The sequence below is a fragment of the Flavobacterium sp. FlaQc-52 genome, assembly GCF_044007495.1.
GTDB lineage: Bacteria > Bacteroidota > Bacteroidia > Flavobacteriales > Flavobacteriaceae > Flavobacterium > Flavobacterium cupriresistens.
The window spans coordinates 115,343-230,685 of the sequence record NZ_JBIPCV010000008.1; the positions used below are offsets into that span (position 1 = coordinate 115,343).

Annotated in this window: 117 protein-coding genes, 1 tRNA gene and 1 riboswitch (2 of these 119 running past the window's edge); of the genes, 61 read left to right on the plus strand and 57 right to left on the minus strand. The window is 34.5% G+C overall.

The window, feature by feature from the left end; translation table 11 throughout:
• Together ACHRV5_RS14665 and ACHRV5_RS14670 are read right to left on the minus strand one after the other, a co-directional pair.
• Positions 1–1,057, minus strand: partial view of a hypothetical protein gene (locus tag ACHRV5_RS14665; protein ID WP_395427258.1) — the 5' portion only. It extends 521 nt beyond the left edge of the window; the window shows 1,057 of its 1,578 coding nt (coding positions 1–1,057); it begins with the start codon at positions 1,055–1,057; its stop codon lies beyond the left edge, outside the window.
• Between the two features lie 118 nt (positions 1,058–1,175).
• Positions 1,176–1,574, minus strand: coding sequence for a hypothetical protein (locus ACHRV5_RS14670; RefSeq protein WP_395427259.1), 399 nt, complete (start codon positions 1,572–1,574; stop codon positions 1,176–1,178).
• A gap of 365 nt (positions 1,575–1,939) precedes the next feature.
• On the opposite strand from ACHRV5_RS14670, the gene ACHRV5_RS14675 reads away from it, so the two are divergent.
• The 6 genes from ACHRV5_RS14675 to ACHRV5_RS14700 all read left to right on the plus strand — a co-directional run bounded on the left by ACHRV5_RS14675 (position 1,940) and on the right by ACHRV5_RS14700 (position 5,532).
• Entirely contained in the window at positions 1,940–2,197 is a 258-nt protein-coding gene (locus ACHRV5_RS14675; protein ID WP_395427260.1) for a hypothetical protein, read from the plus strand.
• A gap of 5 nt (positions 2,198–2,202) precedes the next feature.
• Entirely contained in the window at positions 2,203–2,412 is a 210-nt protein-coding gene (locus ACHRV5_RS14680; RefSeq protein ID WP_395427261.1) for a hypothetical protein, read from the plus strand.
• Between the two features lie 83 nt (positions 2,413–2,495).
• Positions 2,496–4,250, plus strand: coding sequence for a hypothetical protein (locus ACHRV5_RS14685; RefSeq protein WP_395427262.1), 1,755 nt, complete (start codon positions 2,496–2,498; stop codon positions 4,248–4,250).
• Between the two features lie 328 nt (positions 4,251–4,578).
• Complete coding sequence (locus ACHRV5_RS14690; protein ID WP_395427263.1) at positions 4,579–4,833, plus strand: hypothetical protein; 255 nt, start codon at positions 4,579–4,581, stop codon at positions 4,831–4,833.
• A 74-nt stretch (positions 4,834–4,907) separates the two neighbouring features.
• Positions 4,908–5,183: a hypothetical protein gene (locus ACHRV5_RS14695; protein WP_395427264.1), complete on the plus strand. Its 276-nt coding sequence runs from the start codon at positions 4,908–4,910 to the stop codon at positions 5,181–5,183.
• Between the two features lie 34 nt (positions 5,184–5,217).
• Complete coding sequence (locus ACHRV5_RS14700; RefSeq protein ID WP_395427265.1) at positions 5,218–5,532, plus strand: hypothetical protein; 315 nt, start codon at positions 5,218–5,220, stop codon at positions 5,530–5,532.
• Between the two features lie 348 nt (positions 5,533–5,880).
• Here ACHRV5_RS14700 and ACHRV5_RS14705 read toward each other — a convergent pair whose 3' ends face one another.
• Positions 5,881–6,453, minus strand: a complete 573-nt coding sequence (locus ACHRV5_RS14705; RefSeq protein WP_395427266.1) for a DUF6705 family protein — start codon at positions 6,451–6,453, stop codon at positions 5,881–5,883.
• Between the two features lie 30 nt (positions 6,454–6,483).
• The gene (locus ACHRV5_RS14710) at positions 6,484–7,800 is read right to left on the minus strand and encodes a hypothetical protein (protein ID WP_395427267.1); all 1,317 of its coding nucleotides are present in this window, start codon (positions 7,798–7,800) and stop codon (positions 6,484–6,486) included.
• Between the two features lie 304 nt (positions 7,801–8,104).
• Here ACHRV5_RS14710 and ACHRV5_RS14715 point away from each other — a divergent pair, with 304 nt between their 5' ends.
• From ACHRV5_RS14715 to ACHRV5_RS14800, 18 genes are all read left to right on the plus strand, one after another.
• The gene (locus ACHRV5_RS14715; RefSeq protein WP_395427268.1) at positions 8,105–8,812 is read left to right on the plus strand and encodes a transglutaminase-like domain-containing protein; all 708 of its coding nucleotides are present in this window, start codon (positions 8,105–8,107) and stop codon (positions 8,810–8,812) included.
• 14 nt (positions 8,813–8,826) lie between these two features.
• Entirely contained in the window at positions 8,827–9,387 is a 561-nt protein-coding gene (locus ACHRV5_RS14720; protein ID WP_395427269.1) for a hypothetical protein, read from the plus strand.
• Between the two features lie 16 nt (positions 9,388–9,403).
• Positions 9,404–9,973, plus strand: coding sequence for a hypothetical protein (locus tag ACHRV5_RS14725; protein WP_395427270.1), 570 nt, complete (start codon positions 9,404–9,406; stop codon positions 9,971–9,973).
• 73 nt (positions 9,974–10,046) lie between these two features.
• Entirely contained in the window at positions 10,047–10,613 is a 567-nt protein-coding gene (locus ACHRV5_RS14730) for a hypothetical protein (RefSeq protein WP_047779073.1), read from the plus strand.
• A gap of 73 nt (positions 10,614–10,686) precedes the next feature.
• A complete protein-coding gene (locus ACHRV5_RS14735; protein ID WP_047779074.1) occupies positions 10,687–11,052 on the plus strand; it encodes a hypothetical protein in 366 nt (121 codons plus the stop codon).
• 11 nt (positions 11,053–11,063) lie between these two features.
• Positions 11,064–11,372, plus strand: coding sequence for a hypothetical protein (locus tag ACHRV5_RS14740; RefSeq protein WP_395427271.1), 309 nt, complete (start codon positions 11,064–11,066; stop codon positions 11,370–11,372).
• A complete protein-coding gene (locus ACHRV5_RS14745) occupies positions 11,366–12,139 on the plus strand; it encodes a hypothetical protein (protein ID WP_395427272.1) in 774 nt (257 codons plus the stop codon). Before ACHRV5_RS14740 ends, ACHRV5_RS14745 begins: the two co-directional genes overlap by 7 nt.
• Entirely contained in the window at positions 12,127–12,330 is a 204-nt protein-coding gene (locus ACHRV5_RS14750) for a hypothetical protein (protein ID WP_047779077.1), read from the plus strand. Before ACHRV5_RS14745 ends, ACHRV5_RS14750 begins: the two co-directional genes overlap by 13 nt.
• Positions 12,331–12,342: 12 nt before the next feature.
• Entirely contained in the window at positions 12,343–12,822 is a 480-nt protein-coding gene (locus ACHRV5_RS14755) for a hypothetical protein (RefSeq protein ID WP_395427273.1), read from the plus strand.
• Entirely contained in the window at positions 12,822–13,247 is a 426-nt protein-coding gene (locus ACHRV5_RS14760; protein WP_047779079.1) for a hypothetical protein, read from the plus strand. Before ACHRV5_RS14755 ends, ACHRV5_RS14760 begins: the two co-directional genes overlap by 1 nt.
• Before the next feature lie 108 nt (positions 13,248–13,355).
• On the plus strand, positions 13,356–13,994 hold the full coding sequence (locus ACHRV5_RS14765; protein WP_395427274.1) for a peptidoglycan-binding protein: 639 nt from the start codon (positions 13,356–13,358) through the stop codon (positions 13,992–13,994).
• A 102-nt stretch (positions 13,995–14,096) separates the two neighbouring features.
• A complete protein-coding gene (locus ACHRV5_RS14770) occupies positions 14,097–14,792 on the plus strand; it encodes a glycoside hydrolase family 19 protein (protein ID WP_395427275.1) in 696 nt (231 codons plus the stop codon).
• The gene (locus tag ACHRV5_RS14775; RefSeq protein WP_047779081.1) at positions 14,789–15,133 is read left to right on the plus strand and encodes a hypothetical protein; all 345 of its coding nucleotides are present in this window, start codon (positions 14,789–14,791) and stop codon (positions 15,131–15,133) included. The genes ACHRV5_RS14770 and ACHRV5_RS14775 overlap by 4 nt, the downstream gene beginning before the upstream one ends.
• Positions 15,130–15,684 carry a hypothetical protein gene (locus tag ACHRV5_RS14780; RefSeq protein ID WP_395427276.1) on the plus strand — a complete coding sequence of 185 codons (555 nt, stop codon included), beginning with the start codon at positions 15,130–15,132 and terminating at the stop codon, positions 15,682–15,684. Before ACHRV5_RS14775 ends, ACHRV5_RS14780 begins: the two co-directional genes overlap by 4 nt.
• Before the next feature lie 12 nt (positions 15,685–15,696).
• Positions 15,697–16,176 carry a hypothetical protein gene (locus ACHRV5_RS14785; protein ID WP_047779083.1) on the plus strand — a complete coding sequence of 160 codons (480 nt, stop codon included), beginning with the start codon at positions 15,697–15,699 and terminating at the stop codon, positions 16,174–16,176.
• A gap of 4 nt (positions 16,177–16,180) precedes the next feature.
• A complete protein-coding gene (locus ACHRV5_RS14790) occupies positions 16,181–18,421 on the plus strand; it encodes a zincin-like metallopeptidase domain-containing protein (protein WP_395427277.1) in 2,241 nt (746 codons plus the stop codon).
• A 100-nt stretch (positions 18,422–18,521) separates the two neighbouring features.
• Positions 18,522–18,737: a hypothetical protein gene (locus ACHRV5_RS14795; RefSeq protein ID WP_395427278.1), complete on the plus strand. Its 216-nt coding sequence runs from the start codon at positions 18,522–18,524 to the stop codon at positions 18,735–18,737.
• Between the two features lie 6 nt (positions 18,738–18,743).
• Entirely contained in the window at positions 18,744–19,568 is an 825-nt protein-coding gene (locus ACHRV5_RS14800; RefSeq protein WP_395427279.1) for a hypothetical protein, read from the plus strand.
• 298 nt (positions 19,569–19,866) lie between these two features.
• Here the strand turns inward: ACHRV5_RS14800 and ACHRV5_RS14805 are convergent, their stop codons facing one another.
• The 4 genes from ACHRV5_RS14805 to ACHRV5_RS14820 all read right to left on the minus strand — a co-directional run bounded on the left by ACHRV5_RS14805 (position 19,867) and on the right by ACHRV5_RS14820 (position 22,831).
• Positions 19,867–20,739, minus strand: coding sequence for a hypothetical protein (locus ACHRV5_RS14805; RefSeq protein WP_395427280.1), 873 nt, complete (start codon positions 20,737–20,739; stop codon positions 19,867–19,869).
• 8 nt (positions 20,740–20,747) lie between these two features.
• The gene (locus ACHRV5_RS14810) at positions 20,748–21,332 is read right to left on the minus strand and encodes a hypothetical protein (protein ID WP_395427281.1); all 585 of its coding nucleotides are present in this window, start codon (positions 21,330–21,332) and stop codon (positions 20,748–20,750) included.
• A gap of 148 nt (positions 21,333–21,480) precedes the next feature.
• The gene (locus tag ACHRV5_RS14815) at positions 21,481–22,692 is read right to left on the minus strand and encodes a tyrosine-type recombinase/integrase (RefSeq protein ID WP_395427282.1); all 1,212 of its coding nucleotides are present in this window, start codon (positions 22,690–22,692) and stop codon (positions 21,481–21,483) included.
• Between the two features lie 65 nt (positions 22,693–22,757).
• A tRNA-Met gene (locus ACHRV5_RS14820) sits at positions 22,758–22,831 on the minus strand.
• A gap of 155 nt (positions 22,832–22,986) precedes the next feature.
• On the opposite strand from ACHRV5_RS14820, the gene ACHRV5_RS14825 reads away from it, so the two are divergent.
• Positions 22,987–23,379, plus strand: coding sequence for an START-like domain-containing protein (locus tag ACHRV5_RS14825; protein ID WP_047773995.1), 393 nt, complete (start codon positions 22,987–22,989; stop codon positions 23,377–23,379).
• A 54-nt stretch (positions 23,380–23,433) separates the two neighbouring features.
• A complete protein-coding gene (locus ACHRV5_RS14830) occupies positions 23,434–24,273 on the plus strand; it encodes an aminotransferase class IV (protein ID WP_395427283.1) in 840 nt (279 codons plus the stop codon).
• Here ACHRV5_RS14830 and ACHRV5_RS14835 read toward each other — a convergent pair.
• The 7 genes from ACHRV5_RS14835 to ACHRV5_RS14865 form a co-directional block, all read right to left on the minus strand.
• A complete protein-coding gene (locus ACHRV5_RS14835) occupies positions 24,270–24,830 on the minus strand; it encodes a YqgE/AlgH family protein (RefSeq protein WP_047773992.1) in 561 nt (186 codons plus the stop codon). The two genes, ACHRV5_RS14830 and ACHRV5_RS14835, sit on opposite strands and share 4 nt — an antisense overlap.
• Positions 24,831–24,959: 129 nt before the next feature.
• Positions 24,960–25,232, minus strand: coding sequence for an HU family DNA-binding protein (locus tag ACHRV5_RS14840; protein WP_012022249.1), 273 nt, complete (start codon positions 25,230–25,232; stop codon positions 24,960–24,962).
• Between the two features lie 181 nt (positions 25,233–25,413).
• Entirely contained in the window at positions 25,414–26,361 is a 948-nt protein-coding gene (fmt, locus tag ACHRV5_RS14845) for a methionyl-tRNA formyltransferase (RefSeq protein ID WP_047773984.1), read from the minus strand.
• Entirely contained in the window at positions 26,361–28,256 is a 1,896-nt protein-coding gene (locus ACHRV5_RS14850) for an ATP-dependent DNA helicase RecQ (RefSeq protein WP_395427284.1), read from the minus strand. Before ACHRV5_RS14850 ends, fmt begins: the two co-directional genes overlap by 1 nt.
• Before the next feature lie 64 nt (positions 28,257–28,320).
• Positions 28,321–28,854 (minus strand): AAA family ATPase, encoded by a 534-nt coding sequence (locus ACHRV5_RS14855; protein ID WP_395427285.1) that lies wholly within the window; start codon positions 28,852–28,854, stop codon positions 28,321–28,323.
• A gap of 272 nt (positions 28,855–29,126) precedes the next feature.
• A complete protein-coding gene (locus ACHRV5_RS14860; RefSeq protein WP_395427286.1) occupies positions 29,127–29,906 on the minus strand; it encodes a hypothetical protein in 780 nt (259 codons plus the stop codon).
• Between the two features lie 84 nt (positions 29,907–29,990).
• On the minus strand, positions 29,991–30,347 hold the full coding sequence (locus tag ACHRV5_RS14865) for a hypothetical protein (protein ID WP_395427287.1): 357 nt from the start codon (positions 30,345–30,347) through the stop codon (positions 29,991–29,993).
• Positions 30,348–31,019: 672 nt separating this feature from the next.
• Here ACHRV5_RS14865 and ACHRV5_RS14870 point away from each other — a divergent pair.
• The 4 genes from ACHRV5_RS14870 (at position 31,020) to ACHRV5_RS14885 (ending at position 34,565) form a co-directional block, all read left to right on the plus strand.
• Entirely contained in the window at positions 31,020–31,316 is a 297-nt protein-coding gene (locus tag ACHRV5_RS14870; protein WP_047773978.1) for a DUF493 family protein, read from the plus strand.
• Positions 31,317–31,319: 3 nt separating this feature from the next.
• Entirely contained in the window at positions 31,320–32,048 is a 729-nt protein-coding gene (locus ACHRV5_RS14875) for a DUF4290 domain-containing protein (protein ID WP_047773976.1), read from the plus strand.
• A gap of 313 nt (positions 32,049–32,361) precedes the next feature.
• Entirely contained in the window at positions 32,362–33,675 is a 1,314-nt protein-coding gene (gene murA / locus ACHRV5_RS14880) for a UDP-N-acetylglucosamine 1-carboxyvinyltransferase (protein WP_047773975.1), read from the plus strand.
• Between the two features lie 14 nt (positions 33,676–33,689).
• Positions 33,690–34,565 (plus strand): cation diffusion facilitator family transporter, encoded by an 876-nt coding sequence (locus ACHRV5_RS14885; protein WP_047773973.1) that lies wholly within the window; start codon positions 33,690–33,692, stop codon positions 34,563–34,565.
• Positions 34,566–34,843: 278 nt separating this feature from the next.
• On the opposite strand, the gene ACHRV5_RS14890 is transcribed toward ACHRV5_RS14885, so the two are convergent.
• From ACHRV5_RS14890 to ACHRV5_RS14900, 3 genes are all read right to left on the minus strand, one after another.
• Positions 34,844–37,333 (minus strand): DUF5686 and carboxypeptidase regulatory-like domain-containing protein, encoded by a 2,490-nt coding sequence (locus ACHRV5_RS14890; RefSeq protein ID WP_395427288.1) that lies wholly within the window; start codon positions 37,331–37,333, stop codon positions 34,844–34,846.
• 71 nt (positions 37,334–37,404) lie between these two features.
• On the minus strand, positions 37,405–37,818 hold the full coding sequence (aroQ, locus tag ACHRV5_RS14895) for a type II 3-dehydroquinate dehydratase (RefSeq protein WP_047773970.1): 414 nt from the start codon (positions 37,816–37,818) through the stop codon (positions 37,405–37,407).
• 137 nt (positions 37,819–37,955) lie between these two features.
• Entirely contained in the window at positions 37,956–38,516 is a 561-nt protein-coding gene (locus ACHRV5_RS14900) for a porin family protein (protein WP_047773968.1), read from the minus strand.
• A gap of 456 nt (positions 38,517–38,972) precedes the next feature.
• Here ACHRV5_RS14900 and ACHRV5_RS14905 point away from each other — a divergent pair, with 456 nt between their 5' ends.
• The 6 genes from ACHRV5_RS14905 (at position 38,973) to ACHRV5_RS14930 (ending at position 45,783) form a co-directional block, all read left to right on the plus strand.
• Complete coding sequence (locus ACHRV5_RS14905) at positions 38,973–39,572, plus strand: porin family protein (protein WP_395427289.1); 600 nt, start codon at positions 38,973–38,975, stop codon at positions 39,570–39,572.
• Positions 39,573–39,694: 122 nt separating this feature from the next.
• Positions 39,695–40,303, plus strand: a complete 609-nt coding sequence (locus tag ACHRV5_RS14910; RefSeq protein ID WP_395427290.1) for a porin family protein — start codon at positions 39,695–39,697, stop codon at positions 40,301–40,303.
• A 267-nt stretch (positions 40,304–40,570) separates the two neighbouring features.
• Positions 40,571–41,149, plus strand: coding sequence for a porin family protein (locus tag ACHRV5_RS14915; RefSeq protein ID WP_047773960.1), 579 nt, complete (start codon positions 40,571–40,573; stop codon positions 41,147–41,149).
• A gap of 437 nt (positions 41,150–41,586) precedes the next feature.
• Positions 41,587–43,134 (plus strand): hypothetical protein, encoded by a 1,548-nt coding sequence (locus ACHRV5_RS14920; RefSeq protein WP_053004187.1) that lies wholly within the window; start codon positions 41,587–41,589, stop codon positions 43,132–43,134.
• Positions 43,135–43,211: 77 nt separating this feature from the next.
• The gene (xerD, locus tag ACHRV5_RS14925; protein ID WP_395427291.1) at positions 43,212–44,108 is read left to right on the plus strand and encodes a site-specific tyrosine recombinase XerD; all 897 of its coding nucleotides are present in this window, start codon (positions 43,212–43,214) and stop codon (positions 44,106–44,108) included.
• 154 nt (positions 44,109–44,262) lie between these two features.
• On the plus strand, positions 44,263–45,783 hold the full coding sequence (locus tag ACHRV5_RS14930; RefSeq protein WP_395427292.1) for a PAS domain-containing protein: 1,521 nt from the start codon (positions 44,263–44,265) through the stop codon (positions 45,781–45,783).
• Positions 45,784–46,140: 357 nt separating this feature from the next.
• Here ACHRV5_RS14930 and rny read toward each other — a convergent pair whose 3' ends face one another.
• The 3 genes from rny to ACHRV5_RS14945 all read right to left on the minus strand — a co-directional run bounded on the left by rny (position 46,141) and on the right by ACHRV5_RS14945 (position 48,501).
• Positions 46,141–47,703: a ribonuclease Y gene (gene rny / locus ACHRV5_RS14935; RefSeq protein ID WP_047773955.1), complete on the minus strand. Its 1,563-nt coding sequence runs from the start codon at positions 47,701–47,703 to the stop codon at positions 46,141–46,143.
• A gap of 208 nt (positions 47,704–47,911) precedes the next feature.
• Positions 47,912–48,205 carry a cell division protein ZapA gene (locus tag ACHRV5_RS14940; protein WP_047773953.1) on the minus strand — a complete coding sequence of 98 codons (294 nt, stop codon included), beginning with the start codon at positions 48,203–48,205 and terminating at the stop codon, positions 47,912–47,914.
• Positions 48,206–48,210: 5 nt separating this feature from the next.
• Positions 48,211–48,501, minus strand: coding sequence for a hypothetical protein (locus tag ACHRV5_RS14945; RefSeq protein ID WP_047773949.1), 291 nt, complete (start codon positions 48,499–48,501; stop codon positions 48,211–48,213).
• Between the two features lie 180 nt (positions 48,502–48,681).
• On the opposite strand from ACHRV5_RS14945, the gene ACHRV5_RS14950 reads away from it, so the two are divergent.
• The 3 genes from ACHRV5_RS14950 (at position 48,682) to ACHRV5_RS14960 (ending at position 53,760) form a co-directional block, all read left to right on the plus strand.
• The gene (locus tag ACHRV5_RS14950) at positions 48,682–50,379 is read left to right on the plus strand and encodes a M23 family metallopeptidase (protein ID WP_395427293.1); all 1,698 of its coding nucleotides are present in this window, start codon (positions 48,682–48,684) and stop codon (positions 50,377–50,379) included.
• A gap of 10 nt (positions 50,380–50,389) precedes the next feature.
• Complete coding sequence (locus ACHRV5_RS14955; protein ID WP_395427294.1) at positions 50,390–52,855, plus strand: TonB-dependent receptor plug domain-containing protein; 2,466 nt, start codon at positions 50,390–50,392, stop codon at positions 52,853–52,855.
• A 182-nt stretch (positions 52,856–53,037) separates the two neighbouring features.
• On the plus strand, positions 53,038–53,760 hold the full coding sequence (locus ACHRV5_RS14960; protein WP_047774450.1) for a hypothetical protein: 723 nt from the start codon (positions 53,038–53,040) through the stop codon (positions 53,758–53,760).
• 405 nt (positions 53,761–54,165) lie between these two features.
• Here the strand turns inward: ACHRV5_RS14960 and ACHRV5_RS14965 are convergent, their stop codons facing one another.
• The 6 genes from ACHRV5_RS14965 to ACHRV5_RS14990 all read right to left on the minus strand — a co-directional run bounded on the left by ACHRV5_RS14965 (position 54,166) and on the right by ACHRV5_RS14990 (position 61,213).
• A complete protein-coding gene (locus ACHRV5_RS14965) occupies positions 54,166–54,867 on the minus strand; it encodes a hypothetical protein (RefSeq protein ID WP_395427295.1) in 702 nt (233 codons plus the stop codon).
• 133 nt (positions 54,868–55,000) lie between these two features.
• Positions 55,001–56,830, minus strand: coding sequence for an ABC transporter ATP-binding protein (locus tag ACHRV5_RS14970; RefSeq protein ID WP_230003094.1), 1,830 nt, complete (start codon positions 56,828–56,830; stop codon positions 55,001–55,003).
• Positions 56,827–57,867 carry a YhcG family protein gene (locus ACHRV5_RS14975; RefSeq protein ID WP_395427296.1) on the minus strand — a complete coding sequence of 347 codons (1,041 nt, stop codon included), beginning with the start codon at positions 57,865–57,867 and terminating at the stop codon, positions 56,827–56,829. Before ACHRV5_RS14975 ends, ACHRV5_RS14970 begins: the two co-directional genes overlap by 4 nt.
• 4 nt (positions 57,868–57,871) lie before the next feature.
• Positions 57,872–59,599, minus strand: coding sequence for a phospho-sugar mutase (locus ACHRV5_RS14980; RefSeq protein ID WP_395427297.1), 1,728 nt, complete (start codon positions 59,597–59,599; stop codon positions 57,872–57,874).
• 115 nt (positions 59,600–59,714) lie between these two features.
• A complete protein-coding gene (locus ACHRV5_RS14985; RefSeq protein WP_395427298.1) occupies positions 59,715–60,671 on the minus strand; it encodes a glycosyltransferase family 2 protein in 957 nt (318 codons plus the stop codon).
• An 8-nt stretch (positions 60,672–60,679) separates the two neighbouring features.
• A complete protein-coding gene (locus ACHRV5_RS14990; protein WP_047773933.1) occupies positions 60,680–61,213 on the minus strand; it encodes a DUF4199 domain-containing protein in 534 nt (177 codons plus the stop codon).
• 266 nt (positions 61,214–61,479) lie between these two features.
• Between ACHRV5_RS14990 and ACHRV5_RS14995 the strand changes: the two genes are divergently transcribed.
• The 3 genes from ACHRV5_RS14995 (at position 61,480) to ACHRV5_RS15005 (ending at position 65,883) form a co-directional block, all read left to right on the plus strand.
• Positions 61,480–61,734, plus strand: coding sequence for a type B 50S ribosomal protein L31 (locus ACHRV5_RS14995; RefSeq protein ID WP_008464817.1), 255 nt, complete (start codon positions 61,480–61,482; stop codon positions 61,732–61,734).
• A 1,047-nt stretch (positions 61,735–62,781) separates the two neighbouring features.
• A complete protein-coding gene (locus ACHRV5_RS15000) occupies positions 62,782–63,957 on the plus strand; it encodes a GlmU family protein (RefSeq protein WP_395427299.1) in 1,176 nt (391 codons plus the stop codon).
• Positions 63,958–64,248: 291 nt separating this feature from the next.
• Positions 64,249–65,883, plus strand: coding sequence for an ABC-F family ATP-binding cassette domain-containing protein (locus tag ACHRV5_RS15005; protein ID WP_047773925.1), 1,635 nt, complete (start codon positions 64,249–64,251; stop codon positions 65,881–65,883).
• Positions 65,884–66,298: 415 nt separating this feature from the next.
• Here the strand turns inward: ACHRV5_RS15005 and ACHRV5_RS15010 are convergent, their stop codons facing one another.
• From ACHRV5_RS15010 to ACHRV5_RS15025, 4 genes are all read right to left on the minus strand, one after another.
• Complete coding sequence (locus ACHRV5_RS15010) at positions 66,299–66,922, minus strand: hypothetical protein (protein ID WP_395427300.1); 624 nt, start codon at positions 66,920–66,922, stop codon at positions 66,299–66,301.
• Positions 66,923–67,835: 913 nt separating this feature from the next.
• On the minus strand, positions 67,836–68,468 hold the full coding sequence (locus ACHRV5_RS15015; RefSeq protein WP_395427301.1) for a hypothetical protein: 633 nt from the start codon (positions 68,466–68,468) through the stop codon (positions 67,836–67,838).
• Between the two features lie 684 nt (positions 68,469–69,152).
• Complete coding sequence (locus ACHRV5_RS15020; RefSeq protein ID WP_395427302.1) at positions 69,153–69,776, minus strand: hypothetical protein; 624 nt, start codon at positions 69,774–69,776, stop codon at positions 69,153–69,155.
• A 300-nt stretch (positions 69,777–70,076) separates the two neighbouring features.
• Positions 70,077–70,709 (minus strand): hypothetical protein, encoded by a 633-nt coding sequence (locus tag ACHRV5_RS15025; protein ID WP_395427303.1) that lies wholly within the window; start codon positions 70,707–70,709, stop codon positions 70,077–70,079.
• 800 nt (positions 70,710–71,509) lie between these two features.
• On the opposite strand from ACHRV5_RS15025, the gene ACHRV5_RS15030 reads away from it, so the two are divergent.
• Together ACHRV5_RS15030 and ACHRV5_RS15035 are read left to right on the plus strand one after the other, a co-directional pair.
• The gene (locus tag ACHRV5_RS15030) at positions 71,510–72,661 is read left to right on the plus strand and encodes a porin (RefSeq protein ID WP_395427304.1); all 1,152 of its coding nucleotides are present in this window, start codon (positions 71,510–71,512) and stop codon (positions 72,659–72,661) included.
• A gap of 20 nt (positions 72,662–72,681) precedes the next feature.
• Positions 72,682–74,112, plus strand: a complete 1,431-nt coding sequence (locus tag ACHRV5_RS15035) for an anion permease (protein ID WP_230003070.1) — start codon at positions 72,682–72,684, stop codon at positions 74,110–74,112.
• 5 nt (positions 74,113–74,117) lie between these two features.
• Here the strand turns inward: ACHRV5_RS15035 and ACHRV5_RS15040 are convergent, their stop codons facing one another.
• Positions 74,118–74,402: a GNAT family N-acetyltransferase gene (locus ACHRV5_RS15040; RefSeq protein WP_395427351.1), complete on the minus strand. Its 285-nt coding sequence runs from the start codon at positions 74,400–74,402 to the stop codon at positions 74,118–74,120.
• Between the two features lie 315 nt (positions 74,403–74,717).
• Between ACHRV5_RS15040 and ACHRV5_RS15045 the strand changes: the two genes are divergently transcribed.
• Positions 74,718–75,386, plus strand: coding sequence for an alpha/beta hydrolase (locus ACHRV5_RS15045; protein WP_047773915.1), 669 nt, complete (start codon positions 74,718–74,720; stop codon positions 75,384–75,386).
• A 357-nt stretch (positions 75,387–75,743) separates the two neighbouring features.
• Here the strand turns inward: ACHRV5_RS15045 and ACHRV5_RS15050 are convergent, their stop codons facing one another.
• Positions 75,744–76,259 (minus strand): hypothetical protein, encoded by a 516-nt coding sequence (locus tag ACHRV5_RS15050; protein ID WP_047773913.1) that lies wholly within the window; start codon positions 76,257–76,259, stop codon positions 75,744–75,746.
• Positions 76,260–76,425: 166 nt separating this feature from the next.
• Between ACHRV5_RS15050 and rpmH the strand changes: the two genes are divergently transcribed.
• Together rpmH and carB are read left to right on the plus strand one after the other, a co-directional pair.
• Positions 76,426–76,587, plus strand: a complete 162-nt coding sequence (rpmH, locus tag ACHRV5_RS15055) for a 50S ribosomal protein L34 (protein ID WP_008464848.1) — start codon at positions 76,426–76,428, stop codon at positions 76,585–76,587.
• A 145-nt stretch (positions 76,588–76,732) separates the two neighbouring features.
• A complete protein-coding gene (carB, locus tag ACHRV5_RS15060) occupies positions 76,733–79,588 on the plus strand; it encodes a carbamoyl-phosphate synthase large subunit (protein WP_047773912.1) in 2,856 nt (951 codons plus the stop codon).
• Between the two features lie 184 nt (positions 79,589–79,772).
• On the opposite strand, the gene yiaA is transcribed toward carB, so the two are convergent.
• The 4 genes from yiaA to ACHRV5_RS15080 all read right to left on the minus strand — a co-directional run bounded on the left by yiaA (position 79,773) and on the right by ACHRV5_RS15080 (position 81,760).
• Positions 79,773–80,171 (minus strand): inner membrane protein YiaA, encoded by a 399-nt coding sequence (yiaA, locus tag ACHRV5_RS15065; RefSeq protein WP_395427305.1) that lies wholly within the window; start codon positions 80,169–80,171, stop codon positions 79,773–79,775.
• Positions 80,172–80,185: 14 nt separating this feature from the next.
• Entirely contained in the window at positions 80,186–80,860 is a 675-nt protein-coding gene (locus ACHRV5_RS15070) for a TIGR02117 family protein (RefSeq protein ID WP_395427306.1), read from the minus strand.
• A 155-nt stretch (positions 80,861–81,015) separates the two neighbouring features.
• On the minus strand, positions 81,016–81,237 hold the full coding sequence (locus tag ACHRV5_RS15075) for a YgjV family protein (RefSeq protein ID WP_117610259.1): 222 nt from the start codon (positions 81,235–81,237) through the stop codon (positions 81,016–81,018).
• A 16-nt stretch (positions 81,238–81,253) separates the two neighbouring features.
• Complete coding sequence (locus ACHRV5_RS15080) at positions 81,254–81,760, minus strand: GNAT family N-acetyltransferase (RefSeq protein ID WP_395427307.1); 507 nt, start codon at positions 81,758–81,760, stop codon at positions 81,254–81,256.
• Between the two features lie 114 nt (positions 81,761–81,874).
• Here ACHRV5_RS15080 and ACHRV5_RS15085 point away from each other — a divergent pair, with 114 nt between their 5' ends.
• Positions 81,875–82,336, plus strand: coding sequence for an Lrp/AsnC family transcriptional regulator (locus ACHRV5_RS15085; RefSeq protein ID WP_395427308.1), 462 nt, complete (start codon positions 81,875–81,877; stop codon positions 82,334–82,336).
• 61 nt (positions 82,337–82,397) lie between these two features.
• Here the strand turns inward: ACHRV5_RS15085 and ACHRV5_RS15090 are convergent, their stop codons facing one another.
• The 4 genes from ACHRV5_RS15090 to ACHRV5_RS15105 are packed head-to-tail and all read right to left on the minus strand — an operon-like array spanning position 82,398 to position 84,437.
• Positions 82,398–82,937, minus strand: a complete 540-nt coding sequence (locus tag ACHRV5_RS15090) for a DUF4252 domain-containing protein (RefSeq protein ID WP_047773901.1) — start codon at positions 82,935–82,937, stop codon at positions 82,398–82,400.
• A gap of 1 nt (position 82,938) precedes the next feature.
• Positions 82,939–83,466, minus strand: coding sequence for a DUF4252 domain-containing protein (locus ACHRV5_RS15095; protein WP_047773900.1), 528 nt, complete (start codon positions 83,464–83,466; stop codon positions 82,939–82,941).
• A 16-nt stretch (positions 83,467–83,482) separates the two neighbouring features.
• Positions 83,483–83,941 carry a hypothetical protein gene (locus tag ACHRV5_RS15100; RefSeq protein WP_047773899.1) on the minus strand — a complete coding sequence of 153 codons (459 nt, stop codon included), beginning with the start codon at positions 83,939–83,941 and terminating at the stop codon, positions 83,483–83,485.
• Entirely contained in the window at positions 83,928–84,437 is a 510-nt protein-coding gene (locus tag ACHRV5_RS15105) for an RNA polymerase sigma factor (protein WP_395427309.1), read from the minus strand. The genes ACHRV5_RS15100 and ACHRV5_RS15105 overlap by 14 nt, the downstream gene beginning before the upstream one ends.
• A gap of 165 nt (positions 84,438–84,602) precedes the next feature.
• Here ACHRV5_RS15105 and ACHRV5_RS15110 point away from each other — a divergent pair, with 165 nt between their 5' ends.
• The gene (locus tag ACHRV5_RS15110) at positions 84,603–86,081 is read left to right on the plus strand and encodes a S41 family peptidase (RefSeq protein ID WP_395427310.1); all 1,479 of its coding nucleotides are present in this window, start codon (positions 84,603–84,605) and stop codon (positions 86,079–86,081) included.
• 232 nt (positions 86,082–86,313) lie between these two features.
• Here the strand turns inward: ACHRV5_RS15110 and ACHRV5_RS15115 are convergent, their stop codons facing one another.
• From ACHRV5_RS15115 to ACHRV5_RS15150, 8 genes are all read right to left on the minus strand, one after another.
• The gene (locus tag ACHRV5_RS15115; protein ID WP_395427311.1) at positions 86,314–87,381 is read right to left on the minus strand and encodes a YncE family protein; all 1,068 of its coding nucleotides are present in this window, start codon (positions 87,379–87,381) and stop codon (positions 86,314–86,316) included.
• Positions 87,382–87,386: 5 nt separating this feature from the next.
• Positions 87,387–89,240: a TonB-dependent receptor plug domain-containing protein gene (locus tag ACHRV5_RS15120; RefSeq protein WP_395427312.1), complete on the minus strand. Its 1,854-nt coding sequence runs from the start codon at positions 89,238–89,240 to the stop codon at positions 87,387–87,389.
• Between the two features lie 26 nt (positions 89,241–89,266).
• Positions 89,267–89,475, minus strand: a riboswitch (cobalamin riboswitch).
• A 63-nt stretch (positions 89,476–89,538) separates the two neighbouring features.
• Entirely contained in the window at positions 89,539–90,081 is a 543-nt protein-coding gene (cobC, locus tag ACHRV5_RS15125; protein WP_395427313.1) for an alpha-ribazole phosphatase, read from the minus strand.
• On the minus strand, positions 90,066–90,863 hold the full coding sequence (locus ACHRV5_RS15130; protein ID WP_395427314.1) for an adenosylcobinamide-GDP ribazoletransferase: 798 nt from the start codon (positions 90,861–90,863) through the stop codon (positions 90,066–90,068). The genes cobC and ACHRV5_RS15130 overlap by 16 nt, the downstream gene beginning before the upstream one ends.
• An 857-nt stretch (positions 90,864–91,720) precedes the next feature.
• A complete protein-coding gene (gene tnpA / locus ACHRV5_RS15135) occupies positions 91,721–92,161 on the minus strand; it encodes an IS200/IS605 family transposase (protein ID WP_395427315.1) in 441 nt (146 codons plus the stop codon).
• A gap of 17 nt (positions 92,162–92,178) precedes the next feature.
• The gene (gene cobT, locus ACHRV5_RS15140) at positions 92,179–93,858 is read right to left on the minus strand and encodes a nicotinate-nucleotide--dimethylbenzimidazole phosphoribosyltransferase (protein ID WP_395427316.1); all 1,680 of its coding nucleotides are present in this window, start codon (positions 93,856–93,858) and stop codon (positions 92,179–92,181) included.
• A gap of 93 nt (positions 93,859–93,951) precedes the next feature.
• Entirely contained in the window at positions 93,952–94,461 is a 510-nt protein-coding gene (gene cobU, locus ACHRV5_RS15145; protein WP_395427317.1) for a bifunctional adenosylcobinamide kinase/adenosylcobinamide-phosphate guanylyltransferase, read from the minus strand.
• A gap of 134 nt (positions 94,462–94,595) precedes the next feature.
• Entirely contained in the window at positions 94,596–94,958 is a 363-nt protein-coding gene (locus ACHRV5_RS15150; RefSeq protein WP_047773888.1) for a DUF5522 domain-containing protein, read from the minus strand.
• A 166-nt stretch (positions 94,959–95,124) separates the two neighbouring features.
• Here ACHRV5_RS15150 and ACHRV5_RS15155 point away from each other — a divergent pair, with 166 nt between their 5' ends.
• The 4 genes from ACHRV5_RS15155 (at position 95,125) to ACHRV5_RS15170 (ending at position 98,674) form a co-directional block, all read left to right on the plus strand.
• A complete protein-coding gene (locus ACHRV5_RS15155; protein ID WP_395427318.1) occupies positions 95,125–96,267 on the plus strand; it encodes an ABC transporter substrate-binding protein in 1,143 nt (380 codons plus the stop codon).
• Position 96,268: 1 nt separating this feature from the next.
• Entirely contained in the window at positions 96,269–97,297 is a 1,029-nt protein-coding gene (locus ACHRV5_RS15160; protein WP_395427319.1) for an iron chelate uptake ABC transporter family permease subunit, read from the plus strand.
• Positions 97,298–97,462: 165 nt separating this feature from the next.
• Entirely contained in the window at positions 97,463–97,792 is a 330-nt protein-coding gene (locus ACHRV5_RS15165) for a GxxExxY protein (RefSeq protein WP_395427320.1), read from the plus strand.
• Positions 97,793–97,897: 105 nt separating this feature from the next.
• Positions 97,898–98,674 carry an ABC transporter ATP-binding protein gene (locus ACHRV5_RS15170; protein ID WP_395427321.1) on the plus strand — a complete coding sequence of 259 codons (777 nt, stop codon included), beginning with the start codon at positions 97,898–97,900 and terminating at the stop codon, positions 98,672–98,674.
• 912 nt (positions 98,675–99,586) lie between these two features.
• Here ACHRV5_RS15170 and ACHRV5_RS15175 read toward each other — a convergent pair.
• The 3 genes from ACHRV5_RS15175 to ACHRV5_RS15185 all read right to left on the minus strand — a co-directional run bounded on the left by ACHRV5_RS15175 (position 99,587) and on the right by ACHRV5_RS15185 (position 101,230).
• A complete protein-coding gene (locus tag ACHRV5_RS15175) occupies positions 99,587–100,042 on the minus strand; it encodes a tRNA (cytidine(34)-2'-O)-methyltransferase (protein ID WP_230003050.1) in 456 nt (151 codons plus the stop codon).
• 75 nt (positions 100,043–100,117) lie between these two features.
• The gene (locus tag ACHRV5_RS15180) at positions 100,118–100,699 is read right to left on the minus strand and encodes a pseudouridine synthase (protein ID WP_047773883.1); all 582 of its coding nucleotides are present in this window, start codon (positions 100,697–100,699) and stop codon (positions 100,118–100,120) included.
• Between the two features lie 51 nt (positions 100,700–100,750).
• Positions 100,751–101,230: a copper resistance protein NlpE gene (locus tag ACHRV5_RS15185; RefSeq protein WP_395427322.1), complete on the minus strand. Its 480-nt coding sequence runs from the start codon at positions 101,228–101,230 to the stop codon at positions 100,751–100,753.
• A gap of 469 nt (positions 101,231–101,699) precedes the next feature.
• Between ACHRV5_RS15185 and ACHRV5_RS15190 the strand changes: the two genes are divergently transcribed.
• Positions 101,700–105,143 (plus strand): choice-of-anchor J domain-containing protein, encoded by a 3,444-nt coding sequence (locus ACHRV5_RS15190; protein ID WP_395427323.1) that lies wholly within the window; start codon positions 101,700–101,702, stop codon positions 105,141–105,143.
• Between the two features lie 597 nt (positions 105,144–105,740).
• Here the strand turns inward: ACHRV5_RS15190 and ACHRV5_RS15195 are convergent.
• From ACHRV5_RS15195 to ACHRV5_RS15210, 4 genes are all read right to left on the minus strand, one after another.
• Complete coding sequence (locus tag ACHRV5_RS15195; RefSeq protein WP_395427324.1) at positions 105,741–106,277, minus strand: MepB family protein; 537 nt, start codon at positions 106,275–106,277, stop codon at positions 105,741–105,743.
• 54 nt (positions 106,278–106,331) lie between these two features.
• Positions 106,332–108,077 (minus strand): outer membrane beta-barrel protein, encoded by a 1,746-nt coding sequence (locus ACHRV5_RS15200; RefSeq protein ID WP_395427325.1) that lies wholly within the window; start codon positions 108,075–108,077, stop codon positions 106,332–106,334.
• Positions 108,074–108,625: an RNA polymerase sigma factor gene (locus ACHRV5_RS15205; RefSeq protein WP_047773877.1), complete on the minus strand. Its 552-nt coding sequence runs from the start codon at positions 108,623–108,625 to the stop codon at positions 108,074–108,076. The genes ACHRV5_RS15200 and ACHRV5_RS15205 overlap by 4 nt, the downstream gene beginning before the upstream one ends.
• Before the next feature lie 259 nt (positions 108,626–108,884).
• Complete coding sequence (locus ACHRV5_RS15210; RefSeq protein WP_395427326.1) at positions 108,885–109,766, minus strand: protease complex subunit PrcB family protein; 882 nt, start codon at positions 109,764–109,766, stop codon at positions 108,885–108,887.
• Between the two features lie 135 nt (positions 109,767–109,901).
• Between ACHRV5_RS15210 and rmuC the strand changes: the two genes are divergently transcribed.
• From rmuC to ACHRV5_RS15240, 6 genes are all read left to right on the plus strand, one after another.
• Positions 109,902–111,275 carry a DNA recombination protein RmuC gene (rmuC, locus tag ACHRV5_RS15215; RefSeq protein ID WP_395427327.1) on the plus strand — a complete coding sequence of 458 codons (1,374 nt, stop codon included), beginning with the start codon at positions 109,902–109,904 and terminating at the stop codon, positions 111,273–111,275.
• A 6-nt stretch (positions 111,276–111,281) separates the two neighbouring features.
• Complete coding sequence (locus ACHRV5_RS15220) at positions 111,282–111,647, plus strand: hypothetical protein (protein ID WP_047773869.1); 366 nt, start codon at positions 111,282–111,284, stop codon at positions 111,645–111,647.
• Positions 111,648–111,653: 6 nt separating this feature from the next.
• The gene (locus ACHRV5_RS15225) at positions 111,654–112,202 is read left to right on the plus strand and encodes an acyl-CoA thioesterase (protein WP_230003044.1); all 549 of its coding nucleotides are present in this window, start codon (positions 111,654–111,656) and stop codon (positions 112,200–112,202) included.
• Between the two features lie 63 nt (positions 112,203–112,265).
• Positions 112,266–112,661, plus strand: a complete 396-nt coding sequence (locus ACHRV5_RS15230; RefSeq protein ID WP_395427328.1) for a VOC family protein — start codon at positions 112,266–112,268, stop codon at positions 112,659–112,661.
• 295 nt (positions 112,662–112,956) lie between these two features.
• Positions 112,957–113,409 (plus strand): hypothetical protein, encoded by a 453-nt coding sequence (locus ACHRV5_RS15235; protein ID WP_395427329.1) that lies wholly within the window; start codon positions 112,957–112,959, stop codon positions 113,407–113,409.
• Positions 113,410–113,645: 236 nt separating this feature from the next.
• Positions 113,646–114,185 (plus strand): YceI family protein, encoded by a 540-nt coding sequence (locus ACHRV5_RS15240; RefSeq protein WP_230003041.1) that lies wholly within the window; start codon positions 113,646–113,648, stop codon positions 114,183–114,185.
• Positions 114,186–114,191: 6 nt separating this feature from the next.
• Here the strand turns inward: ACHRV5_RS15240 and ACHRV5_RS15245 are convergent, their stop codons facing one another.
• Positions 114,192–115,115, minus strand: a complete 924-nt coding sequence (locus ACHRV5_RS15245; RefSeq protein WP_395427330.1) for a TIGR01777 family oxidoreductase — start codon at positions 115,113–115,115, stop codon at positions 114,192–114,194.
• Positions 115,116–115,199: 84 nt separating this feature from the next.
• Between ACHRV5_RS15245 and ACHRV5_RS15250 the strand changes: the two genes are divergently transcribed.
• Positions 115,200–115,343 carry the start of a TetR family transcriptional regulator C-terminal domain-containing protein gene (locus ACHRV5_RS15250; RefSeq protein ID WP_395427331.1) on the plus strand. Its footprint extends 516 nt past the window's final position, so only the first 144 of its 660 coding nucleotides appear in the window; it begins with the start codon at positions 115,200–115,202; its stop codon lies off the right edge, out of view.

Genomic DNA, 115,343 nt, shown 5'->3' on the forward strand with positions numbered 1-115,343 from the left:
TGAATAGAGTGTCAATTTTTTCATCGTTAAAGAACAGAGTTTCTTCTTGGTCTATATAGTAAAAGTTAGCGGCCGAACTTACATTTTTATTTGGTTTTGTATTTAATACTTTTTTTAGCGATTCATTCTCTATTTTTTTTTCGGCTGAAAAACTTTTAGTATTCTGCAATTGGGTTTCTACTGTAAAATCAAAATTTGGATTTTTGTTCAAACTTTCAATGTAAGCTTTCTTTTGTTCTTTATTACCAAAATCACGTGAAAATGCGGTAGTATTTAAAATTTGTTCAAATATGTATGTACATCTTTTTCGAAATTCTTCGTCAGGGATATTGATTATTAATTCTCCAGTTACATTGTTGAAATCAATCCCAAGAAATTCTTTTCCCTCAGCATCTTTGTAAAAGCGTTCTAAGTTTGTAAATTCAAAGTCCTTTACCGAAATAGAAATGTTTTTTTCTTCTAGTATTTTTTTTCCTTCTAGAAAGAGATTAATTGCTTTTAAAGGTTCAATAGTTTGACTGCTACTTAAACCTAATGAATTTGATATTTCTTCCAAAGTTAATCCATCTCTGTAAATCATATCTGCTAAAAATGAATATTGATTACCTGTTTTCCATTTTTTTAACGAATCTCCTTTGTGACGATTGTAAATTAATGGGTTTGCCATTAATCTATTTGGAGAAATAAAGCAGTTTATTTTTTTTGTAACATCAATATTATTCTTAGTTATGTTTTCTTTTAGGATTTCTGCTCTCTTTTTTGTTAAGTATTTGGTCGGATCTTGCAATATTTTTAGAGCAGCAGTTCTGCGATTTCCTTCAAGTACAATTTTTTTGTTGTTTTCCTCGCAAATAATTGGTGACTCACCAACGAAATAACCTTTCTCAGATATTTCTTTGGCTAATTCAAAAACACTTTCATTTTCTATTAAAAAAGTAATAATTCCTGATTGCGTTAATACGACATCACCATAATTAAGACGAGGGTTGTTTAAATCTAAATATAAAGAGTTTAGCGAAAAATCTTTTTGTTGCCAATTTGAATAATCAATATACATATTTTTTGGTTAGGTTAGAGAATAGTTTTGCAGTTCAATTTATTTTCAGATTTATATTAATAAAAAGGTAAATTTTTATAATGTTTTTTTTATCCATACAATCCGCATAGTAGCAATACTATGCGGTTTGACTTTTATCTGTTCCTCTCAGTTCAGTTATTTCATTTTTATACATTTCGCAACGATCCTTTATTAAGGATAAATTTTCTTTTAATAATTCGTTTTGCTCTTCAAGAAGTTTCATTTTGTCAGAAATTACATTTGTTACTTCGGTCGGCACATCACTTCTTACAACATTTTCATCTAAAGCAAAATATTTTTCGTATTGACTTCCCTTTATAAAATAATAAGGGCTTTTGTTTACTGCTGCGCATATTTCAACCAAGAAACTTAACGTAACATCTTTTGTTTTGAATCGACTGTTCAAGCTTTGAGGTGTTATGTTTAACTTTTTTGATAGCTCAACAAATTGAGTGTCAATTAATTGTAATTTTTCTTTCAAAAAACCTCCGTCCATTATAAAGATATTTGTTTATCGTAAAGATATTTGTTTATATTTGCTCAAACGAAACGTAACTAACTCGTTACTAATTGTCGAAAAGCGTGTAACACGAATATACTAAAAAACGTGTTGCAAATGCTTTTTAAAATTTTGTAAGAATAAAACACGAAAATAATGCAAAATGAATGTCAAGTTTTACGGAAAACCGCAAGGACTGCAAAAGAAAATCGACGTTATCGATTGCACCAAAAATTAGTAAGGGCAGGCGTGAAGTATAGCCCAGATATAAAGACTATTTATGTGCCGTACTACGATGATTTTCAAAACAAGGACGTTCTCGAATTGCAAAAGAATTATAACTATCAAATTCAACTTGAAATATGATTTCAAAAAAAGAAAAAAGGTTATTGATTGAAGTATTAGGACGTCAGTACACTCCTAAAATTATGCCTTATTTACAAAATGTAGGTATTAAAAATGAAAAAGGAAAGCAATTCTCAGTTGATAGTATTCGTATGATTACAAACGGATTTCGGGAGAATGAAAAAGTAGAATTAGCGATTATGCAATTGATAAATAAAACAGTCAAAGCAAAAAAAGCAATGGCGCTTAAACGTAAAAAATTATCTAAAAAATAAGATTAATGAATCCAAAGGTATTATCAATTTTTAACAACGCTAAAATTTTTCTTTCCCCGGAGGAACTGAAAGAATTAGCCTTGTGTATTGATAAAGAATTTGGAAAGCCAATAGCTAAGAAAGCCAAAAAATCAACTGCATTAGAAAATTGGACATTAGAAAGTGTTACGGAACAACTTTTGGCGACCCAATTTAAGAAAAGAAGCAAAGCGTAAAAATACCTCCAGCAAATGCTGAAAATCCCTAGACGCATTCGGGCGTTATACGTCCGATGCTGAAAGGTTATTTGTAAAAAACTATGAGTAAACAAAATTTAGACAGTAGAGTGTTTTCTTTAGCATCGAATCTTTTTGGATTTGGTGGTACTGCAGAAAAACAAACTATACAGGAAACCATTGCAACAAACGTTGCAGGGACATTGCAAAATGAAAACCGCATTATGGCTGTTTACCCAGCAATTAGCATGGAAGCTTTTGGTATTACAATGGATAATTACAGAAAATATATTGCAGTATATAACTTTAAAACTAATGCTGAAAATGAAATTACGGAGAAGCACAACAATAATGTCAGAGCTTTTTTAAAAGAGAACCAGTTAAACGATGTACAGAAAGAATTTGCCAAGCTATTTAATCAAAAAAGCTCTTCTTTAAGACCAAGAGTTTATAATGAAGCTGCTGACGAGTTCATGAAAGAGTACGGTTTGATTATTTTGAAAAAGAAGGTTCAAACAGTAAAATATGCTACAGAATTGGTGTTTCAAAATTTACTGCACTTATATAACTCACAATTAATGAAACGTAACGAACAATATATGAAATTGAGAGTTACAGCTATTAGACCCATTGAAGAGTTTAAAATTAATTCATTTTTAGTAACAGCATTACAACGTAATGGAGTAAATAGTTTAGACCTCTGTAGAAAGACTGTGCGTAATCATAGACAACGTTTAGAAGAATGCGGGGTTTTTGTTGATTATCATTTTTCGGGTCAAAATAGGCCAGTTGAAGTGCATGTAAATAGTGAGATTTTAGCAGTTTTAGATCTCAAAACCTCAAAAATAATATCTATTGAAAATCAATTAGTTACCCCTGTAAACGGGAAGGTTTTACCTGATAACAATGAGAATACTAGAACAGAATTAAATGAATCTGAAATGAATGAGAATGTTAAGAACATTTCTCAATTTGATAAGGAGTTCCCTTCGGTCACGCCCTCTAATTTGTTTTTTACAAGAACACCACCCAGCAAACTGCAAAATTCAACTGAGGTGGCGGGGGCGGATAGTGTTAAAGTTTTGGAAACACTGTCAGAAAAGTTGCAGAATCTAATAATACACCCACAAGAACTAGCCGTAAAGCTTGCTAATCACGAATACAATAATTATAAACCGATTGATGTAAGATACTTTTTTAAAGAAGCCTATTCCGGAACGATGTTAAAAGAAGATTTTAGGGAATTGGTAATTCAAGACTTTTTTAAGGTTATTTCAAAAATTTATAAAAATGCTACGCCTTTTGTGGGATCGTGGAAAAAAGCCATTTCACTTTATATGCAAAATAAATGGATTGCCTTTACTGGGGAATCATTTAATAAAGCTGCAATTGTTGAAGATGTTCAGAAAATGCGTTGGAGGATTGAATGGGCTAGGAAATGGTACATTAAAAATAATTTTTCGCCATTGTTTCCTGCGGATTATTTTGATATGACCCGAAAAACGGCAAAAGAGGTAGGCTTTGAATATACAAAATTGAAATGGGAAGAGCATTTGCTAAATAAATCAAAATATGAAGCTTTAAAAAAGAAGCAAGAAGCTAATTCGGTTCGAAGAAAAGCAACAATTAATCATTCTCGAAAATGTGAAAATGAAGTTAATCGTTTTTTTAAGAACAAAATTACCTTACCTCAGTTGTTTGATTTCGTCGAGAAGAATTTACCAGTTGAATATTTAGAGAAATTACCCCAAATGATTGAGAAGAAAACATTAAAGATAAATGAAAAAATAATCAATATAGATAATGATTTTGCACAATATGATTTTAGTGAATTTTAACCTAACCAATTTTAACTATGCCAGTATTTGCCCCTCAACAATCAAAAATTAAAATGGTAATCCTTACCAAAAGTAAACGAAGTAATACGGTTTGGTGGTCACCAATAAACCAAAATAAGCGTAACAGTGAATCAGTAGTGAAAAGTATGCTAAGAAGATTCGAAAAACATGCTTTAGCGAAAGTTACTAACGTTGTGCAGTTTTATGAAAATGGGAATTTAATTGCAATGAAAAGATTATGATTACAATTAAGCTCAAAAATATTGAATATCAGGATTTTGTAATCCTTCAAAACATTGTTAGTCAATTACGGTTAAAACGGCTAGAAATGTTACAAAATAGTATAATTAATGATGCTTATTTCAGTAATATCCTAACGATCGATGTTGCAACAGGCTTATTTTTTAGATTGAGAATGAAGATTGAAAATAAAGCAAAATCATTTTCAACTTTTAGTCTTAAAATTTATGAAGCGATTGTTCTGCTACAATGTTGCAACGATTATACTGCTAGTGCCGAACACGAAAAATTCGTGGTAAGAAAATATTTTACAGAAATACATAAACAAATTGTTAACCTCTAAAAAGTAGATTTTTTTCAAAGCCAGGAAAAGCTGCAGCAGAAGATCTGAGTGAAAAAAATCTACAATTCAATGACATGATAAAGAAAAGTACATATATAAGAAGCTTTACAACGACACAATTAATGCAACTTGAAAAGGTGGCAAAAGAGCAAAATATTAAAACCGTTCCTGAAATTCTGTTTTATTCTCTTGATAATTATTTAGAACAAAAACAGGAGATAGCAAGTTTAAAAAGAATAATAGAGCTTAAAAAAAATAATATAACTACTCTCGAAATTAAGCTTGATTTTTTTAAATCCGCATCAAAAAAAATACATGAATTAAGTGATTATCTAAAAACAAAGAAATAAAAGAAATCTGTTACTAACCTCAAGCTATCAGTTTATGAACCTTAAAACTTTAAACTACATTAGAAATAAATCCCAGCTTCAAGAGCTTTTTATGAGTCAATTTACAGTAAACTATATCCGACAGGAAATAAATGATATTATCAATGAAACCCGAAAATCTGCAACTGTCGGGGCACGGTTATTTGCCAAAAACATATCCACTTTTGAAGTTATTATTTTTATTGATCGCAATGGAGTGCCTGACGGTTTTGTTCTTTCAGAGGAATTAAAAATTAAGTTGGATGAATACCGCAAATCCTTTGCAAAGGGAAAAGCTTTACAAAGTCAACTTTTAAATGCAATACTATAAACAAGATGGCAGTAAAATCTAACAACCAAACAAACGCCCTAATAAACCGCAGCTTTATCATTCGGGTATTGGAAAATCACAAAGAAAATCCAATCAAAAACACAAAATTAACCTCCGCAAACAAGCTTTCAGACTATCTAAATGACGAAGAACAAAAAATAAAGCTTTTTAAGAAGGTATTAGAGGGTGATAAAGACAAATACACCTTTCTGATAAGAAACCGCCTTAAAATCGATTTTCAGTCAAAATAACTTTAAACCAAAAAAGCAGTATTCAAAAACTATTGAAATACTGCTTTTCTATTTTCTGAAAAATTACTGCTCTAAATTTTTATATATCTTAGAAAGCCTATTGTTTTGTAAGTACAAAAGAAGTTTCAGGAAATACTGGAGCGACAATACCGTTGGGACATAAATTAGTAACAATCATTTCTGAAGTTGGTACTAAAAATAATTTTATTTTTGTTAAATCAGTTTTATTAACCAGACCAATGTAAATATTTCCCATTTGTCCACAATGAAGTTCTTTTCCCATGTAGTTTAAGACATAAGTATTTTTTTGAAGATAATCTCCTTTTATAATACCACTGGCCTCATCGGGTAATGTTGTGGTGTCTTCAACGACAACTCCATTTTTTGTAATTTTATATCGCATTAACAACATATCTATATCCAATATAGAATGATCTGTATACTTCATAAAACGTATTTCATAGTTCAGATTGTTGTAAACTCCTTTCCAAGTGCCTACGTACTTCCCCAGTACATTGTTTACATCTTTGATGTAATCTATTTCATCTGGAGCTCCTTTTTTATCATTCATTTTGTATTCACCATATTGCTCTAAAGTGACCACGACCTGCGCATGAACGTGATTGTTACAATATAAAAATAGTGCAATTATTATGATTAGTTTTTTCATTGTTTTTATTTTCTAGTTATTAGTAGTAATTTAAGGGCAGGGGTTGGTAACTTTTTTTCTTCTATGATCGAGTGTTTTATTCTCTGCTGTACCATCGGGTTTAATCTTGTACAACTCAATATTTGCCATAGGGATTTTATCTCTTACAAATAATAAAAAGGCTTTTTCAGTATCAGAATATCTTGAGAAATATCTTTTATAATCATCAATCAGCTTATCATCGAAATTTAGCCCCATATTAATCCCATTATTAACCCCTATATATTTTAACATATAAGTGCCGGAGCTTGTAACCATAGTGCCATAAACATCAATAAGCGGGGTGTTATTTACACTTGCATTTTTTAACAAAAGTATAAATTTCATAATATCTGGCGGAGAAAACATTTTTATTGGTTGTTCTACAATAGGACTACCATCAGGATCTAGTTTTTCTGTTTCAATTCTATCAACATGAGTATGCATATATCCGATATCATCTGATTTTATGGGAAATTTCACCTCATGTCCATTAACCCCGAGTTCTAAGGGGTAAAAGCTTCCATCCTTTTTTGCGCCAAACCCTGTTTCATGTTTCAGACCGGTGTTTTTTTTCAAAAGCTCCATTTGTGTCTTAAAATTAGCATCTGTTGTTTGTTTTTTTACTTTGTCGCAAGGGTCTTCATAGGTATCTACAACACTGCCAGCCCCACTACCGGTGCCACTACTTTCGCTATTCCAAGTATAGTCGATTTCGCCAGAAGCTTCGATACCACCCCCTGCGGCATACCAATCAAAGGATGCAAAGTCTAAAGAATACGACTTGTGGTATCTGTGTATTATAATAACTTCACGTAATGTTCCACCCTCTACATCTTTAGCAGTTTGTTGTCTTGCAACTTCAAAATATTGCGAAACCAGTACACCATTTTCAACTTTAAACCCGGTTATCAGATTGCCATCGATCTTATAAATAAATAGTTTTCCCGAAAAAAAGCGAGTTGCTATGTCTTTATCAGGAGTCATTTTTACTACCGCAGATTTTAAAATGCCGTTGACTTTGAGCATTACCAGTCGTGAATTACTTTGCGGATCTTCTAAGAGCAAGGGAACAACCGTTAAAAATTGATCACTGTTTATTATTTTCTCATGGCTAATATGGTTGCCATCTGGTGATAAAAGAGCCTTTTTACCAGTTTGAGAATTTGTTTTTACGGGATACTGTTTCAGGAACTCAAGGGCTTCATCGGTACTTACCGTTTTAATGTCTGAGCCATTTTCTACTGTGGTTTCTTCGGTCTGACAATTGGTAAATGTCAATATCAAGGAAAGAAAGAGAAGTAAGTAATAAATTTTTGGTTTGTACATTTTTTTGGTTTTTAAGATTTTTCTTAGTTGTTTTCAAAAATATACTATTTGTTTATCCCAAACAATAATCTAAGTTTTTTTTTATATTAATTTTTAAAAACAGCTTAAATCACTACATATCTTAACGTTATAAAATACCCTCTCCTGCAAAGAAACGGGTATTTCTTTGCAAAACCTTTGCAAAGCTATTCAATCCTACAAAACCTCCCGCAACCCTTGTAAATCCTGAATCGTAAACAAATAACCTATGCATCTTTGTAAAAGAAAAGCCTAACAACCTAATACAAGAACGAAAACGAGATAAATGGATATTGATAACTTGTTACAGAGGAACATCTTAGGCGGTCAAGAGTACGAACCGTTGTTTCCAGAGGTTAGCTGTGATAAGACTAACCTCGGCAACGGCTCTACCTTTGATACGGTCAGAATGATAAAAGAAATGGTTGTCAAATACAACCATCAGACAAAGGAAGTTGCAAAGCAATTGCAACAAGAAACACTCAAAGAAACTTGCGATAAAATATATTGGTTTTTATACAATCATATTCAGTATAAAGCCGATGGCGTGGAGCAAATGCTTAGAAGTCCTGCCTGTGCTTTTAAACAAAGAGCCGAGGGGGTCGATTGCAAAACCTACTCAATTTTTGCGAGCTCTTTACTGGCAAACATGGGAATAAGGCACTATATCAGACAAATCAAACAGCCTAATTTCCGACCTGATTTGTATACCCATGTCTACGTAATTGTACCGCTGAATCAAGAGACAGGCGATATAAAACAAGGCTATTTTATCATAGACGGCACAACTAGCACAAACCGAGAACCTATTTATATCATGGCACACGACACAGAAGTTAACCTACCTCATTATGGGCTGAATGCTCCCAAATCCAAAACAAACCCCAAAGGCTTTGCAAAGAAATCCCCAACCGTTGCAAAGAAAAACGCTAACATTCCCGTATTCTTAGGAATTGGAGCATTCTTTGGGTTTTTATTTTTAAAAGAAAACTAATTAAACAATGAAGTATGATACTAATTAATGCAGATGAAACGGGCTTAGGCAAGCCCAGATGGATGAAAAAAATCAGGATGCGAAGCGTCAGTTTAAAAAATGCCGTCAAAGTAGCCAAGTTTGCTGCTCCTATTGCAGCGGGATTTATTCCAATTGGAGGCGGTGTAATCTCGAAGGTTTTAAATTCAAAAGGAGGCAGATTAATCAACAAAGTTGCAAAGTCGAAAGCCGTTAGAAAAGGAATAGCCTTTTCCAAAACCTCACTAGGTAGAAAAGTTGTAGGCGCAGTAAAAAATCGAGCCCGTCCACAAATTGAGCCTGTAAGTAGTCTTGTTCCTGCCTCTTACGCCCCAATGTCCAACGATGCAGCAGCAGAACAAAACGAAAGTGGTTCTTATAGCGAATCCTTAGAAAATACAGTAACAGAGCAACCCGTTGGTGAGCTCACGCCTGTAAAGGCAATTTCAACAGCAAAGCCAATGCAAACCCCTGCAAAGAACAACACTCTTTTGTATGTCTTAGGCGCTGCAGTTGTAGGAGGCGGAATTTATTTAGCCACAAAAAAAAGTAAGTAATTAAAATTAATCACAAATGAATAAAGAAGTAGTAGTCATTGGAGGAGGAATTGTCGGCGGTATGCTGTCAAATGGAGCGAGTACGTTATTACCTCAATCCGAAAACCCGTTAATGAATCTTGTACTGGCGGGTGTATCTGCCTTTGGTGCAACAAAAGTTTCAGGTATTAATACAAAGGATAATCTTTTAAGAGGAGCGTTAATAGGTAGCGCAGTTGTGCAGACTTTAATCGCTGTTAGAAAAGTATCTGAAAAACACCTGAGTTCAAAATTTACAGGAACGGGTAAAGGATCATTATTTGCAAAAGGTGTAGTTGGTTTAGCCTGCCCTGATGGTGAGGGTCTAAACGGTCAGTTTATGGGTGGCGATGGTCATATTTATGAATACGACGAGCAAGGTTTGAACGGTACTTTCATCGATGAAGCAGGAAATATTTTCCATGATGAAGGATTAAATGGAGAATACGAAGAGTTGTACGAAGAACAAGACGGTTTAAACGGAGCGGAAGCAGATGTATACGGCGAAGAAGATCACGGGTTAAACGGAGTAAATGAACACGAACTTTACGAAGAGTTGTACCAATAAGCAGTTAAAAACAATATAAAAACGAGCTGTAAAAAGCTTTGAATTATCAATCATCAATCAAAAAACAATTACAATGAGCAGAAGAACAGAATTAGCGTCAGCGGTAGCGACAATTAAGGCTAAAAGAAACGGAGCAGTTCCAAGAGTAGGACAGGTAGAACTTACAGACAAAACCTTGTATTTAAACGTTGCCATCAAAGGGCAAGGGGGTACAGTTGGGATTGTCGATGTGAATACCAAACGTGAAGTCGGTGTAACCAACTTTGACGGAAATAAATTAAATGCCGGACGTGACTACATCATTGACAGCATTAGAATACTCAGAGGTTCAAATGCAAGCGCCAATCTTAGAAATGAAGTTTGGGACGCTACACATATCAATTCAAACAAACTTTTCGATGCTGCTTTTTTAAATGCAGAGCTTCGAATCAAACAAGATGGTAACGTCTTAACCGATATGCCAATTACCGATCTTACAGGTGACACAACGAATTTTTTCAGAAACCTTTCTACTTCTCCTTTAATTCGTTCGAATATGGAATTTGAAATTGAAATCGAATACCCGAAAGGGGTTGCTGTGGCTACGACTGCAGAGGTTAACGTACGTTTCGAATTTAGAGTACACCAAGCAAAACGATAATCAAAAGGTTTAGTATTCACAAAAAAGCCGTAAAACGTAAGTAGTTACGGCTTTTTTCAAATAACACACACAAATGGCAGTAAGAGAAAAAGTAGTCAATATGACCATCAAACAGGGAGAAACAGAAGCATCATTTACAACGGCTTTAGATGTTGGTTTTATTATGGGAGCAGAACTCCACACCAATCATACGGACATGGATAATTTTGCAGAATATGGAATTTTTGACGACAGCAGCTCCGCATTTTCAAAACCCACACACATCAACCATTGGAAACGAAGAGAAGGCTCAGGATTTGAAGACAGCTACAAACCGTTACTCTTTGATACCGAATCCAAGACCTACACTTTTAGAGCCAAAACAAAGAAAGCAGTAGATAAAGAGACCTATTTTCATTTGATCCTGATGTATAAAATTCAACAAAGTCCTTGCTCTTAAAATAAAATCAAATGATGAAAGACATTATCGTAGTAAACACAGCAGTAGTTTTTCTAAAACTAAAACAAGACAAGGAAATTTCATTCGACAATGTAACTACGCTGCAGGTTGTAAATTCTGGCTTTGTGAGTGTCTTTGTCAATGATTTTGAAATTGCGAGTAAGGAAAAAATAACCTTAGTACCTCCCGACGGTACAACCTCAAAAGTAGAATTAAACATTCGCTTTGCAACAGATACAGACGCAGCACAGGAGTTTTCGGGCTTTACTTGGAACAAAAAAGAGATAGATATTATTTATAAAAAATTCATTAAATGTTAGCATTAGACAACCTTATAGAGAAATTAAATACCGACACCTACTCGGCTGTTTCTGTCTTGGATTTGAATACGAATCTATTTCTTTTTCGCAATAAAACCCACTTAGAAATCCTTGCAGCGCATGGAAGTGCAGAGGAGTTTTTCGAAAGTCTTTTTGCTAAAGGACACACCCGTTTAAGTCTGTCTTTGAAACGCAAAAACGGTAGTTCCTACAAAGTGGACGGTACTACTTTTGAAGTGAATTTCTCTGAGCCAACCCCAACATCACAAGTACAAGTACAACGTTTACCGCAAGTACAAACACCTCAGGTTGACGTTTTCTCTAATTCTTTTGGTCTGGGTACACTTGACATTATGAATCTTATGGTGGCTAAAAATGACGCTTCGAGATTGTTTACCGAAGCAGAAACACTAAAGGCAGAGAATAAAGAATTAAAAAAGAAATTCGAGGATATCCGAGAGGAGCAATTACTTTCTAAATACAATGCTGATAGAGAAAGTGGTTTGTGGGGAGCCGTTCAGGGTGCGGTACAAAATGCGCCTGCTTTATTGGCTGCCTTTAAAGGAGTTGCACCAGTTGTAGGACTTGCAGGGGCAATGGAGCAATATTCCAGCGATGTAAAACAACAATTTGCAACGACTTTGCAAAACATTGATGATACCGTTGTAACTGTTTTGGACAGTATCAACACCGGACTAAATACAAATGTTGAATTTTCAAATGAATTAGCACAACTATTAAAAAAACACCAATTATGGCAAGCATAGAAACAAGCATTACAATAAACATCAAATCGAGCAATCCTTTTGAGGAAAAAGCAAAAACCAAAGCCCTTACTGAACTCGCAGAGCTAGATAGTGAGGCGCTTGGCAAACTGGCTGAACTCTGTAAAAGCCCCAAAGCGATCACACAGTTAAAAACCAATTTCTCTATGATAAAAGGTTTTTTGTCTAACTAAAAACCAAAGCAAATGAGAAAGAAAGGATTGTCCAGTCCTGCCGTTGTAGCAACTGTCTTGTCAAGTCCTCAGGGACAAAAAGCAATTGCCAACTCTCAGGATGCCGCAAGAAAGGGAATCAGTACAGGAATCACGTTTTTAAAAATTCTAGCCATTGGCGGGCTCTTAACACTTCTGTATTACAAGGTGCTCAAAGGGTTTTCCAGACTCTCAGAAGATACGAGATACAAACCCAGTAATATCAATGTAACACAGGCAAGAGCAAAAGCAGAAGCCATTTATACGGCGCTGCTTGGTTTCGGTGCTAATTATAATACCGTCGAAAATAATCTAACGGGGCTCAATCATAACGGTTTTATCAGGGTTTACAATGAGTTTGGAGAACGCAGAAGCACTACACTAGTTAAAATGAATTTAGTAGAATGGCTGCAGGATCAGTTTAAAGAGGATGATATAGCCAAATTGCGATTTTTAATTAAAGGATTTTTCTAATGACAGATAAAAAGAAAATAATCATCGTAGGGGTCTCAGTAGTGATTTTAGGTATTGGGGCATATCTGCTAACCAAAACCAACAAAAACGGAAAATCGCTCTTAGGAGGTGGCAAAAAATATGTAGATGAAGGTGACGTAAATCTTATGCCCGTTTTTTCTCCAAGTCAAAAAGTTTCCGTGTTGTATGAAGCAATGAACCGTTACAGTGGTACAGATGAAACTTTAATCTTTGAAACCCTCACAGGTGTGACCCAAGCCCAATTTGGGCTTATTAGTAAAACCTTTGGTCTTAAAAACTACAATCGCATCTTAGGTTACAATACCATTGGCGGAACAAAATTGCCCCTGAAAACATGGCTTAAAGAGGAGTTAAACGATGCCGATTACAATTTACTACGAAAGAAATTCCCTCTCTATTTATAAAGGAGAACACGGCAAAAGAACAAATCTAAAAGTAGATTTTTTAGCGCGCCAGGAAAAGCTGCAGCTGAGGATCTACTGAAAAAAAATCTACAATTAAAATTACAACACATGAAAGTGAACAATGAAGATAAAGTACTTATAGGAGTTGGACTGGTAGCCGTTAGCGGTATAGGCTATTTGTATTGGAGAAAAAAACAAAGACAAAAGCAGGAAGAGCTTTTAACCGAAGTACCCGAACCCGACACGGTAGTTCCTCAAAATGATACGATTAAAATCCCAAGTACAGGGGCAGTTTTAGACAAAAACAAACTACTGAGCAAAGGAAGCAAAGGGGTTGAAGTTCGAGAATTGCAAAGACTATTAGGCGTTACAATCGATGGTGTTTTCGGGAATAAAACCTCTCTCGCCCTGCAAAGCAAAAAAGGAGTTTCGAGAATTAGTCTTAATGCTTTTTCTAAAACAAAAAACAGTTCTAAAAATGTTTTAAATGCTTTGCCAATTATTCCAGTTCTACCAAAAAAAGGACAGAAACTCATGGCGAATCAAAATGATGTTAGCCTTTACAACGCCAAAAAAACGGCAAGCGGTTCTTATTTCAACATCGGAACAAAACCTTTTATCGGAGGGAGTTTTGATTATGGGGAGCACATCGGCATTTTTGTCGGAGCTAAAACAGGCGGGCAGTATTTAATCAATCGTGACGGGGTACATTACTTTGTCAATGCCTCAGCCATAAAAGCGTATTAAGATGGGAACAACTGAAAAAATAATTATTGGAGCTGTAACACTCACAGGCTTAATCTACCTGCTGACAAAGCCTCAAACAACCCCTAAAAAAGTGATTTTATAATGAGTTTTATTTTAGATAACAGCCGCATTTTTTTAAATGCATTTACAAAATATGGTGTTAATACACCACTTCGAATTGCTCACTTTTTAGCCCAGTTAGCCCACGAATCAGGCAATTTTACCCGAATGGTCGAAAATCTGAATTACACCCCTAAAGGGCTTTTATCAACAAGCCCTTTTAATTCTCGTTTAACGATCGCAGAGGCTCAGAAATACGGCAGAACCGCAGACCACAAAGCCAATCAACAAATGATCGCCAATATTGGATATGCTAACAAAAACGGCAACGGAAACATTGCCAGCGGGGACGGATGGCGATATAGAGGGCGTGGTTTTATACAATTAACGGGTAAGGCTAATTATGAAGCTTACAAAAGGTATTCAGGCCATGACGTAGTGGGTAATCCTGATTTGCTTTTTCAAACAGCTATTGCCGTGGATTCAGCAGCTTGGTTTTTTGCTATTTACAAAAAATTAAATCCCCTTGCCGATGCCAATTTAATGACTGCTATTACCATAAAAGTCAACGGGAAAACAAACGGACTCGATGACAGAATTAAAAAATTCAAGCATTATGCAGCTCAAAACATTAGTGTTGAGTTATTAAAAAAAAAAGCGAAACCACTACCTAATTTTAGCAGCGTCCGCACTTACGCTTGGAATTGGCTTACACCTTATAAATATAAAAACACATGAAAAACACCCTCATAAATCAAATCATAGACGAGCTTAAATACTATCAGGATTATTTTTTATTTCTCATTGTTGTACTGGCAGGAGTTTTTATGAAAATCTATATCGCTGTTCAAAAGGGTAAAACCCCACGACTGAGTTGGTTTTTAGCCGAAGCCGTAATCAGCTTTTTTGTTGCTTTCTCAGTTTATACTGTTTGTGACCAATATCTGAGCATCAACAAAATGTTAACTTATGTTATCTGCGCTTGGGGCGGTTCGCTCTCAACTCTTATACATAGCAAAGTCGAAGAATTAATTAGCAGTTTTTTCGATAGTCTAAAACTTAAAATAAAGAAATCATGAATACCAGTATTAGCCCACAGAATCCGTTTAAATTGTTTTTAAAAGTAATCGTTTTCATTCTGCTCTACTCTTCCCTTTGCATTGCCTTACATGGCTGCGCTTCCAAACCAATTGAAAGCAATCGCACCATAGAGACGGCTTCAAATCACAAAAAAGACAGTATCAAAACAACGGTGATAAACAACGCTATCAATGACACTTTAAAAATACAAATCCCCGAGATACAAACTATAAAGCCCGAGTGCGACAGTATCACCAAAGCAGAAATACAACGGGTTTTACAATTGCTGAACAGTCGGAAAAAATCAGGTGATAATGAAGCAGGGCTTTATTACGACAGTTTAAAGAATCAGATTATAGCATGGCAAAAAATAGCCCAAACTAAAAACGAAACTACAGCCACCAATAAAGAAAAAATCTATATCAAAGGGGATCACACAATCAAACATGTTCCGGTGAAATACATCCCTTTTTGGGTTAAAATTTTAGCGTATTTGGGAGGTGCTTTTTTAGTGTTTTTATCCTGGCGAATTGGACGAATTTTTATTTAAAAAACAGCACAAATGAGTCTTAAAAAAATAGTTATAGGAGTAGGAATAGCAGCCGTTGCGGGGTATTTTCTTTTGAAGCGCAGAGTAACCGAAATAATGGAACACTTCCAATTTGTCAAAGTTTATCCTGTGGCTTTTAAAAAACTAGATGCCAAGTGGAATGATGCAAGACCCTTTATTACCTTCAATTTAGATTTAAAATTAACCAATCCCACAGCGCAGAATTTCACTGCTAAAATCAGCGCCGTAAGGCTCAAACGAATTTTGTTTTACGACAAAAAGAACATGCTTTTAGGAGTAGCCAACGTAAATATTAACGCAATCACAATTGCAGCTAATTCGAGTATCGTAATTCCTAATATACCGATTCAGATGAATCTGCAGACCACTATTGTAAACGTGCTTGCTGCAATGGCAGGGAGCAACTTTACGAGCAATGATATTCGCATCGAAGCTATTGTAAGTGTTTTGGGTATCGAACATAAATTATAATCAAATGACATTAGCACAAGAATTCAACAGCCTTAACGGATTAATCGTTTCAAGGAAAACCCTCGAAGATTTGCTTTTGAAAGCCGAAAAGGAAAAACACACGGTTATTTCAAAACGGGTTATAAAGGTGCTACAGGCTTTTAAAGATGATACTTTTTTAATTGAAATTAATAATCTGGTAGAGCCTTACGGGCTCAATGGTGTAGAAGCTGAAATGCTGCTACCTACTCTGGAGTATATCCCTGAGAATCACAGCGACGGATTAAACGCCGTTTCTCCTGATGAAATTTATAATTACATCACCGATTTAATTATCAATACAATCAAGAAAGTCGGCCATTTGCCTTGGCAAAAAGAATGGAAGGGTTCAGGTACAGGTAATTCGGTTATGAATTATGTTTCAAAAAAAGAGTATACAGGAGCAAATTTTATTTTGAACTATGATATAAAAATAGATGAAAACAAAAATCCTTATTTAGTTCCTGCAGATTTTATACAACCTTACTATCTGACGTTTAACCAAATTGAGGAAGCTAAGGCAAAGCTAAAAAAAGGCAGTAAGGCAAGACGTGTTATTTATTACACACTCATTCACGACTACCATAGCGACAACCTGAAATTCAAAACCAACGATAATAAAAAGTTTGGTGATTTTGTAAAAGCCAATGCACTTACCAAAGACGATTTAAAAAAGAATCTCACCAAGTTTCCTGTTTTAAAGTATTACAATGTATTTCGAGCTGATGATTGTGAAGGTTTAAAATTCCCTGAAGCAAAAGAAAGAAAAGTTACCAATCCAATCGATGCAGCACAGGCAATAATTGACGGGTTTAAGAATCCTCCAAAGTATACCAATGACGGAGATAAAGCCTATTATCGCCCCAGCACAGACGAATTAAATATGCCCACTATTGAAGCTTTTACAAGTGAAGCCTTTTATTATTCTACCTTTTTTCATGAGGCGGTACACAGTACAGGCGCAGAAAAAAGGCTCAACAGAGATATGACAGGTACAAGAAAAGGGGGCGGTACTGGAAATTATGCCTTTGAGGAATTAATTGCAGAGCTCGGGGCGGTCTTTCTTTGTAGTGAATCAGGAATCTTGTTTCATACCAAAGAAAATTCCGCAAAGTATCTGCAGAGTTGGAACAGTCATTTAATTGACGAGCTCACCGACGACAATCGTTTTTTCTTAAAAGCATCGGCACAGGCTCAAAAGGCAAGTAATCATATTTTGGGGCGTGAAGTGGTAAACACGGAAGAGGTAAAAAAAGAAGAAGAAAAACCGATTATAAAACCGATCCCCGAGCCTATCAAAAAAGTAGTTGCCAAACCGATCATTAAAGAAAATACAAAAACAAAGGAAAAACCCAAAACCAAACAATTGGATTTGTTCGAAGGTTTAACCGGAGCTGCGAAAAGGAAAAGGAAAAGAAAAATTATAGTATCAAAACCTAAAAAGGCAATTGTTATAAAAAGCATTGCAAAGCCCGTTGCAAAGCAAAAGGTTACAGTTATAAAGGGAAACGTAAACAAAAATACGCTTGCTTATAAAATGGCTAACAAACCTACCAATGTTGATTTTTATAAAGTAGAACATAAAGACATTACCGAGTTTCTTGGACAAATTGAAATTAAGACAAAAGAAAGTGTTGTCGTGTCTCTTACGGGAGGTCAGGGATCAATGAAAACTAGAATGTGTTTTCAGCTTATCAACGCCTTAGCTCAAAATTACAAAGTTGGTCATGCCAGTATTGAGGAACATCCCGAGAGTAGTTTGTATTATGACAAAGCGGAAGAGTATTTAAACCCTAAAGCGTTGCAAAATATTGAAGCTCCAGAGATCAAAAGTGTTTCAGATTTAGACAAACTAATTAAAGACAATGATGTCATAGTAATCGATAGTTTTTCTAAAATGCAGGAAATGCACAAAGGCTTTGAAGTGGATAAAGATTTGAGAAAGAAATACGACGGTAAATTGTTCATTGTCATTTTCCAACAGACCACAGACGGTAAAATGAGAGGAGGGAGTAAAAGTCAATTTGATGCCGATGTAGTTTTGTTTACTGAGAAAAAATCCGACTATAGAGAAAACTACATCTACACCGACAAAAATCGTTACCAAAGCAAGCCCCTTGATACTTTGAAATTCAACATTTTTTATAAAAAGCTGCAGAGGGAACAGCCCGAAGCATCACCAGAACCAACAACGAAAAACAAAAAATTATCCTTTGTGGTAAGTTAATAAAAGTAGATTTTTTTCAAGCGCCGGCGCAAATTTCTCCTGGCTAATTTGACGAAAAAATCTACAATTCAATCATTCATCAATCAAAAATCAACCAATCATGGCAGTAACAAAAAAGACAGTAAGAGGATTAAAAAAAGTATGTAGAAGTGTTGTTAAATCCACAGGACTTAAAGCAGATGGAACACTAAAGAAAGGTTTTAAATATGTTAAAGGCGGTAAAATTGTCAAAGTAGAAATCGTTAAGGCAAAACCTGTAAAGAAGAAAACCGTTAAAAAGAAAACCATAAAAAAAGCGTCTAAATCTAAAAGATAAAAACCAATGAACAGCGTCTCCCAAAGAATCATAAAATTAATAAAAGACACAAACGGTAATGTATTACTACAGAAATTAGATAATACTCTGATTGCTTCTTTAAGTCCGTCTCAGAATGTCCTGAGAATCCCCGAAGCTCCAAATCAGTTTAAAATACAGTCGAATGCTTCATTTGGGGAAAACCCTTTGATTTTGGATTATAACCAAGTGGATAACAAAGCGTGCGTACCTGTTATTGAAGCGGACAATTTTAATGATTTCTTAATCGAATTATCAAAGAAGTTCTTCTTTACAAACAATAAAACTCAAAGCGGCTCAGGGGATTCTGGCAGCTTAAAAAAATCTTTGTACGGGATTGTAAGACCTACGTTTGTTCATAGTAAAGACTTTATCACTAAAAATTCAAAGTTTATACGATTTCAAAAATTGCAGGGTGCAGAATATCCCAATGATGTTACCGTTGAATATGGCGGTTTTCAAGAAGGAACTTTAACACCTTACATTAAACCGTTTTACGGGGGTACTGATTTAAACCCTTTGATGTCTAATAATTCGAGCATAGAATATTTGTACTCGTTGGACGATTTGTTTTTTAGATTTAATTCTAATTCTTTTCATCGCTTCTTTGATGTCAGATTAATTGTGAATCCTGACAACAATACGTTTTCATTTATGAGCGCTGATCCCTTGCATATTCGTTCAGACGTGAGATATGATTATAATGCGATTAGTGATACATGGTACTTGTCTTTGACCACTGCTGATTATAATGGAATACAAGCCTTTTTGCGTTGGAGAAATGTTCCTGAATTAGAGATTGCACCACAATAAATAAAATGTCGTTAGTTTTGTTTTTAATGGAAAAAGCCGTTGCAATCTTAGACTGCAACGGCTTTTGTATTTGAATAATTGTAGATTATTTTTCGTGGCCGGTTAAACTGCAGCTGAGGATCTGATTAAAAAATGTCTACAATTGTTTTAATTCATGCGTCTGACTAAGGTTCAGTAATAATTATAGTTAGTTAATTTTGGTGAGAAACTACTACAAACTTGAGACGATTTTTTTATTGTCCTCAATTGAAAGTCGACATACATATTCTTGAGTTTGAAAGTTTATGGAAATCTTAAATTAGTTTATTGAATTTTTTGATAAATACGATCTTAACGTATTTTCGTTCATTTGCAGTGGTATTGTAAACACATCTTCTTTTACTCTCGGTCGCAAAAGATAAAAGTTATCTACTTTTATCTTTTTTCTATAGTCGTCATGCTTATAATAATGCCCTTTTAATCTGAATGCGTACATAAAATAAAATGATGTATCTCTAGGAATTACAATACTGCTTGATAGTTCTTCATTTTTTCTTACTATTTGCCCCTTATAAACTAAACTTAGATTCTCTTTTATTTTAAAGATATTACCACGAGGAGATATGGCGAAGATATCTAATAAAACATCTGTATTGTGACTGTCAGCATTAGCACAAGCAATATAATACTTAACAGTGTAGGTTTTTTTAAAATATGAACTATCTAATATCTTTAGATTTCTTAAGTAAATTAGTGGTGCTTCTCCATTTATTACTGTAATTCTAATAGAATCCTTTAGTTTAGATACTTGATTTTTAATCATATCATATTGTAAACCTTGTTTTTTAAAAGCTATAGATAAATTATTAAAAAGATTTTCAGTAGCCTTATTTACTCCTGAATTTATACCATTTGTTATAATACTATCCCTAGAAGATTGTTCTTTATTAAAAGCATTGCTGTTATTTTTGGAAACATTTCGATTGTTTACTTCCTGTAATGCTAATATAATGGCAATGAATATTCCTATTGAAATTGCGATCCGTCCTCTTTTTGTGATTTTTTTCCACCAAACATGATACCTATTGTCTGTCAATCCACCTTTGGTAGTCACAATTGTTAACCAAAGAGTAAATATTGCAATGGCAATAACAAAATACAAATTATCGACTGTAAATATTGTTCCTTTCATGAATCAAATTAGGGTTTTAGAAAAGATAAAACATATCCGAAATTTGATATGATAACGCCAAAAATTACACCCATAAAAGAATAAAAAATATACCTTTTTAATTGTCTATTTTGTAATTTCAGATTTTCAACTGTCAAGTTTTTTATTTCTTGTTCTTTATCTCTCAAAGACTGAGCGTAATTATAATTTTCATTCTGCAATTTTAGATTTTCAACTGCTAAGTTATTTAGTTCTAATTTACTTTCTCTCAAAGATTTAATATGATTATAATTTTCATTTTCTAATTTTAGATTTTCAACCTCCAATTCTTCCTTTATTTCTCCCTTCTTTCTTATTTCTTCATTTTCTTCTAAATATTTTATCCAACCTCCAAGATTTATAATTTCAATACCTTTTTTTAATAAATATATTTTTCCATAAGAATTTTCATCAATTATCAATTCCGCACTTAAAAAGTCAAAGATGGCCAAACTTTTATCATTGCCATTTAAAATTTTAGAATCAAGTCCTCTGAATTCAAGACGACGAATATCTAAACCTTTATTAATAAGATTTAAATTAAAATCAATTAAAGTATCCAAATCACTATTCATCTTGTCGTTTTTAAAGTTTTAAAACTTAGTTTAACTACTGAATTTAAAATTAGTCTTTTTTCTAATATCTTTTTGCTCTTTCAATTGTAGATTATTTCGTTGACCAGGAAAGTCCGGAAAAGCTGATCTGAACAAAAAAAATCTACAATTATTGTATATGTTTGGAGTAATCGTCTGGTAAAACGGCATCGATATCACGTAAATATTTTTCTAACGCAGTCATTGTAGTATGTCCAGTAATTAGCATTAGTTTGCTTTTTGCTTCAAAAGGGGTGCTTTCTTTTACTAGTTCTTTGTATAATTTGGTGATAAATGTATGCCTAAAGCTATACAGGCCATAGTCTTTGTTTAATTTTAAACTATCTTTTACTTTCTTGAAGCGTTTGCCAAAATAGTTACGCTTATCGGTTTCATTAGTTGTCCATTCAAAGCCGATTCCCTTTGGAGTAAATAGTAGGCTTTCGCTATCAAATTTATCAAGTGAAGGGATCTCCTTTAATAAGATTTCAGGGATGATTTTAGTTTTTACAGGCTTGTTTTTGGCACGAACATAAATGAGTTTGTCTTTTATATTGATGTCTTTAATTCGTAGTCGGATAACTTCAATTGGTCGCAGATGATTAAAAGATATAAATTGAATAAAAAGAAGTAAAGTGGTATCGTTTTCAAGTAAATATTTTAGGATGTCGTTTTCTTGCTCAGAGCTAAAAGTTTTATTACGCTCTGGGGTTGATTTTAGGACATTAATTTTCTTTATGAAGTTATCCGTAATTATGTCATTATCTTCTAATGATTGAAAAAACATGGACAGAATTGATCTTGTGTTGTTTCTGTTCTTTGGACTCGTAGTTTCTAAAACCAAGTTTAAAAAGTTGATTGCAGTTTTTTTAGTTACAGTTGTTATGTATCTATTTTGAAATCCATTTGCCAACAACCACTTTTCAAATGACTTTAGACGTATTCTGAAATCCCGATAGCTATTTTCTTTTAGTGAATTTTCTTTTAATTTAAGGGCGAAAGTAACTGCTTCGGTAATATTGTATTTTTTAGATTCATCAATTGAAGTTGAATAGTCATACGGGTTATATCCATTTTCCAAAATAGTTTCAATCGCCTTTGCTAGAATTTTTATGGCTTCTTTGCGTTCTTTTAAGGTTTTGAATTGATTTACGCCAGAATATACCGGTGTTTGTCTTTCTAGTTTGTTAGTAGCAGGATTTCTGAAAGAAAAATACACGTACCAGCGTTTTGATAGATCGCCTTTTGCGTCGTAAATAGTTGGAGATGAGTATGATTTTTTATAGGTCAAATCGTATGCGTTAGCGTATTCTTTAGTTAAGAGGTCTTTGATTTTTGACATAAAAAAAGCGGTTTTAAATTTCTTTAAAACCGCATAAAATCTATACTTTTTACCTTTCAAGGTTGTAGCGAGGACGGGAGTTGAACCCGTGACCTCAGGGTTATGAATCCTGCGCTCTAACCAACTGAGCTACCTCGCCAAGACTGCTATCAGGAATGATTCCCTCATTGCGGGTGCAAAGATAGAAATAATATTAAATGGTACAAGCAAAAAATGAAGAAAAAAAAATATTTTTAAAAATGCATTGTTTTCGGACATATATTCTTATATTTCCAAAAAAAATAAAAGTAGCTCATGGATACAAAAATACGTTACGAAATCGAGTTTCCTATAAATTCTTCGCCGCAATTATTATATCAATATATATCCACTCCGTCAGGTTTGTCTGAATGGTTTGCTGATAATGTAAATTCACGGGGAGAATTTTTTACTTTCATCTGGAATGATTCACAGGAAAAAGCACGCCTGGCTTCTAAAAAAACAGGTGAAAAAGTAAAGTTTAAATGGGTTGATGAAAGTAGTAAGGATACAGAGTACTTTTTTGAATTGCATATTTTAGTTGATGAATTGACTAAAGATGTATCATTAATGGTAGTCGATTTTGCTGAAAAAGAAGAGGTTAGCGAGGCTAAACAATTGTGGGAAAATCAAATCTCAGATTTGAAACATCTTATCGGATCTGTTTAGTAAAAGTCTATTTTAAGCGTTATATTTGCCCTGAACAAAATTCAGGGTTTTTTTATGATCAATTTTAACGGAAACATGGTAGCGCAGGACGAGAATATACTAACTCAAAATCGTGCTTTTTTGTATGGAGATGGTGTTTTTGAAACACTAAAAATAGTCAATAACAAGATATTGTTTCTTGAAGATCATTATTTCAGACTGATGGCTTCCATGCGAGTGGTGAGAATGGAAATCCCGATGAATTTTACCATGGAGTATTTTGAAGAGGAAGTTTTGAAAGTAATCCGTGAAAACAAATTTTCAGCAGCCGCAAGAGCTCGAATCACTGTTTTTAGAAACGATGGAGGTTTGTATTTACCAAAAACAAACGATGTTTCATTTTTAATTCACGCAACTACTCTCGAAAGCGATTTGTATGGCCTAAATAAGGCTTATTATGAAGTTGATTTGTATAAAGATTTCTATGTAACCAAACAATTGTTATCGTCCATTAAAACGACTAATAAGTTGATTAATGTCACGGGAAGTATATTTGCTCACGAAAATGGCTTAGACAATTGTATTTTGTTAAACGATACTAAAAATGTGGTTGAGGTATTACAAGGGAATCTGTTTATGGTTGTCGGTAAAAAACTGAGTACACCACCCGTTTCTGAGGGTTGTCTGAACGGCGTAATGCGCAAGCAAATTTTAGCATTGGCTAAAAAAGTGGAAGGAATAGAAGTGGTTGAAGAAATAATCTCGCCTTTTGATCTTCAAAAAGCAGACGAGTTATTTTTGACAAATGTAATTACAGGAATACAGCCGATAAGTAAATATCGAAAAAAAGAGTTTACAAGTAATCTGGCGCATTTATTGGTGCAAAAACTAAACGAATCCATATCTGAAAATTAATTCAGATATGGGTTTTCGGGTGCATTTGACCAAATAAGGTAATCTCCGCCCAACTCTATTATTTGCTCTTTCCAAAAATGAGTAGTGGATTTTCCGATAATTTTGTTTTTGTAATTATTATCAGCAATTATCCAGGAGTTTCCTTGCATTTCACTTTCGAGTTGATTTTCATCCCAACCGGTGTAACCTAAGAAAAAACGAATATTATTTTTGTTAATAGATCCGTCGTTAATTAAGTCTTTAGTTGACTCGAAATCACCTCCCCAATAAATCCCATTAGAAATTTCAACACTATTCGGGATTAATTCTGGAATATTGTGAATGAAATAGAGGTTGTCCTGTTCTACAGGTCCTCCATTATATATCTTGAAAGAAGCTTCAATCTCAGGTATCAGGTCATTAATAGTGTACTTTAAAGGTTTATTAATGATAAATCCTATTGATCCTTCTTTGTTATGGTCTGCTAATAAAATTACCGATCTGTTAAAAGATAAATCTCCAATTATTGAAGGCTCGGCAATAAGCAGGTGTCCTTTTTTTAATTTTTCTGAAATCATACGGTTACAATTTTTATTAAATTTAGTTATAAAATTTTAAAAATCCCAAATAAAATCGTTAAACCGCATAAAAAAACCCTCCACATGGAAGGGTTTTGATTATATTATAAGTTTAGAGAACTTTCTTACTTAGTTCACTGCACCTTCTAATTCAGCACCAGCTTTAAATTTTACTACATTTTTAGCAGCAATTTTGATAGTTTTTCCAGTTTGTGGATTTCTACCGTCTCTTGCAGCTCTAGCAGATACTGACCATGATCCGAACCCTACTAATGAAATTCTTCCTCCTTTTTTCAAAGTAGTCCCTACATTACCTAAAAAAGACTCTAAAGCTAATTTAGCCGCAGCTTTAGTAATTCCTGCATCAGCAGCGATAGCATCGATTAATTCTGATTTGTTCATAATAATTAGTTATTAATTGTTGGTTAAAAAATAAATTGTTAATACACAAATTTAGTAGGAAATCCGTTCCTTGCAAGTGTTTTCTCTAGATTTAGCAAAAATTGTTGATAACTTGCTTTTTTTGTTCATAAAGCGTGTTATTTATCGATTAAAACAGGTAAAAACCCCTGTTTTATTGGTCTTAATGCACCTTTGCTGCTTCAGAAAATGTGATCCCATTTAATAATTCTGCCACCTGCATTCTCTTTTTTCCAGGTAATTGCAGACTTAAAAGCTGAATAAAGCCTTCTTTAATCGCAATTTTGATCTCTTTTTTACTGCTAATCAAGCTTCCAGCTTCATAAGAGTGTGGCTCAGAAACTAGTTTTGCTTCATATATTTTGATGCTTAATTCTTCGTTTTTATCGTTCAGAAAACACCATGCTGCCGGATAAGGACTCAAGCCGCGAATCAGATTATTGATTTCTTCTCCCGATTTTGTCCAGTCGATTTTGCAATTTTCTTTGTTTAATTTGTAAGCTGTTTTTATTTCAGCGTTGTCTTCCTGAATTGTAGTAATGACATTTCCTTTTTCGATAACCTGCAAAGTATCAACAACAGTCTGACTGCCTAAAAGCATTAATCGATCGTGTAAGTGTCCTGCGTTTTCTGCTGGATCAATTGCGATTTCTGAATTCAGGATCATGGCTCCGGTATCTATTTTGTCATCGATAAAAAAGGTAGTAACACCTGTTTTAGTTTCTCCATTGATAATAGCCCAGTTGATCGGTGCCGCACCACGATAATTAGGCAATAGAGAAGCGTGTAGATTAAAAGTACCCAAACTTGGCATCTCCCAAACTACTTTTGGTAGCATTCTAAAGGCAACAACAATTTGTAAATTAGCGTTTAGCGCCTTTAATTCCGCTAAAAAACCTTCGTCTTTTAGATTTGTAGGTTGCAATAAAGTCAGGTTGTTTTCTAATGCATATTCTTTTACAGCAGAATATTTTATTTTTTGTCCACGTCCTGCCGGTTTATCAGCTGCAGTGATAACACCCACGACATCGTAGTTGTTTTTGATAATGGTGTCCAGGATGCCAACTGCAAACTCCGGAGTTCCCATAAATATGATTCTTAATTTTTCCATTAGGTTTTTAAAGTATAGGTGTTATCGGATTGTATGATAATGTGATTGTTTTCTAATAATTCCTGAAGTACCAAAATAACATCATTGGTATTCAGTTTTATTTGGGATTGGATTTCTCTGGAGGTCAAAGAAGCTGTTTTTAATAAAGACAGAATTTTATCCGCTATAGAATCGGCTTCGGTTATTTTACCTTTTTTGGTAATGCAATACGAACAAACGCCGCAATTCGATTCTGCTTTTTCTCCAAAATAATCCAGAATTAATCGGTTCTTGCAAGTTTTGTCTTCTTTTATATAATGAAGAACAGACAAAAGCTGGTCTTTTTTAAGCTGATTTTGTTTTTCCAGATATTTCGATACGCGGTTTATCGTGCGATCGTCTTCGCGAACTTCGTTAAATAATATAGTAGCGTCGTTGTTTTTAGATTTGTATTCTATGATTTCTTTGTCTCTTAATTTTTCTAAAACAATCGTAACCTGTTCTTCGGTATGATTTGATTTTTTTGCAATTAGGGAAAGATTAAACGGAACTTTCATTTCGTGTATTCCCGGATAGGTTCTTAAAATTGCCAAAATGATTTCTTCGTCATTTCGATTCAGACTCATGTAGCGTAACACTTCTTTCGATTCTATTAAAAATTGAAGGGTTATTTTTTCTGAAAATTCCTGAGACATTGTAATAATGCTTTGCTGATTTAGAAATTGCAAGGCATTGTATGTTTTTAAAGTAGGGAAGTCGTATTTCTGACAGAAATGATTCAGTTTGAAAGAGTAAGAGTCATCTAAACCTTCACCATAAGCAATCTGAAAATAATTGCAAAGCTTGACGTAAACAGTATTCAGGAATTTTTTATCAGGCAAAATACTCAAGAACTGCTGCTCTGTTTGATTGGTGTCTGATGGACTGGTTAATAAAACAGCAAAAGATTTAGCTCCGTTTCTTCCTGCTCTTCCCGATTCCTGATAATAATTTTCTATGTTTTCGGGAAGCTGGGTGTGAATAACTGTTTTTACATTGTCTTTGTCGATTCCCATTCCAAATGCATTTGTTGCTACAATGACCTGTGCTTGTTCGGACATCCACAATTGCATGTTTTTATCTTTTTCTTTGGAAGAAAGACCACCGTGATAATAAGTTGCTCTAAAACCCAACGATTGTAATTGTGTTGAAATGTTCAGGCATGATTTTCTATTACGCACATATATAATAGAAGGTTGCGGGTTTTTCTTTAAGATTTGTTCGACGCGATAGAGTTTATCTTCTACCTCAAAAACCATGTAAGCAATATTCTCTCTTGCAAAAGACTGCTGGAAAAATCGGGTATCTTTTAAACTCAGTTCTGTCTTAATATCTTCTATAACTCTGGGTGTTGCCGTAGCAGTCAAAGCTAAAAAAGGAATTTTTGGAAAGAATTTTTTAAGTTCAGAAATCTTCAAATAGGCTGGACGAAAATCATGTCCCCATTGCGAAACACAGTGTGCTTCATCTATAGCAATTAGATTTATGGGCAGATTTTTAATGCGTTCGAGAATCCAATCTGATTGTAGTCTTTCAGGCGAAAGGTATAAAAACTTGTAATTTCCGTATTGGCAATTGTCCAGAAGATCAATGATTTCTTCGGTGTGAATTCCGCCGGTAAGCGCAATCGCTTTGATTTCTCTTTTCTGCAAATTGGCAACCTGATCTTTCATTAGCGCGACCAAAGGCGAAATCACCAGGCAAATTCCCTCCTGCATCATGGCCGGAACCTGAAAACAAATCGATTTCCCTCCACCCGTTGGCAACAAGGCAAAGGTATCCTGACCGTCTAAAACCGAATCAATAATTTCTTTTTGCAGCGGTCTGAAACTGTTATGTTTCCAGTATTTTAATAGAATTTCCTGCGCTTCGGGCATTGGTCTTGTTTTAAAGTTAAAAAATTTAGAAATCAGTTTCTAGTTTTGCAACTTTAAAACAGGCCTAAATTTTATCTAAGATATAAAGAATTCTGTTCTCAACCGTGTCTTTAGGGACTTCGATTAAGTCGTAGCCATATTTCTTATAGGTGTCAACCAAATGATTTTGAATTTTTACAGCCTGATCAAAATTCTCGTAACGCTCTGTATCGCTTTCGTAAATTTCCTCCCAAGGTGGTAAAATAAAAATTTTAGAATATTTGATATCCTCACATGCTTTTACAAAATGCGCCGGATATTCATCACCAATATAATCCATATAAGCGAGAACATCAGGAATTCCGCGATCTATAAAAACAACCTCTTCAGATTCTTGAACCGCATCTTCATATTGTTTGATACGTCCTTGAAGTAACATTTCGCTAAACAATAAAGGCTGATCTAAAAACAATTGATCGATACCTCGTTGTTGCGCTTCGAGTGTAACTTGTCTTGAAATTTCAGGATAACAGGAGTAGCCACGAGCTACCAATTCGTTAATAAGAGTAGATTTTCCCGTTCCCGGGCCACCAATGAGAACTATGATTTGTTTTTGCACTTTCTAAAAATAAAGCGCAAATTTACCTAAACTTATTCGTAATTAAAAAGATTATTTCTCAGAAACGAACGATTTCGCAATTTTAGGGAGAAAGGTTTCTGTTTTTGGCTTTGTTTTAGATGGCTAGTAACAATAATCAGAGGTTATAAAACTAAGGTGTTCCAATTAATGTTAAGAGAGAAGGAGGCCCTTTTCTTTAGGATTTTTTCTTCTGAAAGTACACCTGCAAGGTTTTAAAAACCTTGCAGGAGAGTTGAATTGTAGATTGTTTATTAAGCTAGTCCAGCGATACTTAAGGCTGAATAATTATGTTTAGTTAGATTGATTTTTAAACTAATATTGCAGTTTCCTCCATCGTTCATTTGAATTAAAGAGTATTTAAATTCTTTGTTATTGTGAGGGCTTTTGCAATAGCACAAAATCAAAACTTCTTTTTCGTTTTTGTCATTTAAAATGACGATGCATTGTTTTACATATTGGTCTATTTTTCTAAGTTTGACATTGTTCTCTGAAAAGCATTTTTTTAAAATCTGATCAACTTCATGTAATTCATTTTCAGTTAAGTCATAAGGCTTTATTGTATTTGGTTTGTAATCAAAATAAGGACTATAGAATTTTGAGTCAAATGTGAAAAAAGCATAATCTTCGTATTTTTTAAGGGGCAGTTTGTTCTTTGTTTGTAATAGATTTTTCTTGATTTCAATTTTTAAAGGAAACTTTCCATCAATAAATTCGATAAAATTGTTTTTGATTACGGCCTTTTCACTTTCGTTAAAACGAAACCCTGTCCGCTCGAAATAAAGTGTGTCCTTTTTTGAATAACAAAAACCACTAAATTTTTCTGTTTTTTCATGATCTGTACTTTCTTCAATAGTTGTAAACACGTAAGTGCTGTCGGAATAGAATTCAAATTTTGTACTTCCTCCAAAGTCATAATTATTTACAGCTAAAATTTTTTCTATTTTTTGATTTTTTGACTTTTCAGTGTCTGCTTTCTTGCATTGAATGAATAATCCGAGAGTTAAAGCTGATAATAGGAGTTGTATTTTCATTTTAAAAGTGGTTTTTAATTCCTTGGAAGTAACAATAGATATAAGAATGCTTTGTTGATTCTAAAACTTTTTTCAAAGAGAAATTTAATTGTATCCGCCAATAAAGAGCGCAAATAAGCCGGATATCACAAAAAGAAAAATGTAAAGTAGCAGCAAAAAAATATTTACATTTTTTAATAACGTTTGTTTTTTGTTGGTAAATCGAGAAGTTTCTCTCGCTAAGAAAATAAGAAGTAGCAAAAGAAAAACTGTAGTAGTCCAGGCTAAGAATATTGCTTTTTCATCACGGGCATCAGTCATGCTTACGGCAATTAGAAAAATAATAAAAAAAGGAATGCCTAGTCGGATTGCTAAATGTGAAATTAAATTTGTTTTCTCTTCCTGCACAGGTTTTGAGTCAGTATTTTTATTTTCGGAAGAGTTGGTTGGTTTATCACTCATGTTTTTTGTTTTTTAATTGCATAAATCTGTAAGATATTTCAAATGTAAAAGGTTGCCACGAATTACGCTAATTTCCATTAATTTTAATTTTATGAAAGCGTTAACACAATTTTGATTTGGTGAAATTTGATTTCGCGTCAAAATAATTAGTGCCAATTCGTGAAATTCGTGTTGAACAAAGGAAGCAGCTTTACGGTATTTTAAGTTCTGGAAAGCAAAAAGATTGAAAAGTCCATCAGATAGCGAGATAGACACGAATTACACTAATTTTTACGAATTTTAATTTTATGGAAGCGTTAAAACAAATTTTGGATTGGTGAAATTTGATTTCGCGCCAAAATAATTAGTGTCAATTAGTGAAATTCGTGTTGAACAAAGGAAGCAGCTTTACGGTATTTTAAGTTCTGGAAAGCAAAAAGATTGAAAAGTCTATCAGATAGCGAGATAGACACGAATTACACTAATTTCAACTAATTTTAGTTTTATGGAAGCGTCAACACAATTTTGGATTGGTGAAATTCGATTTTGCTCAAAAATAATTAGTAAAAATTAGTGAAATTCGTGTTGAACAAAGTAAACTTATTCGAGATATTTCCGGTTCAGAAAAATCTAAAACCTAAAATCTGAAATCTGAAATCAAAACCGTATATTTGCGTTTATTTTAATATAAGCATGGAGAACGATAAAGAAAAAAGCACCGCTGAATTTTACGAAAGATTAAAGACTGAGTTAGACAACAGTAACACTTGGCCGGCAGAATATTTGTATAAATTTATAATGCCTTCAGTTGCTGATAATGTTGAGAGAGTCGAAAGAGCTTTTGACAGTATGGGTGCGGTTATTAAAACAACAAAATCTAAAACAGGTAAATTTACCAGTGTTTCTGTAGATGTAACGATGAATAGTGCTGATGAAGTGATCGTTAAGTACAAAGAAGTTTCTACAATAGAAGGTATAGTTTCATTATAACTTATGGTCGAAAAATATAAAAAAGAAGTCGCAAATGACGTTGTTTTTAATTTAGAATACAATTCTGAAAGACAGCGTTTACTTATTCCGGAATATGGTCGTCATTTACAAAAATTGATTGATCAGGCAACCGTTATTGAAGATGCTGAAACGCGTAATAAAGCGGCAAAGTATATCATTCAGGTAATGGGAAGTTTGAATCCGCATTTACGTGATGTACCGGATTTTCAGCATAAATTATGGGATCAGCTTTTTATCATGTCTGATTTTAAATTAAATGTAGAATCTCCATACCCAATTCCATCTCGTGATGTATTGCAACTGAAACCGGATGTTTTGCAATATCCGCAGAACTTTCCGAAATACAGATTTTATGGGAACAATATCAAATATATGATTGATGTTGCCAATAAATGGGACGACGGCGAAATGAAAAATGCATTGGTTCTGGTGATTGCCAACCATATGAAAAAATCATACTTAAGTTGGAATAAAGACACCGTAAAAGACGATGTTATTTTTGAACACTTATTTGAATTGTCAGGCGGAAAAATCAACTTACTTCAAAGTACAGAAGAACTTTTGAATACCACCGATTTATTGCGTACGAACAAACGTATCTCTAATAAAATCACACCAGCGGGACAACCAAAAATTCAAAGCAACAAAAACAATAATAAAGGCGGGAAGCCAAAACCTTTTCAGAAAAACAACAATCAGAAGAATGTTTAGGGAAAGTTGCTAAGAGGCTAAGTTACTAAGTTGCTGAGATTTTGTTTGAATGCAAACTCAGAACCTCAGAGCCTTGGAATCTTAGAACCTTTAAAAGAAAACAATAGAAAAAGTGGCTAAGAAGCTAAGTTACTAAGTTCCTGAGATTTTGTTTGAATGTAAACTCAGAACCTCAGAGCCTTAGAATCTTAGAACCTTTAAAAAAAAAACAATAATAAAAAAAACGGCTAAGTTGCTAAGAGACTAAGATCCTGATTTTTTTCAGAAGCTTAGTGCCTCAGAACCTTAGAACCTCAGAACCTAAAAAAAGAATATGGGAATTTTTAAAATCGAAGGAGGAATACCTTTAAAAGGAGAAATCACTCCGCAAGGAGCAAAAAATGAGGCATTACAAATTTTATGTGCAGTGCTTCTAACAGGAGAAAAGGTAAGAATTAATAACATTCCGGATATTATCGATATCAATAAATTAATCACTTTGTTGGGGAATTTAGGGGTGAAAATTCAAAGAAACGAACCAGGTTCTATTACATTCCAGGCAGATGAGGTAAATGTTGGGTATTTAGAAACAGAAGCTTTTAAGAAAGAGGGTGGAGCACTTCGTGGTTCTATCATGATTGTTGGGCCGTTATTGGCTCGTTTCGGAAGAGGATATATTCCAAAACCGGGAGGAGATAAAATTGGTCGTCGCAGATTAGATACACACTTTGAAGGTTTTATTAACCTTGGAGCAAAATTCAGATACAACAGAGAAGATCACTTTTATGGTGTAGAATCCCCAGAAGGAGGTCTTACAGGAACAGACATGTTACTTGATGAGGCTTCTGTTACAGGAACCGCAAACATTGTAATGGCAGCGGTTTTAGCGAAAGGAGTAACAACAGTTTATAATGCTGCTTGCGAGCCTTACTTGCAACAGTTATGTAAAATGTTGAATTCGATGGGAGCTAAAATCACCGGAGTTGGTTCTAATTTACTGACTATCGAAGGTGTTGAAAGCCTTGGTGGTTGTGAACACAGAATTCTTCCGGATATGATTGAAATCGGTTCTTGGATTGGTCTTGCAGCTATGACAAAAAGCGAAATTACAATCAAAAATGTAAGCTGGGAAAATTTAGGTTTGATCCCGAACACATTCAGAAAATTAGGAATTACAATCGAAAAACGTGGCGATGATATTTACATTCCTGCTCATACAAATGGGTACGAAGTAAAAACTGATATTGACGGTTCTATCTTAACTATTGCTGATGCACCATGGCCAGGATTTACACCTGACTTATTGAGTATCGTTTTGGTGGTGGCAACACAAGCTAAAGGCGATGTTTTGATTCACCAAAAAATGTTCGAAAGCCGTTTGTTTTTCGTTGATAAATTGATTGATATGGGAGCAAAAATTATGTTATGTGATCCACACAGAGCGGTGGTGATGGGGCATAATTTTGAATCTCAGCTTAAAGCTACAACAATGTCATCTCCGGATATTCGTGCGGGTATCTCATTGTTAATTGCTGCTTTATCTGCAAAAGGTACAAGTACAATTCAAAATATAGAACAAATCGACCGTGGATACGAGCGTATCGACGAGCGTTTAAGAGCTATTGGAGCAAAAATCGTGAGAGCATAGTTAAAAAATCTCAAATGACGAATGAACAAAAAGCTATAAAAGCTACTTATTTTAGTATAGCTGGAAACACCTGCCTTGCCCTTGTAAAAGGATTGGCAGGTTTTTTTGGCAATTCTTATGCCTTGATTGCCGATGCGATCGAATCAACAACGGATATATTTTCGTCTTGTTTGGTGTTATTCGGAATCAAATATTCAAGTAAACCGGCTGATGAAAATCATCCATACGGACATGGTCGTGCCGAACCTCTGATTACCTTTTTGGTAGTTGGCTTTCTAATTACTTCTGCAACGATTATTGGGTACGAAAGCATTGCCAATATTCAAACCCCACACGATTTACCAAAATCATGGACCTTGTATATTTTAGGTCTGATTATTATCTGGAAGGAATATTCATTCCGATTGGTAATGAAACGCAGTAAACAAACCAATAGTTCTTCTCTAGCGGCAGATGCCTGGCATCATCGCAGTGATGCTATAACTTCTATTGCGGCATTTGTCGGAATTTCAATTGCCCTGATTATGGGAAAAGGTTATGAATCTGCCGATGACTGGGCGGCACTTTTTGCTGCTTTCTTCATCTTATACAATAGCTATAAAATTTTCAGACCCGCTCTTGGTGAAATCATGGACGAAAATCTAAACGCCGATTTGGTAGAAGAAATTCGCATTACTTCTTTGACAGTTGACGGCATTTTAGGAACAGAAAAATGTTTTATCAGAAAAGCAGGAATGCAATACCATGTTGACCTTCATGCTATAGTGTCGGCAAAAATTTCGGTAAAAGAAGGACACGAATTATCACATAAATTACAGGATACCCTCAAAGAAGTAATCCCTCAATTAGGAAATGTTTTAATCCATATTGAACCGGATGATTATCATTAGGGAGTTGCTAAGTGACTAAGATGCTGAGGTTCTAAGTATAAAAAAAATCCGCTTGTTCTTTGAAGGAATAAGCGGATTTTTTTATGTTGTTACTTGTGGGATATCACTATTTTTTTGCGCTTTTAAAGAAAGAAAATTTCTATTTCTAAAGTAATGAAAGGTAAAACCTTTCGGATACTCAGTTCCCAATCCATTTTGTCAGTTCGAGCGAAGCCGAGAACCGCAATGCAATTCAAAAACTTAGTCCCTCAGAATCTCAGAGCCTTAGCCACTTCCTCCTAATCCAACACATTTAGAATTTTCAATCCAAAAACAACTCCGTTTTGTTGGATGCCGCCTTGATAAGAATGTACATAATCTATTCTGAATAGTTTGAATTTCCCAAATCCCAGATTATCTAAACCAACGGTAAATTCGGTATAAGGCTTTCGGTCCGGAATCGCCAGGGAGTGAAATCCTAAATTCAAGGTTGATTTTAATAGATTCAATAATGGAATTTTATTCATGATAAATCCGGTGTCATTGTATTCTAAATGACTTTCAAAATAACTGTCGTTAGTGCTGTTTGCGTAATAGGGCATTAAGTTGAAAACATTTAGATAGCGATCAGCTGTTCCAATATGCGTCTGATTTCCGTTAAAATGTTTGTAATCTATAAAAGAAATATTTTCTGCATTAAAGAATTTCCCCGCTCTGAAACTCGTTCCCAGTAAACCTTTATTGGCTAATGCTAAGTCGTATTGTATCAAAGCTGCGATTCGGTCAAATTCATAGTTTTTTTCGCTTGCCGCAAAGGCTTTTTCATAAGTTAAATACAGTGTTGGGTATTTGTCGTTTTTAACATTGAATCTTGCGTTGGGTCTTGAAATGTATTTGTTTCCAAAATTAATTTGCGTGGTTAAGCTGGTTTTGAGTACATGATGCTGATTGAAAGCAGGGGTATCAAAATCATTTGGCGCCAAAGGATTATTAGAAGAGTACATATCATCTCTTTTAAAGAAAGAATAGTCGGTAGTATTAAAAAGTGGTTTTCGCTGTTCATAGGCCATTTTAGCATTCAAAGTGATGCCGTTTGCAACATTTTGCGAATAGTTAATTTGAGCAAATTCCAGATTGTAGAGTTTCATGTAATTGTCTTTAAAAAACAAGGAACTGACAGAATTTACAATTTTAGAGATAGGTTCCGCGCCATTAAACTGTACTGCTTTTGTTCCTCCCGAAGCACTGATTGTAGCAAAATTTGTGTTGTTGAATTTATGGTGAAATTGAGCTGTAGCGCGGAAACGTTCGTCTGAAAAACCATAATTAAAAGTAGTTTTTATCAGAGTGCTTTTTCCTTTTTCTTCATCCCATTTTTTAAAAGAAAAACCGGTATCGAAATTAAAACCCTGAACGGTATTAAAACTTAAGGAAGAAATGTCTAATAAACCATCGTAGGTAAAAGAATGTTGCTTGAAGGTATTCTTGTAATTGTAACCCGTTAATACATCTAAGACTTTAAATTTATTGTTTTTTGCATCAACAGAATCGGTGTATTTCTGTGATTTTCTGATGGTTTGAATGCTGTCTTTTTTGGTGTAATCGTTGCTTTCTTCAATTGTTAACGGAATAGGACGAATCTCATTCCAAAAAGCGTTGTCTTTTTTGTTGGCGTTGGCCTCAAAAGCTACAATTTCGTTCCCAAATGTTTTCTTTGCAAAAGAATCCGGAAAATCATAATTGGAATAAATGTAGTTGAAATGGGCAGAAAATTTGATGCCAAAGATACCAGCCTTAAACGATAAAGTTTGGGCATTTTTGGACCATATTTTATTTTTCGAATGATAACTAAAGCTTTGTTTTAAAGTCATAATTTCGGTAAGTTCATTTTTCATTCGATATCCTTTTATATCAAAATCTACTGCATACAAGGCAAAACTATCATCAACAATATAAATGTAGCCTTCAAAAACAGGTTCTTTATCCCGTTTTGGAATTACTTTTATTTTGTTTATTTCCTGGTTATTGGAATCAAAAAAAGTTCCTTCCAATTTGTATTTGTAATAATTGAAAGCATTATCGGCCAATGGAGAAATTAATTTCACATCAAAATCTAAAGTATTATCGTAAAAATCATAAGTAGATAAAGCAGCTGTATTGTAGCTGTAACCTCTGTTGTTTCCGGAGATTTTAGAAGCAATAATTTTCTCCTTCAATTTGTCCGGCTTTTCAAAAGTGATCTTGGAAACGGTTTCGGATAAGTACAAAATTCCTGTTCCTGTTGAGTCCAGATTGGAGGCCATATCTGCACCAAGATCTATTTTTTGACCTAATATTTTTTTAGGTAAATCTTTGATTTTAAACATTCCCTTTGAGTAAAAATCTGCTGTATACCGTGCTGTTTTTTGAGAGTTTTCTTTTTTGTTTGCAATTGCACTTCGGATTATGGCATTGGCAGGATTGTTTTTAGGGTCGATGACGACCTCATTTAAAACAAAATTTTCTTCTTGCATTTTTACATCCAGAACAATGGTTTTGGTGTCAGGTGAAACGGTGATTTTTTGGGTTTTAAAACCTAAGTACTGAAAAGTAATTTTGTTTTTGCCAATGTCTTTTACAGTAAGTTGGTATTTTCCCTGCTCGTTTGAAGTGGTGCCGGTATACGTGTTTTCCTCAAAAACAGAAACAAAGGGTAGTGGGTTTCCTTTTTCATCGGTAATAGTTCCTTTGATTTGAGCAAAGTTGGAAAGAGAAAAAAGTAAAAAGGCTAATAAAGTATAGTTTCTCATAAAAAGTTGGTTATCCTGCAAAAATAGGAGAACTTAAAAGAGAGTCTATTAAAGATTTGTTAAATAGAGTATTACAAAAAGGACTGAATTGCCAGCTCATAACTTTTTAAACCAAAGCCTAAAATGACACCCTTAGCATTTCCGGATAAATACGATTGATGTCTGAAACTTTCACGAGCGTAGGTGTTTGAGATATGAACTTCAATAACAGGTGTGGTAACTGCTTTCATAGCATCACCTAAACCGATAGAGGTGTGGGTATAAGCTCCGGCATTTAAAATAATCCCGTCAAATGTGAAACCACATTCCTGGATTTTGCCAATCAGTTCCCCTTCAATGTTACTTTGATAATAAGAAAGTTCAATGTTAGGATATTTTTCCTGCAGTGTTTCAAAATATGCTTCAAAAGTTTGACTTCCGTAAACTTCCGGTTCTCTTTTTCCTAAAAGATTCAAATTGGGTCCGTTAACAATGCAGATTTTCATAAGTTGATTTTAAATTAATTAAGGTGTTTTAGGGAAGCCATTTCACATTTCACAAAAAACATTTTACAAGAGTGGTAAAAATAAAAAAACCGCTCCAATTAATAGAGCGGTTTTGGTAAAAGTATGTGATATTATTTTTAGAACATAAATCCTGCTGATAATTGTACAGTTGAGTTTTTAATATCTGCATTTTTTGAAGCTTCAGTCAAACCTAGGCTGTAACGTCCTTGAACAAAAAGACTTTTAGTAATTTTAAATCCAAGTCCTGCATTAAGTGCGAAATCAAATGTTTCTGCATTTTTTACATCAAAATCATTTTTTTCGCTTAATAAGAATGATGCTTGCGGACCAGCTTCAATACTAAAAGATTTACCTACATAGAATTTAGCCATCACAGGTATAGATAAATAACCTAATTCGTTTTTAAACTCTGAAACAGCATTTTTGTAAGTTGCACCTTGCGTAGAATACAAAAGTTCGGGTTGAATAGAAAAGCTATCAAGGATTTTTAGCTCTGCAACAACACCTGCATGGTAGCTTGTAATTCCTTCTTTGTCAAATCCTCCTGCGTCAATAGAGGTACCTCCTGTTTGGTTTGCGAAATTAACCCCCGCTTTAACCCCAAGTTGTAAAAATTGTGCCTGAATTGTTGCTGTTGTAGCTAGGAACAATACTGCTGCTAAAAGTATCTTTTTCATAAAATTGTTTTTTAGAATTAAAGTTGTTTTATAGGTCAAAACTACAGAATTAGTATTTTATTGTATTATATTTTAGATTAAATAATTACTATAATTCGCATGTTTTTTTAAATTTTTACTTTTTTTTGATTGAAATAATGATTCAATGATCTAAAGGTTAAACATTTACTTTCGCTAAAAAAAACATTTTTTTAAGGCCTGTTATTTGCTTGCTATCGCTTTTTTGTAATATAATTTTTAGATTTTATTTGTAGTGGGTAGGATGGAATAGTGGTAAAAACTTACTAATTTATGATATGAGCTTGTAAGTGTTAAAATTACGGATGTGTCAAATATTGGCTTTTTTTAACAGGTTTTTTAGTCTTATTAAGCCTTTATTTGTTAAAAAACAAATTATTTTTTAACAAGTATGCTTTTATATTTGTCCTCTATAATTCAAATAAAAAGTAAAGTAGAATGAAAAAAATTATTTTAACTGCTGTTGCAGTAATGGCTTTCGCATTTTCTAATGCACAAGAAACTAGATTTGGTGTTAAAGGTGGAGCTAACCTTGCTAATTTAACTGGTGATTACGAAGGTGCTTCATCTATGGTAGGTTTCCATGTTGGTGGTTTCGCAGAAATTAAATTAAGCGACAAATTTGCAATTCAACCAGAGCTTTTATATTCTGCTCAAGGAGCAAAAGTAAAACAGACTTTCTTTGAAGAGACAGATAAATATGATGTTAAGTTAAGTTACTTAAATATTCCAGTATTAGCTAAGTACTATGTAACTGAGGAGTTTAGTGTTGAGGCAGGTCCTCAATTAGGGGTTTTGTTATCTGCAAAAGCAGATGGAGAAAATGCTAAAGATTTTTACAAATCAGTAGATTTCGGTTTCAATGTTGGAGCAGGTTACAACTTAACTGAAGATCTTTCTGTTGGTGTTCGTTACACAGCTGGTTTGTCAAGTGTTGCTAAGACTCCAAAAGGTGATGCAGAATTTGAAGGTTTTGATGTACCTAGCATCGCTATTAGAAACAGTGTTTTAGCTTTATCTGTAGGATACAAATTCTAATTTATAGTTGAAAAATAGCAAAACCTCCCTGATTCAGGGAGGTTTTTTTATGGTTCAAAATTATTTTTTAGTAGTGATAATTCTATAGTTGCACTTTGGAATTTGAACAAAAAAGAAATTAAATGAAAAAAATGATGTTGACTGCTGTTGCAGTAATTACGTTCGCATTTTCTAATGCACAAGAAACCAGAATTGGTATTAAAGGGGGTGTTAATCTTACATCAATAAACGGATATGGTACTCAATCAACATCAAGAGTTGGATTTCAAGTTGGAGGGTTTGCAGAGATTAAAATTTCGGATAAATTTGCCATTCAACCGGAACTTTTGTTATCTACTCAAGGTAGGTGTACTGAAATATCTGGCTCTGGATTTGGGTTTAGAAGTAAAGATAAATCAAGTTTAGTTTATTTAAATATTCCGGTTATGGCTAAGTTTTATGTTGTTGATAAATTTAGTATTGAGGCAGGTCCTCAGATTAGATTTTTATTAGGGGCTAAATCTAAGTGGGAAGTGACAAGTGAGAATGGTGCTTTTTCAGGAAATGACGATGTGAAAAGTTCCTATGATGATTTAGATTTAGGAGTGAATCTTGGCGCTGGATATGATTTTACTAAGGATTTATCTGTTGGGTTTCGATATAATTTAAGCCTCACTTCTTATGGAAAAAGCCTTGATGGCAATAAAATTTATAACAGTGTTTATTTATTATCTGTAGGTTACAAATTCTAAAAGTTAAAAACTTCCTGATTCAGGAAGTTTTTTTTATTTATTAAATTATTTTGAAAGATTTTAGTTGTTAAATTTTTAACAGATATTGTTCTTTGTATACTTACTTATTTAATGAAATGAGTAAGATTAATGTCTTTTAAATCAATATGATGCAAGATATTTGGTGTGGTTTTAAAGTGTATTTGTGAATCGCTTTTTGAATTCTTTTATTAGGAATTTTAACATGCGTTTTATACGTTTGCGTTCTAAACTTTAACAAAATAAAAAATGAAAAAAATTGTTTTAACATTGGTTGCGATTTTGGCATTTGGATTTGTAAATGCGCAGAAAACCAGATTTGGAGTAAAGGGAGGTCTTAATGTTTCAACCTTTGCCGGAGGAAATTATTGGGATGCTAAATCTTTAGTAGGTTTCCACGTTGGTGGTTTTGCTGAGATTAAAATTATAGAGAGATTGGCCATACAGCCCGAGGTTTTGTTTTCTACACAAGGAGCAAAATTAGAGTCTTTTGGGAATTCTGATATCGATGCGAAACTGAATTATATTAATGTTCCTGTTTTGGCTAAGTTTTTTATAACTAAACAGTTCACTGTTGAAGCTGGTCCGCAAATTGGGTTTTTGACATCTGCAAAATATGATAGCTATAACGCAAAGGATTCTTATAAATCAATAGATTTAGGTTTTAATTTTGGAGCAGGATATCACTTTACAGATAATGTTTTTGTGAATCTTCGTTATACGGTAGGTTTGTCAAATATTGGGGATTACGATGTTGAAGATGCGGAAGAGTATTTTGACAGCCCTAAGAACAGCGTTCTTGCATTGTCTTTAGGTTATAAATTCTAGTAAATTAAAATAATACAAGTTAAAACCTTCCCTTAACCGGGAAGGTTTTTTTTTGGAAGTTAAAGCTTGGAGAATATTTATTAATCTATAAAGTAAGGCGAATAGGTGAAGAGTATTTTGGTATTAGTTATGATTTTTAATGTGTGATTTATCAAATTTAGGAAAGTTAGATTTGGTTTAATGACAAAGTTTATATGTGTATGATTTCAGAATTTATAGAAAGGCTATTGATTTGAATTTTATCTAAATGTATTTATGAAGTTTTTTTATAATCTTTATAAATTCTCAAATAAATGTTGAGTTTCTGTTTCTCAGGCATATGTGTAAATTCAGTAGGTTAGGGCTTTAAGACTGTTTTTTTTCTTATAAAAGCAAATAGTATTTTTGAAAGTATTTACTTTATTTTGTGTTTAAATTAATATTAAAAATTTTATATTATGATGAACAGCCTTAAAATGTCTGTTGTGTTTTCTTTTTGTTTATTAGTCTTGTCAAGTTGTGAAAAAGATAATAGCTCGGAGATGTCAAGTGATGAAGCTAGTAAAGCAAGTGTTGAGAAATTATATGATTCAAATTCAAATTTGAAAAGAGAATTTGGTAAGTCTTTGGTTAAATCCTTAGCCGAGAGTAAAGCGTTGAGAGATTTGATAAAGAATAAATCTTTAGAAATGTTTGATAATGATTATGAGGTTTTGTACCAAATGATAAAAGATGAAAGATTGGAGGGTAATATTACTGTAAGGGAGATTATACTTAAAAATTTGGGAAGTGAAGCTTTATTGAATTTAATTGAAGTAAGTAATCCTGCGCTTACATTTTTTGTTCCTGAATTACCTGAAAATTCGTTTTCTGCTAGTATTTGGGATACAGAAAAGCAGATACCTAAAGTTGCTATTGCATTAACAACAAGTAATGATGTGCCGATTATAAATGAAGATGGAACTGAGGATATAATCAAAGCGAAGGAGATTCCTAGTTTTCCTGTAATTGTTATTAAAGACAATGAAAGGGTTGTTGTCTCAAGGAACAAGGGATTCGGTAAGTTAAAAACTAGGTCTTTGAGAAATGCTAGTGGTATAGAGTTTAAATTTATTGATGATTGTTTTGATAAATCTAAAAATGCTAAGAAAGAAACTTCACGTAACATATCTTCAGTTGCTTTAGATGCAAAAATTATTAATGCTTATAATATGTATGCTACTGCTGATGGTTGGCATAGAGATTTCATTTATTATGGTATCACACCAACGACAACTAAAGGGCCTTTCAAGTATGATTTCCAAGAAACTGTAAAATCATTTACATTATTAGGAGATCCTACCGCAGCTTTTAATTCACTTGCGGATCAAACAGGAGATCCAGTGATAGCAGAAAAAGCATTAGCGGATAATATGGCTGGCGACTTTACAATTTCAAACTGGAGTAAGGGAAGTTTTGAGTTTAAAATTAGAATAATAGTTAATGGTAAAAATGGAATAGGAAGTGAAATAGTAAAATATTTCAATGTGCCATTGGGAGATTTATTTGATTTTACTTTTGTAAAGGCTGAGAAGGGATGGAATAGAAGGGATGTTTATCATCGTAAAATAAATAGTATCAAGACGATACATTTGAATATCCCAATTTTTAATTGGGATCTTGATCAATACGCATCTACTATTAAGATTAACGTTGAAGAGGTCGATTTAACAGAAACTATTGTTTTAACTGATACAAGAAGTGTCGAGTTTGCGACTAATTTTAGTATCGATGCTGCTTTTGGTACTCTTACAAAAGTAGGTTTAAAATATGGGTCTAGTCTTAAGACTATAACGACGAGTACAGTTCAGAGAACGTTCACACAAGGAAATGATTTGTTAGGTGATGTTATTGTGAATTTTGCAGATAATATTATTGTTAACGAATCAAGTCCTGGAGTTTATCAAACTAGAGAATATAGTTCTGGGTTGTATTCTATAGCAATTGAACCGACTAGGGTTCAGTAGAGTTCGGTTTTTTATAAATAGACCTTCCCCTAACCCGGAAGGTTTTTTTATACCCAAAAATGTTTTACTTTGCACGTATGAATTGGAATACCTACATAAAAGATTATCAATCGTATTTGCGAATCGAAAGAGGATTGTCTAAAAATACAATTGAAAATTATGGTTTCGATATCGGACGATTGTGTCTTTTTTTAGAGACGAACGGTATTGAAGTTTCGCCATTGAAAATCACAGATGAAACCGTACAGCAGTTTATTTATGACGTTTCAAAAGAAGTGAATCCAAGGTCTCAGGCCCGAATTATTTCTGGTTTGAAAAGTTTTTTCAATTATTTAGTATTTGAAGATTACAGAAAAGACAGCCCGTTAGAATTAATTGAAGCCCCAAAAACGGGACGGAAATTACCGGATACCTTGTCTGTTACGGAAATCGATGCCTTAATTGCGGCTATAGATCTGAGTTCAAATGAAGGAGAAAGAAACCGCGCTATTTTAGAGACTTTATACGGCTGTGGGCTCCGGGTTTCGGAATTGGTGTCGCTTAAGATCTCTGATTTGTATTTTGAGGAAGGTTTTGTTAAAATCACCGGAAAAGGAAATAAAGAGCGTTTTGTCCCGATTGGTAAGTTCACTGAAAAGTACATCCGCATATATCAAAGCAGTATTAGAAATACATTAAATATAAAAAAAGGTTACGAAGATACTTTGTTTTTAAACCGCAGAGGAAGTCAGCTTACGCGTTCCATGATTTTTGCTATTATAAAAGATCTGGCCGTAAAAGTAAATCTGAATAAAAATATTAGTCCTCATACTTTGCGTCATTCATTTGCAACCCATTTGCTCGAAAATGGAGCTGATCTGAGATCGATTCAGTTAATGCTTGGACATGAGTCAATTACAACTACTGAGATTTACGTTCATTTGGACAGAAGTTTTCTGAAAGAAGTGATACACTCTTTTCATCCCCGAAAATAATTTCGAATAATAATTGTGATCAACTGTCGTTTTTCTTTTTAAATTTTAATATATTGGGTATATATTTTACATACAGGAAAATATAGGGTTGTTTTCTTACTTTTTTATCTTGAATAGGGTGTAGGGAGTTCAAATTAAATAAAATAAGTAATATATGGTTTTTGATTTGTATGGAAGTGAGGATTGCTTAGAGGTAAATAATTTTTACAGAAAGCTGTTTGCAGAGATGCCGGATTTACTTTTTCAATTTATTATTGATCGCGATAATAAATATTCTTTTCCACTTGTCAGTAAGTCTGCGGATGCTATTTTTGAACTTACCGCTAGTGATTTTACTAGTGATATTAAGTTAATTATTTACGATAGGATATTTGCTCAGGACAAAGAGTTGTTCTTTACGTCTTTGGTAAAAGCAAGAAAAGAGATAAAGCCCTGGGAGATCGAATTTAGAGCGGTCTTGCCTAAAAAAGGACTGCGCTGGTTTAAGGTTTCTTCTAAAACCGAACTAGCTGCAGATGGTGGTGTTGCTTTTTTTGGCCATATTTCTGACATTACAGATCTAAAAGAGAAAGAAGAGAATCTTCGTATTTCTGAGGAGCGTTTTCAGTTTGCTTTGGAGGCTTCAACTGCAGGTATTTGGGATTGGGACATGGTGACCAACCGTGTTTTTTATTCGTCCTTGTCATTGAAAATTTTAGAGCTGGAGTCAACCGATATTTTTGATGATCCGGAACGTTGGGATAAAATCGTGCATCCCGATGATCTTCCTAAGTACTATTCAGATATTAAGGACCATTTTGAGAATAAAATTCCCTATTACGAAAATTATCATCGTGTCATGACGTCCAGCGGTAATTATAAATGGATACTTGACAGAGGAAAGGTAATCAAGCGCGATGAGAATGGAAAACCTTTGCGTGTGATCGGAACGCACACGGATGTCTCTTCGCAAAAAGAAAAAGAACTGGATCTTATAAAAACAATGAAATTATACAGTGATCAGAATAGCCGATTGCTGAATTTTTCTCATATTGTTTCGCATAATCTAAATACACAGGCCGGGAATATAAAATCGATATTAGACTTTATCGATGCGGATGTTAACAAACAAACTGTTGACGAAATGTTAGAGCATTTAAGAACCGTTTCCAATGACCTGAATGAAACTATTTCTAATCTGACCCAGATTGTAAAGACGCAGAGTAATATCAATATCATTGTGGTTCCTTTGAGGTTAAGTGAATATATTGAAAAAACGATTTTTACCATTAGAGGGCATGACAGACAAAAAAATGTTTCGATTGTAAATAATGTTCCCAAATACGTGAGCATCAATTTTAATCCGGCTTATCTTGAAAGTGTGTTATTGAATTTCACAACAAATGCTATAAAGTACGCGCACCCTGATCGGGACCCCGTTATTATTTTTGATTTTGCAATTGAACCGGACGGTTTTAAATCACTTAAGATTACCGATAACGGTTTAGGGATTGATTTGAACGTTTATGGTGATCTTTTATTCGGAATGTATAAAACCTTTCATAAACATCGCGAAGCACGCGGAATTGGATTGTATATTACCCGAAATCAAATTGAAGCGATGAAAGGCTCTATCTCTGTTGAAAGTGAAGTAGGAGTAGGGACAAGCTTTAAAATTGTATTTAATGATATATGAGGTTTAGGTGATTTGGGATAGCTGAGACCAAGTTGGGGTTTAAATTCCAATATTTTAAATTCCAAATTCCAATTTTAAACGGGAACTATGCGGGGCTTGTGGGTGATAAATTGTTTAAATTAATAAAGAGTTTTGGATGCTTTTTTTTGTCATTTCGAGGTACGAGAAATCACACAAGTAGCTCACGTCCAATTGGATGTGGTTTCTGATACATAGAAATGACAAGAGTAGGAGAAGTGGGAGTAAAAATCAATGCTAAAAACAGTTAAACTCATTTTATACAAGGTTTAGGTATTACGTAAAAACAACAAAGGCTGTCTTTCTCAAGACAGCCTTTGTTGTTATATAAATCGGAGATTACTTCGCAATATTAACAGCTCTTGTTTCTCTAATTACAGTTACTTTTACCTGACCAGGATACGTCATTTCTGTTTGAATTTTTTGAGAAATCTCAAAAGATAAGTTGGCAGCGTTATCGTCAGAAACTTTTTCGCTTTCTACGATTACACGAAGTTCTCTACCAGCTTGAATAGCGTAAGCGTTTTTAACACCGCTGAATCCGTAAGCTACTTCTTCAAGATCTTTCAAACGTTGAATATAAGAATCCAATACCTGACGTCTTGCGCCTGGTCTTGCACCTGAAATAGCATCACAAACCTGAACGATTGGTGATAACAATGATTTCATTTCGATCTCGTCGTGGTGTGCTCCAATGGCGTTGCAAACTTCTTCTTTTTCACCATATTTTTCTGCCCATTGCATTCCTAATAAGGCGTGAGGTAAATCACTTTCTGTATCCGGCACTTTACCAATATCGTGAAGTAAACCGGCTCTTTTTGCCAGTTTTACATTTAGGCCTAATTCAGCTGCCATGATACCACAAAGTTTAGAAACCTCTCTCGAGTGTTGTAATAAGTTTTGTCCGTAAGAAGAACGGTATTTCATTCTACCAACTACTTTTATCAATTCAGGGTGTAAGCCGTGAATTCCTAGGTCAATAACGGTACGTTTACCTACTTCGATAATTTCGTCGTCAATTTGTTTGGCTGTTTTAGCTACAACTTCTTCAATTCTTGCCGGGTGAATACGTCCGTCAGTCACCAATTTGTGTAAAGCCAAACGGGCAATTTCTCTACGTACAGGATCAAAACAAGAAAGAATAATCGCTTCCGGTGTATCATCAACAATGATTTCAACTCCAGTTGCAGCTTCTAAAGCTCTAATGTTACGACCTTCACGACCGATGATTCTACCTTTTACATCGTCAGATTCAATGTTAAAAACAGAAACGCAATTTTCAACTGCTTCCTCTGTTCCAACTCTTTGAATGGTATTGATAATGATTTTTTTAGCTTCTTGCTGTGCAGTAAGTTTTGCCTCTTCAATAGTATCCTGAATGTGAGACATTGCTTTACTCTTAGCTTCGGCTTTTAAACCTTCTACTAATTGTTCTTTAGCTTCTTCTGCAGAAAGTCCTGAAATTACTTCAAGCTGTTGTAATTGGCTTTTGTGTAATTTGTCAACTTCTGTTTGTTTCTTGTCTAAAACTTCAATTTTGTTGTTGTATTCTTGTGTTTTAGCTTCGAAATCGTCATTTACTTTTTTAGCTTTAGAAAGCTCATTTGATATTTGTGATTCTTTGTCTCTAACTCTTTTTTCAACTTCAGCTACCTTTTTATCTCGGGCTAAGATTACTTGTTCGTGTTCCGATTTTAATTCGATAAAACGTTCTTTTGCCTGAAGAATTTTGTCTTTTTTAGTGTTTTCGGCTTCTAAATTGGCGTCTTTTAAAATTGAGGCTGCTTCTTTTTTAGCGTTTTTGATTAAATTAGAAATATTGCTTTTTTCGATAATTTTAGCGATTGCAAACCCTGCCGCAATTCCTATAATACCTGAAATAATGATCGTTATTATGTCCATGTTGTTAAAATTTATATATAAAAAAGCCTACATTAATTGCTTGAATAAACTCGTAAAGACAAGTTTTGAGCTAACTCACTGTTCAAGTTTCCTCGCAAAAAAGCGTGGCATGCTCTAGTAGTGATGATTCGCTCATTCTAAATTGTTAGTGTTGAGTTTACCAAAAATGAACTAATGTAGGCAGTATCTTAGTTTTTGTAAAGAACGTTTAATTTTCGAGATATTGATCTAAAAGTAAATTTAATCTTTTAATTCTTTCGATGGTTTCGTGACCATCAACATTATAATCAATTTGTTTTTGTTCTACTTGTGAAGCAAATTGTAAAGCACACATGGCTAATACATCCTGCTTGTCGCGAACCGCATAACTTTCTTCGAATTGCTTGATCATAGCATCAATTTTTTTAGAAGCACTTCTAAGTCCCTCTTCCTGATTTGGTTCTACCGTTAATGGATAAACCCGATCTGCAATTGATATTTTAATTCTAAGCTTTTCGTCCATGTTTCCTAGTCTGATAGTTGTGCTATACAGTAATCAATTTCGCGAATTAATGAATTTATTTTAAGCTTTGTCTCTCTCTTATTATTGTCACTGCCCAGCAATGAATTGGCTATCTTAAGTGTTTCGTATTGCTTTCTCAAAGCGTCCATTTCTTCAGATTTTTTCTGAATGATTTGCGAAGCTTTGGCTAGTTCTAATCTTAATTCCTGATTGTTTTTCTCCAGTGCCTTTGATTTCTCAAAAAGCTTTTCGACTTTATATTCAAGAGTATCAATTATTTCGGCAATTACACTCATTATAAATCCTAATTCATTACTTAATCATACAAAGTTAGTATTCCTTTTTATTAATGCAATTTTTTATCGATTTTTTTACATTAAAAATAGGCAATTGAATGAAATTCAATTCATTGTATTATTGTAGCTTTTTACTCGGTTTTGGCCTCATATTTTTTTATCTTAGCAAAAATGTTGGTTATGAGATTTTCAATACTTGTTCTGTTTTTATCTAATTTTATTTGTGCTCAGACGCAATATCCTAAAGATTATTTTCGTCCGCCGCTGGATATTCCGATGCAACTTTCAGGTAATTTTGGGGAGTTGCGACCGAATCATTTTCATGCCGGTTTCGATTTGAAAACCAATCAAAGAGAGGGGCTAAATGTATACGCCGTTGCGGATGGTTATGTGTCCAGAATCAAAATTTCTACTTTTGGTAACGGTAAATGTATTTATATCACACATCCCAATGGGTACACTTCTGTTTACGGACATTTGCAGACTACATTGGGTCCGATTCAGGATTATGTTCAGAAAACACATTATAAGGAACGTTCTTTTGAAATAGAAATGTTTCCAAAACCAGACGAATTGCCCGTTACAAAAGGACAATTGATTGCGCTTTCAGGAAATACCGGATCGTCAGAAGGTCCGCATTTGCATTTTGAATTTCGTGACTCTAAAACGGAATTTGTTATTAATCCAATGTTTTTTGGCTTTGATCAAAATATAAAAGACACAAAAAAACCTACGATTTCAAGTTTGTTGGTTTATCCGATAAACGAAAACACCGTCGTAAATCTATCCAAACAGCCTTTATTGTTAAGTCTGTCACTTCAGAAAGACGGAACCTATCTCGCAGGAAAAGTAAAAGCAAATGGTGCGATTGGCTTTGGGATTAATGCTGTTGATACCGATGATGTTTCTTTTAATAAAAATGGAGTTTTTAATGTCTCTACTTTTTTAAACGGAAATCAAAATTACAACTATCAGTTTAATACGTACTCCTTTGATGAGATGCGTTTTATCAACGCGTTTATCGATTATCCGAGATATAAAAAATCAGGACAGCGTATTCAGAAGCTTTTTATGAAAACGCCTTTTGCTTTAAGTATTATAAAAACAGATTCGCTGCGCGGAATTATCCCGGTTGCTCCCAATTTGACATCGACTTACAAGATTGAGGTTTCGGATTATTATGGGAATTTAAATTCGGTGACGGTTCCAGTTGAATATGATGCCGCTACGCCAATAGTAACCGCAGAACCAATAGCGTCAAAGTATGTCGTTCGTTATAATAAAGATTCTAATTTCGAAAAAGACAATATGTCCGTATTTTTTCCTGCGGGAACTTTTTATGAGGATTTTAATTTGAATTTTGATGTAAAGAACAACCGAATTTATATTCATGAAGATGTAGTTCCGGTGCATTCTAATTTTACCGTTACTATAAAAGATGCTACTTATCCGGAAGAGCTCAGAGATAAATTGTTTATTGCCAGATTTAGCGGAAACAGCAAGAGTTACAATGGAACGATCCGCAAAAATGATGTTTTTACGACTAAATCAAAAATTCTGGGACAATTCGGATTGGTGCTCGATACGATAGCGCCGGTCATCAGAATTGCAAAACCAATTCAGGACAAATGGATCAGCGATATGAAAACAATTCAGTTTACGATCGGGGACAGTTTGTCTGGAGTTAAATCGTATAATGGTTATTTAAATGGAAATTGGATATTGTTTGAATATGATAATAAAACGAGAAAAATTACGCACCGCTTTGAAGATGGGATTGTCGCAGAAGGTGCTAATGATTTAAAAATTGAAGTAGTTGATAATGTAGGAAATTCTACTACCTTTGAAACTCACTTTTTTAGAAGTCAACAAAAATAAAATCAGACATTTGAATCGTAGTAAGTTAATATTCGTCTTCTTTTTTTTGTGCATAGGTTATGTTTCGTTTGCGCAAAAAGCCCGTGTTAAAGGAATCATTTTAGATAGTGAAAAACGACCTGTATCCAGTGTGAATATTTCTTTTTTGGGAAATGCTTCACAAACAGACTCAAATGGTTTTTTTGAAGTTGAAGTTCCTTCCAATAGAAAAGTAGCTTTGATCTTTACTCATATTTCATTAAAAATGATGAGTCTTACGGTAAATTTAAAAACCAATGAAGTTTTTGTCTTTAATCCTGTAATGAGCAATTCCGAAGAGCAAATGGGAGAAGTTTTCGTGTCTTCCAAGAATAAAAAGAGGGTGCAGGGAATTACAGTTATTGATGCTGCAACAATTAAAAAGGTTCCCGGAGCAAATGCCGGAATCGAGAATATTCTAAAAACCTTACCCGGTGTAAATTCAAATAATGAACTGAGTACACAATATGCGGTGCGAGGTGGAAATTATGACGAAAATCTGGTTTATGTAAACGAAATAGAAGTATATCGTCCTTTTTTGATTCGTTCGGGACAACAGGAAGGTTTGAGTTTTACCAATACTGACTTAGTTCAGAATGTTGATTTTTCTGCAGGAGGATTTCAAGCTAAATTTGGTGATAAACTTTCTTCTGTTTTGGATATTACGTACAGAAAACCTACTGAGTTTGGTGCTTCCTTAGAAGCAAGTTTGTTAGGAGGGAGTGTATCGGTTGATGCAGTTTCCAAAAATAAAAAATGGTCCGCCGTTACCGGAGTCCGATATCGAAATAATAGCCTGCTTGTAAACAGTCAGGATACGCAAACGAATTACACCCCGACTTTTGTTGATGTTCAGACCAACATAAATTATGATATTTCCGAAAAATGGCAAATGAGTTTTTTGGGGAATATCTCTCAGAACAAATATTTATATCAGCCTTTAACACGCGAGACCAAATTTGGAACAATTGATCAGCCAATGGCGCTCGCCGTTTATTATGAGGGTCAGGAAAAAGACCAATATGATACTTATTTTAGTGCTTTGAAAACAACTTATAAAGTGTCGCCAGGTTTTACTTTAAAATTTATAGGCTCTTTATTTCATACCATAGAAAAAGAACATTTCGATATTTTGGCGCAATATCGATTAGGAAATGTAAATCCGGATGGGACAACTTCTATTGATGATGTTGATTTCACACGCGGAATAGGTTCTCAGCTTAATCATGCCAGAAACGATCTCGATGCTCTGATTGCAAATGCAGAAATAAAAGGTTTTAAGGAATGGATAGATGGTCAGTTGGAATTTGGTATGAAGTATACCCGCGAGTCCATTCGGGATCGGATAGCGGAGTGGGAAATGATTGATTCGGCTGGGTTTTCTATACGACCGCCAATTATTGGTCTTCCGGAAAACAACCAGCCTTATGTGCCCTATGCGGGACTGTTGTTGCCGTACCAGGATGTCCGTGCGACGAACTTTAATACGATAAACAGATTTTCCGGATATGCACAATGGAATCAGAAAAAGACAATTGGTTCCAATCAGATTTGGTATAATATCGGAGCGCGTTTTCAGAGCTGGTCCGTGCAAGGAGCTACTGAGGAAGGTAAAAATCAAATTGTTTTCAGTCCGAGGGCTCAGTTTGCTATAAAACCGGATTGGGATATGGATATGGTTTTCAGACTTTCAGGTGGATTGTATTATCAGCCTCCTTTTTATAGAGAGCTGAGGGATTTAAATGGAATGGTGAATCCAAATGTAAAAGCACAGCAGTCTATAAATATTGTTTTGAGTAACGATTACAGTTTTAAAATGTGGGATCGCCCTTTTAAATGGGTGACGGAGGTGTACTATAAATCACTTTCAGATGTAAATACGTACTCGGTAGATAATGTTCGTATTCGTTACGTGGCTAATAACAATGCAAAAGCATACGCACAGGGTCTTGATTTCAGGTTGAATGGAGAGTTTGTTCCGGGAACAGAATCTTGGATAAGTTTTGGGTATTTGAGAACAGAAGAGAACTATGAGAACAAAGGATATATCGCACGACCGACAGATCAACGATTAAAATTTGCCATGTTGTTTCAGGATTATATGCCTAATATTCCCAGTATTAAAATGTATTTGAATTTAGTGTATAATACAGGCGTGCCGGGAGGTTCTCCCGCTTATTCTGACCCGTATTTGTATCAGAGCAGACTTAATGATTATCGTCGAGCAGATATTGGTTTTGCTAAAGTTTTTGTAGATAGCAGTACCAGAACAGCTAAAACAAGCTGGTTGAAAAATTTCAAAGAATTGTCAGTTGGTTTTGAAATTTTTAATCTTTTCAACAATCAAAATGCGATAACCAATACCTGGGTGCGTGATGTGTACTCTAAAACACAATACGCCATCCCGAATTATATGACTTCGAGAGTTTTTAATATTAAGTTGAATGCGAGGTTGTAATTGTGGAATTGGTAAGAAGGAAAGCGTTTCTGTCTGATTTCTTGATATGAAAAATCTTTGATTCTTTCTTTAGGCTTTTTTTGGGATTGTATTTCTAAATATCCTTACTTTAGTAAAATTCAATAAAAATAAATAATACAGCCAAAAATACTATATTTGATAACCGAATATAATTAATGCAGATGAAAAATTATTTAAAATATATAGTATTAGTAATTGTCGGAACTCTAGCGAGTTGCCGTGATGAAGTTCAGAAACCTAAAGTTATTTACGATAGAACGAATAAGACCAGTAGTGCCGTAAAAACAGATTCAACTCAGATTGAAGTAGCAGATTTGCCTATTCAGATGGAAGGGACAAACTATTTGATTCATCCGGTAGGTGATTTGAGAGTGTATGAAAAAGGAACAAAAGCACGATACGGCTCTTCAAGTGTCAATGATGTAAGTTTTACGATTTCTAATTTGGGCGAATTTGAAATCACAGGTTATTTGCAAAACCTGAAATTTCAAAAAACAGATTCAGATTCAATTCGTCCTTTGACCGATAAACCGGCTTTGATTCTAACGGCTACGTATTTAAAAACAATTGCCGATAAAACACAGAATCAAGTTATGGTTTATACATTGGCCGATTCTGATACGAACAAAGACGGAAAAATCGATACTAGTGACATCAAAACATTGTATTTAAGTCATATTAGCGGAGAGAATTTTACCAAAGTTTCTGAAGATTTTCAGGAATTGGTAGATTGGAATTTAATCGAATCTAAAAACCGCTTGTATTTCAGAACAATCGAAGATACCAACCAAAACGGTCAATTTGATAAAAACGACGTTTTGCACTATAGCTATATTGATTTGGCGTCTAAAAAATGGGAAGTAAAAAGTTATAAGCCTATTTGATTTTTTTGCCACAGATTACACAGATTAGAATGATTTTTTTAATCTATACTATAAAGAAGCGCCTTTTAAAACTAATTTTAAAAGGCGCTTCTTTTTTTGATTATCTAGATTCTTTTGCCACGAATTTCACCAATTGCCACAAATTAATTAGTGTAATTGGTGTAATTGGTGTTTATTTTTTTGCGTCACAGATTAATAATTCTTTTAATCTCATCCGGTGCTTTTAAGTTGTTTATGGATAAGTCGTTTATACTCCATTTTTTTCGATTGTCTTGATCTTTTTGCCATGAATTTCACCAATTGCCACAAATTAATTAGTGTAATTAGTGCAATTCGTGTTTAATTTTTTTACATCACAGATTAATAATCATTTTAATCCTTTTAATCTGTGGCCAAAAAAAAAACTTAAATCAAAATATCGCTCTCTAAATCTGATTTTTCGATTTCAATCCCAAACCCTAAACGTTCTACCAATTCGATTACCAATTTTTTATACCAGTTTTCTGATTTTGGATGAATGTATATTTTTTCAATTAACTGATTGATATCAACATTGATTTTTATTCCGTCATTTAGCTTTATAGTGCTCTCAGAAGTATCTGTAATGATGCGTACTTCACGTTCGTATTGAAAGCTCTTTCTCTTAAATAAAAACGGAAAGAACGAATCATCAAAAGGAATGTATTCTTTTTTATAATCGATGTAATTTACTTTGCCGATATATTGATCAAAATTGTTTTCGGGTTTTAACGCTTTCTGCAACCTCCCAATAGTCGACTGAATAGCTAACCCTTCACTGTTTTGAGTGAAAATCTGCCACATAGCAAACGATTCGTATTCATTGATATGCCAACTGCTTATCGCTACTTTTTCGCGATGTGTTTTGTAATAACTTAAAAATTCGGGATTGTCAATCGCCAGTTTTTTAATCTCTTCGAAAGTAGGTTCGCTAAAAGTGCCTTCATATTGATCCTCAAATTTATCCGAACGGGACATAAATAACTTCTTAGAAAGCAGTATGTCAAGAAATTTAGACAAGTCCAGGTATTTCCAAACAACGGTGTCTGGATCTGCAGGCAGTTTTATGTTTGGATTGTTGATATACATTTATCTAATTTAATGATTTTTTTTGGGAAATCAAAAGGGAAGAGTCAAATGTTAAATATCAAAAAAATAGTCTACAGCCAATAATCTACAATCTAAAGTCTACAATCTACAATCTACAATCTAAAATCAGTAATTAAGATTCAAACGACTGCATCGTAACCAGTTTGTTATAAGTTCCGTTATGTGCGATTAATTCTTCGTGAGTTCCTTGTTCAACAATTTTCCCTTTTTGCATTACTACAATAAGATCTGCTTTTTGAATAGTTGAAAGACGGTGTGCAATTACAATCGAAGTTCTGTTTTGCATCATGTTTTCAAGGGCAATCTGAACAAATTTTTCGCTTTCCGTATCCAATGCAGAGGTAGCCTCGTCGAGAATCATAATCGGAGGGTTTTTAAGTACTGCGCGGGCAATAGATAAACGTTGTTTTTGCCCTCCGGAAAGTTTGTTTCCGCTATCTCCAATATTAGTGTAGATTCCTAGTGGCAGGTCTTTCACAAATTCATAGGCATTAGCGATTTTTAGCGCTTCGATAATTTCTTCATCGGTTGCGTCTAATTTTCCTAATGAAATATTTGCTTTTATGGTGTCATTGAATAAAATACTATCCTGAGTAACCAATCCCATTAAACTACGAAGCGATTGCAGGTTCATGTCTTTGATGTTGATGCCGTCAATAGAAATTGTTCCGTCATTAACATCATAAAAACGGGTCAGTAAATTGGCAATGGTACTTTTTCCACTTCCCGACTGACCAACAAGTGCAACAGTTTGTCCTTTTTTAACCGTAAGAGAAAAGTTTTTCAGAACTGTTTCCTCTTCATATTTAAAGTTGATGTTTTGAACATCAATCGCATAATCAAAAGTGGTTTTTTTGATGGCATCCGGTTTTGAGGTAATGGTGTTGTCCTGATCTAAAATCTCTAAAACACGCTCTGCTGCCGCATTTCCTCTTTTTACTCCATAAGAAGCTTTAGAAATAGCTTTTGCAGGTGTCAGGATGTTGTAGGCTAGTCCCATGTAAGCGATAAAAGAGGCACCGTCTAATGTTTTGTCAATTAAAACCATCTGTCCACCGTACCAAAGTAATATCGCAATTACGGTAATTCCCATAAACTCACTGGCAGGAGAAGCTAAGTTTTGACGATTTCCAATAGTATTTGATAAATTGAAAAAACGGTCTGTTGAACTCTGAAAAACAGAATTAAAGTAGTTTTCTGAATTGTAACCTTTTACGACCTTCAGGCCTCCAATGGTTTCCTCAATGGTTGAAAGAAATGTTCCTTGTTCCTGTTGAGCTTTTGTGGATTGTTTTTTAAGTTGTTTTCCAATCAATGAAATAATATATCCTGAAACCGGAATGAAAACAAAAACAAATAAAGTTAGTTTGGCGCTAATCACTAACATGGCACCTATAGTAAAAACGATTGTTAGGGGTTCTTTTACGATAAGTTCCAGAATGGCCAGAAAGGAGTTTTGAACCTCGTTAACGTCGGCAGAAATTCGGGAAATAACATCTCCTTTTCTTTTTTCAGAATAAAAAGCCAAAGGCAGTTCGAGTGTTTTTTTATACATGGCGTTTCGCATGTCTCTTAAAACACCATTTCTTAAAAAGGTGATAAAAAACATCGCTAAATAATCGACCAGGTTTTTTAGTAAAAATATCGAAATAATTACGGCTACCATGATAGATAAGGTATAACCAATATCATGTTTCTCAGTAGTTGTCGTGATATAATAGCTCAGGTATTGTTCTCCATATTCTTTTATATGTACAAGTCCTTCGTATTTAGGCAGAACGGTGTTTCTTTTTGTCTGGTCAAATAATACCTGAATCATAGGGATTAATGCCATAAAGGAAAGGGTGCTGAAAAGTGCGTACAAAACATTGAAAAAGATGTTTAGAATCGCATATTTTTTATATGGGTATATAAAAGGAACTATTTTTTTGAAATTACTCATTTATTTTTGATGTTATTTTCTGCTATGGCAATGGCTCTTTCAAGCTTCTCCAGCAACAATTTTTTTTCAGGTAATTGGGTTAAGTAATCTGAGACTTTGATCTGTTCGTCATTGTCGAGCATTAAATAATTAATTTGTTCAGGTGATTTTTCACTGCACAAAATTAATCCAATTGGTTTGTTTTCGCCTTCTTTTTGTTCATTTTTCTCTAACCATCGAAGATATAACTCCATCTGACCTTTGTAGGCAGCTTTAAATTTTCCTAATTTTAGGTCTATGACAACCAGGCGACGCAGGCCTCGGTGGTAAAAAAGCAGGTCAATATAAAAATCCTCGTCGTCAATTGTTATTCTCTTTTGTCGCGCGAGAAAGGCAAATTCGCTACCCATTTCGGTAATGAAATTTTGCAATTGCGCCAGGATCGAACTTTCTAAATCTTTTTCAGAATAACTGTCGTGTAAACCTAAGAAATCCAGAAAATAAGGATCCCGAAAAGTTAAATCAGGACTGATCTGCTTGTCATTTTTTAATAATGCCAAGTCATTAAGGATGGTTTCTTCGGGTTTTTTACTAATGGCGGTTCTTTCAAAAAGCATGCTGTCTATTCGTTCCTGAAGCGTTCTCACACTCCATCTTTCATGTATGCTCATCTGTATGTAGAACTCACGTTTTATATCACTTTCAATATAAATAAGCGTTCTAATATGAGACCAACTCAATTGTGCACACACTGTGTGCACAATTGTAAAGTCTTCAAAAACAGTGTTTAGTTTGATGAAACTATGTAGATTTCTTTTGTTAAATCCTGTCCCAAATCGGTTTAATAATTCTTTGCTTAATTCTAAAATAAGTTTTTTCCCATAATCAGCGCGATCATTTTTCAGAATCTCATCATTAATCGATTTTCCGATTTTCCAATAGAGCAAAGTGAGTTCCTGATTGACCGTTTTGGCAACATAATGACGAGTCTGGTCTATTAATCCAATAATAGAATCTAATAGTTTTGGATTGTCATTTATGTCAGGTTTGTCACTCATTCTACTATTTCAATTGCATTCCTGCAATGATATTTTGTATTTTTTGGTCTAAGAAACTTTCTGCAGCATCAAATTCTTCCACAGATTCTAATTCGGCATTTACACTGATGTAGAACTTGATTTTTGGTTCAGTACCACTTGGTCTGGCGCAAATTTTAGATCCGTCTTCTGTATAATAAATCAAAACATTAGATTTTGGCAGGTCCATTATAGACTCTTCACCTGTAAAAAGATTCAGGGCTGTAGAAGCTTGGTAATCTTCCACCATAATCACACGTTGTCCGCTGATTTCTTTCAAAGGATTCTGACGTAAATTAATCATCATCTGATTGATTTCTTCTAAACCTTCCATACCTTTTTTGGTCAATGAAACCAAATGTTCTTTGTAAAAACCATTTTCAACATAAAGTTGTAAAAGTTCTTTGTAAACAGAGCTTCCGGCTGCTTTTGCCTGTGCAGCTACTTCACATATTAATAAGGTAGCGGCAACAGCATCTTTATCTCTTACAGCATCACCTACCATAAAACCAAAGCTTTCTTCACCGCCTCCAATAAATTGAAGTTCAGGGAAATCTTTGATCATTTTGGCTATCCATTTAAAACCGGTAAGACCCACTTTACATTCTACGCCATAGCTTGTCGCCAGTTCCATCATCATCGGAGTAGAAACTATGGTAGAACCTACGAATTGTTTGCCATTAATTTTTCCGGCTTTTTTCCATTGTTTCAATAAGAAAGCAGTCATCAGAACCATGGTCTGATTTCCGTTAAGAAGAATCATTTTGCCTTCGTTATTTCTAACAGCAACGCCTAAACGATCGCAGTCCGGATCTGTTCCTACTACAATGTCAGAATTGGTTTTTTCTGCTAAAGCCAAAGCCATTGTCAATGCTTCAGGCTCTTCCGGGTTTGGAGATTTTACCGTTGGAAAATTTCCATCAGGAATTGCTTGTTCGGGAACAATATGCACATTAGTGTATCCGGCCTGAGACAAAGTCTCCGGGATAGATTTTATCGAAGTTCCGTGTAAAGAGGTAAAAACGATTTGCAGGTTTTCTTTTGCTTCAGCCGGTGTATTAAAACTGGCATTGTCAATAGAAGATTTTATAAAAGCTTTGTCGATTTCAGTGTCAATGTACTGAATCAGTTTTTCGTTAGCCTGATATTTGATTTTATCGTAGCTTAAATTTTCAATAATAGTAATGATTTCAGTATCCTGAGGAGGTACTATTTGTCCTCCGTCTTCCCAATATACTTTATAACCATTGTATTCGGGCGGATTATGTGAAGCCGTAAGTACAATTCCGCATTGGCATCCTAAATATTTAAGGGCAAAAGACAGTTCAGGAGTCGGTCGCAAATCTGAAAATAAATAAACCTGAATTCCATTGGCAGAGAAAACATCGGCTACAAGTTTGGCTAAGGTATTGCTGTTATGACGACAGTCGTAGGCAATAACCACTTTTAAAGGCAGATTTGGAAATACCTGATGCATATAATCCGAAAGGCCTTGTGTGTTCTTGCCCAGTGTGTATTTGTTAATTCTGTTGCTTCCAACACCCATAACACCACGCATTCCACCAGTTCCAAACTCTAGGTTTTTATAAAAACTTTCCTCAAGTTCTTTTGGTGATGTGGTCATTAATTCTTTAACAGCTGCTTGTGTTTCACTGTCAAATGTTGGTGTCAGCCATTCGTTTACAGCATTTAAAATGTTAGGTGCTATATTCATCTTTCGTATTCTTTTATTTTAGATCAAAATAATTGTTGTTTTCAGGAGCGGTTGTTTATTTCGTCAATTCACTCCACTCTCAGTCCGCTTGTTTTTTAATGGACAAGGGATTACGTTAAAAATTAACTTCTCGTGCTACTTTATAACGTCCTTCGTTGCTTTTGGTTCTCAAAATAATTTCACCAAGGAAACCTGCTAAAAATAACTGAGTCCCTAAAATCATTGTAGTTAAGGCAATAAAAAACCAAGGGTTGTTTGTAACCAGGCTGTATCTCATGCCATTGTACATATGGTATAGTTTTGAAATACCAATATAACCCGCCAGAAAAAATCCGATAATAAACATTACCGAACCCAGTGCGCCAAACAAGTGCATCGGTCTTTTTCCGAATCTTGACAGGAACCAAATCGTAATCAAATCAAGAAAACCGTTTATAAAACGCTCCATTCCAAATTTGGTTTCGCCATATTTACGGGCCTGATGCTGTACTACTTTTTCACCAATTTTATTAAAACCGGCATTCTTTGCCAAAACCGGAATGTAACGGTGCATTTCGCCCGAAACTTCTATGTTTTTTACAACCGTATTTTTGTATGCTTTTAATCCGCAGTTAAAATCATTTAATTCTACTCCGGATGTTTTTCTTGCCGCCCAGTTGAATAATTTCGAAGGAAGATTTTTGGCTACAACAGAGTCATAACGTTTCTTTTTCCATCCCGAAACCAAATCAAATTTCTCGGCTGTAATCATTTCGTACAATCCGGGAATTTCATCCGGACTATCCTGCAAATCGGCATCCATTGTAATGATTACATCTCCTTTTGCTTTTGCAAAACCGGCATGTAAAGCCTGTGATTTTCCAAAATTCTTCATGAAACGAATCCCTTTTACATTCGGATTTTCGGTAGAAAATTTTTCAATAATTGCCCAGGAATCATCTGTACTACCATCATCTACAAAAATGATTTCATAAGAGTAATTGTTAGATTGCATCACTTTAATAATCCACGTATAGAGTTCTTGCAGTGATTCCTCCTCGTTTAGAAGCGGTATAAGTATAGATAAATTCATTTATTTTTTTATTCTTGTATTGTAGTTTTGCTTTTAAAAATTGCGGCGAAAATTAATCCTAAAATAGAACTAACCACGATAGTGAAAACAGATCCTTTTAATAACTCTAAAGTAGAATACGGATTGCTTAGTTTCATTTTGGCAACAGCTTCATTAATGGCAGACGCAGGTGTTCCGAATTTTTGCAACATCGATACCGTATATTTAATCATTAATTCACTCACAGTATCTTTCGCCTCAGGATCAATTACATTAAAAAGGATAACATTAAAAAAAGTAGAGATCAATATTCCAATTACAGCCGCAATAAAATAAGTGGTAAAAGCTTCCTTAAAAGGAAAAACGCCTTTTAGCTCTCTTTTCGTTTTAGTTAGTAGAATAATCGACAATGTAAAACTTATAAGGAGACCTGTAGCTCCAATCCACCAAGAGGTGAACAAGTTTAAATCAACGGCATATATTGTAGCAGTAACTAATGCAGATGCAATTCCAATCATTACACCATAGGTAATCCCATTTTTCTTTATAACTTCATTGATCATATTTTCTATATGTTTTAAAATTAATCCACAAATATAGCAATTACCCTATATACAAAAGTGAGATATATATTAAAAATATTGACACAGATAAAGAGGACGTTAAAAATATTGGTTAAAAGATTTGTTTATTGAAAAATAAATGTAAATTTGCACACTCAAAAATAATTAAATTTTTAAACAAAAAAGAGTATCGTTTGTTTACACCTTTTTCTAACCATGGAAAAGCTTCAAAATGAAAATGCTCTAAACAATAAATAAAAGAAAAGATGAAAAAAGGAATTCACCCAGAAAATTACAGATTAGTTGCATTTAAAGACATGTCAAATGACGAAGTTTTTATCACTAAATCTACTGCAGATACAAAAGAAACAATTGAAGTTGACGGAGTTGAGTATCCAGTTGTAAAAATGGAGATTTCTAGAACATCTCACCCTTTTTATACTGGTAAATCTAAACTTATCGATACTGCAGGACGTATTGATAAATTCAAAACTAAATATGCAAAACACGCTAAAAAATAATAGCTGTTTTTTATTTTCATATAAAAGCCTTCCAATTTGGGAGGCTTTTTTTATGCGGTAATGTTTTTTTTAAACCATATAAGTGATGTAAGTTCATTTTAAGCTTTGCGTTTATTTTAATCTTTGACTGCTTTGCATTTCAAATAGATTCCACAAAACACCCATTGCTTATTTAATACTATTTGTCACCCTGAGCGGAGTCGAAGGCTGTTTAAGTAAAAAAGGGCTTCGACTTCGCTCAGCCTGACACATGGGTAAGAGAAACTTCTTGAAAAATTCTTCTTAGTGGCCTTTGCGTAAACCCTTGTGTAGTTGCGACTTTGCGAGATTTTTTAAACCATATAAGTGATGTAAGTTCATTTTAAGCTTTGTGTTTATTTTAATCTTTGTGCGCTTTGCATTTCAAATAGATTCCACAAAACACCCATTGCTTATTTAATACTATTTGTCATCCTGAGCGGAGTCGAAGGCTGTTTAAGTAAAAAAGGGCTTCGACTTCGCTCAGCCTGACACATGGGTAAGAGAAACTTTTTGAAAAATTCTTCTTAACGGCCTTTGCGTAAACCCTTGCGTAGTTGCGATTTTGCGAGATTTTTTAAACCATATAAGTGATGTAAGTTCATTTTAAGCTTTGTGTTTATTTTAATCTTTGTGTGCTTTGAAGTGAAAAAGTTGCGGAGAAACAATTATCTCGCGAAGTCGCAAAGTCACGAAGTTTAAAAAAAACAAAACAAAAACTTGGCGACTTTGCGACTTCGCGAGATTTTTACGCGCGGTTAAAGAAAATAATTAGACGAGTATTCTGTGTATAAGAACCGTTGCAAACTTTGGATTCCCTCCACATGCACTAAATCCATTTTTTTAAATGAACTTATATGACTTATATGGTTTAACCCCGCGTACAAAAAGGCATAGTTTCCATAAAGTTCTAAAATAATTCCCGAATTCAAGTCGATATAACTTTGGCTGTATTTCCTTTCTTTAAAATATTTGTAACTTTGAACCTGATAACCAAATCAAGATTTTAACAAATATTAAATTTATTCTATGAACTACATTCTTTTTGACGGTCCCGTCCGGAATGCTTTATTGCCTTTTACTTTTACCAGACCGGTGGCTGATATTCTAATCGGAATTATGACCATTCGCCAAAAATGGGAAATGCGTTTAGGTTCAACTATAACAACCATTACAGAGGAATATTTGTCGGAGAAATTTCCGATGGTAGAATTAGAAGAAAATGTAATGATTAATGCTGCGTTTTTACCAAATGAAACACTAGCCGAAATGGTTTCTAATTTAACCGTAAATCAGGCGATTTTTAGAGGTGATGATGTAATTGCTTTTTTTACGACGGAGAACCAGGAAGAAGTTGACTTTGATTCGTATGAAATCATTTCGTATGATGACGATTGTTTGACTGTTGAGCATACTTGGGATATTTTTTCTAAAAATGATGCCGCTATTCGCGAAGATTTTAAATATCTGACGGAAGACAGGAAATCCATGCCGATTCCAAAAAGCGTAAACGCCATTGCACCCGAAAATATATTTATAGAAGAAGGGGCTAAATTGGAGTTCGTTACTTTAAACGCTTCAACAGGTCCGATATATATAGGTAAGAACAGCGAAATTATGGAAGGCTCTGCCATTCGTGGTCCTTTTGCTTTGTGCGAAAATGCACAGGTGAAATTAAACGCTAAAGTTTATGGAGCAACTACCGTTGGTGTTGGCTCGAGAATAGGAGGAGAGGTTAAAAATTCGGTTCTTTTTGCCAATTCAAATAAAGGACACGACGGATTTTTAGGAGATTCTGTTTTAGGAGAGTGGTGTAATATTGGTGCCGATTCTAATAATTCAAATTTAAAAAACAATTACGAAGAAGTAAAATTATGGAGCTACGAGACAGAAGGTTTTGCAAAAACCGGACTTCAGTTTTGTGGTTTGATGATGGGAGATCACAGTAAATGCGGAATCAATACTATGTTTAATACCGGAACTGTAATCGGTGTGAGTGCTAATATTTTCGGTAGTGGATTTCCACGCAACTTTGTTCCGAGTTTTTCTTGGGGCGGTGCGGCAGGTTTTACAACCTATGTGACTAAAAAAGCTTTCGAAACCGCTAAACTGGTTATGGGACGCAGAAATATTGACTTTGATGCAACCGAATCAGCAATCTTAGAACATATTTTTGAAGAAACCAAAAAGTGGAGAAAGGACTAAATACAAATTAGATAATCTGCTAATTAGATAATTTAAAAGTGACTTCGTAAGATTTAGTTCTTACGAAGTTTTTTTATAAAATAATTTTTAATTAGCAAATTCCCAAATTGACACATTATCTAATTGACACATTATCTAATTGACACATTATCTAATTGACACATTATCTAATTGGCACATTTTCCAATTGCCACATTTCCTCATTTTCTAATTGCCTAATTATCTAATTAATCTATCTTTGCGCTTTCAAAATCAGATAATTTAATTATCTAAAAATCTTAGAGTCTAAAAATGATTACAGTTAACGATATTTCAGTTCAGTTTGGTGGAACTACTCTTTTTAGTGATGTTTCTTTTGCTATAAACGAAAATGATAAAATTGCCCTTATGGGTAAGAATGGTGCGGGGAAATCGACACTTTTGAAAATAATCGCAGGGCAGAGTAAACCTTCTACCGGAAATATTTCGGCTCCAAAAGAGGCTGTTATTGCATATCTGCCGCAACATTTGTTAACTTCAGATGGGGCAACTGTAATGGAAGAAGCATCGAAAGCTTTTGGTGAAATCTTTAGCATGAAAGCCGAGATCGATGAAATCAACGAACAATTAACCGTTCGTACCGATTACGAAAGTGATGCTTACATGAAACTTATTGAAAGAGTTTCAGACTTAAGCGAGAAATTTTACGCCATCGAAGAGGTGAATTACGAGGCCGAAGTAGAGAAAATTCTGGTTGGATTAGGTTTCGAGCGCGAAGATTTTACACGTCAGACTTCTGAATTTTCAGGAGGTTGGAGAATGCGTATTGAATTGGCTAAAATCCTTTTGAAAAAACCGGATTTAATTTTACTCGATGAGCCAACCAACCACATGGATATTGAAAGTATTCAGTGGTTAGAAGAGTTTCTGCTGAATCAGGCAAAAGCAGTAGTGGTGATTTCGCACGATAGAGCCTTCGTAGATAATATTACCAATCGTACTATTGAAGTTACAATGGGAAGAATTTACGATTACAAAGCTAAATATTCGCATTATTTAGAATTGAGAAAAGACCGTCGTATTCACCAGCAGAAAGCATATGACGAACAACAAAGAATGATTGCTGATAACAGAGCTTTTATTGATCGTTTTAAAGGCACGTTCTCTAAAACCGATGCCGTACAGTCTCGTGTTAAGATGTTGGAGAAATTGGTGATTGTTCAGGTTGATGAAGTCGATACTTCAGCATTAAAATTAAAATTTCCACCTGCGGCACGTTCCGGACAATATCCGGTTGTGGTCAAAGAATTGTCGAAATCATACGGTGATCATGTTGTTTTTAAGGATGCTAACATCGTAATCGAAAGAGGACAGAAAGTAGCTTTCGTAGGTAAAAACGGAGAAGGAAAATCGACTATGATCAAAGCCATTATGAAAGAAATTGGCATTGATGAAGGAAGTGTCGATATTGGACATAATTCACAAATTGGTTATTTCGCACAGAATCAGGCTGCATTGTTAGATGAGAATGCTACTATTTTTGAAACTATAGATGGTATTGCGGTTGGTGATGTAAGAACACAAATTAAAAATATATTAGGTGCCTTTATGTTTCATGGTGATGATATTACCAAAAAAGTAAAAGTGCTTTCGGGTGGAGAGAAAACACGTCTGGCGATGATTAAATTGTTGTTAGAGCCAGTTAACTTGTTGATTCTCGATGAGCCTTCGAATCACCTGGATATGAAAACCAAAGACATCATAAAAGACGCTTTACGTGATTTTGATGGTACTTTGATCTTGGTTTCTCACGACCGTGATTTCCTTGACGGTTTAGCCACAAAAGTTTTTGAATTTGGAAATAAACGCGTAAAAGAACATTTTGAAGATGTTGCCGGTTTCTTGGCACATAAAAAAATGGATTCTATGAGAGAAATCGAAAAGTAGTTTTTGATTCATAATGACAGAAAATTCTTAGTCTCACGACTTAAAAAGAAAAAAAGCGTTATTAATAACGATTAGCTGTTAAATAAAAAAAAGAAGGAGGCAATCTCAATGTTATGAGACTGCTTCCTTCTTTTTTTTAGGTTCTGTATATATTTTTTGTGCTTCAAACAATCGGGACGGGGTAATCTATACTTATATTAGGAAAACTTTTTCTTAATCTGTATTTAGACAAAATTAGAGATATGATTTTGGCGGAATAAAGTAGTTGCTGCCATAAAAGAAAAGTTTCGAATCTTCGTTAACTGAGCCAATAAACAGTACAAAACGTGCTTAGTCTTATTTGCTCTGCTTTGCAAGCATCACATACAATATGTTCATTGATTGTTTTTGTAAAATAGAACGGCGAAGGATAAGATTAGTCATTGAAAAGCCATGCTCCAGTGAAGAATGAACTAGGATTAAATTTTTTAAGATCAAGATAGGTAACTTTAACAAATTGGTTAGGGTTTAGGACAAAATCATTAGTGACTAAATCTTTACCACTCAACGCTACAAAAGCCACATAATCCTCAGTAGGATGTTTAAAAACAACCGTACCTTGACCTAAATTAAATATGATATGTTCTAATCCATCAGTAGCATCACGCGGTAATACTACTGTTTCTCTGCAATTACCAGAAGAGCAAGATGGAAAATGAAAAATTTGAGACTGTGTTCCGGAAGCCTTTATAGTTCCGTTGACCGGGACCACGACGACTTCTCTTCGCGGATTACAATCTAACCAAGCGGTCCCGTTGTATATTTGCAGTGTATTTGTTGTAATGTTGTACACCGTTAGACCAGCGGGAGGGGGAGTAATAGCATCCCTTTGCACAGTAGTCATTCTGGGAGGTAAAAAACCTTTGGTGGTAGACTCTGTTTCAAAAACAGCAGAGGGGTTTAGGGTCGTGGGATTATTTCCTATTTTTTGAGTAATTTGAGAATGACCGGTAAAACCGATCAAAAAAATCAATGCGATTGTAGGTAAACTTTGTTTCATATATTGTTAAGTTTTATAATTTTAACTACAAACAAAAATAAATCTGGAGTATTTGAACGGTATTAATTTATTATAGGTTACTTATAATTTGTAAATGATAAAAAAAATACTACAACGCGCAGTGTATTTGGAAAACCAATCAATAAAAAGGATTCAAAATTGCAGTAAATCGTGAAATTAAAATTCACCGCTGACAATTTAGCTATAGGACTTATGGCAAATGAGGAGCGTTTTTTATTCCAAATAACAGGAAGCATTACTAAAATTAGTCTTCTCTATTGCCGGTAATTCATCCGGATTTGAATAGATGTTGATTTTAACCAACGGTAAGGTAGTTTTGCGTTAAGAGGCTTTAGCCTAATGTCATTAAGTTCAGATACTTTTTTACGCAGATTTTGCAGATTTTGCAGGTTTTTTTATTCCAATCCGCTAAAATCTGCGTGAGACTTTTTTAACAAAAGAAGACAGTCCCAGAACTCTGAAAACAAAAAAATCGCCAATAACGATGCAATTAATTGAAGTCAAAACATTTTTCTATCACTTTTAAAAATCGTTATTTCTGATGTTATCCTGTTAAAAATAAAAGAAAGAAGGAGAGAATCTCAACATTATGAGATTGCTTCCTTCTTTTTATTAAGTACGGGCTATATTTTTTGTGCTTCAAACAATTAGGACGGGGTAATCTATACTTGTGTTAGGAAAACTTTTTCTTAAATCTGTATCTAGACAAAATTAGAGATATGATTTTGGTGCAATAAAGTAGTTACTTCCATAAAAGAAAAGTTTAGAATCTTCGTTAACTGAGCCAATAAACAGTACAAAACGTGCTTAGTTTTATTTGCTTTCCTTTGCAGGCATCAGATTGACTCTCTACATGGAGTGCTGACGTAAAATGCAATTGTGTGGGGTAGGATTAGTCATATATAAGCCAAACTCCTTTGAAGTATTTATTGGTATTATTAACACCAAAGTTTACAAATTCAACTTTAACAAAACGGTTGGGTTGTATAGTGAACTGAGGAGTAGTAATTAAATCTTTACCGCTACTTGCACTTAGAAGAATCTCAGGTTCGCCTGTTTTACGAACAGCCTGTTTAATAGTAATTGTACCATCGCCATAATTATATATGGTATGTTCTACCCCATTAGAAACAATATATGGTAATAGTACAGTTGCATTGCAATTAGAGCAATAGGCATTAAAAATACTTTGAGATTTTGTTCCCGAAACCGTTATGGTTCCGTTTTTCGGTACTTCGATATATTCTCTTTGCAGATTATAATCTAACCAAACGGTCCCGTTGTATATTTGCAGTGTATTTGTTGTGGTGTTGTACACCGTTAGACCAGCGGGAGGGGGAGTAATAGCATCCCTTTGTACAGTGGTCATTCTGGGAGGTAAAAAGCCTTTAGTGGTAGACTCTGTTTCAAAAACAGCAAAGGGGTTTAGGGTTGTGGGATTATCTCCTATTTTTTGAGTAATTTGAGAATGAACGGTAAAACCGATCAAAAAAATCAATGCGATTGTAGGTAAACTTTGTTTCATTTGTAATTGTCAAGTTTTATAATTTTGACTGCAAACAAAAATAAATTTGGAGTATTTGAACGGTATTAATTTATTATAGGTTACTTATAATTTATAAATGATAAAAAAAAAATACGACAACGCGCAGTGTATTTGGAAAACCAATCAATAAAAAGGATTCAAAATTGCAGTAAATCGTGAAATTGAAATTCACCACTGACAATTTAGCTATAAGACACTTATGGCAAATGAGGAGCGTTTTTTATTCCAAATAACAGGAAGCATTGCTAAAATTAGTCTTCTCTATTGCCGGTAATCCATCCGGATTTGAATAGATGTTGATTTTAACCAACGATAAGGTAGTTTTGCTTTAAGAGGCTTTTGCCTAATGTCATTAAGTTCGGATACTTTTTTACACAGATTTTGCGGATTATGCAGGTTTTTTTATTCCAATCCGCTAAAATCTGCGTGAGACTTTTTTAACAAAAGAAGACAGTCCCAGAACTCTGAAAACAAAAAATCGCCAATAACGATGCAATTAATTGAAGTCAAAACATTTTTCTATCACTTTTAAAAATCGTTATTTCTGATGCTATCCTGTTAAAAATAAAAGAAAGAAGGAGCGAATCTCAACATTATGAGACTGCTTCCTTCTTTTTATTAAGTACGGACTATATTTTTTGTGCTTCAAACAATTACGACGGATTAGTCAAAGAAATACCAGGTTCCACTGAAGGAGTCATTCGCATCATAATCAAAAAATACAATTGTTATAGTTTTGTTAGCTGTCAAAATGAAGCTAGTAGCTTCTACTGCACTGTTGCTATTGGCAATAAAACTAACAGGTTTATTACCAGACACGCTGGGTGGTTTCATAAAAGTAATAGTACTAGTGGTTCTGTTGCGTATGATGTGTTCTAAGCCATTAGTAGCTTCAGTTGGTAATACTATAGTTGGATTACAAGTATCGCAATTGCTCATAATGAAAATTTGCGATTGTGTATTGGAAGCATTTATAGTTCCGCTTGGCGGTATGGCGACATATTCTTTTGGTATATTGTGACCTCCTGACCAAATTGTTCCATTATATATCTCCAATAGGTTTGTAGTTGTGTTGTATACGACTAAACCAGCAGGGGGAGAAGCAATGGCGTTTCTTTGTATTGTGGTCATTCTGGGAGGTAACAGACCTTTAGTTACAGACTCTGTTTCAAAAATAGCAGAGGGGTTTAGAGTCATGGGATTGTCTCCTATTTTTTGAGCCATTTGGGCATGGGTTGTAAAAACAACCCCAAAAACAAATGCGATTATGATTAAATTTTGTTTCATTTTTTTAATATTTAGTTTAAAGGGAAATAAATTTTTAATATTTGGATTGTTTTAATTTATTAGTGGTTATTTATAGTTTATAAATGAGAGTAAAAAGAATTCAATAGAGAGGGTGAAAAGTAGTTTTTCGATTCCAGATAAAGCTTGAGGAAAAAGTTTGTTTTACGGTATTATGAAACGAATTTGAAGTCAGGTTAAATCATATAAATGATGTAAGTTCATTTAATTCAATACTTACATTTTCTTGAATTAGGCAATCGGCTTTGAAATCTTCATCGGTTTAAAATAGAGCGGTGCGGGTTATTTATAGAAACACCAGACTCCATTGTAGATATCATTTGGATCGTACTCAAAAAACACAATTTTTGTGGCTTTTTGAGCTGTCAGACTCATGCTAGGGGTTGTTAATAATGCAGCGGTAGCTATATTATCAACAAAAGGAGTAGGTTTATTCCCAGACGCTACTGACGGTTGTGTAACAGTAATAGTACCACCAGAGTTTCTGTTGTATATGATATGTTCTAATCCATTGGAAGCTTTCAATGGTAATACAACAGTTGCATTACAATTATTGCAATTGTTCAAAACAAAAATTTGTGATTCTGTATTGGAAGCCGTTACAGTTCCGTTTGGTGGTATGCTGACCATTTCTTTTGGCAGATTGTAGATTCCTGACCAAATTGTTCCATTATAGACTTCCAATAGGTTTGTTGTTGTATTGTATACCAATAAACCAGATGCGGGAGTAGCAATAGCATTCCTTTGCGCAGTGGTCATTCTGGGAGGTAAAAGACCTTTAGTAGTAGACTCTGTTTCAAAAGCAGCAGTACTATTTAGAGTCATGGGATTGTTTCCTATTTTTTGAGCAATTTGAGAATAACCGGCAAAACCGGTCAAAAAAACTAGTGCTATTGTAAGAGAACTTTGTTTCATTAGTTTCATCTTTTTGTTTAATTATGACAACAAAAAGAGTAATTAATTTATTAATTGGCCTGATGTATTTTATAAATGTATTTATGTGTTTTATATGCGTTTGAAAATAGATTCTTTTTTGTGTATCAGATTGTTGAAAAAGAAAGAGAGAAGAGTCCGATTATCTCTGTCTTTTCAGATTCTTTCCGAAATAGTGCTTTCTGTGTTTCTTCCTGAATTACCTTGGTTTTATTGGAAATTTGCGAGAAAATGAATAGTATGGTTTTGTAGCGTGCATTTCTGTTTCAAATAGTGTTGTAATTTTGGTTTGAATGCATGATAAATCGCAAGCAAATTTTATAAGATATTATAAATTCAGTCTGGGCTTTGCGTTAGAAGACTGTTTAGAAAGTTTAAGCTATTAGTCTTATATGCTGTATTTCGCGACAGCTGATTTTTTTAAACAGCTAGAATGATTTTTGCAGTTTTTTCTGTAAAAACAGAAAGTTACGGAGCAATGTTATACATGGAATGTTTTTTTATATCTTAGTAGGGCATTTCGAATTTAACGATTTATTAATACGAAAAAAGCGATGGTGTTTGTACTTATTATGTAGGTTTAGTTGCGTAGAACTTCAGTGTTTTCGCAATCTGTTACGGTATGAATGGCTTTGGTTTTGTCGGGTGTTATTTTAATTAAGCTGCGGTTTCAACTTTTTTTTAAAGTCAAAAAACAGAGGTGTTTTGAAGAAGCATAAATAATCGAAAGTTTTAAAGAGTACATTTTTTAGTTGAAAGTCTAATTTTTAGTATGTTACTTTATGAGGAAATTTTTAAGAATCAGAATTGCTTTTATTTTTTTACTACTCCCTTTTTTTACAAATGCCCAGACCGATGTAAATCAGGCAACGACCAATTCTGATGCCGTTGTTAAATATCCACAGTTTCAATTTAAAGGACTTTTTCAGGCTCGGTTTCTCGGAGCACTTTCGGATAATGTGGATGTGCTCGGGCTTCATCATTCTACAGGAGAGGTTACACAATCGTCTTTTGATATTAAAAGAATGCGTGTTGGACTTAATACCAAACTAAGCGAAAATACAGAAGTGGCAATTTTAGTAAATCTCGCTGATTTTAAATCAGATCCCAAAACCAAAGTACTCGAAAATGCCTACGCAAAATATACTTTCAATAAATATTTTGCGATAACGGGAGGACAGTTTCGTCCCGCTTTTGGAATTGAAGAATTGGTTCCCGTTGACATCATCAAGTCTTTTGATTTTTCTAATCAATATTATGAATTTGGAAAAAACGGTTGGACGAGTTTTCAAATCGGAGCCTCGGCAACAGGTTCTTTTGATCTTGGGAAAGTACCCGTAAGTTATGCGGTTTCTGTTTTAAACGGCAACGGAAAGAATCAGGAAAAAGACAAAGACAACGGAAAACTCTATTCGACACGATTGGTTTTTGGATTGTCTAAACTCCATAAGATTAACTTAGGCTTAAACGGCGGAAGCGGAAAAGTATTCGATCAGGATGTTTTTGCTCTGGGAGCCGATATTACCAGTGATTTTGTACTTAATGATGCGTTTACTTTTGATCTTCAAATAGAATACAAACAGGGAACCAATCATAATTTGTATTTCTCCTTACCCGCTGAGGCCAGAACCAAAAATGCGAATGATTATCAGATGCGAGGCTATTATATAATGCCGAATTTGAGGTATCGCATTAATTATAAAAAATTGAGTTCCTTAGAATTATCCTGCCGTTATGAATCTTTCGACACCAGTTTTAAATTGGATTCTAATGTTCGTCAAACCTATACACCAATGATCAGTCTGGAGTTTGGAAAAGCCTATACCGGCAGAATTGAAATGGGGTTTGAAATAGACCGCTTTGATAAAAATATTCCGGATACGACGATGTATAATGATAACTTGTTTATTATACAGTTTCAATGCAGACTTTAATACAATCTAATTTTCACCTTATGAAAGAAGTAAAAATCCCTCAGATCTTAATTACGCTGGCAGTTGGAATAGCAATTTGGTTGATTCCGGCACCGGAGGGTGTTGTGATAGAAGCCTGGCATTTGTTTGCCATTTTTGTGGCAACGATTCTCGGTATTATTTTAAAAGCGGCACCAATGGGAACGATGTGTATGATCGCCATTGCATTGACGGCTTTCTCACAGGTTTTAGCACCCGGAGATGCCGGTAAGTCAATCACATTGGCCTTGAAGGGTTTTGGTGATAAAGTAATCTGGCTGATTGGAATTTCCTTTTTTATCGCCAGAGGATTTATTAAAACAGGTCTGGGAAACAGAATTGCCTTTTTGTTTATCAAAATATTTGGTAAAAGTTCGCTTGGGCTGGCGTACGGTTTAGGTTTGGCAGATTTGGTTCTCGCGCCGGCGGTACCCAGTAATACAGCAAGAGGAGGAGGAATCATCTATCCGATTATGAAATCAATGTCAATGAGTTTTGGTTCAATGCCCGATCAACCGGATACACACCGAAAACTAGGCGCATTTTTGACATTAAACAGTTATAATATGAATCTGATTGCTTCGTCTATGTTTTTAACAGGAACAGCGAGTAATCCGATGTGTCAAAAATTTGCACTCAATTTAGGCATAAAAATCACTTGGATTTCGTGGGCCGTAGCCGCTATTGTACCGGGTTTGGTGGCCTTCTTTGTAATTCCTTTTGTATTGTATAAAATTTATCCGCCCGAACTTAAAAAGACGGGAGATGCACCACAAATTGCAAGTCAAAAACTGAAAGAAATGGGTCCAATTTCACGCAATGAATGGATGATGTTGCTGACCTTTTTTATTCTTTTATTTCTTTGGATGACCGGTGATTTGTTTTCTATCGATGCCACAACAACTGCGTTTATCGGTTTGGTGATTTTACTTTTAACCTCCGTTTTAAGCTGGGATGATGTAAAAGCCGAAAAAGGAGCCTGGGATACTATCGTTTGGTTTTCGGTTTTGGTCATGATGGCCAGTTCGCTTAACGAGTTAGGGTTTATTGGCTGGTTTAGTAATCTGGTAAAAGCAGAAATTGGCGGATTAAGCTGGCAGATGGCTTTTCCGATTATTGTATTGGTGTATTTCTTTAGCCATTATCTTTTCGCGAGTGCCACAGCGCATGTGGCAGCAATGTATGCGGCATTGCTGGGCGTAGGTGTTTCGCTCGGAATTCCCGGGTTACTCTTGGCCTTTATGCTTGGTTTTATAGGATCGCTATACGGAACACTAACCCATTATGGTCACGGACCTGCACCGGTTTTCTTTGGGAGCGGTTATGTCGATCTGAAAGATTGGTGGGTAAAAGGTTTGGTGACCGGACTGGTTATGCTTTTTATTTATATGACGATCGGTGGGGCATGGCTTCGGGTGATCGGTTATTTCTAAAAAGATTAAATTCGGATTCCCGGAGGAAGTAGTTCTTTGTATTTTGGATTTTTTTTAATGAATTGAGCAATTTTTGGAGAAATAGGCATTAATCTGAATTTCTTTTCAATGATAATTTCCATGATACTTTTCAGTAAGCCATCAATTACAGCTTGATTGTCGTAGCCGTCGGGTGTATTGATTTTAGTTAAGAAGATTTTTTTTTCCTGAAAAGAATATTCAACAGTAAGCATTCCTTCTGGGACTATGGTTTCAAATTGTCTTGCAAAAGTGTTGTCTTTGATTTCCATAGTTTCAATAGGTAGTTCCATAGTAGTAATGTGTTTTAGTCATGTTTAAAAGCAAATAATCGTGGGGCGAAATAGTTGTGAAAGAAAAATCTGTATAAGATCTTTAATTGTGAATTATTTCATATGTAAAGGTAATCAATTGATTTTCAATAATGAATTATTTTTTAAAGGAGCAGTTCTAAAGCCTGGTGCTTTGCTGTAGTAGATTTTATTTCGGTCGTAAGATTGCGGTCTGAAATTTGCTTGGAGTTTATAAAAAAAAGTAACTTTAACTTTTATAAGTGAAGAGTCGTAATTGTAATTTCTGTTTATCTAATGAGTAAAATTCCGGTTTATTTTATGCCCGGCCTCGCGGCAAGTTCATCTATTTTTGAAAGAATTCAATTGGATGATTCTGTTTTTGAAGTGTGTTTGTTGGAGTGGGAGATCCCGCTTCCAAAAGAATCTTTATCGGAGTATGCCCTTCGCATCACTAAAAAGATAACACATCCGAACCCTGTTTTAATTGGCGTTTCGTTTGGAGGTATTTTAGTTCAGGAAATGGCCAGACATATTAATGCCCGAAAAATAATTATTATTTCAAGTGTTAGAAGCAATCTCGAATTTCCGAAAAGAATGAAGATAGGGAAAACGACAAAAGCCTATAAATTAATTCCAATGCAGTTGTTGCTGAATGTTGAAAAGTTGGCTAAATTTTCTTTCGGAGAAAAAATAAACAAACGGATTAAACTGTACGAGAAGTTTTTGTCAGTACGTGATCTCCATTATCTGCAGTGGGCCGTAGAGTCCGTAATCCTTTGGGACAGAAACCAAATTGATGAAAAGGTAATCCATATTCACGGCGATCAGGATGATGTTTTTCCTATAAAATACATCAAAAGCTGCATCATAGTAAAAGGAGGAACCCATGTTATGATTCTGAATAAGTACAAGTGGCTTAATGAGAATTTGCCATTGATTATACAGGAACCTCTGAAGGGGTAAATTCCAATTTTTTTAAATTCCAAATTCCAAAATGGCTTCGACTTCGCTCAGCCTGACACTTTGGGGCTTGGTGTTTCATGTTTCAGGTTTTTAAAAATTCCAAATTCCAATCTCAGATTCCTGAAAGGAGTGAAAAACCAATCTGTCACGCTGAGCGAAGTCGAAGCGCGCTCGTTAGGTAAAAAGGGCTTCGACTTCGCTCAGCCTGACACTTTGGGGCTTAGTGTTTTGGGTTTTATGTTTCATGTTTCAGGTTTCACGTTTTTTATCTGAGATCAGACATTTCAGATTAGCCAAAAAAAAATCCCAAACTCATTGGAATTTGGGATTTTAAAAATTTGGAATTTAAGAAATTCGTTAGATTTTCTTCATTTGATCTTTCATCATAGAGATTTGCTCTTTTAGCATCCCTTGTTTGTCTAATTTCTTAGCTTCGTTTAATAAGTTGGTTGCTTCCAGTTTTCTTCTGCGTGACATGGCAACTCCGGCAAGGTTTAATTTAGCTACAGCCAAATCCATATCCATAGACAATCCTAGTTCGATTGCTTTTTTGAAATGTTTCTCTGCTTGGTTGATATTGGTTTGAGACAACATGATTCCGTGTAAGTAGTTAAAATACCCTTGTTGTTTTCTTACCAGTGCAGCTTCAGGGTTTTTAATATAGGATAGCCATTTTTTAGCGCCTTCAAAATCTTGTTTTCTTAATTTTAGGAAAGCTAAAAGGATAAATTCGTTTTTAAAGTAAAGAAAGATTGGGATTGCAGTCAGTAAAATAAGAAAAATACCATTCCCGATATTGTTCTCTGTAAATTGCCAAACGCCTGCGACTACTAGAAGTCCGGCCAAAATAAGTTTAATATTTCTGTGAAACATAATAGATGTATATTTGTGATTGCAAAGATAGTAAAAGGAATTAAAAATATTTTTATAAAACTACTTGCCAGAAAAAAAAGTCTTTGTATATTTGCACTCGGTTTTGGGATAACGAAATTCTAAAACAGAAAACAGATATTAGATACCATTTTAAAGATACAAAGCAATGAGCAAAAGAACATTTCAACCATCGAAAAGAAAAAGAAGAAATAAGCACGGATTTATGGACAGAATGGCTTCTGCGAATGGAAGAAAAGTTCTGGCGCGTAGAAGAGCTAAAGGAAGACATAAATTGACTGTTTCTAGCGAACCTAGACACAAGAAATAATGTTTCTATAAACATAAATAAGGCGTTACTTTTTTAGTATCGCCTTTTTTTATACCTTGTCGGTAAAAAACATTGCAACATTCTAGTTTCTAAAGCACTACGGATGTTTTTGAATACAATATAATAACTACACAATACAAATAAAATGCCTAAAGACACATCAATAAAATCAGTTTTAATAATAGGTTCAGGCCCTATTGTTATTGGTCAAGCTTGCGAATTTGATTATGCAGGATCTCAATCTGCACGTTCTATTCGTGAAGAAGGGATTGAAGTTATCTTGATAAATTCAAATCCAGCGACTATTATGACCGACCCAACAATGGCCGATCATATTTATTTGAAACCATTAACTACAAAATCGATTATTGAAATTCTAAAGGAGCATCCACAAATCGATGCTGTTTTGCCTACTATGGGTGGACAAACAGCTTTGAATTTATGTTTGGAAGCCGACGAAAAAGGAATCTGGCAAGATTTCGGAGTAAAATTAATCGGAGTTGATGTAAATGCAATTAACATTACGGAAGACAGAGAGCAGTTTAAACAGCTTTTAGAAAAAATTAATGTGCCTACTGCACCTGCAAAAACAGCTACTTCTTACTTAGAAGGTAAAGAAATTGCGCAGGAATTTGGTTTCCCGTTAGTAATTCGCCCTTCTTTTACACTGGGAGGAACTGGAGCAGCGATTGTTTACAAAAAAGAAGATTTTGATGAGCTTTTGACTCGCGGTTTAGAAGCTTCTCCTATACATGAGGTTTTAATTGATAAAGCTTTAATGGGATGGAAAGAATACGAATTGGAACTTTTGAGAGATAAAAATGATAACGTAGTAATCATTTGTTCGATCGAAAACATGGATCCAATGGGAATTCATACCGGAGATTCTATAACAGTAGCACCGGCAATGACTTTATCCGATACCACTTTTCAGAAATTACGTGACTATGCGATCTTGATGATGCGTAGTATCGGAAACTTCGCAGGAGGTTGTAACGTACAATTCGCAGTTTCACCGGACGAAAAAGAAGATATCGTGGCGATCGAAATCAACCCTCGTGTATCGCGTTCTTCTGCATTAGCTTCAAAAGCAACCGGTTATCCGATTGCGAAAATTGCTTCTAAATTAGCTTTAGGATATAATTTAGATGAATTAGAAAATCAGATTACAAAATCGACTTCGGCTCTTTTTGAACCGACTTTGGATTATGTAATCGTAAAAATCCCACGTTGGAACTTTGATAAATTCGAAGGAGCTGACAGAACTCTTGGACTTCAGATGAAATCTGTTGGTGAGGTGATGGGAATCGGACGCTCTTTCCAGGAAGCGTTACACAAAGCAACTCAATCTTTAGAAATAAAACGTAACGGTTTAGGTGCCGACGGAAAAGGATATAAAAACTACGAGCAAATTATCGAGAAACTGACTTTTGCAAGTTGGGATCGTGTTTTTGTAATTTATGATGCGATTGCAATGGGAATTCCGTTGAGCCGTATTCATGAGATTACTAAAATCGACATGTGGTTCTTGAAACAATACGAGGAACTTTATACTTTAGAAAAAGAAATTTCCAACTATAAGGTTTCTAATTTACCAAAAGAGTTATTGCTGGAAGCCAAACAAAAAGGTTTTGCCGACAGACAAATCGCGCACATGGTAAATTGTCTGGAAAGTGAAGTGCATACGTTGCGTATGAATATGAAGGTGAACCGTGTGTTTAAATTGGTAGATACTTGTGCTGCCGAATTTAAAGCAAAAACACCTTATTACTATTCGACTTTTGAGGCTGAAATCGAAAAAGCAAACGGAGAGCGTTATGTAGATAACGAAAGTGTAGTAACAGAGAAAAAGAAAATCATCGTTTTAGGTTCAGGACCAAACAGAATCGGACAAGGAATTGAGTTTGATTATTCTTGTGTACACGGAGTTTTGGCAGCAAAAGAATGTGGTTACGAAACCATCATGATCAACTGTAATCCGGAAACTGTTTCGACTGATTTTGATACAGCAGATAAATTATACTTCGAACCTGTTTTCTGGGAACATATCTACGATATTATTCAACACGAAAAACCGGAAGGTGTAATTGTGCAATTAGGAGGTCAGACTGCTTTAAAATTAGCGGAAAAACTATCTAAATATGGAGTGAAAATCATCGGAACGAGTTTTGATGCCCTTGATTTAGCCGAAGACAGAGGACGTTTCTCTGATTTATTAAGAGATTTACATATTCCTTTCCCACAATTCGGAATTGCGGAAACAGCAGACGAAGCTTCAGCTTTGGCAGATACTTTGGACTTCCCATTATTGATTCGCCCTTCTTATGTATTAGGAGGTCAGGGAATGAAAATTGTAATCAACAAAAAAGAACTGGAAGAACACGTTATCAATTTATTGAAAACGATTCCGGGGAACAAATTACTTTTAGATCATTACTTAGCCGGAGCAATCGAAGCAGAAGCAGATGCGATTTGTGATGCTGACGGAAATGTATACATCATCGGAATTATGGAGCATATCGAGCCTTGTGGAGTTCACTCGGGAGATAGTAATGCGACATTGCCTCCTTTTAACTTAGGAGAATTCGTGATGCAACAAATTAAGGACCATACAATTAAAATTGCGAGAGCTTTAAAAACGGTAGGTTTAATCAACATTCAGTTTGCGATAAAAGACGATACAGTTTATATCATCGAAGCCAATCCAAGAGCTTCCAGAACAGTACCGTTTATTGCAAAAGCATACGGAGAACCTTATGTAAACTATGCTACCAAAGTAATGTTAGGACATAATAAAGTAACGGATTTTGATTTCAATCCACAGTTAAAAGGATATGCAATCAAACAACCGGTTTTCTCTTTCAGTAAGTTCCATAATGTAAACAAAGCATTAGGACCGGAAATGAAATCAACAGGAGAAAGTATCTTGTTTATTGACGATCTTAAAGACGATCAATTCTACGAATTGTACTCCAGAAGAAAAATGTATTTGAGTAAATAAACTCAAATCGTGATTATAAAAAAAGGCTCCAAGTAATTGGGGCTTTTTTTGTGGTAATTGGATTGTCAACACTAATTGGTTTTTCATAATTTTCGACGCAATTAAACGGAAATTATAAGTAAGAGTAGGCATAAAAAAAACTCCTAAATGGAGTTTTTTCTTTTGTTTTGGCTAGTTGTATGTGTTATTCACTTTGGCTAAAAGACATATTGTCTCGGGTGTTTTTCTGAACCGAAATGGCACCAAAAAGAGCTAGTAGAAATGCAAATGCATAAAAACCTTTTTCACTTGGGAGAATTGTAGCGTTCCAAAGACCAACGACAAGTAACACAATTGATAAAAGAGTTCCGAACCAGCAAATTCCGTAATAAATATCCGTTACAGGAAGGTTTTCCAGTTTGTCTCGGACACTTTTTTGCAGGGAGATTACAGCGAAAAGACCAAACATTAAAACGGTGAAATAATATCCTTTTTCGTTAAGTAACATTTCGGCTCTTGCAAGTCCTACTATAAATCCGATTGTTCCAGCTCCAAGAGCGACCCATGATGCCGCGATAAAGGCATTCGATGTTTTTTGTACCATGTTTTATATTTAATTTAGTTGTATTTCGAAAAAATTGGGGTGTCCATTGGTGTCCAGAAACAGCATTTCTGACCGGATGCTTTCAGAGCGTTATTGGCCCAGGTATTACAGGTGTGTGTCAAACTATAACTTCCGTTGGCTTCATAGAAAGCATCTGTTCTGCTATAGTTGGCGTCTGTTTTAATGGGAATGAAATTACCCGAGCTGTCTTTTTGAAAGCTGGCTGTAACGTAGGTAATCAAACGGCTGTATTGTTCTTTGCTAATCATCATTGATTTGCAATCATCTCCCAATCTCATTTGTCTGTAATAAGTGGCATGAATGGCGGTTTTGCCTAATCCGGTTGCAGCTTTTAGAGCAACAGAGGCTCTTAAATCAGACCAATCCGGGGTTTCTAGATAAAATCCTTTGTCTCCCCAGCCCATAGCGATATAGTTATAGGTAGAGTCTGCTGCTTTTGTGTTTTTAAATTGAACTTGCTGACTCCAGTCTATCTGGTCGTTTTTGACCGGCATTACAATATCAGTGTGAACACCATTGGTCAGGATGAATATCTGAACTTCGGGTTTTGTGTCGGGTTCTTTATCTACAGTTATTTTTGAAAGTACGAAGGCGGTTGCGATATAGAGTAGAATAAATCCTAAAAAGAATAAGATTGATTTTAAAAGGATTTTAAGTGCTTTTTTCAAGTTGATTATGTTAATTTCTTTTTTTTCAAATGTAACTAATTTAAGTTTATATCAAAATGATAATACGCTGAATTGTCAAGAAAAATCTTTTTAATTTTTATAACAAAAAACCGCAAAAGCAGCGGTTTTTTATGAGCGGAAGGATGCTGTTTTTTTTAATCAGAATTAATTTTTCGTAGTCTGTAGGTATGCAGTAACACCGCTATAGAGGAGCCAATTACAATAGGTATAGCGCCAATAAGCATTCCATAAGTGATGTATATAGAATTGGCAATCAGAGAAAATAGTCTTAGTTTTCTTTCTCCTTTAAGAGACATAGAAAACAGATTGATCGTTATTCCTAAATAACCAATAAGGTCCGTGATTAGTGATAGCATAGTTATTTAGGTTTGGTTATAGTTTTATTTCGAAGAGACAGACCGGAACATTGTGGTAGTGTGCGGGTAGTTTTTCAGGATTTTTTATTTTGGTGATTTCAATAAATTTGAAACCATTTTTGACATACATGGTAATCAATCCCGGATTTATACCGGCCGTATCCAATCGTACATATTTTTTGTTGTTTTGAAGGGCAAAATTTTTCGTCCACTCCAAAACTTTTGAAATAATGTTTAATCCTCTGAAATTTGGGTTAGTGGCTATTCGATGAAGATATACACTTGGGTCTGCATTTTTTTCGTTCCAAATTTCAGGATCGTCAAAAGTGGTAACCCAAACGCATACAATTTCATCGTTTAGGACTAATTTCCATTGTCTGTTTTCTGCAATCTCGGTTGCTATAATTTCTTTTGGCAAATCCGGCCAAGGTGTTCCTTTTTTTTCTTTTTGATAAACTATTGCTTCATCATAAAGTGTTTTGATGCTTGGTATGTCATCGATTGTGCTGTTTACTATTTTCATCGCTTTTCGTTTAAATTGAGAAACAAAATTAGAAGCAAAATGTTGACTATTTTATGCTGTGTAGTCTCTTTTGTGGGATAAAACTTTTAATTTTAGGGCTTAAATAGTTTAATTATGCGTCAACTTGATGAGTATGATAAAAGGATATTGCATTTTCTTCAAAAGAATAACAGGATAACAACAGAAGAATTAAGTCATAAAGTAAATTTAAGTCAGAGTGCAGTTCAAAGAAGAATTGCTAAAATGAGGGAGGAAAATATAATTGAAGCAGATATTTCTATTGTATCTCCTGAGGCAATTGGTATTGGGATAACATGTGTCGTAGATGTTGTTCTGCTTGATGGTAGTTCGAAAGCAATTGATGAATTTAAAACTAGAATGCAAAACTGCGAAGAAGTGTCTCAATGTTATTATGTGACGGGGAGTTATGACTTTGTATTAATTGTACAAGTAAAAGACATGCATCATTTTGAAGTGTTTCAAAAGAGGTGTCTTTTGGATAATAAAAATCTGAAACATTTTTATACTCATGTGGTAATGGATCGAGTAAAAGTGAATTATAGTATTAGTATTTAAAAAGGAATTAAAACAGAAAAAGCCCCAAATTAGGAGCTTTTTCTGTTTTAATAAAGTAAGATTATTTTTTAATTAACTGTTCCAAGGGTTTCAACTGCTCCATGTCAATTTTGGATTTTTGTAAAACCGACATTAACGTCATGATGTTATTTGGATTCATGTTTTTTCCTAAAACGCGTACTACTGCAAATCCGCTTTCTTTTCTGTTGGCAAAAACGATAAATTCTTCGATGTTCTCATCAGTACCCACATAACTTATAGAAGCGCCTTCTTTACCGGAGCCAAACTTCATCAGTTCCTGATATTTTGGATCTTTTAAAATAGCTTTTACTTTAGTTCTTTCTGTTTCAAATTCGGCCTTGTTTGTTGCATTTGCTTTAAAGGCAAGAATATTCATTTTGTCAAAAGAGTTTAAAGCTTCGGATTGTTCTGTAGATAGTTTTGCTTTGTCCAAGTTTAGAATACTAGGCGAGATATCAAGAGCAATGAAGTTTTTGTTATCTGTGTTTTCAACAAAATATTTTTGCAAGGAAGGCTCAGATTTACAACTTAATAAAGTAAGTAAAGCTAAAAGGGCTGAGGTAAAGACGCTGACTTTCATGTTATTTTTTGTTTTTAGAAGCTTTTTTTAGGTCAGAACCACCAGGAAGTTGCATTTTGTCTGTTAGTACTGAAATTTCGTTTAAGTCAAAATTACCCGTAAGAGATAATAAAACAGTTTCGTCGTTTTTAGCACCGTCAATATACATTAGTAATTCTCTTACCTGTGTATCGCTGGCCCCTGATTTGATTAATATTCTAACGTTTTTACCACTGTCATTTATGCGCATTAATTCTTCTAAACCGGCAGTTTTAATGTATTTGTCGGCAGAAGCTTTCATGTCGGCTTCAATTTTTGGGTTTTTGGTAGTGAATACTTTTAGATAGTCTAATTTTTTAATCAGGTTAACGTACTGTTGCGTTTCCTTGTCTTTGGCATCGACTTTTACTTTGCTCATTAAGTCGAACATTTTTTTGTTTACAATTACAGAGGTCACATCGTCCTGACCGTCAAATTTGTCAAAAGCACCCTGTGCATAAAAAACAGTGGTAGCGAATGTGAAAACTAGTGTTATGATGAAATTTTTCATTTTTATAAATTTTAAATTATTGTTTGAAGATTTTGTTTTTTGATTGTTCGTATTCGTGAATGTATTGTACACTTTCTAAACCTACATTCACATTGTTTGACACTAAGGCTAAGGCTTTTTGCGTTGCCGCTAAGGCTTCTTCCGGATTGTCGTAGGTTCCTAATTCTGATTGCGCTACAACCGGAGTTGCGTTTTTATCGCTTACATAAAAATAGGTCCCGATTCCCAGTAAAATAACAGCAGAGGCAGCAATTGATAACCACGTAACATTTCGTTTTTTAGTTTGTAGTGGAATCTCCTGCGTCGATTTTTGCTCTTTTACCTGAGAGAAATAACCAAACATTGGTTGGTATTGCTCCAAATGCTGCGCAACATTTGGTGAAGAAAAATAGTCTTTTAATTCGTTTTCTTCAGCAATAGTAGTTTCTCCCTGAAAGTATTTTTCTAATATATATTCTATTCTATTTAATTCCATAACGGTGTGTATTAAGCATTGATTCTCTAATTTTTTTTCTCGCTCTCGAAAGGGCTACCCGGATAGCCGTTTCATTCATGTTGACAATTTTTGCTATTTCATCAAATTCATATTGTTCAACATCGCGCAATTGTATTAATATTTGTAATTGCTCCGGTAATTGACCGATTATTTTTTCTACCCATTCTAAACTGTTCTCATCTTCGAGTTTTTTATCTAATTGTGGCTGTCGGTCTGTAAAATTGTTGTGTACAATTTGAAGATTTCCGGCTCTTTTAGATTTTAGCTGATCGAGACAATAATTTTTGGTCATGGTCATCGCTAGAGCTTCAACATTGGAATAGGTTTCTAAATTTTCTTTTTTATTCCATAATTTAACCATAACTTCCTGAGTAGCATCCTCGGCTTCTTCAGTGCTGGTCAGCAACCTTTTGGCCAGACGAAATACTTTGTCTTTAAAAGGATTTATTAATTCTATGAAAACAATTTGATTCATAAATCAGGGTTATTGGTTAGCTTATATAAAGGAAGACGAGGTACAATTAATTTTGTTACAACAGAACTGAAAAAAAATAGTATAAAAAAAAAGATAATTAAACTACCTATTGTTAAAACTAAAGATAGTATTTTTACGTTATTACTTTTATATAGATACCAGTTTATGAAAACAATATTAAGAAGTTTACTATTATTAGGCTTACTTCTCTTCTCTTTACAATCTTGTGAAGACCAGGATGACATTGCTGCTCCGGCAAATTTACAGATAAACGATTTTATCTGGAAAGGACTAAATCAGTACTATCTTTGGCAGGCTGATGTTCCTAATTTATCTGATGAGCGCTTCGGAAATAAGCAAAGTGCCTTAAATTCTTTTTTGAGTGGTTATGCCGAGCCTGAGAATTTGTTTCAGGATTTATTGAATAAACCGGCGAGTAAATTTCCTAAAGGAGAAGCAATTGACCGATTCAGTTGGATTGTTAAGGATTATAGCGTTTTAGAACAAGAACTTCAAGGAACCAGTAAAAGTACCGGAATTGATTTTAAGTTGAGTTATAAAGGAGAAAGCAATTCAGATCTGGTAGGTTTTGTACGTTATGTTGTTCCGGGTTCAGACGCTTCGGGCAAAAGTATCAAACGTGGCGATCTATTTACGGCTGTAAACGGTACTCCGCTTACCGCTTCTAATTACAGACAATTGCTTTTGGATTCAGAAAGTTATACTTTGAATTTAGCACAATACAATGGAAATGTTATAGAATCAAATGGAAAATCGGTTACGTTGGTAAAGACAACGCTGAATGAAAATCCAATTTTGATCAATAAAGTTATTACGTCAGGAAGCCATAAAATTGGTTATTTGATGTATAATGGTTTTTATAGCACCTATGATTCGCAGTTAAATGACGCTTTTGAGGAATTAGCAACGCAGGGCGTAACTGACTTAGTTCTGGATTTGAGATACAATGGAGGAGGATCGGTTCAGACTGCTACACGTTTGGCCAGTATGATTACGGGGCAGTTTAAAGACCAGATTTTTGCTAAAGAAAAATGGAACGCTAAGCTTACCGCTTATCTTGAAACGGAAGATTCGGAATCTTTAAACAATAGGTTTGTAGACAATATTAACGGAAGAGCCATTAATAGTTTGCGTTTAAGCAAAGTATATGTGCTGACTTCTAATGGAACTGCGTCTGCAAGTGAATTAATTATAAATGGATTAGTTCCTTATATTACTGTAGTACAAATTGGAGATTATACAGTTGGAAAAAATGTTGGATCCGTAACATTATATGATTCCGAAACATTTACAAAAAACAAAGTTAATACAAGTCATAAATACGCCATGCAGCCTTTGGTTCTTAAAATTGTTAATGCAACAGGGTTTGGTGAATATACAGATGGTCTTAAACCTGCTTATGAGCAACTTGAGTATTTATCTAATTTAGGTGTTTTAGGAGATCCTTCAGAGCCTTTATTAAATACTGCCATTGCAAAAATTACCGGTGCTTCGGCTAAAAAAGTGCAACAGGACAGAGGGAAGGCACTTCGATCTTTCATCGATTCCAAAGCAATGAATGGTATTGGAAATCAGATGTATGTTGAGAAAGCTCCAGAAGGGCTTTTGAGAACATTAAATTAATGATGATCGTATTGTAAGAGATACATTATTAGATAAAAATAGTTTAATTAAACACCCATAAAATTAGTTTTATGGGTGTTTTTTTGTTCTTACGGTAAATAGCTCCAAATAAAAAGAGGCTGCCTAATTTTTAATTAGACAACCTCTTTGTTCCAAAAAAATAAAATAATAATAAAGGATGAATTGATTACGTTGAAAAATAATTACAGAATTATTTTATCAGACGTTTTTCTTAGTTATTAAAGTAAAAACCGTTTGGTGCTACACCAACCGTTAATTCTTTTTGAAGTGTTCCGCCTAGATTGTAAATGTAAGCTTTACTGTCTTGTTTATAGTCTCCACTATCAGCTAGATAGATGAAATTATTATTAACTGCAAAACCATATAGATAGCCAATAGTAGAAGTCAAAATTGCCGTTGTTGAGGGCGTTGTTGCTGTAGTATTTATTGCATAAACGGAGCTCCCGGCTGTATAATAAATTTTGCTTTCATAAATGTCTAAAAATCCTGCTCCATCTAAACTTTCCGGAAATGCAATTTTGGTAGTTGTTTTGTCAGATAATTTCACTTTTACAATTTCACTTCTGGCTCCGTAAGGGCCTCTCAGAATGTATAAAATTCCATTTTCTTCTTCCATCGTGTCTGCACTTGAACCAATAGCTATAGTCTCCAGTGTTTTAGTAGCTATGTCAACGATCAAAAGGTTATTGTTATTATAAGGTTCAGTAATGTATAGTTTTCCTTCCTTTAATACAATTCTGTTACCAGTTGCTTTCAATTCAATTTTAGACTCAACAGTATTAGTGGTCAAATTAATTACAGCAATATAATCATCTATATTTCCATTTGGATTTTCTAATGGTTTTTCAAAATTGTAATAAGTGTTGGCATTGGTAACATATGCTTTTCCGTCTTTTACTACACCATATCTTGGTTTAGCTAGTCCTGAGTCGATTTTAGCAATTAATTTAAAAGTATATCTGTTTACGACATTAATTACATTAGATCCACCAGAGATGATATAAGCTTTATCACCATCAAAGAAAATATTTTGTACATATTTCCCTATCAAGTCCTTTGGGTTTGCTGAAGTGTAGGCATCTTTTGTAAAGGTGCTTAAGTCTTTACTTAAAAACGAAACAGAACCTTGTCCTAAACTTCCTTCATTTAGAATGAAAAAGCCATTTTTATACGGACTCTCTATTTCAACATTAGTATCATTGTTTTTGTCATCATCACTTGAACAGGAAACAAATAAAGAGATGCTGAGTGTTATTAAAAGCAGTTTGCTAAATTTCATAATATTTAGAATTTTAAGGTTAGATACATATTAAAATTGCGACCCGGCATAGGTCTGTCTTCATAACTTTCATAATTTTTATTGAAAATATTTAAAATCTGAAAGCCAAGTTTGAACGTTTGTAAAATTTTGAAATCATAATCGATCCCAAAATTTGAAACACTATAATCGTTTATTATTTCGTCTGGATTGTTATCCGCTCTTGTGTATACAAAACCATTATGCAAGAATTGATAATAAGCAGTTATTTTATTTCTTGAGTAAGAAACAGATCCGGTGACTTTGTTGTATGGAACAAAGAAAAGTTGGTTTTTGGTTTCGCCATCTTTTGATGCTGTATAGGCATAAGTAGCGTTTGCACTAAAGTAGTTTTTGCCAAAATGGCTCTTCCAGTTTAACAGAGTTTCTGCTCCATAACTATCTACTTTGGCTGTGTTTTGTGGAGACCAAATACCATTTTGCCCAGGAACCCACTGCAGTAAATCTTTTATTTTGATATAATAAAAGGTCTGACTAAGTGTAATGTTTTTGAAAGTGAAAATATTACCAATTTCTGCCTGATAAGAACTCTCCGGTTTTAAGTCTGGATTACCGCCTTGGTCCCAATATAAATCGTTATAAGTTGGAATTCTGAAATTTCGGGACAAATTTAATTTTAGCTGGTATAATTTACTAAACTGATAGAATGAACCCAAAGAGAATAAAAGGGGTGATTTATAGTTGTCTGTAAATTCTTTTCGAATACCAAATTCATTTCTCCAAACGGCAGAGATATCCTGCTTCAAGAGTAATGATGTTGAAAAGATTTCACGAATATGATCTCCGAAACTAGTTCCGTATCCCTTCGTTCGATTGTAATCTACGATAGCATTTATTTGTATAGATTTAGATAGTATGCCTGCTAAATCTAGTTTTGTTGTCAAGCTTTCGGTTTTACCATAACTAAAATAGTCCTTTGTATTATCTTCGTAATATTGGTAATTTTCAAAGATATAGGCGGTTTTGAAATTTGTTTTCAATTTCCCAAAATCGCCATCGTATTCCAATAAATTTCTATTGAAACCATTTATATACTTGCTTTTAGTATCCGTTTCTGTAATCAAAGAAGTATTTCGATCTGTATTAGAAGTTTGGCTATATAATTTTAAACTATTTTTAGCGTCAAACTTATATCCCAAATTGGCACTCATTGTAAAAACATCGTATTCTCCATTTTGATTCCAACGTTGTTCTCCTCTCCAGGTATATCGATCCAGATATTTGTAATCATTGGTCGAACTATTTTTAGAAAAACCAATTTGAGCGCTCCATTTTTTGTTTGAAATATTTGTTTTGTAGTTAACTCCAATGGTGTTAAAACTCCCGTAATTTAATCTTAAGGTGTTTTCAAAACGATCATAAAAACCTAAATCGTTGTTTAAATGTACTGTTCCTCCAATTGCCCCACTTCCGTAAATGACACTTCCTCCACCTGCTTTTACGGTGACAGAGTTATAATCAGAACCTGAGATTGTATTAAAATCAGTACTTCCATTCATTTGAGAGTTGATATTAATACCATTCCAAATTACGGCAGTCTGCGAAGCGCTGGTTCCTCTAAATGAAACAGTAGAAAGCATTCCGCGACCGTACTCTTTAAAATAAATTGTTGAATTATAATTTAATAAATCAGTTAGCAAAGCCTCGTTTTTATTGATAATCGAATCATTCAAGGTTTGAACAGACTGTGTACCCGAGTATTTTTTAAGATTGGTGTCCGAAACAACCACTTCTTTCAATTTTGTTATAGAATCGTTCTGTGCCAAAAGGATCTGACACAATAAGAGCAAACAAAAAGACAATCGTTTTTTTAAAGTCATAATTTCTACACTCTTGTTCCCGAGAGTTCGATATTAGTTACAAAGGCAGGTCTCCTGGCTCGCGTCTTGTTGTTTACCTTCCCATTCGCCAAAGCGAGCAGTGGTTTTGTAGTTAACAACAAGCATTCATTTCTGAACTAAGCTTACAGTTGCGGGTACAGCTCAAGTTTTTACTTGATTCCCTTTTTAATGTGCTAAATAAATCAGTAACACAACCTTAAATTTTTTGCAAAGATAAAGTTAAAATTATTGAATTTTCAAATTTGGTTTGTTTTTTATGTGAATTCCTAAAACAAATTTACAGCTGTAGGTTTATTTTGACGACTTGTCCAAAATCGACTTTATTCTGAAAAGCATCTTTCAGCGGGAGTGAAGTATGGTGGCAAAGCAGGCTTCTGATGACTCCTGCATGGGTAACAACAATTATCGGTTGTTCTGCTTTTTTTGAAATTTGCTCTGATAAAAAAGCGCCGGTTCTGTCATGTAATTCAATAAAAGATTCTCCATTTGTAGCGTGAACATTCACAAAATCTTCCATCCACGGATTAAGTTGTTCGGGTAGAATGTCATTCCAGCCTTTCATTTCCCAATCGCCAAAATTCATTTCCATTAGTCTTTTGTCTTCCTGATAAGAAATGGTTTTGATTTCGTTTTGAATGTGTTTTGCTAAAATTACACAGCGTTGTAAAGGGCTTGAGAAGAGAATCGCTTCTTGTGGCAATTGCGAAAGGATATTTTTAAAAATAAGTTCAAAAGGTTCTGCTAGAGCAACATCAGACTGTCCGTAGCAAATGCCTTTTTCGCAAACCGTTTCGGTATGACGTACTAAATAAATTTCCATAAAAAAAGAAGCGCTAAATAATATACAACTTCGCACACCTGTTGCGTAGCTCCCAAGCAGTCACCCGTATAACCGTCAATCCATTTCTGAAAGTAACGCGCTAAAAAATAACGGGTCAAAAAAACAGGAATTAGAACCAAAAGAATCTGGTATTTAAAATAGGACAGCACAATTAAAGGAAGTAATCCAAAGAAAAAGGAACCCAAAATTTCTTTCCAGGTATTGCTTTTAGCAATGGGTTTGCTTTTACTTGAAGCATCATCACGTGAATACTCATGAGTGAAAATGATACTAATCGCTGCCAAACGACTCAAAGCATGAGCTGAAATAAACAATAAGAAAATTTGAAAAAGTGCTATTGAATCCTGAATTTGAAAAAGTACTATAGATTCTGAAAGAAGTTTGAACTTTAATAAAAAAAGCAAAACCAAACCAATGGCGCCATAGGCACCAATAGCGCTGTCTTTCATAATGAGTAGTATTTTTTCCTTGGTCCAGCCTCCGCCAAAGCCATCACAAACATCTGCAAAGCCATCTTCATGAAAAGCTCCTGTAGTTAATATAGAAGCAATAAAAGCGAGTATCACAGCAGTTTCTACCGACAGAAAAAGAGAAAAAACATAAAATGCCAAAAAGGAAATACTTCCAACAATCCAGCCTATCAAAGGAAAATACCGTGTGGCTTTATTTAGATAATCGGGGTTATGATCAATGTTTTTTGGACATGGAATCCGGGTATAAAACATGAGTGCTGTGAAGAATATATGGAGTTCTTTTTTCATTGGTAAGAGTATGTAGTTATTTGGCTAAAGCCAGTTTGATTACTTTCATGAAACCAACATCTAAAGATGTTGGCAATTGAATCTGTACAAAGGCTTTCTTTTTTTGAAATTAATGTTTTTTCTGAATTTTTAGTGGATTTCTATTTGGTGTGTTTTTTGTAAAATTATAGTAAAAGAAAAGGTTATTTGTGATTTGAAATGTTTTTATTGAATTGTCTCCAGATTTATCTGGAGGTTATCAAGTTTAAATTAAAAAGGGCTTTAGCCAAATTTTATGTGCATGACTCTTTGCGATTCATTTTGTCTTTGCGGTACTGTAAATTTTATAGATTTATGTTAGGGACTATTTTTTTATTGAATTGCCTCCAGATTTATCTGGAGGTTACCAAGTTTAAATTAAAAAGGGCTTTAGCCAAATTTTATGCATATAACTCTTTGCGATTCTATTTGACTTTACAGTGCTATAAATTTCATAGATTATGCTAGGGACTATTTTTTTAATGAATTGCCTCCAGATTTATCTGGAGGTTATCAAGTTTAAATTAAAAAGGGCTTTAGCCAAATTTTATGCGCATGACTCTTTGCGATTCATTTTGTCTTTGCGGTACTGTAAACTTTATAGATTTATGTTAGGGACTATTTTTTTAATGAATTGCCTCCAGATTTATCTGGAGGTTACCAAGTTTAAATTAAAAAGGGCTTTAGCCAAATTTTATGCGCATAACTCTTTGCGATTCAATTTGTTTTTACTGTATTATAAATTTATAGATTGTGTCAGAGGTATTTTTTTATTGAATTGCCTCCAGATTTATCTGGAGGATTATAAAATTTAAATTAGAAAAGGCTTTAGCCAAATTTTATTTAGGATTTGTTTTTTGAAACCCAAATTTGCTAATGATCTCATCATATTCCTCTTGAAATGTTTTATTCTTATGGTGTAATTCTTGGTTTTTTATATAATGCCTTACCTTATCAACTATTGATTCAGAAACGGAGATAGCAAAATACTCATCTTGCCATTCAAATTTTTCTTTAGTTAATTTATTTTGATTAATCCAAAAAGAGGATTCTCCTTTTATTAAGTGCATAATTTTTTGAATACTTTGATCGGCACCTAATGAAATTAAACAATGACAATGATCTGAGTACCCATTTATGTGATCAATGTAAATTCCTTTTTCTTGGGCATTCACTTTGATATGTTTCCATACTTTTTCTCGCAATTCGAAAGAACTTAAGTGAGGAACCCTGTTTTTTGTACTCCAAACAAAATGAATATAAATTTTAAGAAAAGGCATATTCTACATATTAAAAGTTACTTTTTGCTAACCCCCGCATTTTCAAAAGTAGCCATTTCATTCAGAAAAGCTTCTGCCGATTTTAAAATTGGAAGAGCAATCGCGCAACCTGTTCCTTCTCCCAAGCGTAAATCTAAGTTTAAAATAGGTTTCGCTTCTAAATAATTTAATAATTTCTGATGGGCCTGCTCGGCTGAAACGTGGCAAAAAATGGCATTTCTTTTAATATTCGGATTTATTTTCGAAGCTATTAAATACGCTACACTACAAATAAAGCCATCAACCAAAATCAACATTTTACGATCATATGCGGCGAGCATCCCACCCGCCATTTGTATAATTTCAAAACCTCCAAAATAAGCCAATTGCTGTTGCATTTCGGTTTGACCTGAATAATTCTCAATTGCTTTTTTTAGTATGCTTTGTTTTTGAATCAGTTTTTCGTCTTCAACACCAGTTCCTCTTCCAACACATTCTTCGATCGGAAAACCCGTTAGAAGACTCATTAATACTGCCGCTGTTGAGGTGTTTCCAATTCCCATTTCACCAAAACCAATGCAATTAGAATCCGTTTCTGCGATAGCATTTACAATGGATTTTCCTTTTTCAAAACACAAGTGTAGCTCCGTTTCGCTCATAGCGGGAGCATGTAAAAATGATTGTGTCCCTTTTGCAATTTTGGCATTTATTAATTTGGCATTTGTTGGGAAATCATAGTTCACACCCGCATCTACGATAGATAATGTAATGTCATTTTGTTTGCAGAAAACATTTATTGCCGCGCCCTCTTCGAGAAAATTAGCAACCATTTGGCGGGTAACATCTTGTGGATAGGCACTGACACCATGATTTGCAATTCCATGATCGGCTGCAAAAACAACGATATTTGGGTTTTTTATTTTAGGATTTAAAGTTTCAAAAACATGTCCCATTTGCAAGGCCAAGGTTTCTAAAACGCCCAAAGCACCAATCGGTTTGGTTTTAGAATCGATTTTTTCCTGTAAAAGTGTAGTGAAATCCGATTGGTCCTTAGATGTTAATTGTGGATTTATTTGAAGATTCGAAACCACACTTTCAAGCACATTAGTAATTTCTATCACATCAGGTACTTCCGATTTTTGTTTCCAGTTGAGTTGTTGCAACATCGGCTGGTTATCGTAATTGGTAGCCGGTTTTCCGATGCAGAAATAACCAAGGGGTTCGATGTTCTCCGGTAAATCGAGTATTTTTTTGAATTGATAATAGTTCAGAATAGAAACCCATCCCATCCCATAGCCTTGTTCGGTAAGCGAAAGCCAAATGTTTTGTGCGGCACAAACCGAACTAAATTTAACGGCTTCATTACTGCCAACCGTTCCAATAGTGAATTGATTTAGAACTGCTCGGTCATAAGCGATAATAAGTCCAATTGGAGCTTCTTCAATCGCTTCTAATTTCAGCGATTTATAATGCTCTTTTTGCTCCGGATTGTCTGTAAGAGCCTCTGCTTTTTTATTATACTCTAAAAATAAATTTTTGATGGCACTTTTAACCTCAGTCGATCTGATGATGTAGTATTTCGTAGCATCAGTCAAACCAACAGAAGGAGCCCAATGCCCTGCCTGTAAAGCTTTATTGATTACTTCATCAGGTACTTCCTCTGTGGTGAAATGTCGGGTGTCCCGACGTGATTTTAAAATATCGTCTAAATAACTCATAAGCTTGTAAAATTACAATATTAAAAATTCCAAATTCCAAAAAGCGAATAAATGCGTTGGAATTTGGAATTTGAGATTTGGAATTTACTACAACTAGCCTTTTATTTTAACGGGAATTCCAGAGACCATCAAAACAACCTCATCTGCTTTTGAAGCTAAAAATTGATTCATCCAGCCTTGCAACTCGGTAAATTTCCTTCCGATATGAGTTTCTGCGTGAACGCCCATTCCAATTTCATTGGTAACAATGATCAAGGTCGCGTCTTTTTGATTGGCTATTTTTTCAAATTCAGCTTTGGCTTCTTCTAAAGATAAAGAAACGTCATTTTTAGTATCAACGAAAAAATTGGTAAGCCATAGGGTAACACAATCGATGAGAGCTACGCTTCCGGTGAAATCAATTTCGCTTAAATGTTTCTCTTTTTCAATATTGGTCCAACGCTCGTCGCGTTCCTGTTGGTGTCGGTCGATTCTATTCTGAAAATCGGCATCCCATTTTCTTGCCGTCGCAACATACATAGGCGTACTAGAAAGTTGCAAAGCCAAATTTTGAGCATAACTGCTTTTCCCGGATCGCTCGCCGCCTGTAATTAGATAGATCATTTTTTTGTGAGGTGTTATTTGTGAGATGTTGATTGTAAAATGTAAAATGTTATTTGTGAGATGTAAATGGAAAGAGATACTAAACCGTAATTTGCAATTCACTTTTTACAAATGACATTTTACATTTCACAGTATTAATAAGGACAATGTCTGCATCCATTTCCGCAACAGTTGCCTCTTTTTAGGTGAAACCAGGCTTTAAAAACATATTTATTGTCTTCGAGATAATAATCAATTCCCTCAATTAACTGTTCTGATTTGGGTAAGGCTGCGGCTTTATTGTGAAGCGCTTTTTCCGGAGTTAAAGTTTCTACATAGGCTTCAATTTTATCTTCACAGGCTTCTTTAAAGCAAGCTGGACAAAGACAATCGCCACCTTCGGAGAGATTAAAAATAGGAGGGTAATTATTGCACCAACATTTGTTCTCAACAGAAATATCTCCGCAGCTAAAAGTAGATTCACAGCTTGAGCAAACTTTTGTTTTTGTGGTATTCATGTAGGTAAAGATAATATTTATTTAATTTTGTCAGATTAAAGAGGGGTAAAAAAAATAGAAATTGATTTACCTTTGCTGTTAATTGAAACCGGCATTATGAAATTGTAATGATTCAAAATGACCTGTATTTATCACGAATTACAAATACTATACCTATAATCTACTTATGAAACATTTAGTATCTAAATTTATTTTTGTTTTTTCTTTTTTTCTTCTGGTTGGATGTAAAAAGAATGAAAATACAGAAAACGTAAAATCTGAAATTGCAAAAAACAGTATAGAATATGCTTCGGGGCTTTCTATTGTAAAACACGAAGGGTATTCGGTGGTAACGGTTTCAAATCCGTGGCCAAATGCCAATAAAAATTACACATATATTTTAAAAGAAAAAACAGCGGAAGTTCCGGATAGTTTACAATCTTATCCTGCTATAAAAGTTCCTTTGGAGTCTGTTGTAGTGACTTCAACAACCAATATTCCGTTTCTGGAAATGCTCGAAGTAGAGAACAAACTGGTTGGTTTCCCGCATACCGATTATGTTTCTTCTGAGAAAACAAGAGCCCTAATCGATAAAGGAGCTGTTAAAAACGTGGGGCAAAACGAGAAATTGAATATCGAACAATTAATCGAATTGACACCGGATTTAATTGTAACGTTTGGTGTAGACAACAACAATCCAATGTTAGATAATTTGAAAAAAAGCGGACTAAATGTATTCATTCAGGCCGATTGGATGGAACAGTCTCCACTTGGAAAAGCAGAATGGATCAAACTTTACGGCGCCCTGTTTGGCAAAGAAGAAAAAGCAAAAGAATTGTTTGATAAAATTGTTTTGAGTTACAATCAGGCTAAGAAATTAGTAGCGGGCAAAAAAGCCGCTTCTACCGTTTTATATGGTTCAATGTACGAAGACACCTGGTATGTAGCAAAAGGAAACAGTTGGGTAGCTGAATTTATGAAAGATGCACAAGCCAATTATTTATGGGCCGATCTTAAAGGAACCGGAAGCGAAGGTTTGTCTTTCGAAAAAGTACTGGTAAAAGCCAAAACGGCTAATTTTTGGATTGCTACGGGAGCTGTTAAAAACCTCGAAGAATTAGGTAAGAACAATCCGCACTATACAGAATTTGATGCTTTTAAAAATAAAAATGTTTATAATTTTGAAAGTAAGTTAGGGGCAACCGGAGGTACTATCTATTACGAATTATCACCAAGCCGACCTGATTTGGTTTTAAAAGATTATATCAAGATTTTTCATCCGGATTTACTTCCCGGTTATGAGTTTACTTTTGCTGCTAAATTGAATTAAATTGGCAGATAAAAAACGAAATACCATTTTATTTTTGATGCTGGGTTTAGGCTTGGTTTTTATGTTTCTGGCCAGCATTAGTCTGGGCTCCGTCACCATTCCGTTAAAAGAAGTGTATACGAGTCTGACAGGTGGACATGCGAGTAAATCGGCATGGGAATACATCATTATAAATTACAGATTACCAAAAGCGATTACGGCTGTTTTGGTAGGAACGGGTTTGTCAATCAGTGGTTTACTGATGCAGACTTTGTTTCGAAATCCGCTTGCGGGACCTTATGTTTTAGGATTGAGCTCGGGGGCCAGTTTAGGTGTGGCTTTCGTGATTTTAGGAGCCGGATTTTTGCCGTCTTTTTTAAGTGCAATTGCGTTGTCTTCTTACGGAATTGTGTTGGCCTCCACTTTAGGAAGTACTTTAGTTTTATTATTGGTTTTGGTGGTCTCACAGAAATTGCGGGACACGATGGCAATCTTAATTGTGGGCCTTATGTTTGGAAGTTTTACCACTGCCATTGTAAGTGTTTTAACGTATTTTAGTACCGCAGAACAGCTTCAGAAATTTACTTTTTGGTCGATGGGGAGTTTAGGAAACCTTTCTTGGTCTACCATTGGTATTTTTACAATTTGTGTGAGTATTGGATTGCTTTTAAGCGCGAGTAGTATAAAACCTTTAAATGCCTTGCTTCTAGGAGAGAATTATGCTAAAAGTGTGGGCTTGAATTTCAAGAAAGCGCGATTGATTATCATATTCGCAACAAGTATTTTGGCAGGAAGTATTACCGCTTTTGCAGGTCCGATTGCCTTTATTGGTTTGGCAGTACCCCATATAGCGAAACTTACTTTTCAGACTAGTAATCATACTATTTTGTTCTGGAGTACTTTGTTTTTTGGTGCCACAATTATGTTGTTTTGTGATATCGTTTCAGAAATGCCGGGATTTGAAGTCACGCTTCCTATAAACGCAATTACATCTATTATCGGTGCGCCGGTAGTAATCTGGCTTTTGGTAAGAAAGAAAAATTTTTCATAAGTTAATTCTTTCAAAAATAATTAGTAAATTGGTTTTTTAAACACATAGAAACATAGTTTTTATTTCAATTTATTAATTAATGATTACTCAGAAATATTTGAATGAGTTGACTTACGAGGTGATTGGAGCTTCGATAGAAGTGCATAAAGCAATTGGGAATGGAGATTGCTTGAAAAGGTTTATCATCAATGTCTGAAAGAAGAGCTTTTACAAAGAAAATTAAATTTTTTCACAGAGATGAAAGTGCCATTGCAATATAAAAATAAAGAACTAAACGCAGATCTGAGATGTGATTTGTATGTTGAAAATTGTTTGGTAGTAGAATTAAAAACAGTTTCTGAAATAAACGCAATGCATAAGGCCCAGCTGCTGACTTATATGAAACTTTTAAAAGCTCCAAAAGGAATTATAATTAATTTTAATTGTTTCAATATTTTTAAAGATGGTCAGAAAACATTTGTGAACGAATATTTTAGATTATTGCCTGAAAAATAACTCATAAAACTATGTGATAATTTACGAGTAAATTCTACAAGGGATTTAAAAAAATAAGTTTAGTAAGTCTATGTTTCTATGTGTTAAAAATAAAATTATCCTGTAATGAAAAGTATCTTATCAACTATAAATCTAAGTATAGGTTATCGAAATAAAAACGCGAAGGTCACAATCGCTGAGAACCTGAATTTAAATTTAGTTTCAGGAAAACTCATTTCGCTAATAGGCGCAAACGGAATTGGGAAATCGACTTTATTGCGCACTATTACAGGAATTCAAAGGCCATTATCCGGAAAAGTTTTACTTAGTGACAAAGACATCACCACATTTAAACCTTTAGAATTAGCACAGAACCTAAGCGTTGTTTTAACAGAAAAGCTACCGCCAAGCAATTTGTCGGTTTTTGAACTAGTAGCCTTGGGACGCCAACCCTATACCAATTGGATAGGAACCCTGACGCCCGAAGATGTAACAAAAGTAAACGAGGCTTTAGAGCTTACTCAAATCACACACTTGTCCCGAAAAAAACATTTCGAAATAAGTGACGGACAATTGCAAAAAGTGCTAATTGCAAGAGCACTAGCGCAAGATACGCCGCTAATTATTTTAGATGAACCCACAACACATCTTGATTTATTGCACAAAGTTTCCCTCTTTAAATTGCTGAAAAAGCTAACTCAGGAAACGCAAAAATGCATTTTATTTTCAACGCACGATATCGATTTGGCGATTCAGTTAAGCGACGAAATGATCATCATGACGCCTGATTTATTCGTGCAAGACGAACCTTGTAATTTGATTTCAAAAGGAAGTTTTACGACCTTATTCAAAGACGAACATATTGTTTTTGATGCTGAAAAAGGGAAGTTTGTAATTACTTAGAAGTATAATTATTCTCAGGAGCTAATCCTTCTGTTCCTTCCAATCTTTTGCTTTTTAAAGAAAAAAGCAAAAGGATTTTCCCTCCCATAAGGGCTAGGGCACTTGTATCCAAAAGAACTTCACCAGTCCTGCAAGGTTTTCAAAACCTTGTGCTTTACGCAGAAAAAAACACAACAACCAAAATAATTCGTGTCAATTAGTGAAATTCGTGTCAAATATTTTCCTTGATAAATCGGTACTTCTGTAGAATATTGGATGTGATTTCTCCTTCGTCGAAAGGACAAGCTTTACGCAGAAAAAAACACAACAACCAAAATAATTCGTGCCAATTAGTGAAATTCGTGTTCAATGTTTTCCTTGAAGAATCAGTACTTCTATAAAATATGTGATGTGATTTCTCCTTCGTCGAAAGGACAAGCTTTACGCAGAAAAAAACACAACGAACAAAATAATTCGTGTCAATTAGTGAAATTCGTGTTCAATATTTTCCTTGAAGAATCAGTACTTCTATAAAATATGTGATGTGATTTCTCCTTCGCCGAAAGGACAAGCTTTGCGCAGAAAAAACACAACAACCAAAATAATTCGTGTCAATTAGTGAAATTCGTGTTCAATATTTTCCTTGATAAATCAGTACTTCTATCGAATATTGGATGTGATTTCTCCTTCGCCGAAAGAACAAGCTTTGCGCAGGGAAAAACACAACAACCAAAATAATTCGTGCCAATTAGTGAAATTCGTGTTCAATATTTTCCTTGATAAATCAGTACTTCTTCTTCACGTCAAATGATGAAAAAAGTGTCAGGTCGCTATTTGTGTTCCTGTCTGATCATGATATATTGAGTGCATTTACGTTTCAAAGGAGATACCTACAAGGTTTTGGAAATCTTGCAGGAAGAAAGCACGAGAAGATTAAATTTTTAAACCAATCTGTCTTTTTGCCTCGCCAACCACAAAGGCAACAGAATTAGCAATATTAAAACTTCGAATCAATTTGGACATCGGAATTGTCAAATGATTTTCAAAACGAGCCAGGACTTCTTTGCTTAAACCAACGCTTTCTTTACCGAAAACCAACCAGTCTCCGTCTTGAAAATCGGTTTCCAGATACGATTTCTCAGCATGAGAACTCATCAAAAAAACACGGGATTGATCCGGAATTTGTTGGATCCATTCTTCCACATCCGCATATTCGGTAACATCAAGATGTACCCAGTAATCCAAACCCGAGCGCTTCAGGTTTTTGTCATTAATTACAAACCCAAACGGATGCACCAAATGCAAGCGACTTTCGGTACCCACGCACAATCGTCCTATATTTCCGGTATTATTTGGTATTTCAGGTTCTACAAGAACAATATTCAGCATTGATTTTTTTGTTAAAAGTTATAAGTTAGATGTAAAAGTTTAAAGGTTTCTAGTAATTATCTAATTGTCACATTATCAAATTACCACATTATCTAATTTAAAATCAGAAACCTCCAGTACCTCTCCGGCTTTTAGGTTTTGCAAATATACATTTCCTACCCGAACGCGAACCAATCTTAAAGTTGGAAAACCAACCGCAGCCGTCATTTTTCGAACCTGACGAAATTTGCCTTCATTTACCGTAATCGAAGCCCATGTAGTTGGTCCGTGGCGCTCATCTCTGATTTTTTTGGCTCTCAGTCCAAAATCAGGAATTTCGGTAACGATAAAAGCTTTGCAGGGTTTGGTAATGTATTTGCCACCGTCGAAACCAATTTCCACGCCTTTTTGCAATTGCTCAATAGCTTCGGGAGTAATAACACCATCAACTTGTACATAGTATTCTTTGTCTACTTTTTTGCTTCTTATTTGTTCGCTTACCTTTCCGTCTGTCGTTAGTAAAAGTAAACCTTCAGAATCTTCATCTAATCGGCCGATAGCCATTGTACCTGCAGGGAAATCGTGTAATTCTCCCAAAAGTTTTTTCTTTCTTTTTAACTCATAGATAAACTGGCTCAGATAGCCATAAGGTTTAAAAAGAATAAAGTGTCGATGCATGTTGTTTTTTGTGGCAAAGATAGCTTTGTTTTAGGAGTACCAAAAGAAGAATTACTTTCTCTTCGTTAAAAAATAATTCAACTCAGATTTGATTATTTTTCTGTCACGATCCAATAAGTATATTTTTTCGGGATTTGCGCTATAATATCCGTAGTAAATTTGCTTCTCTAAGGGCTGATCCCAATTCAGAACATAAATGGTACCGTCAGGATCATTGTCCAATCCTCTTTCGATATTAAAATTCCCTTTTTCGCTAAATTCCTTTTCAGGTTCTTTTCCCTGATACACTGTAATCAATTCAAATCTATTGTTTTGCGCTACACCATAATCGGCATCTATTTTTAAAGTAGTTTTAATTCCACTGCAATCCGCGCAAGGCAATACTCCTTCAAACACGGATGTTTTGTTGAAGCGTTCATTCGTTTTGGTTACTGTTTTTTCGTTTTCCGGTGTTGTAATTTGTTCTTCTTTTTTAGAATTACAAGCAAGTACTAAAGAAGCAACTGTTGCAATACAGATTAATTTTTTCATAGCGTTAGGGGATTTTAAAGATGATAATAAAAACGAAATTAATATACAAAAAATATACCATAAACCAAAGAGGAGATTATGGAGATGTTTATTTCATATTGGGATAATTAGTACGAAAGATACTGTATGATTACGATTAGAATAAAAACAGTATTTAGAGGTGTATTCGTACATTAAATTGACGTTTTTTTGTTTTTTTGGACTCTTTTTTTTCATCATCTGTAAAGAAAAAATACTATTTTCGTGTGGTATTGCTTACTAAAAATAATGTTGTAAGTAAATTTTTCTAAAAATATATAATGTTATTAAAGCTTGTTTTTATTGATGATAATTAACTTTTTTGTTGAATAAATTAGTTAATAGTAGTGAATATTTATAAAATAGGAAGCATTAAATTTAAGATTTTACAATATTCTCTTAACTTTAAAGACTATAAATTTGGTTTCTAAAAACTCTATTATTTAAACATATGAAAAACATTTACACGATGCGCCACTTGGTGGCTTTTTTAAGTTTTTTTTGTTGCTGTTCGGCAAGTCTCGTTGCGCAGGTTACGATGCCGGGCGCACAACCCTTGCCGTATACACAGAATTTTGACGGTTTAGCAGCTAATGGCACCACATATCCAGCAGGATTGCAGGGTTGGAGTGCGGCCACGGCACCCGGAAGTGCTTATGTTACAGCAGCTACTTTGGTTGCAGATAAGGCGTTGACGGCCGGAAGCACAAATAGCAGCACAGCAGCAACTACAAGCGGTAACATTCATAATTATAATGGTAAAATAGGTTTTCTTAATACCGGATCAGTCGATCTTACAATCGCCTTGGCTTTCTCCAGCACCGGACAAACAGGTATTCAGGTGCAGTATGACGCGATGACCATTCGTAATCCGTATGGGTTAGTGTCGGGTACAACAACATCGGAACGAATAAATGAGATGGTTTTGCAGTACCGTGTGGGTACAACCACTGCTTTTACAACTTTGTTGGAAACCGCTTATACAAATAACACAACGCAACAGACAGGAGCGGTTACCGATCCTCAAAATACAAGAACGATAAAAATAACACTGCCTGCGGAATGTGATAATCAAAGTATTGTTCAGATCAGATGGATTTCTAAACAAAATTCCGGAGGAGGTTCTCGTCCTTCTTTTGCAATTGATAATATCGACGTGAGAAGTGATATTGCAGCTCCGGTAAATGCTGCAGGTTATCCAAAAGCGGATAATGTTTTATCGCAAAGCTTTGATTTTGCTAATAAATTAGATGAAAAAGCAAAAACCTATTATGTCTTACTAAATGGCGGAAGTGCAGAACCTACCGTAGCGCAACTTAAGTCCGGTCTTGATGCAAATGGAGCGGCAGCTTTACAATCCGGATTCTTGGATATTGTTGATGCCTCTCAGGTATATGTGAAAAACTTTGATGGTTTAGCTCTTAACACAGCCTATATTGTTTACTCGATTTCTGAAGATCCATACCAAAATACTCAGGCTTCAGTTCATAAATTAGAGGTTACAACTTCAAGTGTTGCGATTCCTTCTTTAGTAACGACAAGTACTTCGCTTGACTTAGGATTCTCTGAAGCGGGTTATGATTCAGAAATAGCAAGTTATCAGATTCAAGGTAGTAATCTTACTCATAATGTTATAGTGACCGCTTCAGGTAATTTTACGATCTCTAAGGACAATACTGTTTTTCAATCAGCAGTAACCTACAATGTGTCTGACTTTGATTCAAACGCAACGCCAACCGTTTATGTTAAGTTTACTCCAAGTGCTACCGGTACTTTTTCGGGAGAAATAAAGCATGAGTCAACTGGAGCAACGACCAAAACAGTCGCTCTTGCTGGAACAGGAATCAATCCGTATGTGCAAGGTTTTAATGATGTAAATGTTTTAACAAATAGTGGCTGGACACAATACAATGTGGCTGGAACTAAAAATAAGTGGGGATCAACAACCGTCGCTCGAAATGTAAATTCCGGAACCGGTGCTGTTCTTATGAATGGGTATTCTGATAACGGTCCAAGCGAAGATTGGTTGATTTCACCAAAATTACACTTAGATAATTTCAATCAATTTCCTTTATTGTCTTTCTACTCTCGTAAATTTTATGCCGGAACAGGTTTAAAATTGATGGTTTCAGTAAATTATGACGGTAAAAGCAGTCCTGAAACGGCTACTTGGACAGAGTTAAATGGTAATTTTCCAACAGCAACGGGAACTTACACGCAATCCTTATACATCAATTTAGGAGCGTATAAAACCAGTCATACCTATTTGGCATGGGTTTATGAAACCACAGCTGGAGGAACTAATAATGCGGCAGAATGGTCATTTGATGATTTTGCGGTTACAAATGAGGTGGGATATGTGGCTTCAAATCCAAATTTAAATTTTGGAGATGTTAGTCCCAACACTATATCGGCAAGTCAGTCTTTTGACTTCAAAGCTGATGGATATGGCGATATCACCCTTACAGCGCCTACAGATTATCAATTGTCTTTAGATAATGTTTTATTTCAATCCAGTATTGTGGTTACTAATGCTGATGCAGCGGCTGGTAAAACACTTTATGCAAGATTTGTACCTTCTGTAAAAGCATTAGCTATTTCCGGACCCTTAACGGTGACTGGAGCAGGATTAAACAAACAAATCGGAGCATTGACAGGTTCTTCTTTGCCTAAAGCAGAAACTTTTGATATCGTGACTTACAATTTAGAGTTTTTTGGAAGTGATGTAAAAGGGACTGATGGAGCGGAGTTTGGTCCAATTGACGATGCATTACAAATCGATAATGTAGCCAAAGTAATGAATAAGTTAAATGCTGATGTTTACGTAGTACAAGAAGTTTCAGATGATCCTTCTATAGATGCTTTGATTCAAAAAATAAGTATTAACGGAAAGACATTCGATAAAACAATTTCGACATCATGGTCGTATTCGTTTAATGTACCGGATCCAAATTTTCCTCCTCAAAAATTAGTGGTACTTTATAATACCCAAACAACTACTGTAAAAAGTACGCGTGTAATGTTTAAGGATTTGTACGATAATGTACGTTCGGGAGCCGTGACCTTGCCAAATTACCCAGGTGGTAACGGAGCTAGTTTTTTCTCTTCAGGGCGTTTGCCTTATATGGTTAAAATTGAGACTAATATTGGTGGAATCCAAAAAGAAATTAACCTGATCGATCTGCACGCAAGAGCCAATAGCGGAACCGACATCTCAAGATACAATATGCGTAAATATGATGTTGAATTACTAAAAGACAGTTTAGATGTGCACTATCCAAATTCAAACTTTATGATATTGGGCGATTTTAATGATGATGTAAAAATATCGGTTGTGGGTACAAACACCCCTTCTTCTTACCAGAAAATGGTGGAAGATACGGATCGTTACAATGCTTTAACTTTAGGAATTAGCCAAGCTGGAGCCTATAGCTTTTTAAGTTCAGGTGGATTTTTAGATCATATTATTATTTCTAATGAACTGACAGATCAGTATATTCCAAATTCTATTGCCGTGTACGATCCGCGTACAGACATTACAAATTACGTAAATACAACTTCAGACCATGGACCGGTAATTGCCCGTTTTGAATTGAAAAAGGATAATTTATCGACTATAGATTTCCAAACTAAAAACGGATATTTTGTGCAAGCCTATCCTAATCCTGCATCAGATGTTGTAAATATTGCTGTGAAAACAAATGATGATAAAAATCTGAAGTTAAGACTTTATGATATGTCGGGGCGTTTGGTTGCAAGCCCGGTTGAAATAAAAGGGACTCCGGAGAAAAGTGATTCCGTAATTCAGATTAGCAATCTTAAAACAGGAATCTATATGTATACTTTAACAGAAAACAATAAGGTTATATATAGTAGCAAGATTATTAAAAAGTAAGTAGAGATACAACGGTAAATGAAACAGGCAGCTTATTCAGCTGCCTGTTTTTTTTTTGCCACAGATTAAAGGATTAAAAGGATTAATAATTTGTGACGCACAAAAAAACAGACACGAATTGCACAAATTACACTAATTAATTCGTGCCCATTGGTGAAATTCGTGGCAAAAAGATCAAGATGGTCAAAAAAACATGGGATATTAACGACTTATTTTATTAATAACTTAAAAGAGTCAGATAGAATTAAATGATTAATAATCTGTGTAAATCTTTTTAATCAGTGGCAAAAAAGCACGCAGATTTTGCAGATTTTTGCAGAAAACAATGTTGAAAAAATCTGCCAGATCTGCGTGAAAAAAAAAATAGAATATAATCTTGCTCTACTGGCAAAGGAGAAATCTTTTTAGTTGAATAAACGTTTAACCCAATCTAAATCGACAGTTTCATGAGGAGGTATTTTGATAAAGTAATTCAATTACCACTGTTGCGTTATAATTTGTGACGCAAAAAAAAACAGACACGAATTGCACAAATTAATTCGTGTCAATTAGTGAAATTCGTGTCAAAATTATGCGCTCCTCTAAGGAGAAATCTTTCTAGTTTTCGTTGAATAAACGTTTAAACCGATCTAAATCGACAGCTTCATGAAGAGGTATTTCGATAAAGTAATTCAATTGCCACTGTTGCGTTTTTTGGGCTTGTTTGTTGGTGGTTTCGTCCCAAGGCGGATAAACTCTTGTGGCTCTTTTTCCTTCTTTGGTATCAGTCGAAAAGATTCCGCGTTCTAATAAGACAGCTTTAGGAAATATGAATTGCCCTAATAAATCCTCTTTTCGGACACTGATGATAACATAATCAATCGCGTCTGTTGCATCAAAAGGAGCAATGATTTTCGACGGATTGCGTTTCCATAAAGTTACAAACTGACCCGTTTTTGTGGGCGTTATTTTGGCTTCCCGATAACAAATGAGTTTGGTGTTTAATTGCAATCGATACGCACTATATTCCATGCTTTCAGATTCAGGCTCCGGTTGGGTACCTTCAAAATTAAGAAGATCATAAACCCGTTTTTTGGCGATCAGTAGGTCTTTCGGAATGGAGTTCGAAGTATTCCAATTGTTTTTAATGTTCATTATGAGGGAGTTGCTTTTGTTGTCTTTTTTTTGAAAATTACAACAAAAACGGCTTTAAAACGAAACATTCAATCCAAAGTTTAACCCCCATTGGAACTGATTAAAAGACTGGTTGTTTAAGGGGTTTATGTAGTAATTCATTGCCGGTTCAACAAAAACATTTGTTTTTTTGTAGATACGGTATTGTAAAGTACTACTTAATACAGAGCCATAAACAAAGTCATTGGCATCAAGATTTTTTCCAATAGTAGTACCATCCAAAGCCACATTGTTTGAAATTAGCTTACCAACAAAACCTCCCGTATTTAAATTGACAGTAGTTCTGTTTTTACTAAAAACGGCGTAGGAAACTTCCAATGGCATTTCGATATATTTAAGAGTCTGATTTAAAGTACCGCTTTGAATGCTCTCACTGCTTACTACCTCTTTAGTACTGTTTGAAACAAATACATAATCGTTAGTTGCTGCAATCTGAGGAGTAGGCGACTCTTGAACATAAAAATCAGCAATGCCTAAAGCCATATTTTTTTGTCCTCTTACATCCATATACGAAATATTGGCAATACTCTGACCTAATTCATTGATCTTGAAACCTGAACCAACTGCCCATTTATTATTAATCTTGTATTTTGTCTTTACTCCGTATGTACTACTTTGTTTAGAATCATTGTTATATCCTAAAGTCTTGTCATTTTTATAGTTTTCAGAATTTGCAATACCGGCAAAAACTTCAACAGCCCATTTTTCTGCGGGAGAAAGGGGTTTTGTTTCCTTTTCAGTTTTAGATTCAGGAGTGATTATTCCTTTCTCTAAATTCTGAAGTACGGCCAATTGTACAGAATCCTCTTTACTCAGTACATTATTGAATTTGGGGTTGTTTTTTTGATGTTCAACAACTGCTTTTTCAGTATAAATCGTTCCGTTTCTAAGCTCTTTTTCGTTTTTACTATCTTTATTCTGTTGCAGGTTTAAAATTGAATTGGAGGAATTGTAAGCAAAACTGTTCGTGTTTTTTGACTGCAATTTCTCTTTAAAAAGTGAATTCGAAACCTGATTTTTTGAAGTAGCATTAAACGGGTTCTGTTTACCGGCACTAAAAGTCTTTTCGGCTAAAATCTGATTCGCTTTTCTTGTTTCAGGATCTGCCGTTTGATTTTTTGAAACTGAAGCAAACGCATTTTCTCTCTCCGGATTATAGTTTTTCTGCGCTATAGTTTGATTCTGCGCTCTTTTTTCAGTGTTAAACAATTGATTTGTCGAAGCAGAATTGAATGCATTTTGTTTTTCCGAAACAAATGATTTTTGAGCTACAGCCTGATTGCTGTTTTTCTTTTCTGCGTTTAATTCCTCAGAAGGTAGATTTGGGTTGTTTTTAGAAGCAGTGCGAGCCAAAGCTGTTTTGTCTGTTTCTTCTTTTTGTTGTGAGGTAGCTAATTGATTGTCGGTAGCTCCTGAAACCGGATTTTTACTGTTGATCGTTTTTTGATTGATGATGGTTGGTTTATCAGAGACTGTTTTGTCCTGAGTAGATGTCGCGTTGTTTTTATTTACAACAACACTGTTATTTTCTGTAGTAGTCGTTCCGGCATTTTTGATTCCGGAATCTGAATTAAGATGAAGAACAGAAGGAATTGCAAGGCCTAATAATAAGCATGCAGCAGCCGACCACCAAAGAATAACTCTCTTTTTCTTTTTAGGTTTGTTTAATTTTTCCTCAATTTGACCCCATAATTCGGGTGGCGGAACACTTGAAAAGTTTTCCATTGATGAAAAAATAGTCTCTATTTTCTGCTTCTTCATGCTATTTTAAAATTTTTTATGCTCAAAATTCTCTTTTGCAATATTCCTTTAGCTCTGTTTAAATTTGATTTTGATGTTCCTTCTGAGATTTTCAATAACTCGGCTATTTCTTTGTGTTTCATTTTTTCAAAAACATATAAGTTAAAAACGGTCCGGTATTGATCCGGTAAATCCCGAATGTATTCTAATAGTTTTTCCTGTTGTATTGGAATAATGTCCAATTCTTCTTCGTCTACAAAATCGGTATCCGGATCGAAAACATCTAAAAAGAAATTTTCCTTTTTCTTCTTATTTAAAGTTTCAATAAGTTTATTGATAAAAATACGTTTCAGCCAGCCTTCAAAACTTCCTTCAAATTTGTATTGACTTATCTTTTGAAAAACAATGATAAAAGCTTCCTGAAAAACATCTTTAGCATCGTCTTCGTTTTTCATATACTTTAGGCAAATTCCATATAAAACAGGAGAAAACAGCTGATAAATTTTCAGTTGTCCTTCTCTGTTGTTTTGCATGCATTGCTTAATATATATTTCTAAATCGTCTTTCAAAAAGTGGTTGAATTAATTTTGGTAAAATTAGTTTTTTTTAACTCGCAAAGTCGTCTTTAGCAAATCATTTGGTCGGTATTCAGGTTGTCTCTAGTTGTTTATGCGGTAGTGCTTTTTTGAAACTCATTTCCGGTTAGCAATATAGGAGATGGTGTTTCTCCTATATTTTCTTCCCGGTCCTATAATTAGTAATTAAGTAAGCATTTGAATTTTTGTTCTAATTTTTAAGAATAAGTATTCGTCAAAAAGAAATATTTGACTACTGTTTTAGAGCTGTTATTTTGTCCTGAATGGTTTTCTTGAAAGCTTTTATAGCGGCACTTTGATCTTCGGTGTCATTATTATCGATATAAATTTTAGTAACAGTTGTACCTTGACGCAGTTCAAAATAAGTTCCGCCTTTTGTTGAGGTATCCGGCGTACCATACGTTTTGGTTTGTCCTCTTATGGCTAAAATTTCAGCAGGAATATTTTTTGTAAACAGACTATATTCTCCTCTTTTAGAGGTTGCAAGATATTTGTATTGGCCAAATTCATAGCTTCCTGCTACTACGTTTAGGAATTTTAAAACATTAAACTCATTCAACTGGTAGAACTTCTGGCAATCATCTCCGGTACATGGTTTGGCATAACTTCCAATTATTACATTGTCTGTAGTTTCATTAGTAACCTTATTAAAGAAGATTTTTTTTGATGTTCGGGGAATCAAAATGTAATCAGAAGGATAGGTTACGGTTGGCGCTGTAGATTCTCCTGTTTGAGGTGCTTTTTCATATAAATTGATGATAATCTCACAGTTGTTCTCTACAATTGAAGCTACTTTTATGCTATAACCGGTTGTAGGTTTCTGACCTGCAAAAAGACCTACTAAGTAATTTTTTGTAAAATCGATTGTAGGATCACTTGGATTTGGACAGCTGTTTGGATGCTTGGTGAAAAAAGAAAGTAATTTTTCTTCTGTAGTAACCACTAATGCACCAGACTTTTCAGGTTCAATTTTTACGCTGTAATTGCATAAAAGTGGAAATCCGGTAAAAGTGGTGTTTACATTTGATCCACAGCTGGTATCAATATCGTCATTACCCAATGAACAGGCACTAATTCCGAAAACTACAAATAAGCCTAGTATTAATTTTTTCATAATGTGTTTGTAATAAATTATATTTAATAGATGTAGCTTTTTTAAAAAGGTTGCGTGATAAAAACTTTTTTTTCTTTACTTGATAAGGAAGCACTACAGATTATTGCATACTTTTACTTAAAAATAATTTTAGTTATGTTTGATTTTTTTCCGCTTTTACTGGTTTTTCCTCTTGCTTTGTTCTTAGGGATATACTTGGGGAAATTATTGTTTTCGGCCAGAGCCCAATCAGAAAAAGTGAGTTTGAATGAAAGATTAAATGCAGCAGTAAATCAATTGCAAGCACAAAAAGAACAGTTTGAAAAAGAGCGAAACCATCTTGAAAAACAGTTCCATTTAAACAATTCTGAAAAAGAAAATATCAGAACCGAAAAAGACAGTCTGGCCATTCAGCTTTCAAAAAAAGAAGTGGATTTTGAGAATTTATGGGAACGTCATAAAGAACAAAAAAACGAGATAACGGAATTACAGGAAAAATTCACCAAAGAGTTCGAGAATCTGGCCAACAAAATTCTCGAAGAAAAGTCCGCTAAATTTACCGAACAGAATAGCGAAAATATGAAAAATATTCTGTTGCCTTTGCAGGATAAAATTCAGGTTTTTGAAAAAAAGGTCGAGCAGACTCACAAAGAAAGTATTGATTATCATGCCGCTTTACGCCAGCAAATTATAGGGTTAAGCGAGTTGAATGCGCAAATGAGCAAAGAAACCTTAAACTTGACCAAAGCGCTGAAAGGTGATAGTAAAATGCAGGGAAATTGGGGAGAGTTAGTCTTAGAGCGTGTTTTAGAAAAGTCAGGCTTGGAAAAAGGACGTGAATATGAGGTACAGCAAAGTTTTACAACTGCCGAAGGAGCAAGAGTGTATCCCGATGTTGTCATTAACTTGCCCGATGGAAAGAAAATGATTGTGGATTCTAAAGTTTCATTAGTAGCTTACGAAAAATGGATCAACGAAGAATCGGAAATTTTGAAAATCGAATTTCTTAAGGAGCATATCAATTCGATTAGAAGACATGTTGATCAGTTGGGAGGTAAAAATTATCATGAGTTGTATCAGATCGAGAGTCCCGATTTTGTATTGCTTTTTATTCCGATAGAGCCCGCTTTCGCGATTGCTTTAAACGAAGATCCAACCCTGTACAATAAAGCATTCGACAGGAATATTGTAATCGTAACACCAAGTACCTTATTGGCTACTTTACGCACTATTGACAGTATGTGGACGAACCAGAAGCAACAGGAAAATGCATTCGAAATTGCCAGACAAGCCGGGGCATTATACGATAAATTTGAAGGATTTGTTTCTGATTTGGTGAGGATTGGTAACAAAATCAAAGACACTAAAACCGAGTACGACAGCGCAATGAATAAATTGGTTGACGGAAAAGGAAATTTAATTACCAGTGTTGAGAAATTAAAGAAAATGGGGGCGAAGGCTAAGAAAGCGCTTCCGGAGAATATTATTGCAAGAGCATCAAATTCAGAAGAAAACCAATCTTTAAATTAAAGTCATATGAAGAGAATTTTAATTATTATTGCTGTAAGTTGCCTATTGATTCTAGCAAGCTATTTTGCTTTTGTATATTATGTTCCTTATAGCAACGGATACCGTTCAGGAGAATTAATCAGGATGAGCCATAAAGGGGTAATCATGAAAACCTGGGAAGGAGAAATCAGTCAGGGCGTTTCCGGTTCGCAGATTTTTAGATTCTCCGTTTTAGACAGTGACCAAAAAGTAATTGATGATTTGAACAAACTGGAGGGACAGTATGTAAAATTAACCTATGTTGAACGCTATAAAACCTTTAGTTGGTGGGGTGATACACATTTTTTCGTTACTGCTGTTAAAAAAGAAAATTCCCCATTTAAATTTAAATAAAATACAATGATACCAGATTTTAAGCCCGTTTCTTCCTCTAAAATAAGCATTTCAGAGCTGATGTTGCCGTCTCACACTAACTTTAGCGGAAAAATTCACGGAGGATATATTTTAGGATTACTCGATCAGATCGCTTTTGCCAGTGCGTCCAAATTCTCAGGGAATTATTGTGTTACCGCTTCGGTAGACACGGTGAATTTTTTGAAACCAATTGAAGTTGGCGAATTGGTAACCATGAAAGCCTGTGTAAATTATGTAGGCCGAAGTTCTATGATTGTAGGGATTCGTGTAGAGGCCGAAAATATTCAGACCGGAGTAATAAAACATTGTAATTCGTCTTATTTTACAATGGTTGCCAAGGACAAAGAAGGCAATAGTGTGAAGGTTCCGGGACTTATTTTGTCCAGTTTGGATGAAGTGCGTCGTTTTAGACAAGCGATTAAACAGATTGAATCAAAAAGAGAGGTAGAGGAACACGCTAAGGTTACCAATGTAAGTTCTATTGAAGATTTAGCCAGTTTAGAGCAGTACAACGTCTTGCTGGAAATTGGATAGGGTTTTGTGAAATGTAAAGTGTGAAATGTAAAATGATTTTACATTAATTTAAATTTAAGGGAAATGATAAAATTTGGTTATACGATTTTGTATGTGGATAATGTTGAAGCTTCGATTGTGTTTTATGAAAATGCATTCGGGTTTTCAAGAAAATTTATAACTCCGGAGAAGGATTATGGGGAGTTAAGTACCGGAGAAACGACGATTTCATTTGCTTCCAAAAAACTGGCAGCTCAAAATTTAAAAGACGGTTTTATTGAAAGTACTTTAGAAGAAAAACCTTTTGCAATCGAATTAGGCTTCCTGACAGATGATGTGGCCGGAACAGTTCAAAAAGCAACTTCTTTTGGAGCAGTACTGGTAAAAGAGCCCGTACAAAAACCTTGGGGACAAATTGTGGCTTACGTAAGGGATTTAGAAGGCTTTCTAATTGAGATTTGTACCGAAGTACAAGGGTAAATTTACTAGTGTTACCTTTCTGATAACGTTTAAAGAATAAGGAGTATTAATTAATTCAAGTTGTTAGTTAAGTATTCTTTTTGAATTGGTTACTATTTGAATAGCCTCCAGCTAAAACTCAATGTCATTAAGTTAAGGTGTTTTTTCACGCAGATTCTGCGGATTCTGCGGATTTTTTTTATTTCATTCTGCTAAAATCTGTGTGAGACTTTTTTTGACAATCCTAATAACTTGTTTCATTTTAGAGATAAGAGAACTAGTAACTTGAATTAATTACAATAATTTTTCCTCATTGATGGAGTACATACAAAAGAACCCCTATTTTATTTTTCTGGCCTTAATCGTAATCTTTTTAGCAATCGGTTTTTTAAATGCTGAAGAAACTTTAGATATTAATATTCACGATACTTACTATGTTATTTCTTATTTGCATTTTGCGGTGTTGTTGTCTGTTATTTATACCTTCCTGGCAATCCTTTACTTTGCTCTGATAAAATTAAATTTCCCCCTTATAAAATGGCTGATTAGCACACATGTTATTGTTTCGGTAGGTGGTTTACTTTTGATCTGGATTTTTTCTCAACTCAAACGTGAAATGAAACCCGGAGATATTGAATCTTATACGGCAGGTATGACTTTTAACGATAAAATGTTGTTGGGAATCTTCGCAACTGTCGTTACTATGATTGCCATGCAGGTCGTTTTTGTTGTCAATGTCGTTCAAGCATTAGTTAAAGGCAGATCATAACTTCAAAGCCATCTCACAATTTCACACTTCACAACAGTAAAACATTTCACAAATATTTAGCAGTAAATCAAGAACTAAATAGCAGATAATTTCGTAATTTTAAGTATAAGGTTGCAGCTACCAGATTTTCACGGAGTATTGCCATTTGATTTTTTTCAGACTTACTTAAGTTCAGTTTTTTTCTCCTCTTAAATTAAAAAGAATCGAATGACATAATTGTTTAAATAATAACGATTATGAAAAAAACTACTTTACTTATTTTACTTTTTACTGCATTTTCTATACTCGCTCAGGATAAATTCAAAACCAGTTCGGCCGTTGTAAATTTTCAGGCTTCCGTTCCGTTTTTTGAAGAAGTGAAAGCAGTAAATAAGCTTGCAATCATTGTGTTGGAATCCCACTCTAGTACACTGGTTTGCACGGTTGTTATCAAAGATTTTCAATTTAAAATGGATTTAATGCAGGAACATTTTAATGAAAATTATATCGAAAGTCACCGCTACCCCAAAGCAGTTTTTAAAGGCAAAATCCAAAATTTTGATTTGAAAGAGGTTACTGAAAACGAAAAAGAATACGATGTTGTAGGTAAACTGTACCTGCATGGAAAATCCAGAGCAATTGCAGTTAAAGCATTGATCAAAAAAGTTCCTGACGGCATACAGATTATTTCAAATTTCCCTATTTCGGTTGCGGATTTTAATATCGAAATCCCGTATATAGTGGCCAATAAAATTTCAAAAACGGTGCAAACCGATTTGAGTGGTATTATGAAATGATTTGTTTTATTTTAAACAGTCATAAAGAGCGGTCTCCAACGTTGCAAATTGAAACTCAAAACCTGTATGTTGTATTTTTTCAGAAGAAACCCTTTGGCCCTTTAAAATAGCGTCGCTCATTTCACCTAAAACAATTTTAAGCAGTGATTGAGGGATTTTTGGAAGCCATATCGAATATCCATATAAGTTAGCGAGTGTTTTTGCAAATTTTAATTGCGTAGTGTCGTCTGTAAGCACTGCATTATAGGGGCCTTCTATTTTGGTATCGAGAATTGATTTTAAGTAGATTTGTGATAAGTCTTCTATATGTATCCAGGGTAAATACTGTGAACCACTTCCTAAAATGGTTCCGAAACCGGCTTTGAAACCCGGACTAATCTTTTTTAGAAAACCTCCCGCTCTTCCAAAAACAATTCCGGTTCTGATTTTTACCGTCCGAATTCCTAATGCTCCGATGGTGTCTGCCGTTTTCTCCCATTCCTGACAGGTTAAACCTAAAAAGTCGTTGGTAGCCGGAGTATCTTCTGTACAAATTTGTTCACTGGTATTAGCTCCGTAAATTCCAATTCCGGAGGCTGAGATAAAGGCATTTAATGATTTATTATGTTTTTTTAGAAGAGAATGAATGAGGGTTATTGGTTTTGTACGACTTTCTAAAATGCTTTTTTTGCGTTTTGCAGTCCATCTTTTTTCTACAATTCCTTCGCCGGCCAGATGAATGATGTAATCGGCATTGAGAATTGCATCCTCTTCAATGTAATTACGTTCGGGATTCCATTGGTAATAGGTAATCAAGCCACTGCTTTTTCTTGGAGCACGGCTTAAAATTGATACTGTAAAATTATTGGCAAGCAGCACCTGAGTCAGGTATTTGCCAATAAACCCTGTTCCGCCGGTAATGAGTACATTTTGAGACATCTGATTTATCATTTATTTAACATAGTGTTGTGTTTCCGCATAAATAAAGGTACTTAAACATTGTTTACCTTTAAGGCAAAATCTAAATTTAATAAAATGGCAACAAAGAAAAAAAAAATTACCAGAGATGATATTGTTTCAATCTATATGAATGATGTTTTAGAAGCAGGAAAAAGACCAGCATCCGTATTTCATTTTGTAAAAGGGAAAGATTTTACTGAGGCTGAATTTTATGCCTTT

Bases quoted from the DNA above. Each gene is read 5' to 3' on its own strand.
- ACHRV5_RS14915 (WP_047773960.1), top strand. From the start codon at position 40,571: ATGAAAAAAATTGTTTTAACATTGGTTGCGATTTTGGCATTTGGATTT.
- ACHRV5_RS15175 (WP_230003050.1), bottom strand. From the start codon at position 100,042: ATGCTGAATATTGTTCTTGTAGAACCTGAAATACCAAATAATACCGGA.
- ACHRV5_RS14905 (WP_395427289.1), top strand. From the start codon at position 38,973: ATGAAAAAAATTATTTTAACTGCTGTTGCAGTAATGGCTTTCGCATTT.
- ACHRV5_RS15225 (WP_230003044.1), top strand. From the start codon at position 111,654: ATGATACCAGATTTTAAGCCCGTTTCTTCCTCTAAAATAAGCATTTCA.
- ACHRV5_RS14995 (WP_008464817.1), top strand. From the start codon at position 61,480: ATGAAAAAAGGAATTCACCCAGAAAATTACAGATTAGTTGCATTTAAA.
- rpmH (WP_008464848.1), top strand. From the start codon at position 76,426: ATGAGCAAAAGAACATTTCAACCATCGAAAAGAAAAAGAAGAAATAAG.
- ACHRV5_RS14670 (WP_395427259.1), bottom strand. From the start codon at position 1,574: ATGGACGGAGGTTTTTTGAAAGAAAAATTACAATTAATTGACACTCAA.
- ACHRV5_RS15090 (WP_047773901.1), bottom strand. From the start codon at position 82,937: ATGAAAGTCAGCGTCTTTACCTCAGCCCTTTTAGCTTTACTTACTTTA.
- ACHRV5_RS14810 (WP_395427281.1), bottom strand. From the start codon at position 21,332: ATGAATAGTGATTTGGATACTTTAATTGATTTTAATTTAAATCTTATT.
- cobC (WP_395427313.1), bottom strand. From the start codon at position 90,081: ATGGAAATTTATTTAGTACGTCATACCGAAACGGTTTGCGAAAAAGGC.
- cobU (WP_395427317.1), bottom strand. From the start codon at position 94,461: ATGATCTATCTAATTACAGGCGGCGAGCGATCCGGGAAAAGCAGTTAT.
- ACHRV5_RS15100 (WP_047773899.1), bottom strand. From the start codon at position 83,941: ATGGAATTAAATAGAATAGAATATATATTAGAAAAATACTTTCAGGGA.
- ACHRV5_RS14815 (WP_395427282.1), bottom strand. From the start codon at position 22,692: ATGTCAAAAATCAAAGACCTCTTAACTAAAGAATACGCTAACGCATAC.
- ACHRV5_RS15200 (WP_395427325.1), bottom strand. From the start codon at position 108,077: ATGAAGAAGCAGAAAATAGAGACTATTTTTTCATCAATGGAAAACTTT.
- ACHRV5_RS14675 (WP_395427260.1), top strand. From the start codon at position 1,940: ATGATTTCAAAAAAAGAAAAAAGGTTATTGATTGAAGTATTAGGACGT.
- ACHRV5_RS15150 (WP_047773888.1), bottom strand. From the start codon at position 94,958: ATGAATACCACAAAAACAAAAGTTTGCTCAAGCTGTGAATCTACTTTT.
- ACHRV5_RS14850 (WP_395427284.1), bottom strand. From the start codon at position 28,256: ATGCCCGAAGCGCAGGAAATTCTATTAAAATACTGGAAACATAACAGT.
- xerD (WP_395427291.1), top strand. From the start codon at position 43,212: ATGAATTGGAATACCTACATAAAAGATTATCAATCGTATTTGCGAATC.
- ACHRV5_RS15045 (WP_047773915.1), top strand. From the start codon at position 74,718: ATGAGTAAAATTCCGGTTTATTTTATGCCCGGCCTCGCGGCAAGTTCA.
- ACHRV5_RS14835 (WP_047773992.1), bottom strand. From the start codon at position 24,830: ATGATTTCAGAAAAATTAAAAAAAGGACACCTGCTTATTGCCGAGCCT.
- ACHRV5_RS14705 (WP_395427266.1), bottom strand. From the start codon at position 6,453: ATGAAAAAACTAATCATAATAATTGCACTATTTTTATATTGTAACAAT.
- tnpA (WP_395427315.1), bottom strand. From the start codon at position 92,161: ATGCCTTTTCTTAAAATTTATATTCATTTTGTTTGGAGTACAAAAAAC.
- ACHRV5_RS15210 (WP_395427326.1), bottom strand. From the start codon at position 109,766: ATGAAAAAATTAATACTAGGCTTATTTGTAGTTTTCGGAATTAGTGCC.
- ACHRV5_RS14785 (WP_047779083.1), top strand. From the start codon at position 15,697: ATGAGTCTTAAAAAAATAGTTATAGGAGTAGGAATAGCAGCCGTTGCG.
- ACHRV5_RS14745 (WP_395427272.1), top strand. From the start codon at position 11,366: ATGTTAGCATTAGACAACCTTATAGAGAAATTAAATACCGACACCTAC.
- ACHRV5_RS14755 (WP_395427273.1), top strand. From the start codon at position 12,343: ATGAGAAAGAAAGGATTGTCCAGTCCTGCCGTTGTAGCAACTGTCTTG.
- ACHRV5_RS15130 (WP_395427314.1), bottom strand. From the start codon at position 90,863: ATGAAAAAAGAACTCCATATATTCTTCACAGCACTCATGTTTTATACC.
- ACHRV5_RS14765 (WP_395427274.1), top strand. From the start codon at position 13,356: ATGAAAGTGAACAATGAAGATAAAGTACTTATAGGAGTTGGACTGGTA.
- ACHRV5_RS15015 (WP_395427301.1), bottom strand. From the start codon at position 68,468: ATGAAACAAAGTTTACCTACAATCGCATTGATTTTTTTGATCGGTTTT.
- ACHRV5_RS14975 (WP_395427296.1), bottom strand. From the start codon at position 57,867: ATGAGTGACAAACCTGACATAAATGACAATCCAAAACTATTAGATTCT.
- ACHRV5_RS14970 (WP_230003094.1), bottom strand. From the start codon at position 56,830: ATGAGTAATTTCAAAAAAATAGTTCCTTTTATATACCCATATAAAAAA.
- ACHRV5_RS14885 (WP_047773973.1), top strand. From the start codon at position 33,690: ATGACGAATGAACAAAAAGCTATAAAAGCTACTTATTTTAGTATAGCT.
- ACHRV5_RS15155 (WP_395427318.1), top strand. From the start codon at position 95,125: ATGAAACATTTAGTATCTAAATTTATTTTTGTTTTTTCTTTTTTTCTT.
- ACHRV5_RS14750 (WP_047779077.1), top strand. From the start codon at position 12,127: ATGGCAAGCATAGAAACAAGCATTACAATAAACATCAAATCGAGCAAT.
- cobT (WP_395427316.1), bottom strand. From the start codon at position 93,858: ATGAGTTATTTAGACGATATTTTAAAATCACGTCGGGACACCCGACAT.
- ACHRV5_RS15190 (WP_395427323.1), top strand. From the start codon at position 101,700: ATGAAAAACATTTACACGATGCGCCACTTGGTGGCTTTTTTAAGTTTT.
- ACHRV5_RS15105 (WP_395427309.1), bottom strand. From the start codon at position 84,437: ATGAATCAAATTGTTTTCATAGAATTAATAAATCCTTTTAAAGACAAA.
- ACHRV5_RS14695 (WP_395427264.1), top strand. From the start codon at position 4,908: ATGATAAAGAAAAGTACATATATAAGAAGCTTTACAACGACACAATTA.
- ACHRV5_RS15230 (WP_395427328.1), top strand. From the start codon at position 112,266: ATGATAAAATTTGGTTATACGATTTTGTATGTGGATAATGTTGAAGCT.
- ACHRV5_RS14940 (WP_047773953.1), bottom strand. From the start codon at position 48,205: ATGGACGAAAAGCTTAGAATTAAAATATCAATTGCAGATCGGGTTTAT.
- ACHRV5_RS14690 (WP_395427263.1), top strand. From the start codon at position 4,579: ATGTTACAAAATAGTATAATTAATGATGCTTATTTCAGTAATATCCTA.
- ACHRV5_RS15120 (WP_395427312.1), bottom strand. From the start codon at position 89,240: ATGACTTTAAAAAAACGATTGTCTTTTTGTTTGCTCTTATTGTGTCAG.
- ACHRV5_RS14720 (WP_395427269.1), top strand. From the start codon at position 8,827: ATGATACTAATTAATGCAGATGAAACGGGCTTAGGCAAGCCCAGATGG.
- ACHRV5_RS14710 (WP_395427267.1), bottom strand. From the start codon at position 7,800: ATGTACAAACCAAAAATTTATTACTTACTTCTCTTTCTTTCCTTGATA.
- ACHRV5_RS15040 (WP_395427351.1), bottom strand. From the start codon at position 74,402: ATGGAAATCAAAGACAACACTTTTGCAAGACAATTTGAAACCATAGTC.
- ACHRV5_RS14900 (WP_047773968.1), bottom strand. From the start codon at position 38,516: ATGAAAAAGATACTTTTAGCAGCAGTATTGTTCCTAGCTACAACAGCA.
- ACHRV5_RS14790 (WP_395427277.1), top strand. From the start codon at position 16,181: ATGACATTAGCACAAGAATTCAACAGCCTTAACGGATTAATCGTTTCA.
- ACHRV5_RS14960 (WP_047774450.1), top strand. From the start codon at position 53,038: ATGAAAAATTATTTAAAATATATAGTATTAGTAATTGTCGGAACTCTA.
- ACHRV5_RS14860 (WP_395427286.1), bottom strand. From the start codon at position 29,906: ATGAAAATACAACTCCTATTATCAGCTTTAACTCTCGGATTATTCATT.
- ACHRV5_RS15050 (WP_047773913.1), bottom strand. From the start codon at position 76,259: ATGTTTCACAGAAATATTAAACTTATTTTGGCCGGACTTCTAGTAGTC.
- ACHRV5_RS14725 (WP_395427270.1), top strand. From the start codon at position 9,404: ATGAATAAAGAAGTAGTAGTCATTGGAGGAGGAATTGTCGGCGGTATG.
- ACHRV5_RS15240 (WP_230003041.1), top strand. From the start codon at position 113,646: ATGAAAAAAACTACTTTACTTATTTTACTTTTTACTGCATTTTCTATA.
- ACHRV5_RS14920 (WP_053004187.1), top strand. From the start codon at position 41,587: ATGATGAACAGCCTTAAAATGTCTGTTGTGTTTTCTTTTTGTTTATTA.
- ACHRV5_RS14950 (WP_395427293.1), top strand. From the start codon at position 48,682: ATGAGATTTTCAATACTTGTTCTGTTTTTATCTAATTTTATTTGTGCT.
- ACHRV5_RS14805 (WP_395427280.1), bottom strand. From the start codon at position 20,739: ATGAAAGGAACAATATTTACAGTCGATAATTTGTATTTTGTTATTGCC.
- ACHRV5_RS15000 (WP_395427299.1), top strand. From the start codon at position 62,782: ATGAACTACATTCTTTTTGACGGTCCCGTCCGGAATGCTTTATTGCCT.
- ACHRV5_RS15195 (WP_395427324.1), bottom strand. From the start codon at position 106,277: ATGAACATTAAAAACAATTGGAATACTTCGAACTCCATTCCGAAAGAC.
- yiaA (WP_395427305.1), bottom strand. From the start codon at position 80,171: ATGGTACAAAAAACATCGAATGCCTTTATCGCGGCATCATGGGTCGCT.
- ACHRV5_RS14735 (WP_047779074.1), top strand. From the start codon at position 10,687: ATGGCAGTAAGAGAAAAAGTAGTCAATATGACCATCAAACAGGGAGAA.
- ACHRV5_RS14775 (WP_047779081.1), top strand. From the start codon at position 14,789: ATGAAAAACACCCTCATAAATCAAATCATAGACGAGCTTAAATACTAT.
- ACHRV5_RS14760 (WP_047779079.1), top strand. From the start codon at position 12,822: ATGACAGATAAAAAGAAAATAATCATCGTAGGGGTCTCAGTAGTGATT.
- ACHRV5_RS15010 (WP_395427300.1), bottom strand. From the start codon at position 66,922: ATGAAACAAAGTTTACCTACAATCGCATTGATTTTTTTGATCGGTTTT.
- ACHRV5_RS15025 (WP_395427303.1), bottom strand. From the start codon at position 70,709: ATGAAACAAAGTTCTCTTACAATAGCACTAGTTTTTTTGACCGGTTTT.
- ACHRV5_RS15245 (WP_395427330.1), bottom strand. From the start codon at position 115,115: ATGATAAATCAGATGTCTCAAAATGTACTCATTACCGGCGGAACAGGG.
- ACHRV5_RS14930 (WP_395427292.1), top strand. From the start codon at position 44,263: ATGGTTTTTGATTTGTATGGAAGTGAGGATTGCTTAGAGGTAAATAAT.
- carB (WP_047773912.1), top strand. From the start codon at position 76,733: ATGCCTAAAGACACATCAATAAAATCAGTTTTAATAATAGGTTCAGGC.
- ACHRV5_RS14965 (WP_395427295.1), bottom strand. From the start codon at position 54,867: ATGTATATCAACAATCCAAACATAAAACTGCCTGCAGATCCAGACACC.
- ACHRV5_RS14910 (WP_395427290.1), top strand. From the start codon at position 39,695: ATGAAAAAAATGATGTTGACTGCTGTTGCAGTAATTACGTTCGCATTT.
- rny (WP_047773955.1), bottom strand. From the start codon at position 47,703: ATGGACATAATAACGATCATTATTTCAGGTATTATAGGAATTGCGGCA.
- ACHRV5_RS15185 (WP_395427322.1), bottom strand. From the start codon at position 101,230: ATGAAAAAATTAATCTGTATTGCAACAGTTGCTTCTTTAGTACTTGCT.
- ACHRV5_RS14840 (WP_012022249.1), bottom strand. From the start codon at position 25,232: ATGAACAAATCAGAATTAATCGATGCTATCGCTGCTGATGCAGGAATT.
- ACHRV5_RS14780 (WP_395427276.1), top strand. From the start codon at position 15,130: ATGAATACCAGTATTAGCCCACAGAATCCGTTTAAATTGTTTTTAAAA.
- ACHRV5_RS14870 (WP_047773978.1), top strand. From the start codon at position 31,020: ATGGAGAACGATAAAGAAAAAAGCACCGCTGAATTTTACGAAAGATTA.
- ACHRV5_RS15110 (WP_395427310.1), top strand. From the start codon at position 84,603: ATGAAAACAATATTAAGAAGTTTACTATTATTAGGCTTACTTCTCTTC.
- ACHRV5_RS14890 (WP_395427288.1), bottom strand. From the start codon at position 37,333: ATGAGAAACTATACTTTATTAGCCTTTTTACTTTTTTCTCTTTCCAAC.
- ACHRV5_RS14825 (WP_047773995.1), top strand. From the start codon at position 22,987: ATGGATACAAAAATACGTTACGAAATCGAGTTTCCTATAAATTCTTCG.
- ACHRV5_RS15170 (WP_395427321.1), top strand. From the start codon at position 97,898: ATGAAAAGTATCTTATCAACTATAAATCTAAGTATAGGTTATCGAAAT.
- ACHRV5_RS14700 (WP_395427265.1), top strand. From the start codon at position 5,218: ATGAACCTTAAAACTTTAAACTACATTAGAAATAAATCCCAGCTTCAA.
- ACHRV5_RS14990 (WP_047773933.1), bottom strand. From the start codon at position 61,213: ATGATCAATGAAGTTATAAAGAAAAATGGGATTACCTATGGTGTAATG.
- ACHRV5_RS15095 (WP_047773900.1), bottom strand. From the start codon at position 83,466: ATGAAAAATTTCATCATAACACTAGTTTTCACATTCGCTACCACTGTT.
- fmt (WP_047773984.1), bottom strand. From the start codon at position 26,361: ATGGAAAAATTAAGAATCATATTTATGGGAACTCCGGAGTTTGCAGTT.
- ACHRV5_RS14770 (WP_395427275.1), top strand. From the start codon at position 14,097: ATGAGTTTTATTTTAGATAACAGCCGCATTTTTTTAAATGCATTTACA.
- ACHRV5_RS15005 (WP_047773925.1), top strand. From the start codon at position 64,249: ATGATTACAGTTAACGATATTTCAGTTCAGTTTGGTGGAACTACTCTT.
- ACHRV5_RS15030 (WP_395427304.1), top strand. From the start codon at position 71,510: ATGAGGAAATTTTTAAGAATCAGAATTGCTTTTATTTTTTTACTACTC.
- ACHRV5_RS14865 (WP_395427287.1), bottom strand. From the start codon at position 30,347: ATGAGTGATAAACCAACCAACTCTTCCGAAAATAAAAATACTGACTCA.
- ACHRV5_RS15075 (WP_117610259.1), bottom strand. From the start codon at position 81,237: ATGCTATCACTAATCACGGACCTTATTGGTTATTTAGGAATAACGATC.
- ACHRV5_RS14830 (WP_395427283.1), top strand. From the start codon at position 23,434: ATGATCAATTTTAACGGAAACATGGTAGCGCAGGACGAGAATATACTA.
- aroQ (WP_047773970.1), bottom strand. From the start codon at position 37,818: ATGAAAATCTGCATTGTTAACGGACCCAATTTGAATCTTTTAGGAAAA.
- ACHRV5_RS14715 (WP_395427268.1), top strand. From the start codon at position 8,105: ATGGATATTGATAACTTGTTACAGAGGAACATCTTAGGCGGTCAAGAG.
- ACHRV5_RS14985 (WP_395427298.1), bottom strand. From the start codon at position 60,671: ATGAATTTATCTATACTTATACCGCTTCTAAACGAGGAGGAATCACTG.
- ACHRV5_RS14680 (WP_395427261.1), top strand. From the start codon at position 2,203: ATGAATCCAAAGGTATTATCAATTTTTAACAACGCTAAAATTTTTCTT.
- ACHRV5_RS15020 (WP_395427302.1), bottom strand. From the start codon at position 69,776: ATGAAACAAAATTTAATCATAATCGCATTTGTTTTTGGGGTTGTTTTT.
- ACHRV5_RS15115 (WP_395427311.1), bottom strand. From the start codon at position 87,381: ATGAAATTTAGCAAACTGCTTTTAATAACACTCAGCATCTCTTTATTT.
- ACHRV5_RS14685 (WP_395427262.1), top strand. From the start codon at position 2,496: ATGAGTAAACAAAATTTAGACAGTAGAGTGTTTTCTTTAGCATCGAAT.
- ACHRV5_RS14875 (WP_047773976.1), top strand. From the start codon at position 31,320: ATGGTCGAAAAATATAAAAAAGAAGTCGCAAATGACGTTGTTTTTAAT.
- ACHRV5_RS15180 (WP_047773883.1), bottom strand. From the start codon at position 100,699: ATGCATCGACACTTTATTCTTTTTAAACCTTATGGCTATCTGAGCCAG.
- ACHRV5_RS15220 (WP_047773869.1), top strand. From the start codon at position 111,282: ATGAAGAGAATTTTAATTATTATTGCTGTAAGTTGCCTATTGATTCTA.
- ACHRV5_RS14980 (WP_395427297.1), bottom strand. From the start codon at position 59,599: ATGAATATAGCACCTAACATTTTAAATGCTGTAAACGAATGGCTGACA.
- ACHRV5_RS15035 (WP_230003070.1), top strand. From the start codon at position 72,682: ATGAAAGAAGTAAAAATCCCTCAGATCTTAATTACGCTGGCAGTTGGA.
- rmuC (WP_395427327.1), top strand. From the start codon at position 109,902: ATGTTTGATTTTTTTCCGCTTTTACTGGTTTTTCCTCTTGCTTTGTTC.
- ACHRV5_RS14795 (WP_395427278.1), top strand. From the start codon at position 18,522: ATGGCAGTAACAAAAAAGACAGTAAGAGGATTAAAAAAAGTATGTAGA.
- ACHRV5_RS15080 (WP_395427307.1), bottom strand. From the start codon at position 81,760: ATGAAAATAGTAAACAGCACAATCGATGACATACCAAGCATCAAAACA.
- ACHRV5_RS15085 (WP_395427308.1), top strand. From the start codon at position 81,875: ATGCGTCAACTTGATGAGTATGATAAAAGGATATTGCATTTTCTTCAA.
- ACHRV5_RS14945 (WP_047773949.1), bottom strand. From the start codon at position 48,501: ATGAGTGTAATTGCCGAAATAATTGATACTCTTGAATATAAAGTCGAA.
- ACHRV5_RS15235 (WP_395427329.1), top strand. From the start codon at position 112,957: ATGGAGTACATACAAAAGAACCCCTATTTTATTTTTCTGGCCTTAATC.
- murA (WP_047773975.1), top strand. From the start codon at position 32,362: ATGGGAATTTTTAAAATCGAAGGAGGAATACCTTTAAAAGGAGAAATC.
- ACHRV5_RS14730 (WP_047779073.1), top strand. From the start codon at position 10,047: ATGAGCAGAAGAACAGAATTAGCGTCAGCGGTAGCGACAATTAAGGCT.
- ACHRV5_RS14740 (WP_395427271.1), top strand. From the start codon at position 11,064: ATGATGAAAGACATTATCGTAGTAAACACAGCAGTAGTTTTTCTAAAA.
- ACHRV5_RS14800 (WP_395427279.1), top strand. From the start codon at position 18,744: ATGAACAGCGTCTCCCAAAGAATCATAAAATTAATAAAAGACACAAAC.